This is a genomic window from Marinobacter arenosus, from assembly GCF_019264345.1.
Taxonomy (GTDB): Bacteria; Pseudomonadota; Gammaproteobacteria; order Pseudomonadales; family Oleiphilaceae; genus Marinobacter; species Marinobacter arenosus.
This window is the reverse complement of record NZ_JAHVAO010000001.1, coordinates 1,887,168-1,999,093: the sequence shown is the minus strand read 5'-3', so window position 1 is coordinate 1,999,093 and position 111,926 is coordinate 1,887,168. Positions and strand designations below refer to the sequence as shown.

112 protein-coding genes and 1 other RNA gene (2 of these 113 cut by a window edge) are annotated in these 111,926 nt (G+C 61.4%); 41 read left to right on the top strand and 72 right to left on the bottom strand.

Features of this window, described 5'->3' with window-relative positions:
* The 6 genes from modC to KXD86_RS09290 all read right to left on the bottom strand — a co-directional run.
* A protein-coding gene (gene modC, locus KXD86_RS09315; protein WP_218635749.1) for a molybdenum ABC transporter ATP-binding protein crosses the window boundary here: on the bottom strand, positions 1-88 show its start. The gene continues 995 nt to the left of window position 1, outside the view; only the first 88 of its 1,083 coding nucleotides appear in the window; it begins with the start codon at positions 86-88; the stop codon falls past the left edge of the window.
* Positions 85-762, bottom strand: coding sequence for a molybdate ABC transporter permease subunit (gene modB / locus KXD86_RS09310; RefSeq protein WP_218635748.1), 678 nt, complete (start codon positions 760-762; stop codon positions 85-87). The genes modC and modB overlap by 4 nt, the downstream gene beginning before the upstream one ends.
* A gap of 20 nt (positions 763-782) precedes the next feature.
* Positions 783-1,550, bottom strand: coding sequence for a molybdate ABC transporter substrate-binding protein (modA, locus tag KXD86_RS09305; protein WP_228739362.1), 768 nt, complete (start codon positions 1,548-1,550; stop codon positions 783-785).
* Between the two features lie 28 nt (positions 1,551-1,578).
* Positions 1,579-2,532: an alpha/beta hydrolase gene (locus tag KXD86_RS09300; protein WP_218635746.1), complete on the bottom strand. Its 954-nt coding sequence runs from the start codon at positions 2,530-2,532 to the stop codon at positions 1,579-1,581.
* Positions 2,514-3,473: a sterol desaturase family protein gene (locus KXD86_RS09295; protein WP_218635745.1), complete on the bottom strand. Its 960-nt coding sequence runs from the start codon at positions 3,471-3,473 to the stop codon at positions 2,514-2,516. The genes KXD86_RS09300 and KXD86_RS09295 overlap by 19 nt, the downstream gene beginning before the upstream one ends.
* A 111-nt stretch (positions 3,474-3,584) precedes the next feature.
* On the bottom strand, positions 3,585-4,334 hold the full coding sequence (locus KXD86_RS09290) for a glutathione S-transferase family protein (protein ID WP_218635744.1): 750 nt from the start codon (positions 4,332-4,334) through the stop codon (positions 3,585-3,587).
* Between the two features lie 150 nt (positions 4,335-4,484).
* On the opposite strand from KXD86_RS09290, the gene KXD86_RS09285 reads away from it, so the two are divergent.
* Positions 4,485-5,459, top strand: a complete 975-nt coding sequence (locus KXD86_RS09285; RefSeq protein ID WP_218635743.1) for an META domain-containing protein — start codon at positions 4,485-4,487, stop codon at positions 5,457-5,459.
* Here the strand turns inward: KXD86_RS09285 and KXD86_RS09280 are convergent.
* From KXD86_RS09280 to KXD86_RS09265, 4 genes are all read right to left on the bottom strand, one after another.
* Positions 5,435-6,202 (bottom strand): substrate-binding periplasmic protein, encoded by a 768-nt coding sequence (locus KXD86_RS09280; protein WP_312846269.1) that lies wholly within the window; start codon positions 6,200-6,202, stop codon positions 5,435-5,437. The two genes, KXD86_RS09285 and KXD86_RS09280, sit on opposite strands and share 25 nt — an antisense overlap.
* Before the next feature lie 150 nt (positions 6,203-6,352).
* On the bottom strand, positions 6,353-7,411 hold the full coding sequence (locus KXD86_RS09275) for a quaternary amine ABC transporter ATP-binding protein (protein WP_218635741.1): 1,059 nt from the start codon (positions 7,409-7,411) through the stop codon (positions 6,353-6,355).
* Between the two features lie 10 nt (positions 7,412-7,421).
* Positions 7,422-8,456, bottom strand: coding sequence for an ABC transporter permease (locus KXD86_RS09270; protein WP_218635740.1), 1,035 nt, complete (start codon positions 8,454-8,456; stop codon positions 7,422-7,424).
* Between the two features lie 106 nt (positions 8,457-8,562).
* On the bottom strand, positions 8,563-9,534 hold the full coding sequence (locus KXD86_RS09265; RefSeq protein ID WP_218635739.1) for an ABC transporter substrate-binding protein: 972 nt from the start codon (positions 9,532-9,534) through the stop codon (positions 8,563-8,565).
* 303 nt (positions 9,535-9,837) lie between these two features.
* Here KXD86_RS09265 and KXD86_RS09260 point away from each other — a divergent pair, with 303 nt between their 5' ends.
* From KXD86_RS09260 to KXD86_RS09240, 5 genes are all read left to right on the top strand, one after another.
* Positions 9,838-10,938, top strand: a complete 1,101-nt coding sequence (locus KXD86_RS09260) for a M14 family zinc carboxypeptidase (RefSeq protein WP_218635738.1) — start codon at positions 9,838-9,840, stop codon at positions 10,936-10,938.
* A gap of 1 nt (position 10,939) precedes the next feature.
* Positions 10,940-11,674 carry an alpha/beta fold hydrolase gene (locus tag KXD86_RS09255; RefSeq protein ID WP_218635737.1) on the top strand — a complete coding sequence of 245 codons (735 nt, stop codon included), beginning with the start codon at positions 10,940-10,942 and terminating at the stop codon, positions 11,672-11,674.
* Between the two features lie 97 nt (positions 11,675-11,771).
* Positions 11,772-12,389: a glutathione S-transferase family protein gene (locus tag KXD86_RS09250; protein WP_218635736.1), complete on the top strand. Its 618-nt coding sequence runs from the start codon at positions 11,772-11,774 to the stop codon at positions 12,387-12,389.
* Positions 12,390-12,426: 37 nt separating this feature from the next.
* Positions 12,427-13,092, top strand: coding sequence for a glutathione S-transferase family protein (locus KXD86_RS09245; protein ID WP_218635735.1), 666 nt, complete (start codon positions 12,427-12,429; stop codon positions 13,090-13,092).
* Between the two features lie 44 nt (positions 13,093-13,136).
* Positions 13,137-13,751: a DUF4202 domain-containing protein gene (locus KXD86_RS09240; RefSeq protein WP_218635734.1), complete on the top strand. Its 615-nt coding sequence runs from the start codon at positions 13,137-13,139 to the stop codon at positions 13,749-13,751.
* A 37-nt stretch (positions 13,752-13,788) separates the two neighbouring features.
* Here the strand turns inward: KXD86_RS09240 and trpC are convergent, their stop codons facing one another.
* The 6 genes from trpC to rpe form a co-directional block, all read right to left on the bottom strand.
* Entirely contained in the window at positions 13,789-14,610 is an 822-nt protein-coding gene (gene trpC / locus KXD86_RS09235; RefSeq protein ID WP_218635733.1) for an indole-3-glycerol phosphate synthase TrpC, read from the bottom strand.
* A 12-nt stretch (positions 14,611-14,622) separates the two neighbouring features.
* On the bottom strand, positions 14,623-15,651 hold the full coding sequence (gene trpD, locus KXD86_RS09230; RefSeq protein ID WP_218635732.1) for an anthranilate phosphoribosyltransferase: 1,029 nt from the start codon (positions 15,649-15,651) through the stop codon (positions 14,623-14,625).
* Between the two features lie 32 nt (positions 15,652-15,683).
* Positions 15,684-16,262: an aminodeoxychorismate/anthranilate synthase component II gene (locus tag KXD86_RS09225; RefSeq protein ID WP_218635731.1), complete on the bottom strand. Its 579-nt coding sequence runs from the start codon at positions 16,260-16,262 to the stop codon at positions 15,684-15,686.
* Positions 16,263-16,277: 15 nt separating this feature from the next.
* Positions 16,278-17,765, bottom strand: a complete 1,488-nt coding sequence (gene trpE / locus KXD86_RS09220) for an anthranilate synthase component I (protein ID WP_218635730.1) — start codon at positions 17,763-17,765, stop codon at positions 16,278-16,280.
* 236 nt (positions 17,766-18,001) lie between these two features.
* Positions 18,002-18,691, bottom strand: coding sequence for a phosphoglycolate phosphatase (locus tag KXD86_RS09215; protein WP_218635729.1), 690 nt, complete (start codon positions 18,689-18,691; stop codon positions 18,002-18,004).
* Positions 18,688-19,374 (bottom strand): ribulose-phosphate 3-epimerase, encoded by a 687-nt coding sequence (rpe, locus tag KXD86_RS09210; RefSeq protein ID WP_218635728.1) that lies wholly within the window; start codon positions 19,372-19,374, stop codon positions 18,688-18,690. Before rpe ends, KXD86_RS09215 begins: the two co-directional genes overlap by 4 nt.
* Before the next feature lie 132 nt (positions 19,375-19,506).
* Between rpe and KXD86_RS09205 the strand changes: the two genes are divergently transcribed.
* Positions 19,507-20,439, top strand: coding sequence for a DUF3530 family protein (locus tag KXD86_RS09205; RefSeq protein ID WP_218635727.1), 933 nt, complete (start codon positions 19,507-19,509; stop codon positions 20,437-20,439).
* A 9-nt stretch (positions 20,440-20,448) separates the two neighbouring features.
* Here the strand turns inward: KXD86_RS09205 and KXD86_RS09200 are convergent, their stop codons facing one another.
* The 3 genes from KXD86_RS09200 to KXD86_RS09190 are packed head-to-tail and all read right to left on the bottom strand — an operon-like array spanning position 20,449 to position 22,938.
* Positions 20,449-21,210 (bottom strand): co-chaperone DjlA, encoded by a 762-nt coding sequence (locus tag KXD86_RS09200; RefSeq protein ID WP_228739361.1) that lies wholly within the window; start codon positions 21,208-21,210, stop codon positions 20,449-20,451.
* 4 nt (positions 21,211-21,214) lie between these two features.
* A complete protein-coding gene (murU, locus tag KXD86_RS09195; protein ID WP_218635726.1) occupies positions 21,215-21,895 on the bottom strand; it encodes an N-acetylmuramate alpha-1-phosphate uridylyltransferase MurU in 681 nt (226 codons plus the stop codon).
* Positions 21,892-22,938: an aminoglycoside phosphotransferase family protein gene (locus KXD86_RS09190; RefSeq protein WP_218635725.1), complete on the bottom strand. Its 1,047-nt coding sequence runs from the start codon at positions 22,936-22,938 to the stop codon at positions 21,892-21,894. Before KXD86_RS09190 ends, murU begins: the two co-directional genes overlap by 4 nt.
* A gap of 209 nt (positions 22,939-23,147) precedes the next feature.
* Here KXD86_RS09190 and KXD86_RS09185 point away from each other — a divergent pair, with 209 nt between their 5' ends.
* The 9 genes from KXD86_RS09185 (at position 23,148) to slmA (ending at position 31,702) form a co-directional block, all read left to right on the top strand.
* Positions 23,148-25,493 carry an LPS-assembly protein LptD gene (locus KXD86_RS09185; RefSeq protein ID WP_218636787.1) on the top strand — a complete coding sequence of 782 codons (2,346 nt, stop codon included), beginning with the start codon at positions 23,148-23,150 and terminating at the stop codon, positions 25,491-25,493.
* 61 nt (positions 25,494-25,554) lie between these two features.
* Positions 25,555-26,898: a peptidylprolyl isomerase gene (locus tag KXD86_RS09180; RefSeq protein ID WP_218635724.1), complete on the top strand. Its 1,344-nt coding sequence runs from the start codon at positions 25,555-25,557 to the stop codon at positions 26,896-26,898.
* Complete coding sequence (pdxA, locus tag KXD86_RS09175) at positions 26,895-27,905, top strand: 4-hydroxythreonine-4-phosphate dehydrogenase PdxA (RefSeq protein WP_218635723.1); 1,011 nt, start codon at positions 26,895-26,897, stop codon at positions 27,903-27,905. Before KXD86_RS09180 ends, pdxA begins: the two co-directional genes overlap by 4 nt.
* The gene (gene rsmA / locus KXD86_RS09170; protein WP_218635722.1) at positions 27,902-28,735 is read left to right on the top strand and encodes a 16S rRNA (adenine(1518)-N(6)/adenine(1519)-N(6))-dimethyltransferase RsmA; all 834 of its coding nucleotides are present in this window, start codon (positions 27,902-27,904) and stop codon (positions 28,733-28,735) included. Before pdxA ends, rsmA begins: the two co-directional genes overlap by 4 nt.
* Positions 28,728-29,528 carry a symmetrical bis(5'-nucleosyl)-tetraphosphatase gene (locus KXD86_RS09165; RefSeq protein WP_218635721.1) on the top strand — a complete coding sequence of 267 codons (801 nt, stop codon included), beginning with the start codon at positions 28,728-28,730 and terminating at the stop codon, positions 29,526-29,528. The genes rsmA and KXD86_RS09165 overlap by 8 nt, the downstream gene beginning before the upstream one ends.
* Positions 29,529-29,571: 43 nt before the next feature.
* Complete coding sequence (locus KXD86_RS09160; RefSeq protein ID WP_376770973.1) at positions 29,572-29,955, top strand: DUF423 domain-containing protein; 384 nt, start codon at positions 29,572-29,574, stop codon at positions 29,953-29,955.
* A gap of 8 nt (positions 29,956-29,963) precedes the next feature.
* A complete protein-coding gene (gene thiS, locus KXD86_RS09155; protein WP_218635720.1) occupies positions 29,964-30,164 on the top strand; it encodes a sulfur carrier protein ThiS in 201 nt (66 codons plus the stop codon).
* Between the two features lie 39 nt (positions 30,165-30,203).
* Positions 30,204-31,013, top strand: a complete 810-nt coding sequence (locus tag KXD86_RS09150; protein WP_218635719.1) for a thiazole synthase — start codon at positions 30,204-30,206, stop codon at positions 31,011-31,013.
* An 89-nt stretch (positions 31,014-31,102) separates the two neighbouring features.
* Positions 31,103-31,702 carry a nucleoid occlusion factor SlmA gene (gene slmA / locus KXD86_RS09145; protein ID WP_218635718.1) on the top strand — a complete coding sequence of 200 codons (600 nt, stop codon included), beginning with the start codon at positions 31,103-31,105 and terminating at the stop codon, positions 31,700-31,702.
* Positions 31,703-31,713: 11 nt separating this feature from the next.
* Here slmA and KXD86_RS09140 read toward each other — a convergent pair whose 3' ends face one another.
* The 4 genes from KXD86_RS09140 to KXD86_RS09125 all read right to left on the bottom strand — a co-directional run bounded on the left by KXD86_RS09140 (position 31,714) and on the right by KXD86_RS09125 (position 36,146).
* Complete coding sequence (locus KXD86_RS09140) at positions 31,714-32,538, bottom strand: inositol monophosphatase family protein (protein ID WP_218635717.1); 825 nt, start codon at positions 32,536-32,538, stop codon at positions 31,714-31,716.
* A gap of 53 nt (positions 32,539-32,591) precedes the next feature.
* Positions 32,592-33,887, bottom strand: coding sequence for a pyridoxal phosphate-dependent aminotransferase (locus KXD86_RS09135; RefSeq protein ID WP_218635716.1), 1,296 nt, complete (start codon positions 33,885-33,887; stop codon positions 32,592-32,594).
* A 103-nt stretch (positions 33,888-33,990) separates the two neighbouring features.
* The gene (locus tag KXD86_RS09130) at positions 33,991-34,734 is read right to left on the bottom strand and encodes a substrate-binding periplasmic protein (RefSeq protein ID WP_218635715.1); all 744 of its coding nucleotides are present in this window, start codon (positions 34,732-34,734) and stop codon (positions 33,991-33,993) included.
* Positions 34,735-34,808: 74 nt separating this feature from the next.
* Complete coding sequence (locus KXD86_RS09125; RefSeq protein ID WP_228739360.1) at positions 34,809-36,146, bottom strand: substrate-binding domain-containing protein; 1,338 nt, start codon at positions 36,144-36,146, stop codon at positions 34,809-34,811.
* Positions 36,147-36,351: 205 nt separating this feature from the next.
* On the opposite strand from KXD86_RS09125, the gene KXD86_RS09120 reads away from it, so the two are divergent.
* Positions 36,352-37,014 (top strand): response regulator transcription factor, encoded by a 663-nt coding sequence (locus KXD86_RS09120; RefSeq protein WP_218635714.1) that lies wholly within the window; start codon positions 36,352-36,354, stop codon positions 37,012-37,014.
* Here KXD86_RS09120 and KXD86_RS09115 read toward each other — a convergent pair.
* The 6 genes from KXD86_RS09115 to KXD86_RS09090 all read right to left on the bottom strand — a co-directional run bounded on the left by KXD86_RS09115 (position 36,983) and on the right by KXD86_RS09090 (position 45,237).
* Positions 36,983-38,395 carry a sensor histidine kinase gene (locus KXD86_RS09115; protein ID WP_218635713.1) on the bottom strand — a complete coding sequence of 471 codons (1,413 nt, stop codon included), beginning with the start codon at positions 38,393-38,395 and terminating at the stop codon, positions 36,983-36,985. The two genes, KXD86_RS09120 and KXD86_RS09115, sit on opposite strands and share 32 nt — an antisense overlap.
* Positions 38,396-38,470: 75 nt before the next feature.
* Positions 38,471-39,589, bottom strand: a complete 1,119-nt coding sequence (locus KXD86_RS09110) for a lipase secretion chaperone (protein WP_218635712.1) — start codon at positions 39,587-39,589, stop codon at positions 38,471-38,473.
* A 7-nt stretch (positions 39,590-39,596) separates the two neighbouring features.
* Positions 39,597-40,523, bottom strand: a complete 927-nt coding sequence (locus KXD86_RS09105) for an esterase/lipase family protein (protein ID WP_218635711.1) — start codon at positions 40,521-40,523, stop codon at positions 39,597-39,599.
* A 144-nt stretch (positions 40,524-40,667) separates the two neighbouring features.
* Positions 40,668-40,982, bottom strand: a complete 315-nt coding sequence (locus tag KXD86_RS09100) for a DUF3301 domain-containing protein (RefSeq protein WP_218635710.1) — start codon at positions 40,980-40,982, stop codon at positions 40,668-40,670.
* 113 nt (positions 40,983-41,095) lie between these two features.
* Positions 41,096-44,134 (bottom strand): efflux RND transporter permease subunit, encoded by a 3,039-nt coding sequence (locus tag KXD86_RS09095; RefSeq protein WP_218635709.1) that lies wholly within the window; start codon positions 44,132-44,134, stop codon positions 41,096-41,098.
* The gene (locus tag KXD86_RS09090; protein ID WP_218635708.1) at positions 44,134-45,237 is read right to left on the bottom strand and encodes an efflux RND transporter periplasmic adaptor subunit; all 1,104 of its coding nucleotides are present in this window, start codon (positions 45,235-45,237) and stop codon (positions 44,134-44,136) included. The genes KXD86_RS09095 and KXD86_RS09090 overlap by 1 nt, the downstream gene beginning before the upstream one ends.
* Positions 45,238-45,454: 217 nt before the next feature.
* On the opposite strand from KXD86_RS09090, the gene KXD86_RS09085 reads away from it, so the two are divergent.
* A complete protein-coding gene (locus KXD86_RS09085) occupies positions 45,455-45,949 on the top strand; it encodes a DnaJ domain-containing protein (RefSeq protein WP_218635707.1) in 495 nt (164 codons plus the stop codon).
* A gap of 3 nt (positions 45,950-45,952) precedes the next feature.
* On the opposite strand, the gene KXD86_RS09080 is transcribed toward KXD86_RS09085, so the two are convergent.
* Positions 45,953-46,765: a secretin N-terminal domain-containing protein gene (locus KXD86_RS09080; RefSeq protein WP_228739359.1), complete on the bottom strand. Its 813-nt coding sequence runs from the start codon at positions 46,763-46,765 to the stop codon at positions 45,953-45,955.
* Between the two features lie 360 nt (positions 46,766-47,125).
* On the opposite strand from KXD86_RS09080, the gene KXD86_RS09075 reads away from it, so the two are divergent.
* Positions 47,126-48,199 (top strand): 3-deoxy-7-phosphoheptulonate synthase, encoded by a 1,074-nt coding sequence (locus tag KXD86_RS09075; protein ID WP_446685653.1) that lies wholly within the window; start codon positions 47,126-47,128, stop codon positions 48,197-48,199.
* On the opposite strand, the gene KXD86_RS09070 is transcribed toward KXD86_RS09075, so the two are convergent.
* Positions 48,144-48,815, bottom strand: coding sequence for a LysE family translocator (locus tag KXD86_RS09070; protein ID WP_218635705.1), 672 nt, complete (start codon positions 48,813-48,815; stop codon positions 48,144-48,146). The genes KXD86_RS09075 and KXD86_RS09070 overlap by 56 nt on opposite strands.
* 180 nt (positions 48,816-48,995) lie before the next feature.
* Here KXD86_RS09070 and KXD86_RS09065 point away from each other — a divergent pair, with 180 nt between their 5' ends.
* Together KXD86_RS09065 and KXD86_RS09060 are read left to right on the top strand one after the other, a co-directional pair.
* Entirely contained in the window at positions 48,996-50,450 is a 1,455-nt protein-coding gene (locus KXD86_RS09065; RefSeq protein WP_218635704.1) for a dihydrolipoyl dehydrogenase, read from the top strand.
* 282 nt (positions 50,451-50,732) lie between these two features.
* The gene (locus tag KXD86_RS09060; RefSeq protein WP_218635703.1) at positions 50,733-51,206 is read left to right on the top strand and encodes a Dps family protein; all 474 of its coding nucleotides are present in this window, start codon (positions 50,733-50,735) and stop codon (positions 51,204-51,206) included.
* Between the two features lie 70 nt (positions 51,207-51,276).
* Here KXD86_RS09060 and KXD86_RS09055 read toward each other — a convergent pair whose 3' ends face one another.
* From KXD86_RS09055 to KXD86_RS09025, 7 genes are all read right to left on the bottom strand, one after another.
* Positions 51,277-52,437 (bottom strand): NAD(P)/FAD-dependent oxidoreductase, encoded by a 1,161-nt coding sequence (locus KXD86_RS09055; RefSeq protein ID WP_218635702.1) that lies wholly within the window; start codon positions 52,435-52,437, stop codon positions 51,277-51,279.
* Positions 52,437-53,750: an SAM-dependent methyltransferase gene (locus tag KXD86_RS09050; protein ID WP_218635701.1), complete on the bottom strand. Its 1,314-nt coding sequence runs from the start codon at positions 53,748-53,750 to the stop codon at positions 52,437-52,439. Before KXD86_RS09050 ends, KXD86_RS09055 begins: the two co-directional genes overlap by 1 nt.
* Positions 53,751-53,982: 232 nt before the next feature.
* Entirely contained in the window at positions 53,983-55,278 is a 1,296-nt protein-coding gene (locus KXD86_RS09045) for a TRAP transporter large permease (RefSeq protein ID WP_218635700.1), read from the bottom strand.
* Positions 55,275-55,820 carry a TRAP transporter small permease subunit gene (locus KXD86_RS09040; RefSeq protein WP_218635699.1) on the bottom strand — a complete coding sequence of 182 codons (546 nt, stop codon included), beginning with the start codon at positions 55,818-55,820 and terminating at the stop codon, positions 55,275-55,277. Before KXD86_RS09040 ends, KXD86_RS09045 begins: the two co-directional genes overlap by 4 nt.
* Before the next feature lie 100 nt (positions 55,821-55,920).
* Positions 55,921-56,997, bottom strand: a complete 1,077-nt coding sequence (locus KXD86_RS09035) for a TRAP transporter substrate-binding protein (protein WP_218635698.1) — start codon at positions 56,995-56,997, stop codon at positions 55,921-55,923.
* 144 nt (positions 56,998-57,141) lie between these two features.
* Positions 57,142-57,600, bottom strand: a complete 459-nt coding sequence (locus KXD86_RS09030; RefSeq protein WP_218635697.1) for an ATPase — start codon at positions 57,598-57,600, stop codon at positions 57,142-57,144.
* A 55-nt stretch (positions 57,601-57,655) separates the two neighbouring features.
* Positions 57,656-58,756 (bottom strand): acyltransferase family protein, encoded by a 1,101-nt coding sequence (locus KXD86_RS09025; protein ID WP_218635696.1) that lies wholly within the window; start codon positions 58,754-58,756, stop codon positions 57,656-57,658.
* Positions 58,757-58,907: 151 nt separating this feature from the next.
* On the opposite strand from KXD86_RS09025, the gene KXD86_RS09020 reads away from it, so the two are divergent.
* Positions 58,908-59,975: a beta-N-acetylglucosaminidase domain-containing protein gene (locus KXD86_RS09020; protein WP_218635695.1), complete on the top strand. Its 1,068-nt coding sequence runs from the start codon at positions 58,908-58,910 to the stop codon at positions 59,973-59,975.
* Between the two features lie 9 nt (positions 59,976-59,984).
* On the opposite strand, the gene KXD86_RS09015 is transcribed toward KXD86_RS09020, so the two are convergent.
* Positions 59,985-60,695, bottom strand: coding sequence for an SIMPL domain-containing protein (locus tag KXD86_RS09015; RefSeq protein WP_218635694.1), 711 nt, complete (start codon positions 60,693-60,695; stop codon positions 59,985-59,987).
* A gap of 103 nt (positions 60,696-60,798) precedes the next feature.
* Here KXD86_RS09015 and KXD86_RS09010 point away from each other — a divergent pair, with 103 nt between their 5' ends.
* On the top strand, positions 60,799-61,326 hold the full coding sequence (locus KXD86_RS09010; RefSeq protein WP_312846267.1) for a macro domain-containing protein: 528 nt from the start codon (positions 60,799-60,801) through the stop codon (positions 61,324-61,326).
* On the opposite strand, the gene KXD86_RS09005 is transcribed toward KXD86_RS09010, so the two are convergent.
* A complete protein-coding gene (locus tag KXD86_RS09005; RefSeq protein WP_218635692.1) occupies positions 61,295-62,224 on the bottom strand; it encodes a ChaN family lipoprotein in 930 nt (309 codons plus the stop codon). The two genes, KXD86_RS09010 and KXD86_RS09005, sit on opposite strands and share 32 nt — an antisense overlap.
* A gap of 184 nt (positions 62,225-62,408) precedes the next feature.
* Between KXD86_RS09005 and dauA the strand changes: the two genes are divergently transcribed.
* From dauA to KXD86_RS08990, 3 genes are all read left to right on the top strand, one after another.
* Positions 62,409-64,133: a C4-dicarboxylic acid transporter DauA gene (gene dauA / locus KXD86_RS09000; protein WP_218635691.1), complete on the top strand. Its 1,725-nt coding sequence runs from the start codon at positions 62,409-62,411 to the stop codon at positions 64,131-64,133.
* Between the two features lie 76 nt (positions 64,134-64,209).
* The gene (locus tag KXD86_RS08995; RefSeq protein WP_218636783.1) at positions 64,210-66,159 is read left to right on the top strand and encodes a CASTOR/POLLUX-related putative ion channel; all 1,950 of its coding nucleotides are present in this window, start codon (positions 64,210-64,212) and stop codon (positions 66,157-66,159) included.
* A 237-nt stretch (positions 66,160-66,396) separates the two neighbouring features.
* The gene (locus KXD86_RS08990) at positions 66,397-67,989 is read left to right on the top strand and encodes an isocitrate lyase (protein ID WP_218635690.1); all 1,593 of its coding nucleotides are present in this window, start codon (positions 66,397-66,399) and stop codon (positions 67,987-67,989) included.
* Between the two features lie 88 nt (positions 67,990-68,077).
* Here the strand turns inward: KXD86_RS08990 and KXD86_RS08985 are convergent, their stop codons facing one another.
* Positions 68,078-69,163: a M48 family metallopeptidase gene (locus KXD86_RS08985; RefSeq protein WP_228739357.1), complete on the bottom strand. Its 1,086-nt coding sequence runs from the start codon at positions 69,161-69,163 to the stop codon at positions 68,078-68,080.
* A complete protein-coding gene (locus tag KXD86_RS08980; RefSeq protein WP_218635688.1) occupies positions 69,141-70,454 on the bottom strand; it encodes a YjgN family protein in 1,314 nt (437 codons plus the stop codon). The genes KXD86_RS08985 and KXD86_RS08980 overlap by 23 nt, the downstream gene beginning before the upstream one ends.
* A gap of 478 nt (positions 70,455-70,932) precedes the next feature.
* Between KXD86_RS08980 and KXD86_RS08975 the strand changes: the two genes are divergently transcribed.
* Genes KXD86_RS08975 through KXD86_RS08960 form a run of 4 tightly spaced genes read left to right on the top strand, consistent with a single transcriptional unit; the run spans position 70,933 to position 73,099 of the window.
* A complete protein-coding gene (locus KXD86_RS08975) occupies positions 70,933-71,496 on the top strand; it encodes a hypothetical protein (protein ID WP_218635687.1) in 564 nt (187 codons plus the stop codon).
* A 59-nt stretch (positions 71,497-71,555) separates the two neighbouring features.
* A complete protein-coding gene (locus KXD86_RS08970) occupies positions 71,556-71,906 on the top strand; it encodes a hypothetical protein (RefSeq protein WP_218635686.1) in 351 nt (116 codons plus the stop codon).
* A gap of 13 nt (positions 71,907-71,919) precedes the next feature.
* Entirely contained in the window at positions 71,920-72,612 is a 693-nt protein-coding gene (locus KXD86_RS08965; RefSeq protein WP_218635685.1) for a C39 family peptidase, read from the top strand.
* 4 nt (positions 72,613-72,616) lie between these two features.
* Entirely contained in the window at positions 72,617-73,099 is a 483-nt protein-coding gene (locus tag KXD86_RS08960) for a hypothetical protein (RefSeq protein ID WP_218635684.1), read from the top strand.
* A gap of 38 nt (positions 73,100-73,137) precedes the next feature.
* Here the strand turns inward: KXD86_RS08960 and KXD86_RS08955 are convergent, their stop codons facing one another.
* Both KXD86_RS08955 and KXD86_RS08950 read right to left on the bottom strand, forming a co-directional pair.
* On the bottom strand, positions 73,138-74,202 hold the full coding sequence (locus tag KXD86_RS08955; protein ID WP_228739356.1) for a transporter: 1,065 nt from the start codon (positions 74,200-74,202) through the stop codon (positions 73,138-73,140).
* Positions 74,199-75,596, bottom strand: a complete 1,398-nt coding sequence (locus tag KXD86_RS08950) for a sigma-54-dependent transcriptional regulator (protein ID WP_218635683.1) — start codon at positions 75,594-75,596, stop codon at positions 74,199-74,201. Before KXD86_RS08950 ends, KXD86_RS08955 begins: the two co-directional genes overlap by 4 nt.
* Before the next feature lie 311 nt (positions 75,597-75,907).
* On the opposite strand from KXD86_RS08950, the gene senA reads away from it, so the two are divergent.
* Positions 75,908-77,275 carry a selenoneine synthase SenA gene (gene senA / locus KXD86_RS08945; RefSeq protein WP_228739355.1) on the top strand — a complete coding sequence of 456 codons (1,368 nt, stop codon included), beginning with the start codon at positions 75,908-75,910 and terminating at the stop codon, positions 77,273-77,275.
* Positions 77,276-77,289: 14 nt separating this feature from the next.
* On the opposite strand, the gene KXD86_RS08940 is transcribed toward senA, so the two are convergent.
* From KXD86_RS08940 to KXD86_RS08885, 12 genes are all read right to left on the bottom strand, one after another.
* Entirely contained in the window at positions 77,290-78,843 is a 1,554-nt protein-coding gene (locus KXD86_RS08940; RefSeq protein WP_218635682.1) for a cation:proton antiporter domain-containing protein, read from the bottom strand.
* Between the two features lie 113 nt (positions 78,844-78,956).
* Positions 78,957-79,892, bottom strand: a complete 936-nt coding sequence (locus tag KXD86_RS08935) for an alpha/beta fold hydrolase (protein ID WP_218635681.1) — start codon at positions 79,890-79,892, stop codon at positions 78,957-78,959.
* Positions 79,893-79,998: 106 nt separating this feature from the next.
* The gene (purD, locus tag KXD86_RS08930; RefSeq protein WP_218635680.1) at positions 79,999-81,285 is read right to left on the bottom strand and encodes a phosphoribosylamine--glycine ligase; all 1,287 of its coding nucleotides are present in this window, start codon (positions 81,283-81,285) and stop codon (positions 79,999-80,001) included.
* A 27-nt stretch (positions 81,286-81,312) separates the two neighbouring features.
* Positions 81,313-82,893, bottom strand: a complete 1,581-nt coding sequence (gene purH, locus KXD86_RS08925; protein WP_218635679.1) for a bifunctional phosphoribosylaminoimidazolecarboxamide formyltransferase/IMP cyclohydrolase — start codon at positions 82,891-82,893, stop codon at positions 81,313-81,315.
* Positions 82,894-82,977: 84 nt separating this feature from the next.
* The gene (gene fis / locus KXD86_RS08920; protein ID WP_218635678.1) at positions 82,978-83,295 is read right to left on the bottom strand and encodes a DNA-binding transcriptional regulator Fis; all 318 of its coding nucleotides are present in this window, start codon (positions 83,293-83,295) and stop codon (positions 82,978-82,980) included.
* Positions 83,292-84,290, bottom strand: a complete 999-nt coding sequence (dusB, locus tag KXD86_RS08915; protein ID WP_218635677.1) for a tRNA dihydrouridine synthase DusB — start codon at positions 84,288-84,290, stop codon at positions 83,292-83,294. The genes fis and dusB overlap by 4 nt, the downstream gene beginning before the upstream one ends.
* A 225-nt stretch (positions 84,291-84,515) precedes the next feature.
* Positions 84,516-85,808 (bottom strand): DUF3426 domain-containing protein, encoded by a 1,293-nt coding sequence (locus KXD86_RS08910; RefSeq protein ID WP_218635676.1) that lies wholly within the window; start codon positions 85,806-85,808, stop codon positions 84,516-84,518.
* 61 nt (positions 85,809-85,869) lie between these two features.
* Entirely contained in the window at positions 85,870-86,766 is an 897-nt protein-coding gene (gene prmA / locus KXD86_RS08905; protein WP_218635675.1) for a 50S ribosomal protein L11 methyltransferase, read from the bottom strand.
* 29 nt (positions 86,767-86,795) lie between these two features.
* Positions 86,796-88,142 (bottom strand): acetyl-CoA carboxylase biotin carboxylase subunit, encoded by a 1,347-nt coding sequence (accC, locus tag KXD86_RS08900; RefSeq protein ID WP_218635674.1) that lies wholly within the window; start codon positions 88,140-88,142, stop codon positions 86,796-86,798.
* Between the two features lie 18 nt (positions 88,143-88,160).
* Complete coding sequence (gene accB / locus KXD86_RS08895) at positions 88,161-88,622, bottom strand: acetyl-CoA carboxylase biotin carboxyl carrier protein (RefSeq protein WP_218635673.1); 462 nt, start codon at positions 88,620-88,622, stop codon at positions 88,161-88,163.
* A 27-nt stretch (positions 88,623-88,649) separates the two neighbouring features.
* A complete protein-coding gene (gene aroQ / locus KXD86_RS08890; protein WP_218635672.1) occupies positions 88,650-89,090 on the bottom strand; it encodes a type II 3-dehydroquinate dehydratase in 441 nt (146 codons plus the stop codon).
* A gap of 298 nt (positions 89,091-89,388) precedes the next feature.
* Entirely contained in the window at positions 89,389-91,002 is a 1,614-nt protein-coding gene (locus KXD86_RS08885; RefSeq protein ID WP_218635671.1) for a diguanylate cyclase, read from the bottom strand.
* Positions 91,003-91,198: 196 nt separating this feature from the next.
* Between KXD86_RS08885 and KXD86_RS08880 the strand changes: the two genes are divergently transcribed.
* Positions 91,199-93,184, top strand: a complete 1,986-nt coding sequence (locus tag KXD86_RS08880; protein WP_218635670.1) for a bifunctional diguanylate cyclase/phosphodiesterase — start codon at positions 91,199-91,201, stop codon at positions 93,182-93,184.
* 21 nt (positions 93,185-93,205) lie between these two features.
* Positions 93,206-94,258 carry a DUF2333 family protein gene (locus KXD86_RS08875; protein WP_218635669.1) on the top strand — a complete coding sequence of 351 codons (1,053 nt, stop codon included), beginning with the start codon at positions 93,206-93,208 and terminating at the stop codon, positions 94,256-94,258.
* Positions 94,259-94,328: 70 nt separating this feature from the next.
* On the opposite strand, the gene ppa is transcribed toward KXD86_RS08875, so the two are convergent.
* The 3 genes from ppa to rpiA all read right to left on the bottom strand — a co-directional run bounded on the left by ppa (position 94,329) and on the right by rpiA (position 96,939).
* Positions 94,329-94,856, bottom strand: a complete 528-nt coding sequence (ppa, locus tag KXD86_RS08870) for an inorganic diphosphatase (protein ID WP_218635668.1) — start codon at positions 94,854-94,856, stop codon at positions 94,329-94,331.
* A gap of 117 nt (positions 94,857-94,973) precedes the next feature.
* Positions 94,974-96,113 carry an acyl-CoA dehydrogenase family protein gene (locus KXD86_RS08865; RefSeq protein ID WP_218635667.1) on the bottom strand — a complete coding sequence of 380 codons (1,140 nt, stop codon included), beginning with the start codon at positions 96,111-96,113 and terminating at the stop codon, positions 94,974-94,976.
* A 145-nt stretch (positions 96,114-96,258) separates the two neighbouring features.
* Positions 96,259-96,939, bottom strand: coding sequence for a ribose-5-phosphate isomerase RpiA (gene rpiA / locus KXD86_RS08860; protein ID WP_218636780.1), 681 nt, complete (start codon positions 96,937-96,939; stop codon positions 96,259-96,261).
* 149 nt (positions 96,940-97,088) lie between these two features.
* Between rpiA and ilvA the strand changes: the two genes are divergently transcribed.
* Both ilvA and KXD86_RS08850 read left to right on the top strand, forming a co-directional pair.
* Positions 97,089-98,624 (top strand): threonine ammonia-lyase, biosynthetic, encoded by a 1,536-nt coding sequence (gene ilvA, locus KXD86_RS08855; protein ID WP_218635666.1) that lies wholly within the window; start codon positions 97,089-97,091, stop codon positions 98,622-98,624.
* Between the two features lie 163 nt (positions 98,625-98,787).
* Positions 98,788-98,952: a hypothetical protein gene (locus KXD86_RS08850; protein ID WP_218635665.1), complete on the top strand. Its 165-nt coding sequence runs from the start codon at positions 98,788-98,790 to the stop codon at positions 98,950-98,952.
* Here KXD86_RS08850 and KXD86_RS08845 read toward each other — a convergent pair.
* From KXD86_RS08845 to KXD86_RS08820, 6 genes are all read right to left on the bottom strand, one after another.
* Entirely contained in the window at positions 98,922-99,569 is a 648-nt protein-coding gene (locus tag KXD86_RS08845) for a 5-formyltetrahydrofolate cyclo-ligase (RefSeq protein WP_218635664.1), read from the bottom strand. The two genes, KXD86_RS08850 and KXD86_RS08845, sit on opposite strands and share 31 nt — an antisense overlap.
* Before the next feature lie 4 nt (positions 99,570-99,573).
* A non-coding RNA gene (gene ssrS / locus KXD86_RS08840) (6S RNA) lies at positions 99,574-99,755 on the bottom strand.
* Between the two features lie 74 nt (positions 99,756-99,829).
* Positions 99,830-100,126 carry a cell division protein ZapA gene (locus KXD86_RS08835; protein ID WP_218635663.1) on the bottom strand — a complete coding sequence of 99 codons (297 nt, stop codon included), beginning with the start codon at positions 100,124-100,126 and terminating at the stop codon, positions 99,830-99,832.
* Positions 100,126-100,332, bottom strand: coding sequence for a TIGR02449 family protein (locus tag KXD86_RS08830; protein ID WP_218635662.1), 207 nt, complete (start codon positions 100,330-100,332; stop codon positions 100,126-100,128). The genes KXD86_RS08835 and KXD86_RS08830 overlap by 1 nt, the downstream gene beginning before the upstream one ends.
* Positions 100,333-100,434: 102 nt before the next feature.
* Positions 100,435-101,709, bottom strand: coding sequence for an ABC transporter permease (locus KXD86_RS08825; RefSeq protein WP_218635661.1), 1,275 nt, complete (start codon positions 101,707-101,709; stop codon positions 100,435-100,437).
* Positions 101,706-102,422, bottom strand: coding sequence for an ABC transporter ATP-binding protein (locus tag KXD86_RS08820; protein ID WP_218635660.1), 717 nt, complete (start codon positions 102,420-102,422; stop codon positions 101,706-101,708). Before KXD86_RS08820 ends, KXD86_RS08825 begins: the two co-directional genes overlap by 4 nt.
* Positions 102,423-102,493: 71 nt before the next feature.
* Between KXD86_RS08820 and KXD86_RS08815 the strand changes: the two genes are divergently transcribed.
* Entirely contained in the window at positions 102,494-103,015 is a 522-nt protein-coding gene (locus KXD86_RS08815) for a DUF3299 domain-containing protein (RefSeq protein ID WP_376770954.1), read from the top strand.
* A gap of 2 nt (positions 103,016-103,017) precedes the next feature.
* Here the strand turns inward: KXD86_RS08815 and KXD86_RS08810 are convergent, their stop codons facing one another.
* Positions 103,018-103,554, bottom strand: coding sequence for a ZrgA family zinc uptake protein (locus tag KXD86_RS08810; protein WP_218635659.1), 537 nt, complete (start codon positions 103,552-103,554; stop codon positions 103,018-103,020).
* A 138-nt stretch (positions 103,555-103,692) separates the two neighbouring features.
* On the opposite strand from KXD86_RS08810, the gene KXD86_RS08805 reads away from it, so the two are divergent.
* From KXD86_RS08805 to KXD86_RS08785, 5 genes are read left to right on the top strand one after another with little or no spacing between them, the layout of a single operon-like run.
* Positions 103,693-104,292, top strand: a complete 600-nt coding sequence (locus KXD86_RS08805; RefSeq protein WP_218635658.1) for a UPF0149 family protein — start codon at positions 103,693-103,695, stop codon at positions 104,290-104,292.
* Between the two features lie 26 nt (positions 104,293-104,318).
* Positions 104,319-105,638, top strand: a complete 1,320-nt coding sequence (gene pepP / locus KXD86_RS08800) for a Xaa-Pro aminopeptidase (RefSeq protein WP_218635657.1) — start codon at positions 104,319-104,321, stop codon at positions 105,636-105,638.
* 4 nt (positions 105,639-105,642) lie between these two features.
* Positions 105,643-106,923, top strand: coding sequence for a 2-octaprenyl-6-methoxyphenyl hydroxylase (gene ubiH, locus KXD86_RS08795; protein ID WP_218635656.1), 1,281 nt, complete (start codon positions 105,643-105,645; stop codon positions 106,921-106,923).
* On the top strand, positions 106,916-108,139 hold the full coding sequence (locus KXD86_RS08790; protein ID WP_218635655.1) for an FAD-dependent monooxygenase: 1,224 nt from the start codon (positions 106,916-106,918) through the stop codon (positions 108,137-108,139). Before ubiH ends, KXD86_RS08790 begins: the two co-directional genes overlap by 8 nt.
* A gap of 38 nt (positions 108,140-108,177) precedes the next feature.
* Entirely contained in the window at positions 108,178-109,092 is a 915-nt protein-coding gene (locus KXD86_RS08785) for a DUF808 domain-containing protein (protein ID WP_218635654.1), read from the top strand.
* Between the two features lies 1 nt (position 109,093).
* On the opposite strand, the gene KXD86_RS08780 is transcribed toward KXD86_RS08785, so the two are convergent.
* The 6 genes from KXD86_RS08780 to hisI all read right to left on the bottom strand — a co-directional run.
* The gene (locus KXD86_RS08780) at positions 109,094-109,813 is read right to left on the bottom strand and encodes a 16S rRNA (uracil(1498)-N(3))-methyltransferase (RefSeq protein ID WP_218635653.1); all 720 of its coding nucleotides are present in this window, start codon (positions 109,811-109,813) and stop codon (positions 109,094-109,096) included.
* Complete coding sequence (gene tatC / locus KXD86_RS08775; protein WP_218635652.1) at positions 109,810-110,595, bottom strand: twin-arginine translocase subunit TatC; 786 nt, start codon at positions 110,593-110,595, stop codon at positions 109,810-109,812. Before tatC ends, KXD86_RS08780 begins: the two co-directional genes overlap by 4 nt.
* Positions 110,592-111,071 carry a Sec-independent protein translocase protein TatB gene (tatB, locus tag KXD86_RS08770; RefSeq protein WP_218635651.1) on the bottom strand — a complete coding sequence of 160 codons (480 nt, stop codon included), beginning with the start codon at positions 111,069-111,071 and terminating at the stop codon, positions 110,592-110,594. The genes tatC and tatB overlap by 4 nt, the downstream gene beginning before the upstream one ends.
* An 11-nt stretch (positions 111,072-111,082) precedes the next feature.
* Positions 111,083-111,325 (bottom strand): Sec-independent protein translocase subunit TatA, encoded by a 243-nt coding sequence (gene tatA, locus KXD86_RS08765; RefSeq protein ID WP_218635650.1) that lies wholly within the window; start codon positions 111,323-111,325, stop codon positions 111,083-111,085.
* A 92-nt stretch (positions 111,326-111,417) separates the two neighbouring features.
* Positions 111,418-111,747 (bottom strand): phosphoribosyl-ATP diphosphatase, encoded by a 330-nt coding sequence (locus KXD86_RS08760; protein WP_218635649.1) that lies wholly within the window; start codon positions 111,745-111,747, stop codon positions 111,418-111,420.
* A 12-nt stretch (positions 111,748-111,759) separates the two neighbouring features.
* Positions 111,760-111,926, bottom strand: the final stretch of a protein-coding gene (gene hisI / locus KXD86_RS08755) for a phosphoribosyl-AMP cyclohydrolase (protein WP_218635648.1). Its footprint extends 250 nt past the window's final position; the window shows 167 of its 417 coding nt (coding positions 251-417); its start codon lies beyond the right edge, outside the window; the stop codon is at positions 111,760-111,762.

Below are 111,926 nucleotides of genomic sequence, written 5' to 3'. Positions count from 1 at the left end.
CCGTGCCGGGCAGCTCCAGGTCAACGTCCAGTTCAAATTCATCCAGCCGGCACCGCACACGAACCTGGATTCCGGCGTCAGAAGTCATTTCACCATCCCCGGCTGCAGTCGCCCGTTGAGGGAATACAGGGCCACCAGAACCACGAAGGAGAAGGCCACCATGCCTGCGGCCAGCCAGTGGGCCTGGGTGTATTCCAGCGCCTCAACGTGATCGTAGATGGCGACCGAGAGCACCTTGGTCTCGCCCGGAATGTTGCCGCCAATCATCAGCACCACGCCGAACTCGCCAATGGTGTGGGCAAACGTGAGCACCGCGGCGGTCAGAAACCCGGGCCTCGCCAGGGGGAGCGCCACCGAGAAAAAACGGTCCATGGGAGAGGCCCGGAGTGTTCCGGCGACATCCAGTAACTGCTGGTTGACCGACTGAAAGGCGTTCTGGAGCGGCTGCACGGTAAAGGGCAGCGAGTAGATCATGGACGCGATGACCAGGCCTTCAAAGGTGAAGGGCAACAGGTCCAGTCCCAGTTCCGTCGTCAGCTTGCCGACGATGCCTTCCGGGCCCATCAGGATCAACAGGTAGAACCCGAGCACCGTGGGTGGCAGCACCAGGGGCAGGGCGACAATGGCCGCAATCGGCTGTCTCGACCAGTGACGGCTTCGGGCCAGCCACCAGGCGACGGGCGTGCCGGCCACCAGGAGAAGCGCGGTGGTCAGGCTGGCCAGTTTCAGTGTGAGCCATACAGGCTCCCAGTATGCGTCCATCTTGGTGACCGGGTTACTGCTCAGTTAGGGGTGTCATAACCATAGCGTTCTATGATGTTCCGGGCGGTGTCGCTGTGCAGGAAGTCGAGCCACTGGTGTGCAGCGGCGTTCTGCTCGCCCCGGGTAAGAAGGATAGCCTGTTGATTGATGGGGGAATAGTGGTCTGGTGGGATCAGCCACAGAGATCCATTCTTCTGGTGCCAGGCGCGGACCTGGGAGAGCGCGACGAAGCCCGCCTGGGCGTTGGCAGTGGCGACAAACTGAAAGGTCTGGGCAATGGAGTCACCGCGAACCAGACGTTGCTGCAACGACTCCCAGAGTCCGAGCCGGGACAGCACCTCCCGCGCGGCCAGCCCGTAGGGTGCGGTTTTGGGGTTGGCGATGGCCAGCCGGGCGAACGTACCTGAGGCGAGCCAGGCCTCCGGTGCGTCAAGCACTCCGGGTGTCGGGCTCCACAGTACCAGCCGGCCCCGGGCATAGGTAAACCGGGTTTCCTTGACTCCGAGACCTTCGTTCTCAAGCCGTTCCGGGCGCTGACGATCGGCGGCCAGGAAGACGTCGAACGGCGCTCCGTGAAGGATCTGGGCATACAGTTTACCCGTGGAGCCGAAACTGGCCGATGCCTCCAGTCCAGTGGCCTCGGTGAACGCCGCCATCAGTTCATTGCCGGTATCGGTGAAGTTGGCGGCGATGGCCAGGCGCACGTCCGCGGCCGAGGCTGTGCCGACGAGGCACAGCCACAGGGCGAGGCCTGCAATCACGGTCAATCGTTGGTTCTGGCCAGGCAATCGCCAACTCCCCGGTTGTGCAGATGAATCAGAGGGCTTCCGGCTGAGCGTCGCCGGTTGATGTCGTATCATGCCGTTCAGGCGGTGGGCGACACAAGGTCAGTATGTAGTCGCGGACCTCTTCCCTGTTAACTTCGTTCAGCATCTCGTGACGTCCGCGATCAAACAGTCGCAGGGTCACCCGATCGATACCGCCATTGCGGATGGCCTGAAAATGGCGGGTGATGCCCTTGCCCATTTCGCCAACCGGGTCGTCAGTCCCGGCGAAGAGATGCACCGGGAGGTCTTTGCGCCAGCTTGAGGGGGATATCGTCAGCATGCCCCGGATAAAGTCGAACCACAGTCCTGCGGTGCAGTCGAAGCCGCACAGGGGGTCGGCGACGTAGGCATCGACATGGTCGGCGTCCCGACTGAGCCAGTCACTGGCCGTGCGGTTGGGCTGGAACTGCCGGTTGAACTTGCCGAAGGTCATCCTGGCGATGGTGGGGCTGCGGTGGTGAGTGCCATAGAGTTTGCGGATGCCTGCGATCAGCAGCCCTGAGATCAGCAGGTGTGGCCGGTGGATACGGTTGGTGGCGCTCAGGATCAGGGCGTCCACGGCACCGCCGTGCTGTTGTGCGCAGCTCTGGGCGATAAACGACCCCATGCTGTGGCCCAGGAGCGTGAGCGGGAGCCCGGGAAAGAGTTCGCGGGAATGCTGCAACACCCGGTACAGGTCGTCGGTGACCTTGCCCCAGCCGTCCTCGTCGCTGTAGTGACCGCGCCGGGATTCCGGACACCTCGGACCGTGGCCCCGGTGATCGTAGGTGATCACCCCGATTTGGCGGGACGCCAGCCAACGGGCAAGTTCGCGGTAACGGCCGGCATGTTCGGCCATGCCGTGGGCGATGACCAGGACCGCGGTTGGATGCTCCGGCCGGAAAACGGTGCCGGTTATTCGATGATCATCCCGACTGCTCAGTGTTAACGGGTGTTCTTGCATGGGGGGGGGCCTGAGTCTGACGAGGCCGGACGTTCCCATTCCGGCGGGTTCCAAAGGTGTTTGAGTCGAGACAATAAGCTGCCCGGGCGGGCCATGTCGCGGAACAGGTCCACGTATTCGTGGGTCCAGAGCACAATCAGGTTGTTGGACGGTACCGGACGGGTGATGCCGTAGTCCGGCGGGTCCTTGGCGTCCTCGTCCACAAAGGAGCCGAACAGACGATCCCAGATGATCAGGGTGCCACCGTAGTTGCGGTCGATGTAGCCCGGGTTGCGACCGTGGTGGACACGGTGATGGCTGGGGGTATTGAAGATCCCTTCGACCCATCCGGGTAGGCGGCCGACCAGGGTGGTATGGATGAAAAACTGGTAGACCAGGGACAGGGCGTAGGCGATGCCAATCCACACCGGATTGAACCCCAGCAGGGCCATGGGCAGGTAAAACACCCACATGCCGTTGAAAATGTTGGTGGCATTCTGGCGCATGGCGGTGGAAAAATTCATGCGCTCCGAGGAGTGGTGGACGACGTGGGCAGCCCAGAACCAGCGCATGCGGTGGCTGGCCCGGTGCATCCAGTAGAAGCAGAAATCGACGCCCAGAAAGGTGAGGAAACCGGTCAGCCAGTTCAGCTCCAGATCGAAGATCCGGTAGTGGTAACACAGGGCATAGACCGGAAACGCGATCATGCCGGCGAACAGCAGCTCGGTGGTCTGGTAGCCCGCGCCCAGCGCAAAGTTCCGCACCGCTTCCCGGGCGTCCATCAACGCCGGGTTATGTCGAATTTTCAGGTACTCCCAAACCGCGACCGCGATGAACACCGGGGTTGCCACCACAAAGATCAGCTGCCGTTCGTCCAGGGCCAGCCAGGGCGACACGGCATCCCAGAGCGACCGGAGCCCGCTGTCGTCGAGGACCGCGAGCAACATATCCGTCAAAGCCATAGCAAATCTGCCAGCGTTGTTATTGTTCAGGGCCCATTCTGGCACGGATGCCGGTCAGGGCCGTTGTCACTTTCCGACACAAGCGCTGGCGATTTACGACACCGGTGACGGTCAGCCGGGCTTACGATGGCTGTCATACATCTTGGACAGGACCTCAATCTGGGGCTGCCATTGTTCCAGCCAGGCCTTGATGTCCCGAGGGATCTTGCCGGACTTGGGCCAGGGCACCGGGTATTCTGCCGGCTGGAACATGGGCGCAAAGATTGCGGCCGCGGTCAGGTCGGCGCGGGAGAACGTGTCGCCGGCAAGGTAGGGGCGTGCGGCGTAGGCCTCTGCCAGGTCGTTCAGCAGTGATTCCATCACCAGGCGCGACTGCTCTGAAGTTTTTTCGTTTATCTTCATCCACTTGCGCATGATCTCGTCGACCCGGCTGAAGGTCAGGCTGAGCAGGAAGCGGTTGTAGAAGGGCGTGCCGGCGGCGAGCATGGGAACGACCACTTTCGGCCGTTGCAGGAAATGGTGGTAGGAATAGCAGCGAACCGCGGGGCCGGCTTCCTCGTCCAGCCGCTTTTCCCAGGCCAGGGCCTGTTCGCGGACCTCTGGATCGGCCGGCGTCAGGGGCCGGTCGGGGAACGTGTGGTCCAGGTAGTCGATGATCTGGGCGGAGTCCTGGACGATGTGGCCGTCGTGATCCAGCACCGGCACCGAGGTATCCTTGCCGCCCGTCAGCTGCCGGATGGTTTTTATGTGCTGGCCGGGCAGCAGGGTGACGGTCTCGTAATTGAGGCCTTTGTAATCCAGCGCCCAGCGAATTTTTTCGCAGTAGTGCGAAATGGCGAACTGGTAGAGCTTGAGAGCCATGGTCTATCTCCTTGTCTGAGTCCCTAGCATAATCAGGAAGCGACCGGATAAGAAGCCTGACGGCGATGGTCATTGCCTCTGATCGATGGCCTAATGGAAGCCTGGGTTTTACACTGTCGCCCGAGGTCCAAACAACCAAGGAAACCGACCATGTTCCCCTCCCGAATTCTGGCCCTGCCCCTTGCGGTAGCTGGCCTCAGCTTATCTGCCTGCGCGACGACGTCCGAGTCTGACAGCCCGATGGTCGGCTCTTACGCCTGTGGCCAGCTCGATATTCAGGTGGCGACCAACCCCGACAGCCGGCTGCTGAGTGTGGACTATCTGGATAAACGTCTGCTGCTGAAGCCGGCGGCGTCTGCCTCCGGAGCCTTGTATGTCGCGCCCGGGGACGACCGCACCCGGTTCTGGAGCAAGGGCGAACGGGCCATGCTCACCATTGGTGGCCAGCAATACCCCGAATGCCTGCGGCCGGGCGCGCTGGAGATGCCCTTCGTCGCCCGGGGTAACGAGCCCTTCTGGCGGGCCGAGGTGCATGCCGGCATGCTGGAAGTGACGCGTCCCTATGAACAGGATGCCACGTTGAGTGTGATGGTTGAGCAGAAGACTGCGGACCGCCACGGCCGGGAGTTTGTCGGTGAAGACGACGGTATACGGGCCACCCTGACGGTGGCCACGCAGTTGTGCGAGGACACGATGTCGGGCGTCCAGTTTCCCAATCAGGCCCGGTTGAGGATCAACGGCGACGTCTTCGAGGGCTGTGGCGGCGACCCGCTGCGCCTGTTCCAGGGGGCGGAATGGGTGGTCGATGACCTGGCTGAGCGAGGCATCATTGACCGTTCACGCATGTCCATCCGGTTTCAGCAGGACAACCGGGTGTCCGGTTTGGCGTCCTGCAATCGCTTTACCGGCCGGTACGAGTTCAACGGCGAGGGCGGCCTCAGATTCAGCCAGCTGGCGACCACACGCATGGCCTGTGCGCCGGCCTTGATGAGTCAGGAAGACCGTTTTCTTGACGTGATGGGCCGGGTGTCCAGGGCGCGGATCGGGCAGCACGGCGAGCTGTGGTTATCGACGCCCGAGGGCGAAACGATCAAGGCCTTTCAGTCCGGCCATGACAATCCATAGCGGGAGAGGATCTCCTGCAGGCGCCCGGTGTTCCTGAGGTTGCGGACTCCCTCGGTTAACATCGCGGCCAGATCCGGGGAATCGGGGTTGGCCGGGGAAAACGCAATGTAGGCTGGCATTTTCTCCAGCTGACCGACCTGACGCAGGGTGGGGGGGCTGTCCATGTGTGCGAGGGTCCATTGCATCACCCGGAGGTCTTCCGGCAGCACATCGGTTCGTTCCTGCTCCAGCAGTTCAATGGCCCGGTTGAGGGGCGACGGGCCGGAAATGATCCACACCCGTTCGGGGTCGTCCTTGTGCCTCTCGATGTAGGCGTCGAGATCGGGGGAGTAGGAATACCCATTGATGGCGATCAGTTTGAGCTGTTTCAGGGAATCGATATCCCGGTAGGTCCAGTCACTGTGGGCATGGGCGAACAGCACCGTTCTGGCTTCGCCAATGGCCTCATCCGGGAACACGAAATTCGGCGCGTCACCGATGTACGCCCCGACGACCGCATCAACGTACCCGGCCTCCGCCTGGGCCAGTGCCCGGGCCCAGCTCATGTTGACGTACCTGATCTCAAGTCGCGCCGGAGCGAAGGCCTCCCGGGCAATCTCGATCATGTAGCCTTCCTGCTCGGACCCCGCCTCGCAGTTGTGCGGGCACCAGGGGTCGGCGGCAATGGTAATTGTGCGCCACTGTTCCCGTTCGGCGCTTTCGGGAAAAACGGCGGGTTCGGAAAATTCGGTCTCCGGAACCACGGGGGGAGGATCCTCTGGCGGCGAACAAGCCGCCAGAAAAACAACGGAACTCAGTAGTAAAGCTCTCAGCATGGTGGTATGGCCGGTATGCCGTCAGTGCGACTTACCTTGATCATACCCCGTGCCTCAAACTTTGTAACCAATCGGCCCCTAGTTGGCCCGGTTGTCCCTCTCCCCGGACGCCTCGGTGGGCACCAGTGCCCGGGTCAGGTCTTTCATGGTCAGGGCGCCCACCTGCTCGCCGTCGCGAACAACCCGGAAGACCAGCGAGGTGTCGCCTTCGGATTTCGACAGCACCGTTTCCAGGTTGTCCTTTTCACTCAGATCGCCGGCGTACTCGATATCGTCCCGGTCCGGCTGGGTCATGATCGAGCGAACCCGCAGGACCCGGGCGCGATTGATGTCACTGATGAAGTCGACAATGTAGGGGTCGTTGGGGTTGAGCAGGATGTCCTGGGGATCCCCCTGCTGGATCACACTGCCGTCTTTCAGGATCACCAGGTGATCGGCCAGCTTCAGGGCCTCGTCGAGGTCGTGGGTAATGAACACGATGGTTTTGTGAAGTTCCTCCTGCAATTCCAGCAGCAGGTCCTGCATGTCCGACCGGATCAGCGGATCGAGTGCCGAAAAGGCTTCGTCCATCAGCATGACCGGGGAGTTGGACACCAGTGCGCGGGCAATGCCCACCCGCTGCTGCATGCCCCCGGAAAGCTCGTGAGGGTACTGGCTTTCATTGCCTTCCAGTCCCACCCGGGCCAGCCATTTGCGAGCCTCGCCCTCGAAGTCGGAGGTGCTGTAGCCACGCACGTCCATGGCCATGCCCGCGTTCTCCAGCACGGTTTTGTGCGGCAGCAGGGCGAATTTCTGGAACACCATCGACATCCGCTCCCGACGCAGCTTGCGCAGGTCGGCTTCGTCGTAACTGAGCACGTTTTCACCGTCGAACAGGATCTGGCCTGCCGTGGGCTCAATCAACCGGTTCAGGTGTCGGATCAGCGTGGATTTGCCAGAACCGGACAGCCCCATGATGACAGTGATCTCGCCATCGCGCATATCGACATTGATGTCGCTCAGGCCGAGTACATGATTCTGCTTGTCCAGCAGTTCGGCCTTGCCCATGCCCTTGCGGACGTATTCCAGGCCGACGTCCGGTGTCGGCCCAAAGATCTTGTACAGGTTCTTGATGGAAATCTTGATATCTCTTGCCACGTCTCTGTCCTCACTGCTTTTGGGCGGCATTGATGCGCGCCAGAGAAGCCTTGGTTACCCGATCGAGGATAACGGCCAGAACGACGATGCCGAGACCGGACACCAGGCCAACGCCCAGTTCCAGGTTTCGGATACCCCGAAGAACCAGCACACCGAGCCCGGGGGCCGACACCAGGGAGGCGATCACGACCATGGCCAGACTCATCATGATGGTCTGGTTGACCCCTGCCATGATGTTGGGCAGGGCCAGGGGGATCTGGACTTTGAACAGCTTCTGTCTGGGCGTCATGCCGTAGGCATCGGCGGCCTCGATCACTTCCTTGTCCACCAGCCGTATCCCGAGATTGGTCAGTCGGATGACCGGCACAATGGCGTACAGGATGATGGCGATGCCATAGAGCTTGGATTCGGTGACGCTGAACAGGAAGATCAGCGGGATCAGGTACACAAACGGTGGCAGTGTCTGCAGCATGTCGAGGACCGGGATGGTCATTCGCTGCATCATGTCACTTCGCGACATCGCGATGCCTATGGGCACCCCGAACAGGACGCAGATCAAGGCGCAGACAAAAATGATGGCCAGGGTCTGCATGGCGTATTCGTAATAGTCGATGAACGCCAGGGTGAAAAAGCTGATTGCGACGAATGCCACGAGCTTCCAGGACTTGCTGACCAGGAAAACCACGGCCAGGAGCACCGGGATAACGATCCACCAGGGGGCGCTCAGCATGGCGTATAGGGTGCCATCAAGTGCCCAGCTCAGTGGCTGCGTGATTGGGTCGAGGATGATGCTGAGGCTGTCCTTGATGGCGAGGAAGCCTTCCTCCAGCCCCTTGGTCAGGTCCCGTGACTGCGGGAACGCTGAACAGGATTTGTGCAGGGCGTCCATGGATGGGAATGGTAGATCCCAGACGGAAGTCGCCGTGGCCTCTTCGCCTTTTGTTTTCGACAGCAGCTGAGCCATGGACATGGGGGCATCGCTCTTGCCCTCGGAGCACCAGTCATCCAGACCGAGTGATGAAAAAACAAAATCGTAAGTAGCCATGATTTGTCAGGTTCCTGCGCGTATCTCCGCCAGGTTAACGGACATCGGGTGAGTGAAGGAGGGAAACGGACGGGGCCGGTGGCGGCCCCGCCTCAACTGGAACCGCTTAGTTGCTCAGGATGGCCGCGAGCTTTTCACGCGCGGAATCGTTGAGCCAGTCTTTCCAGGTCTCGGTGTTGTTGCTCAGGAAGTAAACGGCCGCCTCTTCTGCGGAGGCATTGTTATCACTCTTCCAGGCCAGCACCCTGCTCATGGTGTCGGTTTCGAAGGTCATCTTGCTGAGCATGTCGGCCACTTCAGGCTCTCGCTCCCGGAAGTCCGTGGTCACCGACGTCAATACCGGCGCAGCCGGGAAGTCGGATACCTTCGGATCGGGTGTGTCCGGGTTCTGGTTGGCCGAGTGGGCCGCTTCATCGTATTCGCCCAGGTCGACGCGGGTCATGTCGAACTTGCCGAGTGGCACTGTCGGACCCCAGTAGTAACCGAACCAGGGCTCTTCGCTGCCGACCGCGGAGGCCATGGAGGAGGCCAGGGTTTCACCGGAACCGTGGTTGAAGACCTCAATGCCGGACGCCTCCAGGTCCAGGGCGCGGATCAGGTTGTCGTTCACGATCCGACAGCCCCAGCCATCCGGACAGTTGTTGAAACGGGCTTCAACCAGCTCCGGGTTGGCCATGATGCCTTCAATGGTTTTCAGTTCGGGATGGGCCTCGACCAGGTAGGTCGGGATCCACCAGCCCTCAACGCCACCGGGGGTCAGAACCTTGCCCAGTCGCTCAACCTTGCCTTCGGATTCGAGGCGCTCATAGATCTCACCGGTGGAGTTCAGCCACAGCTCGGTCACGATGTCGGGTTCGCCGTTCTCGGCGACAGAGGTCACAGCCGGTACGGTATCAGACGGGATTACGCTGACGTCACAGCCGTAGCCTTGTTCCATTATGAACTTGGAGACATTGGTCACCACAGAGGCCGACGCCCAGTTCATCTCGGTGATGGAGACTTCGCCGCATTCATTGGCCTGGGCGAGGCCCGGCGCGGCGGCAGCGCACAACAGAACAGCGGAAGTAATCTTACGCATAGTCACTTCTCCTTTTCAGGTTGGTGATTCATTGGGTTCTTCAGGAAGGGCAGTTCAGAAACTACGAGGTCGCGACCATGACAGATCGGATTGGCTGTGTTCTTTGTGTTATCTCGGGTATCAATCAAACCGTTGGATCTCGAACAACTAGACCTTTCAGGATAAGGATCCTGAGAATAGTTACAAGTCTGTTAGGTTAAATGTGTCGTTTCAGTTGGTGTATTGGCGCGATAACGGCGGGGGAGCTGTCAACCAACTGTAGCAATTAAGCCTTAGACTCCAGCCGTTTAGGGGGAGCGCGCCATGACCGAACTGCGGACACTGACACCTCATGCTGCCATTCCGGCAGAACAGGCCACACGGGACGGACGCCAACGGCGGCTGTTGCGCGCCTTCCTGCCGGAAATGGTCCAACTGGAGCGCCTGCTGGCGGAGGCACCTGCCAGCGTGACCACCGACGTGGTCGAGCGCGTTGCCATGGCGGAGCTGTCTCTGCCGATTTACCGGGTGGACCTGGGCAGCAAACAGCCCGATGCGCCGGGCCTCCTGCTGGTGGGCGGCGTTCACGGGCTGGAGCGGATCGGCTCTCAGGTGGTGATGGCGTGGCTGGGCTCGGTGTTTGCGCGATTGCGCTGGGACGAGCGGTTTCAGCAGTTGCTGCAATCCGTCCGGGTTACGGTTCTGCCGATCCTCAATCCCGGCGGGATGTTCCTGAACCAGCGCAGCAATCCCAACGGGGTCGACCTGATGCGCAATGCGCCGATTGTGGCCCAGGAACGGAGTGCCTTCATGCTCGGTGGTCAGCGGCTGTCGACTCGCCTGCCCTGGTACATCGGTGATCCGGAGCAGGGCATGGAGCCGGAGAACCGGGCGCTGGAAGCCGTCATCAGCGAACTGATCCCGGGCCGCCCGTTCAGCGTGGCCCTGGACTGCCATTCCGGTTTCGGCTGGAAGGACCAGATCTGGTTTCCGTACGCGTATCGCCGCCGCCCCATGCGCCGTATTGCCTCGGTGATGGCGTTGAAGCTGATCTGGGAACAGGCCTACCCCAATCACGATTACCGGTTCGAGCCCCAATCCCGCCATTACCTGACTCACGGCGATCTCTGGGATTATTTCTACAAACAGGTCAACCGTGCCAGCGACGGCGTGTTTCTGCCCCTGACCCTGGAAATGGGATCCTGGCGTTGGATCCGCAAAAGACCGCGGCAGTTACTGAGGCTGGACGGTTTTTTCAACCCCCTCGTTCCCCACCGGCATAAACGGGTGTTGCGCAGTCACCTGACGTGGATGGATTTCCTGCTGAGCGCCGCGGCCAGCCATGAAAACTGGTTGCCGGCCCGGGAAGAGGAGTCCATGCTTAGGGAAGCAGCCATCATGCACTGGTATCGGGATTCTCAATGACATGGATTGGATTCTGTTGCGGGGACTGACCCGCGAGCAGGGCCATTGGGGCGATTTTCCCCGGCGCCTGCAGGCGGCGTTTCCGGATCAACGTTTTCATCCGGTGGACCTACCCGGCACGGGTGTGCATTTCCGTGAATCCAGCCCGGACACCATCACCGGTATCCGGGAAGCGGTGCGACGTCAGGTCCAACACATTCCCAAACCGTTCAGCATCCTGGCCCTGTCCATGGGGGGCATGGTGGCGCTGGACTGGGCGCAACACGCTCCCGAGGGCGAAATCCAGAACCTGGTGCTGATCAATACCAGCTCGGGCTTTAGCCCGTTCTGGCATCGACTGCGCCCCGGGACCTGGCTGCGAGTGGCACGCCTGCTGACGCGGCGGGAGCTGTTCTACCGTGAACGCGACATCCTCCGCTTGACCTCGAATCGTGACATACCCCTGGAGCTGGTCAAACAGTGGTACCGGATTCAGCGTCAGCGTCCGGTCAGCGCCCGCAACGCGATCCGACAGCTGACTGCCGCTGCCAGTTACCGCCCGGGCCAGAAACGCCCCCTGTCGGATGCACTGTTGCTGGCCAGCCGCGGTGATCGAATCGTTCATTGGAAGTGCAGTTCGGTGCTGGAACAACGCTGGCAATGGACGCTTCGGGTGCATCACAACGCTGGGCATGACCTGGTGATTGACGAGCCTGACTGGATCCTGCGCCAGTTGGAAGCCTGGTTGGTCCGCTAGCGTTGGTTGCTTGACGCAACTCTTTTTTCGGGGCAGGCTCTCGGTTTGTTATTCAGATACATACACCTGTCACCAGTCCGGAACGGAGCCAACAACAATGAAAATCTTCGAGACCAAAACTGCCCCCAACCCTCGCCGGGTTCGCATGTTCATGGCCGAAAAAGGGTTGCTGGATCAGGCTGAATTTGTCCAGATCGATCTCGAGAAGGGCGAGAACCTGACGCCGGAATATGCGGCCCGCAACCCAATGAAGAAAGTGCCGGTCATGGAGTTGGACGATGGAACCTGCATCGCCGAGACCATGGCAATCTGCCGCTATTTCGAGGAAAGCTATCCGGACACGCCGAGCCTGTTGGGCGACACCCCGCTGGAGAAAGCCCAGCTGGAGCAATGGCTGCGCTGGATTGAACTGTTTTTCTTCATGCCCACGGGCATGTGTTTCCAGCACACCAGCGGCTATTTCAAGGATCGCATGAACCCGATCAAGGAATGGGGTGAGGAGTGCGGCCAGCAGGTCGAGAAGTTCATGGACTTCCTCAACGAGCACCTGGAGGGCAAGGAGTTTATCTGCTGCGACCGCTTCACCGCCGCGGACATCAACGCCTTTACCACGGTTGCCTTTGCCCGGGTCGTGAACATCCGGATCAAGCCGGAGCAGGCCCATCTACAGGCTTGGTTCGAGCGTATCAAGGCACGTCCTTCGGCCCAGGTTTGACAGCAAAGATCCACCCCGTCGCTGGCAGGAGAATGCCATGATTGATCTGTATACCTCGCCGACGCCGAACGGGCACAAGGTGTCGGTTCTGCTGGAAGAAATGGGAGTCGAGTACACCCTCATCCCGGTCGACCTGTCCAAGGGCGAACAGAAAACCCCCGAGTTTCTGGCAATGAACCCCAACGGCCGGATTCCGGTGATCGTGGACCGGGACAACGACGATTTTGTTGTGTTCGAGTCCGGCGCCATCATGGTCTACCTGGCCGAAAAGTACCGTCAGTTCTATCCGGCGGATCCCAAGGTGCGCTCCCGCGCCCTGCAGTGGCTCATGTTCCAGATGGGCGGGGTGGGGCCGATGATGGGGCAGGCCAACGTGTTCTACCGGTATTTTCCGGAGAAGATCCAGCCGGCGATCGATCGCTACCAGCACGAATGCCGCCGGCTGTTCGAGGTTCTGGATCATCGCCTGGCGGAGTCACGCTATCTGGCCGGTGACGAGATCACCATTGCCGATTTCGCTAACTGGGCCTGGGTGCGGACCTACAATTGGTCGGGGGTGTCCGTGGAGGGCCTGGATCACCTGAAGCGCTGGGTCGATGAGCTGTACGAGCGCCCCGGCTGCGCGGCCGGCATTCGGAAACCGGAGCGGCCGGACAATACCGACGATCTGGTCAAAAGTGCCCAGACCATGGTGACCCGGTAAGGCCGGTGGTACCCTGAGCCCTCTTTGACTGACAGGAGTTCGGCATGACCGCCTCAGCAGCATTGACCTGTGCACTGGAGACCATTGATCGCGCCAATCGTGCCGATCCCAATCGGGAAACCGTCGATGGCGAATCGTTGCCCCGCGAATATGCCTACAGCCTTCATATGACCCGTTGGCTGTTTGCCCTTGAGGCGGCCCCCTCCGAACGCATGCAGATCGCCTGCCGGGCGCAGCACATTGAGCGCTGGACCATTCCGCGCAGTGACTACCCGGAGGGCCGGAAAGCCTATTACCAGTGGCGCCAGGCCTGCGGGCGAATGCATGGCCAGCGTGCCGCCGAGATCATGGCCGGATGCGGGTACGACGCCGCCGACTGCGAGAAGGTGGAAACCATCCTGACCAAGCGCGAGTTGCGCAACGATGCCGATACCCAGCTGCTGGAAGACGTCGCCTGCATGGTTTTTCTGGAGCGGTACTTCGCGGAATTTTACGAGCAGAAGGCGGACTACGATCGCGAGAAATGGCTGAGAATTGTGCGCCGCACCTGGGGCAAGATGTCACCCCGGGGGCATGAGGCCGCGCTGAAACTGGCCGAGGGCATGCCGGCGCATTTGCTGACGCTATTGCAGGAAGCCCTGGAAGAATCGGCGACTTGATCAGTGCACAAGCCGCCGGTCGTCCTGGGCGGCCTGATTATCCTTCCTGAAAGAACAGTTCCTGGAGTTTGTGGCCTGGCTCGTCGGCCCGCATGAACGACTCGCCCACCAGGAAACCGTAGATGCCCCGGGACGTCATGGCCTCCACGTCGGTCCGGGTCATGATGCCACTCTCGGTGATGGTCAGCCGGTCAGCCCCGATGCGCTCGTGCAGATCGAAAGTGGTGTCCAGCGATACCTCGAACGTGTGCAGGTTGCGGTTGTTGATGCCGACCAGCGGTGTGGTCAGCGTCAGGGCGTCATCCAGTTCGGCGCCGTCGTGCACTTCCACCAGAACGTCCAGACCGATTTCGAGGGCGATGCCTTCCAGCTCCTGCATCTGGTCTTTGGTCAGGCAGGCGGCAATCAGCAGGATGCAGTCTGCGCCGATGGCCCGGCTTTCATACACCTGGTAGGGCGACACCATGAAGTCCTTGCGGATCACGGGCAGGCCGCAGGCGTTGCGCGCGGCCACCAGATAGTCCTCGTGGCCCTGGAAGAAGTCCCTGTCGGTAAGCACGGACAGGCACGCGGCACCGCCCTGTTCATAGCTCTCGGCAATGGCCGCGGGTTCAAACGGGTCCCGCAGAATGCCCTTGCTGGGGGAGGCCTTCTTGATCTCGGCAATCACTGCTGGCGTCTGCTGCTCAATCCGGCGGCGCAGGGCGTTGGCGAACCCCCGGGTCGAAGGCTGATCGCCGGCCATGGCTCTCAGGTCATCAATGCTGACCTTCGGTTGGCGCTCGTCGATTTCTTCCCATTTCCGATCCACGATTTTCCGGAGGATGGTGGGGGTTTTGTCCAGATGTCTGTCAGTCATTGTCGGGGTCGCTCAGAAACACTGGGAAAAGTCGGCCAGTTCGGACATCTTGCCCGCCGCCAGGCCAGAGCCGATGGCATCCATGGCCAGCTCAACGCCGGCTTTCGGCGTGTCCGCCAGCCCGGCCACGTAGATGGCCGCTCCGGCATTCAGGGCGATCAGGTCGCGGGCCTTTTCCGCCATCTCGTCGTGGCCACGGCCGAACGCGGCGCGGATCAGCTTCAGGGAATCCTCCGAGGATTCCACGGCCAGGCCGACGAGGGACTGGCTCTTCACGCCCAGATCCTCGGGGGTGATGTCGTATTCGGTGATCTCGCCGTTCTTCAGCTCCGCAACGTGGGTGGGGCTGGCCAGGCTGATTTCATCCAGCCCGTCTTTCGAGCAGACCACCATGATGTGCTCGGAGCCCAGGCGTTGGAGCACCTCCGCCATCGGCCGGCAAAGATCCCGGGTAAACACCCCCAGCAACTGGCGCTTGACGCCGGCCGGGTTGGTCATCGGCCCGAGGATGTTGAAGATGGTGCGGCAACCGAGCTCCTTGCGGGGACCGATGGCGTGCTTCATGGCGCCATGATGGGCCGGGGCAAACATGAAGCCCACGCCGATCTGCTCGATGCAGCGGGCGACCTGGTCCGGTGTCATGTTGAGGTTGATGCCGGCCTTCTCGATCAGGTCGGCGCTGCCGCTCTTGGAGGACACGCCCCGGTTGCCATGCTTGGCGACATAGCCGCCGGCGGCGGCGACCACGAAGGCGGAGGCGGAGGACACGTTGAACAGGTTGGCGCCGTCGCCACCGGTACCTACGATGTCCACCAGCGGCTCGGCCTTGACCGTCACCCCGGTGGCCAGTTCACGCATGACCTCGGTGGCCCCGGTGATCTCGTCGATGGTCTCGCTCTTGAGTCGCAGACCCATGAGAAAAGCCCCGATCTGCGCGTCGGTGGCCTCGCCATTCATGACGATGCGCATGACCTGTTTCATCTCGTCCCGGGACAGATCCAGGTTGGAGGCAATCCGGTTCAGAGCTTCTTTCATGTCCATGTTATGCGGCCTCTCGATTGTTATTGGCTGGTTCAGCTTCGCAGGAAGTTGCGCAGCAGTTCGTGACCCTGTTCGGTCATAATAGACTCGGGATGGAACTGCACCCCCTCGATGGGCAGGGTCTTGTGGCGCACGCCCATGATTTCTTCCATCGAGCCATCGTCGTTGCGGGTCCAGGCGGTGACTTCCAGGCAGTCCGGCAGGGTGGTCTGGTCGATGACCAGGCTGTGGTAACGGGTGGCCTGAAGCGGGTTGTTCAGGCCCCGGAAGACACCCGTGTCCCGGTGATAGACCGGGGAGACCTTGCCGTGCATCACGCGTCCGGCGCGGATCACGTCGCCGCCATAGACCTGGCCAATGGCCTGGTGGCCCAGGCAGATGCCGAGGATCGGCAGTTTGCCGGCAAAGTGCCGAATGGCCGCCATGGAGATGCCCGCCTCGTTTGGGGTGCACGGGCCCGGTGAAATCACCAGCCGTTCCGGGTTCAGGGCCTCGATTTCTTCCACGGTAATCTCGTCGTTGCGGTACACCTGAACGTCGGCACCCAGTTCCGCCAGATACTGCACCACGTTGTAGGTGAAGGAATCGTAGTTATCGATCATCAGCAACATAATCTTTCCTCCGCCTCAGTGGTCAAAATCGTTGTAGGTCATGGCGACCGCACGGAAAATCGCACGGCCCTTGTTCATGGTTTCCTTCCACTCAAGGCGGGGCACCGAATCGGCCACCACGCCGGCGCCGGCCTGTATGTGCAGCGTCTTGTCTTTGATCACCGCGGTCCGGATCGCGATGGCGGTGTCCATGTTGCCGTTGAACGAGAGGTAGCCGACGGCGCCGCCGTAGACGCCGCGTTTGACCGGCTCCAACTCATCAATGATTTCCATGGCCCGGATCTTGGGTGCGCCACTGAGGGTGCCGGCGGGCAGTGTGGCCCGCAGCACGTCCAGGCAACTGGTGTCGGGGTTCAGGCGGCCGGTCACGTTGGACACGATGTGCATGACGTGGGAGTAGCGTTCCACGATCATCTTGTCGGTCAGCCGGACGGTGCCGGTCTCTGACACCCGGCCGGCATCGTTGCGGCCCAGGTCAATCAGCATCAGATGCTCGGCAATTTCTTTCGGGTCGGCCAGCAGTTCGGTTTCCAGGGCCTTGTCCTCGGCGTCGGTGGCGCCGCGCTTGCGGGTGCCGGCAATGGGCCGAACCGTCACTTCCTCGTCCTCCACCCGGGCCAGGATTTCCGGGGACGAGCCCACAATGTGGAAATCCTCCAGGTCCAGGAAGTACATGTAGGGTGACGGGTTAAGCACCCGCAGCGACCGGTAGAGGTTCAGCGGCGGTGCCTCAAAGGGGATGGACATGCGCTGGGAAATGACGGTCTGCATGACGTCGCCGTCCAGCACGTACTCCTTGATCTTGCCGACCGCGGCCTCGAACTTGTCCTGGGTGAAGCCGGAAACAAAATCGCTTTCGTCCACAGCCTTGCCACGGAGGTGCTCGGGGGTACGAGGCGCGTCGGCCGTCTTCCGGTGCAGTTGATTTTCCAGCTCATCAATCCGGGCCTGGGCGTTGTCGTATGCGCCCTCGTCCGCTGGATCCACGTGCACGATCAGGTGCAGCTTGCCCCGGAGGTTGTCGAAGACGACGATCTCGTCCGAGACCATCAGCAGAATGTCCGGTGTGCCAATCTTGTCGGGCGGGCAGCTCTCACGCAGGCGCTTCTCGATGTAGCGCACGGTGTCGTAGCCGAAGTAACCGACCAGGCCGCCGTTGAATCGTGGCAACTCTTCCAGGTCCGGCGCGTTGAACCGGGCCTGATACTGCTCCACGAATGCCAGCGGGTCGTCGACCTCGGCCGTTTCCACCAGTTTGCCGCCGCGGCTCACCTCGACCCGGTGATCGAAGACTTTCATTACTTCATGGCTGGGCAGGCCGATGATGGAGTAGCGTCCCCATTTCTCGCCGCCCTGGACGGACTCGAAGAGGTAGGAATAGGGACCGCTGGCCAGTTTCAGGTAAGTACTGAGGGGCGTATCCAGATCCGCGAGTACCTCGCGGTAGACGGGAATACGGTTAAAGCCGGCTTGGGCGAGCTCGGAGAATTGCTCGGGTGTCATGGTTCGTTCCTGAAGTCTGATCTGCTTTCGGGTGGCACGGATTCACGACCGGGCCAGCCAGATGGGGGCGGCCGGACGGTTACACGCCAGTCAGCCGCCGGGCCTTTTCAGCCGGTGCGCCATCGCCACCATCGTGTTGCGCGGGTGCTGAGGACGCCCCGCGTTGCAGTCAGATTCAGTCCCTGCACGGCAGGAATCTCCCGAATTGGAATGGTCAACGTTAAGTCCTTGTGAGATTACAAAAGCTCGTCCAGTGAATCAACAACCGCGTCGGCGCCGAGGGCATCAACCGGTCGGCCAAAATTGTACCCGTAACGGACGGCCACGCAGGGCATGCCGGCTGCCAGGGCCGCGTCAATATCGGCGGCGGAGTCACCCACCATTACCGTCGTGCCACGGGTGCCGCCCAGGGCTTCCATGGCGTGCAGCAGTGGGGCCGGATCCGGCTTTTTCACGTCCAGGGTATCGCCGCCGACGCTGATGTCGAACCAGTGCTCCAGTCCCATCTGCTTTAACAGCGGTGCGACAAACTGCTCCGGTTTGTTGGTCACCACACCGAGCTTGCAGCCGTGTTGCTTCAGGTGTCGAAGGCAGGCTTCTACCCCTGAGTACACCACCGAATGCCGCCCATTGATCTGGCCGTAGGCGTGATAGAAGATCGCCAGGGCATCCTTGAACAGGACATCGTCCTTGGGACGAGCCGGTTCCCAGTCGCTCTGGCCTGCCAGTGCCCGACGCACCAGGATGCTGGCGCCGTTGCCCACCCAGTCACGGACGCGGTCGATGCCTGCGGGTGATCGGCCGAGGTGTTCCAGCATCTGGTCCACGGCCGCGGCAAGGTCCGGAGCGCTGTCGACCAGGGTGCCGTCGAGGTCAAACAGGGCGACGCCCGGCCAGCGGGGGCTGAACAGTCCCGTCAGACTCATAGGCCGATAACCTTGCGCGCCTGTTCAAGTTCATCGCGCATGGCGTCGATGGTGGCTTTGTAGTCGTCGGTATTGAAAATGGCAGAGCCGGCCACGAAGGTGTCGGCGCCGGCCTCGGCGATTTCCCGGATATTCTCGGTCTTCACACCGCCGTCGATCTCGAGGCGGATGTTGAAGTTGCTGGCGTCGATACGACGGCGCGCTTCCCGCAGCTTGTCCAGGGTGCCCGGGATGAACTTCTGGCCACCGAAGCCCGGGTTGACCGACATCATCAGCACCATGTCGAGCTTGTCCATGACGTGGTCCATGTAGTGCAGCGGGGTGGCCGGGTTGAAGACCAGTCCGGCCTTGCAGCCGCCGTCCCGGATCAGTTGCAGGGAACGGTCGATGTGATTGCTGGCTTCGGGATGAAAGGTGATGTAGCTGGCGCCGGCATCGATGAACATGCGGATCAGGTCGTCCACCGGAGAGACCATCAGGTGGACGTCGATCGGTGCCGTCACGCCGTGCTTGCGCAGGGCTTCACAGACCATCGGGCCAATGGTCAGGTTCGGCACGTAGTGATTGTCCATCACGTCGAAATGAACAACGTCCGCACCGGCGGCCAGTACGTTATCGACTTCCTCCCCCAGGCGGGCAAAGTCGGCCGACAGAATGGATGGGGCAATCAGGTATGGGTTCATGATGGCTCTCTCAATTACTTTGCGCGCAAAAACGTTGATAATGGCGTGGCCAGCGGCCCCTGCCGCACATAAAAAACGAATGCTAGTCTAACAGTTCGGAACGCTTTTTTCGCAGCCGAAGAGTCAGGATCTGTGCGTAGAATCGGTAGTGGTGCCCTGAAACAGTTACTTTCGTTGCTCTCGGCCCTGTTTTGGCTGGGCTGCCCCGTTGTCGTGGCCGCGGACGAGTCGGCCGCCGACACCGGTCAGGAGGACTCGGGCTCCGCCCCGGACCGGTCCGGATTCACCACCGGCCTGGGCGAGATGGCATTGAGCGAGGCTTTCCCGGAGGCAGCGGTTTGGCTGGAACTCGAAGACGGCGACCGGGCGCTGGGATTGTTCTTTCCGGAACGGGCGTCGCCGGCGCCCGGTGCACTGGTCCTGCTCGCCGACGTGGGCGGCAATGCGGCGTCCGGCATCCTGGGCATTCTGAGCGCCCAGCTTACGGAGCGGGGTTGGGCGGTGCTGGCCGTTGGGCTGCCGGCGCCCCCCCTGGCGCTGCAACAAGCCCTGGAAGCGAGACCCGGCAGCGCAGGCCCGGCCGCAGACGATGACCGCAATGGCGATGACTCGGCGGTAATGATTGACGTGATGGCGTCTCCGGATGGTCAGTCTCCGGAGCAGCGCTACCGGGGGCGGGTCCGGCAGAGTCTGGAAGCCGCCATCGACGTGTTGGCGGCGCGGGGGTATGACCGGCCGGTTCTGCTCGGAGTTGGCCATGCCAGCGGTCATCTGGTGAGGGTTCAGCAGGACTTGTCGAACCCGGGAATCATGATCTGGGTGGCGCCCGAGTTCTATCCGCGGGATGCGGCTACGCTCCCGAAGGATCTGTCCGCCGCCGGCTCAGGGGTTTTGGAGCTTTACGCGTCTCGCGTCAGCGCCAACGAAGAGGTCCGGCGGCGTTGGGCCGCCTTGGACCGGGCCGGGGCCTACCAGCGCCAGCCGGTCAGCCTGCAACAGCCGCCGTCCCCGACGGATGCACCGGGCTTGGCGGGTCGAATCGACGCCTGGCTCAGATCCCGGTGATACTGCTGCTCACCGGTGCAGGCGGTGGCGCCGCTTCACCAGTTCCCAGGCCTGCTGGTAGCGCAGCAGGCGTTCCTTGGCCAGCGCCTCTTCCTCAACACTGACCCGCTGCTGGGCGAGCTTGTCCGGGTGACAGCCCGAGACCTTTTTCTTGTACGCCCGCTTGATCATGTCCACGGAATCCCGGCGGGTTACGCCGAGCAGCTCGCAGGCCTGCTCGTAACTCACAGGCTGGGCCAGGTTTTCCGCGTGGCGGGTCCAAACCTTGGCGGCGTAACTGTCGAAAATGTCATCGCTGATGGTGACCGGTAGCCCGATCTGGTCGATGGCGTCCTCACAGCGATACCGGCGATGCTTGGTGGGACGGCCCTGCAACTGTGTGGCGTGGCACAGGCAGATCGCCACCGTCAGGGCCGGTGCTGGCCAGAGCCGGTGGGTGATGCGCAGCGACAGGCCCTTCAGCGAGGGTAGCTGTTCCACGGATTTGCCCTGCTGGAACCAACTGATCGCCCGGCGGCGTTGTCGCTGGGAGAGCCTGAGCGCCTTGATCAACGTTTCGGCGTAGTGGATGTCGGCTTCACTGACCCGGCCCTCCGCTTTGGCAATGTAGCCAAGGAAGAAAAACAGCGGCGCCCGGCACCAGTTCGGAAGCTGGGCGCGGTCGAGCAGTGTCGCGGTCTGGTGTCCGCAGGCAGACAGTTCATGAAGCAGGCTGGAGAACTCTGCCTCAACCCGGCTGGGTAGCTTCGGCTGCCGCATGCTTTCTGTCATGGTCTCAGAGCTCCCTGCCCAGCAGTGCCTGGTCCAGTTCCCGCAGCCGGTCCGGCGTGCCAACATCGACCCATTCCCCGGTGTGCTCGATGGCCCGTACACGGCCAGTTTGCATCGCCTGGCGCAAGACCGGGCCAAGTTTGCCGGACTGGTCATCCAGGCCCTGGAACAGGCGGCGGTGTAGCAGGCTGATGCCGGTAAACGTGAGCTTGTTGGCCCCTTCCTCCGTCACGCGGCCGTCGGCCTCCAAATGGAAGTCTCCGGTCGGGTGGTGGGGCGGGTTGCGGGTCAGCACCAGCAGGGCATCTGCCTGCGCCGGTGGCGTCAGGCCGGACAGGTCGAAATCGCTCCAGATATCCCCGTTGATGACCAGGAACCAGTCGGAGCCATCCTCAGTCAGCAGCGGAAGCGCGCGCACGATCCCGCCCGCGGTTTCCAGAGGCTCGCCTTCGCGGGAATAGGTCAGGGAAAGGCCAAAGCGGTCGCCGGAGCCGAGAGTGGATTCGATCTGCTCGCCGAGCCAGGCGTGGTTGATGACCACGGAGCGGAATCCGGCCCGCTGCAGATGGTCCAGATGATGCTCGATCAGCGATTTGCCACCGGCTTTCAGGAGTGGTTTGGGCGTGGTCAGGGTCAGCGGCCGCATGCGTTCGCCCTTGCCGGCGGCCAGGATCATCGCCTTCACGAGGATTGTTGCTCCAGCCCCGGGGGTGGGCCGATACGGCGTTCAATGTCCGGCATGACCACGTCACTCAGCCACTCGTGGAAGCATCGCAGGGCCGGCTGGCGGGCGCTGGCGGCAATAAGATAGCTGACGGTCCGGGGAATATCCTGGAGATAGCCGTGCTTGCCATCCCGGATGGCGAGCCGAGCGAAAATCCCGGCGGCCTTCAGGTGCCGCTGCATGCCCATCAGCTCGAACCACTGTCGGAAGGTCTCCCGGTCCGCCCGGTGCAGTCCCGCGGCGGCACTGCTCTGGCGATAGAACTCCAGCCATTGGCAGAGCGCCTGCTCCGGCCAGCTGATGTAGCAGTCTTTCAGCAGTGAGACGGCGTCGTAGGTCACGGGTCCCCGGACGGCGTCCTGAAAGTCGATGACGCCCGGACGGTTGGTGCCCGGACGCACCAGCAGATTTCGGGAGTGGTAGTCCCGATGCACGGTGACTTCCGGTTGTGCCAGGGCGCTCTCCCGGAGGAAGGCGAAGGTGGTATCCAGCAGGGCGCGCTCGCTGTTGCCCAGTGCCATGCCGAGTTGCTGCTCCAGCAGCCAGTCCGGAAACAGTGCCATCTCCCGGTTGAGCAGCGCCGCGTCGTAGGGCGGAAGCGGGTAGCTTTCCGGGGCGGCCAGTTGTTGGATATCCACCAGCTCGGTCAGTGCGCCCCGATAGAGCTCATCCGCGGTCGCGTCGGTCAACTGCCCAAGCATCAGGTTGTCGCCGAAATCCTCAAGCATCAGAAAGCCCTGCTCAAGATCCGCCTGAAGGATTTCGGGCACGTTGACGCCATGGCGGTGCCAGTGGCGGGCAATCGCCAGGAAGGGGACGCAGTCCTCGTGCTCGGGCGGTGCATCCATCACGATCAGGGGCGTCGGCGGGCCGGCGTCGCTGGCCTGCCAGACCCGAAAATACCGGCGAAAGCTGGCGTCACCGGAGACCGGCTCGGCCACGGCCTGTTCCAGGCCTGTGAACTGTCTGACCCAGTTGGTCAGGGACTGCAGACGGAGATCCATGGTACGGACGGCTATCCTGAAAAATGGGTGATTGCTGACAGCGAAAGTTAGCAGAGGAGTATAAAGAGGGTAAAACGGTTTTGCAGCGGAGTTTCCGTTAACAACCCTCAAGGGCACGTGTAAACTAGGCGCCTGTTATTCAAGCCTATCCATCCATTCACCAGCAACAGGAACCCGTCACTGTGCCAATTTCCGATAGCCATCTGCAGATGCCTGCGTTCCGGATAGGCGGGTGTTTGGTGGCCGTAGTCGTCGGATTGGCGTCTGCCCAGGCGAGGGCGGAGTCGGCTCCGTCGGCCGCGGAGATCGATTGGCGGCCAAGGGCACAGTTGCCCGAATCGGCGCGCGCGCAGCTGCCGGTGTTCTGTGAGGGCGGCTACCTGCCGTCCGGTTCTGGCGAGGGTATTGGCGGAGTGGTCGGCGTCGGTGACGGTCAGCAGGCGCCGCTGGAGGCCAGCGGTTTGAACGCCCGCTACGAGATTGACCGTGTCCTGTACCTGGAGGGCAACGTTCGGGTCAAGCAGGGCGCGTTCGAAGTCAGCGGTGCCCAGGCGCGTTACAACCAGGCTGAGAGCCGGGTGTCGGTGGAGGGCCCCCTGGTCAGTCGCGGGCAAGGTTTCCTGCTGACGGGCGAGAATGCCCAGTACAATGTCGACTCCGGACGCTTTGACATCAACACCGCGACCTTTCTGATTCACGGCGCGGAAATGCGGGGCCGTGCCGGCAGCCTGACCCGGTTACCGGATAACCAGGTCGATATCCGCGACGGCATGCTAACCACCTGTGGCCCGGAACAGAACGACTGGGCGATTGTTGCATCGGACATTCACCTGGATCAGGCCGAGGGCTTTGGCACCGCCAAGCACCTCCGCCTCGAGGTCCTCGACGTGCCTGTCTTCTACTGGCCCTGGGCGAGTTTTCCCATCGACGACCGGCGCAAAACCGGTTTTCTCTACCCCGAGTTCGGCTCTTCCAGCGCTGGCAGCGGTGGCTTCGTTTCGGTTCCTTATTACCTGAACCTGGCGCCCCATTACGACGCGACACTGACACCCCAGTACATCCATGGCCGGGGCCTGTTCAACGAGGTGGAAGGCCGCTACCTCAGCCCGCTGGGCCAGACCGTCCTTCAGGTCGGGTACATTGGCAATGACTCCGCGTTCAAGGAGGAAAACCCGGGCGAAAGCGGCGAGCGCTGGGCTCTGGATGCCTCCACGCTGGCCCGTTTCGGCGGCGGTTGGACTGGCTACGGCGATTACTCGGTGGTGAGCGACGAGGATTACCTGAGCGATTTGAACCGCAGCCTGGAAATCAACCAGGCCACCCACCTGCAGCGTCGGGGCGGTGTTCGCTACCGGGATCGCAACCAGTACTTCGAGACCTACCTCAACGATTACCAGACGATCAGCGACCGCATTGCCGACGTCAATAAGCCTTATGCCCAGCTTCCGGAAGTCCTGTACGGCACCACGCGTGAGCTCGGTTGGCTGGAAACCGGGCTGGAAAGCCAGTACACCGTGTTCTACCGGGATAACGAAAACCTGAGCGGGTTGGACCGGGCCAACGGCCAGCGGCTGCGTGCCATACCGGAGCTGGCGGTGCCGCTGCGGGCCCTGTGGGGGTTCAGTCGGCCGTCCGTCAGTGTCGATTACACCCGTTATGAGCTGGATGACTACATCCTCGGTGACGGCAGCATTGATCGAACGGTGCCCGTGGTCGAATGGGACAATGGGCTGTATTTCGATCGCCAGTCCAGTCTCTTCGATGTGCCCTACAACCAGACCCTCGAGCCGAGGCTTTATTACGCCTGGGCTGACGCTGACGCGGATCAGAACGATATCCCGGATTTCGACACCGACATCCAGACCTTCCGTTTTGACCAGCTGTTTGAACCGGACCGTTTCACCGGTGGCGATCGGGTTGGCGATGCCAACCAGTTGACCGTGGCTCTGACCAGCCGTTTTAATGACCTGCTGACGGGGGCGGAGCGGGCCCGGTTCAGCCTTGGCCAGGTCCAGTATTTTGAAGACCGGGAAGTGACCCTGTTTGGTGCCGGCGCCGGCACCCGGAGCCGTTCGCCACTGGCCGGTGAGGTGGTTCTGAATCCGCTTGATACCCTGGAAATCCGCTCATCCGGACTGTGGGATCCCGAATCGGGTGAAACCGAGGAGGGCCGTAGCCAGTTGGTGTTCCACTCCGAGGATTATCGCTACCTCGCCAGTCTGGGTCACACCTACAGCAAGGATGAAATAGAACAGTCGGATGTGGCGACCGTTTTCCCGGTCAGCGATCGTGTTAGCCTGATCGGTCGCTGGGTGTATGACTCCAGGCTTGATCGAACCGTCGGATCACTGGCGGGTCTGGAGTACAACAATTGTTGCTGGAGCGTTCAGGTGGTGCATCAGAATTACCTGACCGACGACCGCGAACTTGAGAGTCGTGTGTTGTTCCAGGTTCAGCTCAAGGGGCTGGGCGGCAGTGGTGGTTCATCCACGCCGATCGCTGATGCCATTTACGGATTTGATGAGCGGGAGCGTCGCCGGTTTGGAACTCCCTGAAGCCGATGATGACTAACCCCGGATATCGTGCCCGCGGCTCATTTACTATCAAGAGGTGTTTATGAAGGCGACCCTTCGCCATGCTCTGAAGACGTTGCTGTTGATGGCAGCCGTTACCTTGTCACTGACCGTTCAGGCGGAGCGCAAACTGCTTGACCAGGTGGTAGCGATCGTCGACGACGACGTCATCCTGCAGACCGAACTCGACGCCCGCATCAATACCATCACCGGCCGCCTGAGTGCCCAGGGGACTGGCTTGCCGCCCCGGGCCGTACTGGAGGACCGGGTCCTGGAGCAACTGATTACCGAATCCATCCAGCTCCAGATGGCCGAGAAAATGGGCATGCGGATCAGCGACAACGAGCTGAACGAGACCATGGACAACATCGTTGAACGCAACGGCATGACCATGGCCGAGTTTGAACAGCAGTTGGCGGCCGAGGGCGTCAGCTTCCGTCAGGCGCGGGAGCAGATCCGGAATGAAATGCTGACCAGCCGGGTGCAGCAGCGGCAGGTCGGCAACCGGGTCCGGGTGACCGATCGTGAGGTTGAAAATTACCTGGAGGCTGTCGAAGCCCGGGGCGGTGACACCGCCGAATACCGCCTGGCCTACATTTTCATCGAAGTGGACGATCCCACCAGCGAGGCGTCGGTGGCTGCGGCCCGCGAGCGGGCGGAAAGCCTGAGGCAGGAAATCCTTGATGGGCGCGATTTCCGGGAAGTCGCGGTGGCGGAATCCGACGCCAGCAACGCTCTCGAGGGTGGCGACATGGGCTGGCGCACGGAGAGCCAGCTGCCGTCGCTGGTGGCACCGGTGGTTCCGGAACTTGCGGTTGAGGAACCGTCCCCGGTCCTCGAGAACAACAGCGGCTTTCACCTTGTGATGGTGATGGACAAGCGCGGGGGCGGCCAGAAGCAGGTCATCCAGCAGCACCGGGTCCGCCACATCCTGATCCGCCCGTCTGAAGCCTTGCCGGATGCCCAGGCCGAGGCCAGGATCCGCGACCTCTACCAGCAGCTTCAGAATGGCGCGAACTTTGCCGAGCTCGCCCGGGAGTTCTCGGACGATCCGGTGTCCGGTTCCGATGGCGGGAACCTTGGATGGGTGAGCCGGGGCCAGATGGTTCCGGCGTTCGAGCAGGCCATGCTGGAAGCCAATCTTGGCGAATTGCGCGGGCCATTCCGGTCGCAATTCGGCTGGCACATCCTGCAGGTGGAGGAGCGTCGGCAGAAGGACATCAGCGGGGACGTCAAGAATGCCGAGGCCCGTCAGGCGATCTACCGTCGTAAATTCGAAACCGAGCTGCAGAACTGGCTGCGGGAAATTCGCGATGAGGCCTTTATCGAGTTCAAGGGTGAGTATGCCCGTGAAGACGCCGCCGAGGGAGAGAGCGGCGAGTCATGAGTGCCCCGGCGATCCTTGCGCTGACGGCCGGTGAACCGGCTGGTGTAGGCCCGGAACTTTGCCTGCAGCTGGCAGAGAAACGCCGGGAGGCCGGCATCGTGGTGATTGCCAGCAAAGCCTTGTTGGCTGCCCGAGCGGATTTGCTCAAGCTCAAGGTAACCCTGCACGACTGGCAGCCGGGCCAGACTCCGGTCATGGAGACCGGTCACCTGTCGGTGTTCGACGTGGCGGGCTGCGCCAGCACCGAGGCCGGGGTCCTTGACCCCGCCAACAGTGCCTATGTCCTCGACACCCTGCGGATCGCTGCCGAAGGCTGCCTGCGGGGTGACGTCGACGGCATGGTGACCGCGCCGGTGCACAAAGGCGTGATCAACGAAGCGGGTATCGCTTTCAGCGGCCATACCGAATTTCTGCAGGAGCTCTGCGGCGTTGAGCGGGTGGTCATGATGCTGGCCACGGACGACCTGCGAGTGGCGCTGGTCACCACCCACTTACCGCTCAAGGACGTTGCTTCGTCCATCACGCCGGAGCGGCTGGGTCAGGTTACCCGAATTCTCAACGCCGATCTGAAGGCGTTCTTCGGGATTGAGCACCCCCGCATTCTCGTGGCGGGCCTGAATCCCCATGCCGGGGAGGGTGGTCATCTCGGCCGGGAGGAAATCGAGGTTATCGAGCCGACCCTGGAACAGCTCAGGGGTGAGGGCATCCAACTGACCGGTCCCCTGCCGGCCGATACCCTGTTTACCCCGCACTGGCTGGACAACGCCGACGCGGTGCTGGCCATGTACCACGACCAGGGCCTGCCGGTCCTGAAATACCAGGGCTTTGGGCGCGCGGTCAACATTACCCTGGGGTTGCCCATCGTCCGTACCTCCGTTGACCACGGCACCGCCCTGGACCTTGCCGGCAGCGGCCGGGCCGATGCCGGCAGCCTGCAAACGGCGATCCGGGTTGGCGCGCACATGGCCCGCTGTCGGAAAGCCGCTAACCAAGAGACACGCTCGTGAGTAACAAACCCGGCCACCAGGCCAGAAAGCGATTCGGCCAGAATTTCCTGCACGATCCCGGTGTGATTGAGCGGATTGTTCGCGCCATTAACCCGAAGCCCGACGACGCCATCGTTGAAATCGGGCCCGGCCTCGGGGCAATCACCGAGGAGATCCTGGCGGTAAACCCCAGGCTGCAGGTGGTGGAGCTGGACCGTGACCTGATTCCGGTGTTGCGGACCAAGTTCTTCAATTACCCGGAGTTCCGTATCCACGAAGCGGATGCATTGAAGTTCGATTTCAGCCAACTGGTCGAGGGTGGCAACCGCCTGCGGATCATCGGCAACCTGCCGTACAACATCTCAACGCCTCTGATTTTCCATTTGCTGGGGCAGGCGGGTGTCGTCAAGGACATGCATTTCATGCTGCAGAAAGAGGTGGTCCAGCGTCTCGCGGCGGTGCCGGGTGACAACAACTATGGCCGGCTCGGGATCATGGCCCAGTATTTCTGCAAGGTGCAGCCGCTGTTTGAGGTGGGACCGGGGGCGTTCCGACCCGCACCGAAAGTGGATTCCGCCATCGTGCGACTGGTGCCCCACGAAACCCTGCCACATCCGGCCAAGGACCTGGGAATCCTGCAGGCGGTGGTCCGGAGCGCGTTCAATGCCCGCCGGAAGACGCTTCGCAAGGCGCTCGGTGGCATGATCTCGGTAGAGCAGTTGCAGAGCCTGGGGATCAACGACGGTTTGCGCCCGGAAAACCTCAGTCTCGCCGACTACGTACTGATCGCCGATCGGTTGGCTGATGAGAAAGCCGATGGGCGCGATTCTGATGAGGTAAGTAATGACTGACTACGCCATTGGCGATATTCAGGGCTGTTACGACCGGTTGCGGGACGTCCTGGCGCAGGTGTCGTTTTCTCCGTCCCGGGATCGTTTGTGGGTTGCCGGAGACCTGATCAACCGCGGGCCGTCCTCGCTGGAAACCCTGCGTTACATTGAGAGCCTGGGCAGCTCCGCGGTCGTGGTCCTGGGCAATCACGACCTGCACCTGCTGGCGGTCGCTCTGGGGGGGCACCCACCACGCCGGAAGGATACCCTGGCGGACATCCTGGACGCGCCCGATCATGACCGCCTCGTGGCCTGGCTTCGGCAGCAGAACCTGTGCGTTCGGGACACGGCCCGGAATCTGGTCATGGTCCATGCCGGCGTGCCTCACATCTGGACGGCGGACCAGGCGCTGACCTACGCCCAGGAAGTCGAGGCCGTGATTCGGGGCGAGGATGCCGCCGAGTATTTTACCCACATGTATGGCAATGAGCCGGACCGCTGGGACGAGGACCTTACCGGCATGGCTCGCTGGCGTGTCATCACCAACTACTTCACCCGCATGCGGTTTGTTGCGGCGGACGGCACGCTGGAGTTGGCCACCAAAGAGGCGGCCAGCAGTGCCCCGAACGGTTTCCGGCCCTGGTTCGAGTACCCCCGTGAGGACGATGTCCGGGTGGTGTTCGGGCATTGGGCGGCGCTCGAAGGCCAGACTGGCAGCGATCGGTTTATTGGCCTGGATACCGGCTGTGTCTGGGGCGGAGTACTGACCATGATGAATCTGGATACCGGGGAAAAGATCCACTGTGACTGCTGAACGCGTAGATCCGGGGTATCACGGTGTGTTGCGGCTCCCGCTGATCATCGGCGCCGTTTGCGCCCTGATCGCGGTCATGGCCGGAGCCTTCGGTGCCCATGGCCTGCGTGGTATCGTCAGTGAGCGGGGCCTGGATGTGTTTCAGACGGCCGTCACCTATCAGATGTACCACGCCATTGCCCTGGTGGCGTTGTCGGCCCTGTCGCTGGCCGGGCTGAATCGCCGGCTGCTGTCCGTGGCCGCCGGATTTTTCCTGGCCGGCATACTGCTGTTCAGTGGCAGTCTCTATATGCTGGTGCTGACGGATAGTCGCTGGATTGGCCCGGTCACACCCCTGGGGGGTGTGTGTTTCATGGTGGCCTGGACGTTACTGGCAGTGGCCGGATGGCGCCACGCCCGTCCGAGCTGCGGTGAGGAACAGAGGTAAGAGAACCTATGCAAGTTGAAGTAAATGGCGATGCGATGGAGTTGCCGGTCGGCGCTACCGTCCTGACCCTGGTTGAGACCATGGCCCTGGCGGGTAAGCGCCTGGCCGTCGAGGTGAACGAGGACATCGTCCCTCGGAGTCAGCACGGGGAATTCGTTCTCAGTGAGGGCGACCGGGTGGAAGTTGTCCACGCGATTGGCGGTGGCTGATCGCCTATTTCATGACATGTTAACAATCGCAGGAAGGTTATGAGCGAGACTCCCGAGATTCTGCTTCCCGAAGACAAACCCCTGGAAATTGCGGGCCGCGTTTATCAGTCGCGCCTGTTGGTCGGCACTGGCAAGTACCGAGACCTGATGGAGACCGGCCACGCCATTGAAACCAGTGGCGCCGAAATCGTGACCGTGGCGGTGCGCCGGACCAATCTGGGCCAGAACCCCGACGAGCCCAATCTTCTGGATGTGATTTCGCCGGAAAGTTACACCATCCTGCCCAACACCGCTGGCTGCTACACCGCCAAGGATGCGGTGCGAACCTGCAGGTTGGCGCGGGAGCTTCTGGACGGGCACGACCTGGTGAAGCTGGAAGTGCTGGGAGAGGAGAAAACCCTGTACCCGAACATGACCGAAACCCTGGACGCGGCGGAGACGCTGATCAAGGACGGGTTCAAGGTGATGGTCTATTGCTCGGACGATCCGCTGCTGGCGAAACGCCTGGAGGACATGGGCTGTGTTGCCATCATGCCGCTGGGAGCGCCCATCGGCTCGGGCCTGGGTATCCAGAACCGCTACAACATCCGGCTGATTGTCGAAAACGCGACCGTCCCCGTGCTGGTGGATGCCGGCGTGGGCACGGCTTCCGATGCCACGATTGCCATGGAACTGGGGTGCGACGGTGTGCTGATGAACACCGCCATTGCCCAGGCCAAAGACCCGATCAAGATGGCGAACGCCATGCGTCTGGCCATTGAAGCCGGTCGCGAAGCTTACCTGGCTGGCCGCATGCCCAAGAAGCTTTACGCCAGTGCATCCTCGCCCATTGATGGCACCTTTTTCTGATCTGGGGCACAATCCCCACTACGAATAAACGAGGGCCGGCACCCGATGACCGGCCCCGATAACGACAAACAGAGCGCTGCAGTCCTGTCATGACCGATCAGAAACCGAGTCGCCGTGAGGCGATCCTTCACGCCCTCGTGGAGCTCCTGGAAACCGATCCGGGAGCCCGCATTACGACCGCCGGCCTCGCCAAATCCGTAGGCGTCACCGAGGCCGCCCTCTACCGCCACTTTCCCAGCAAGCGGAAAATGTTCGAGGCCCTCATCGAATTTGCCGAGGAGGCCGTCTTTTCCCGCTGCCAGGTCATCCTGCAGGAGCAGGACGATGTGCGAGTTCGCCTGCAACAACTGGTGCATCTGGTGCTGGTGTTTGCGGAGCGCAATTCCGGCCTGTGCTGTGTGCTGACAGGGGACGCCCTGATGGGCGAGAACGAGGCCCTGCGCAAGCGGGCGTCACAGTTCTTCGAACGCCTGGAAACCCAGGTACGCCAGGCGCTCAAGGAAGGGGAAATCCGCCAGGGCCTTCGCCCTCGCACCAGCGCCGCCCGGGGTGCCGACTTCGTGCTGGTGTTCGTCGAAGGCCGGGTTCAGCGTTTCGTGCGCTCGTCCTTCGCCCGCCTACCCTCCGCCGACTTTGAAGAGAGTTGGTCCCTGGTGGCCGAGAGCGTTTGGCCCCAGGCGTCCCAGTAACACCGGGCGACCTATTGGTACCCTGAGGCCGTTCTCAGAATCGTGCGGACCGGAGCCCAGAGCTCTGGGGCGGTGATGAGAATGTCACGGCCATAGAGATCCGCGGGGTAGCCCGCGGGCACGTCCCCGAAGTGACCGGCGGTGGCCCCGGCCTCGAGCGCAATCAGTCGAGCGGCGGCAAAGTCCCAGGGACTGACGTTTTCGTAGTAGATGTCGAGGCGGCCACAGGCGACCCAACAGATGTCCAGGGCGGCGGAACCGATACGTCTCAGGTCCCGGCAGTTGCGGATCATGGCCTCCAGGCGGTCGACAAGGGGCTTCAGGTGATCCTTGGCGTAGGGAAAGCCGGTGGCGAACAGGGCCTCCCGAGGGTTCGTGGCGCCGCTGTGCCTGATGGTCTTGCCATTCAGGGTCGCGCCTTCACCCTCCATACCCCGGAAAGTTTCGCCCGAGAAGGGCGCGTGAACGATGCCGGCCCGAACCCTGCCCTGGTCGGCGTAGGCAATGGAGACGGCGACCTGCGGGTGTCCGTAGGCGTAATTGACAGTGCCGTCGATGGGGTCGATCACCCAGAGTGGGGTGTCCAGTTGCTCGGCCTGGCTCAGGTCTGGCATGGTTTCTTCGGACAGGATCCGGTGGCCGGGGAAGCGATCACGGATGGCGCCGGTAATGAACTCGTCGGCCATCACATCGGCATGGGTGACCAGTTCCGACTGCTGTTTGTAATCTGTGCGCAGGGTGTTTTCTTCCCGTTCCCGCCGGATCAGCTCACCCGCCTCCCGGGCCAGCTGTTCGGCAAAGTCGGTTATCGTCTGGAGTGAAGCGGTATCGGACACGGCGCCCCCATGGCTATCTCTGAGAGTGGAGGCGCCAGTCTATCACGTCGCGATCAGAGGCTGTTCAGCCACGCTTCCATCTTGTCCATGGCCTTGACCAGACGAGGGCAGGCTTGCTGGACAAAGTCGTCACCGAGGTCGTGCTCGGCGTAGTCGCCGCCCGCCAGTTTCAATGCCTCGGCACCGTCGAAGTCGACGAACGCGAGCCGCGCACCGAGATGGTCCGGTACGAAGCCGAAGTCGCTGGCGGGCAGGATCGCGACCCCGGTGTTCTCAAGCAGGGACGTACAGAACGCCTGACTGGTCTTGATATCCCGTTTCGAAAGCCGGTCGCGGAAGGCCGAGAAATCCGGAAACAGGTAGAACGCCCCTTCGGGCTTCTGGACCACGGCCCCCATGTCGGTCAGGCGCCGGTGCACGTACTCACCAATGACCTTGAGCACCCGGCGGGACTGCACCAGGTATTCATCGATATCGTCGCCGCCATTGAACGCCGCCATCGCGGCATACTGGATCGGGGCGCTGGTGGAGGTGAACGTTTCACTGGCGATGATCGCCATGGCATCGAGTAGCGGCCGCAGCTCCGGTGGGAAGATGAAGGTGCCGAGACGCCAGCCGCCGGCGCCGGCCCACTTGCTCAGGCCGGTGCTGATGATGGTTCCCTCCGGATAGTAGCGGGCAATGGATTTGTGTTTGCCCTCGAAATGGACCTCGCCGTAAATCTCATCCGACAACAGGATCAGTTTGTACTTGCGGGCGACATTGGCAATCGCCAGCAACTGATCGTCGGCGTAGGTGCAGCCTGTCGGGTTGGACGGGTAGTTCATAATCAGGATGCGCGGCCGGGAGGGGTCGTCGCGGCAGATGATGTCCAGTTCCTCGGCGGTAAGCTGCCAGTTGTTTTCGGCATGGGTCGGCAGCCAGTGCACAGACCGGCCGATAATCCTCGCCTGGGGGGCATAGGATACCCAGCTCGGGCGCGGAATCAGCAGGTCGCCGTAATAGGCCAACTGGAGTATGAACAGCAGTTCCTTGGAACCGGGGCCAATGAGCACGTCTTCCCAGGTGCAGCGCATGCGTTCGCTGCGATTGATATAGCCCGCGATACTCTCCCGCAAGCCCTTCAGGCCCTTGACCGGAAGGTAATCCTTCTCATGGGCATGTTCCCTGAGCGCGTCGACCACCCGGTCGGGCACCGGGAACGGAGACTGCCCGAGTCCCAGCTTGATGATGTCTTTGCCGTCGGCCTTGAGCTGGTTGCTCAGTTCGTTGATGCGAAGGGTGGAAGAGGGTTGAATGCCTCGAACGTTCAGGTTAATCGCGTAGCGGTGATCGGATTGTATGTCCATTGGCCCAGTCTGTGGTTTGGAAATGACCCCACCAGTATAGGAAACCCAAACATACCTGTGATGGTGGGAAAGATAGGTGATTGCCGAATTGAAGCGGCAGACTTTAGTCGGACGGGCCCAAGTCGAGCTGATCCAGCGTCCGGTTGAAGGCCGAGCGCAATTGTTCGGCGTCCGGCCTTTGCCGGGAAAACGCCGCCCGGAAATAACGCGTCTCGCCAACGGTGCCGGGAATGGCGGCGACGCGGTTGAGCTCCGGGAACTGCCCCCGGTATTTCCGCAGCAGATAGTTGCAGGCGGTTTCCTCGCAGATGAACAGGTCCACCCGGTCCAGGGCGACCATGCGAAGTCCGGCCAGATCCGGCTGTTCCTGGCGTATGGTCATGACCTCGGCCAGGTCCCGATCGAGCCAGGCCATGAAGTCCGGCGCGTAACTGTACGAGGCGGACACGCCGAGGCGCAGGCCGGCCAGGTCATTGAAGGAGGACCAGGACACGTTCGCGCTTTTGCGCGCGTAAAATACGTCCCGGGCGGTACTGATCGGGTTGGTGAACAGATAGTAGCGTTCCCGCTGTGGCGAGGCGGTCAGGGAAAACAGCAGATCGGCATCGCCGTTGCGGACCATCAACTCGGCCCGGGCCCAGGGCAGAACCCGAAACCTGGGTACAAACCCCATGTGTTCGAGCACGGTACGGACCGTCGCAACATCCTGGCCGTGAAGGGTTCCGTTCTCGACAAACTCGAACGGAGGGTACTGGGTGGTCACCACCTCCAACACCGGGGCAGTCTCCGACAACACCGGCATGGCCGCCCACAGTATCAATGTGCTGACTAAACCCCGGATCAGCATAGGCCTGGCCCCCACTCGCGTTTCTGCGTCCCCCAGCATTTCAGTCTAGCCGAACTAACGGGGATTTTCGGTGCTCAGCGGGAACGTACCCAGACCTCCACGCGACCGTTGCGTTGCTGGCCGCTGTCACCCCCGGCCATGCCAACAGGCATGTAGTGACCGTAGCCGGTGTAGGCAATGTCACCCACCCCAAGGTCAGCCAGCGCCTTGCGGACAGAGAGCGCACGCAGCTCGGAGATCATCTGGGCCCGCAACTCGTTGCTCTGCTGGTCCGCGAAGCCGATCAGCATCAGGTCATCGGCGCTGCGCTTGTTCCGGCTCATAAACTCGGAAACCCGCTTCAGGTCCCTCTGGGCCTTGTTGTCGAGCCGGGTCCGGCCTTCCGAAAACCGGAAGTTGACGGTCAGCCGCTGATAATGCTCGGTCAGGCGCCGGAAGGTTTGCGGGGTGCTGTCATCCAGTTCCGGTTTGACCGCGATCGGGTTCTGGGAAATGAAGCCGGAGCGGGACACGATTGCCTGGCCCTCCTCGCCGAGCACGAAGTCAATGAAACTCTCGGCCAGGGGCGTGGTTGCATCGCCCGGTGTGTACATGAACAATCGCCGGGCAAGCGGGTAATCCTCACTGGCCACGGTCAGCTGATTGGGTTTCAGCGCCGGAGCATTGCCGTCGGAGATCGCCAGGACCTTACTGTCACGGACCGACGCCAGTCCGGCAAAACCAATGCCCGACGGATCCTGGCTGACATCGTCCGAGAGTTGGTCGTTGGACTCGTAGCGTTTGGCGGTGGGGGACAGGGTATAGGCCTTGCCCAGCACCAGGGTCTTGAACGTGTCCCAGGTACCGGAGCGATTATCCCGGGCGTACAGATGGATGGTCCGGTCGTCGCCACCCAGTTCGGACCAGTTCCGGATCTGGCCGGAGAATATCCTGCCCAGGGTTTCAATACTCAGCTGATCAACCGGGTTGGAGGGATGCACCAGCACCGCCAGGCCGTCAATGGCAATCACGTGTTCGCTGCCAAGGTCGGTCAGATCCGCCCGTCCGGCCATCTGCGTCACTTCCTGGGATTTGGCGGGCCTTGATGACGCCCAGATGCTGGCCTGTCCGCTCTCGAGTGCCTTGAACCCGGTGCTTGACCCGTGGGCGGCAACCAGTGCCCGGACCCGGGTACCGGATTGCTGGCCCGTCAGCACCTTCTCGTTTTCCTTGCCGTTACTCCGTGTGCTGACCGGGCCACTGCCCCGGTGATCAAGGAACCCTTCCACCAGCATGGGGGCCAGGGTTGCGCCGATGGTATTGGACCCGTGGATCTCCATGCTTTGCCCGTGGACCTGGGGCAACCACAGGCTGATGGCGAGGATCCACACCCGATGCCCGCGCAGTGTCCTCGAAAAATGGCTGTGTTTCATCCTAAAACCTCGTGACAACAGTTAGTTAGCGTTGCCAGAAGAATGCGACAGAAATGTGACAATTAGGTTTCAGTTGCCGGTGGCGCGCCGGGGTCCGCGGCGATCTTTTCGCCAAAACTGTTAAGCACGACGCGGTGTCACCGAGTTTTGTGGCTTATAGTTGGCGTTCCGCAGTAACAAAAAAACACAAATTGCGGGGTCACCAATGAACCATCTTTCCGCCCGATCCGGCGGCGGAGACCGCCCCCTGCCCGATGCGGGAGCGCCGCTGCGCCGGGTTTTGATTGTCGATGATCACCCCCTGTTCTCCCAGGGGCTGGCAGGCCTGATGACGCAGGCTTCGCTGGCGACCTCGGTTGATCTGGCCGATTCGGTGGACCAGGCGGCGGCGCTGTTGGCGGCACCGAAGGACATCGATCTCGTTTTACTGGACGTGTCACTGCAAGGTGAAACCGGGCTGATGCTGTTGCCCCGAATGGGGGTGCGGGAGCCGCCGGTGCCGGTGGTGGTGATCTCCAGCTCGGAAGACGAAACCACCGTTCGCGCTGCGCGTGCGGCCGGGGCCCGGGGGTTCCTGCCGAAATCGGCCGGGCGAACCGCGCTGGCGAGTATGGTCAGGACCATCCGCCGGGGTGGAGAATACTTTCCGGGGCGCTCGTCCGCCGAGGCCCAGGTTCCGGCCCTGACCCCCCGGCAGATGGACGTGCTGTCGCTTCTTGCTCAGGGCTTTCCCAACAAACGTATTTGCCAGAGCCTCAATCTCACTGAACACACCGTCAAGACCCACCTGAAGGCGATTTTCACCCATCTGGGTGTGCACAATCGTACCGAGTGTGTCAGTCAGGCACGCCAGATGGGCTGGTTGTAAACGGTGTTTCGACGGGGTGTCGGTCGTTGACCATCACGGGTGGGGCATTCGTCGCGAGTCTGACATCAATCCAGAAGGTACTGCCGGCACCGGGCTCTGACGCCACCCCGCACGAACCACCGATCATCCCGGTCAATTCCTTGACGATGGCAAGCCCGAGCCCCAGTCCGGCCGGGTTGCCCCGACCCTTGTCACCACGAACAAAGGGCTGGAAGACCGCGTGTTGGAGCTGTTCGTCAAGACCCGCGCCGTTGTCGCTGATGCGAATCCGGACCATGGCGCCATGGCCCGAGGTGGCAATGCGCACGTCGCTGCCCCCGCTGTGATCGATGGCGTTGAACACCAGGTTCTGCAGCGCCCTCAGCAGGAGATCCGGATCCGCGATCACCTGAATCCCCGGTTCGCCGGCCTCCCGGTGCACCCGGATGTCGTGCAGGTGTGCGTGGTCAACGGTAAGGTCCACGAGCTGGTCCAGCAGGGCACTGATATCCACGCGGTCGTTCTGCGCTTGAATCATCCCCTCGTTGATCCGCGATATGTCCAGCACGGTACCCAGCAGCCGCTGGAAGTGACCGACGCTACCCTGCAGGCGTCGAACCAGGCCGAGTTGCTCCGGCGCCATCCGGGCGGCCGACAGGTTTTCCAGGGTCAGGCCAATGATGTTCAGGGGCTGGCGGAGATCGTGGCTGGCCACGGTGATGAGGTGGCTCTTGCGCTCGCTCTCTTCCGCCGCAGTCTGGTGCAGAAGGTTGACCAGTTGCTGGTCGAGGTAATGGGCACGGTGGCGGTATTCGCTGAGCCAGGCGCCCACCATGCCGATGGTGTTGGCGGTGAGGACGAAAAACAGGTTGATCATGACGGCGCCTGGGGTCCGTCCGATCGACAGCTCCGCGACCAGGTAGGCGACAATGATAACCGCGGAGGCGATGGAGGCCGGGTAAAACGGCAACCCCATGGCGAAGTACCCGAACATCAGCATGAGCAGCATGCCCTCGTAGGGCAGGGGGAAATCCCGAAGCCGCGCCGTGGCGATGATGGCGACCACGCTCAGGCCGCCAACGAGGTAGGCCAGGGTGTACAGGCGTTCAAAACCGAGATCACCCGGGCGTTGGCAGTACGACAGCCACCACACCAGGGCAATGACCGGGCAGGTGACCCACAGCCGGATGCCCGCGGTAATCCGGGCCAGATCCGGCGGCAGCATGGCCAGATCCAGCAGGACAAAGATGCCAAAGATCAGCAGTCCGGCGGCGGAAACCAGCCGGGCGCGTTCCCGCACTGCCGCAGCGCGAATCAGACGGTAGTCGGTTTCAAGTTCGGGGCAGAATCTCAGGCGTCGGAAACCGGCCGACTGCTGCCATCGGATTGTCTGGGTATCCATCGGGGCCCACCTGCCGTTACGGAGCACGCTTCAGTGTAATGCTCCGTAGCCGGAGAAGACGGGAGTGTGCGCACATTATGGCGGATTGCTGCCGAGCATCTTCAGGCGAGCCCAGGTGTGCTGCTTGTTGTCCGGAAAGTACTGATCGAGCAGCCGGGCCTGCTGGGCGGCCTCATCGGTATCGGCCAGTCCGGACGCTTTCAGTTGGCTGAGTGCCTCGCTGTACTGCTGGTAACGGGCATCGAAATCCTCGCGCTCCTTCAGGTAGGCCGTCACGTTGGCGGCCGCGTCCGGGGACATGCCCTGATCCATCAGCTGCTGGCCGGCGCTCTCTGGGGTTTCCGCCGTTTTCATGATCTCGATACGCTGACGGTTCTCCTCGTTGCTCTCCAGAAGCCGGCGTTCGGTCTGTAGCAGGGGCGCAGGAAGCTGGTTACGGTGCCAGTCTATCAGCGCCGTTTTTGCACCATCGGACAGGTCGGTCCGACGGGTGATCTCCAGCGTGGCCAGGGTGTATTCGCCGTAGGCCTCTTCCATGCCGAAGAACGCCCGGTGGGCCTCGGGGCTGAACACAGTCTGTCGGAGTTGTTTGAGATCCGTGAAGGCCTTCTCGAGCATTTGCTGCTGGTATGCCGGATCGCCCTGGCGAGCCGGGTCAAGTGGCGTGGCCTGCAGCGCCAGCGCCTGCTGTTTGTAGTCGAGATACTGATCCAATAGCGCCATGGCCTGCTCGGCGGCTGCACGCGGGAGGTTTTCGAAGGCCAGTGCCCGGATGCGGTCCAGTGCCACGTCTGGCGATACTTCACCGACGGTGCCGAGGAAATAATCGAAGAAATCCCGGGTCGCCAGATCGATGATCAGCGTGCCGTTGGCATCGGCCTTCAGGGCACCGTCGATGTCGGTTCCCTCGAGCGAGGCGGCAAAAGGATCAGGGCCCAGCGTTGTCGGTGTGCTGGCGGCGACAGCCAGGGCGTTTGAAGCATCCGGTCCGGCGTCGGTGTGTGTCGCCGTGCCGGTCCCGGATTCCGGGCTGCTGGCCGGGGATACTGTCTGTTGTTCAGAGGCGTCGGTGTCGGTGAAGGCCGCCGGGCTACTTTCCCCGGACGGATACCACCACATCGCACCGCCGGCCGTGACGGCCGACAGTGCGATGACAGCGAGCCATCGACGGTACTGCAACTGACGATGTCTCATACTGACCTCACAGACCGCGGTTTTTCAGGCGGTTGGCCTGCGAGCGATACAGCGAGACCGGGTTGGTCCACAGCGAGCGGGCACCAAACAGGTGGTTGATGGCATCCACGTGGTTCATGACGTAGTGGGTCCCGATTACGTTGCCCATCTTGGTGGAGCAGACGCCCACCAATCCGTCGTTGGGCTCGCTGCCGAACGCCAGGGAGGTGATGCCCAGGAACGGATCGGAAACGTCGAGCACGTTGGTCCAGACGGCGCGGCCGGTCCAGGAAAAGAACTTGATACGGTTGCCGTTGATCCAGACGTTCTCATCGGTGCCCGAGCAGGACGAGCGGTTGACGCCTTTCCAGCCGAGGGCGTCGTTCAGGGCCGTTGTGCCCCGCGTGGTCAGGGTTTCCAGTGCGGCCACGCCGTCCTGCGGGTTGCTGGAGCCGGACAGAGCGTTCACCAGATCGCCCAGAGCGTTGGCAATGGTCTGCGCGCCGCCTTCAACGTAGCTGCCCGGCGGGATGATTCCACGCACGACGTCGGCCACTTTTGAACCCTTGTTGACGCCATCGATCGAGGTGATGGAGGCAATCTTGTGGGGAATGAGCGACGCCGTCACCCGGGACGTGGGTGCGCCCTGGCTGTGGGCCATCAGGTTGACCTTGGAGTGGCCCAGGCCGTTGACGTAGTTGGCCAGTTGCTGGCCCCGCTGTTCACTGCTGTTGACGAAGGAAACGCTGGCGGAATAGACCTTTGCGCCGCTGCGTTCCAGGTTCCAGGGGATGGTGTGAAAGTAGTTGACCAGACCACCGATGGTATTGAAACCGGTGACACCGTGGACCAGTACGATCGGGTAGCGGGTCTGGGTGTAGCTGGCGTGGGTAAGGAATGAGGCTGACAGCATGACAAGCCCCAGCGCGATGGCTGCGGTAGTTCTTAAACGCATGATTGACTCCTGTTGTTTTTGTAGGGGCCGCTTCAATGGCGGCCTTAGGTCGTTAATGCGTTGCCGATTATTCGCCCGAAAGCTCGGGCGAGGAATCGCCCATTTGGGGGAGGTGATGGGGAGAGGGTGAGGGTAGAGGAACGATCAGGAAAAGCGGTGGGGTTCCAGTTCCATGTGCAGGATGCGCTGGCCGAGCATGATCACGCGGCCGGTGTAGCGCTCCTCGCCCGTGGCGGTGAAGTCAAACAGGAACCGGCGCCAGACCCTAATCCGGCCCTGGGGGTCCCGTTTGAACCAGAGCCCGCGAAGGTACACGGCGTCGTCCAGCAGCATGACGTTCATGGTCTTGCAGTAGCGGCGGGCTGCCTGAAGCACGAAGTCCTTGATGGCCTTGGCGCGCCACCAGTACCACACGGCGAAGGTGGCCAAAAACAGCCAGAAGAGGGTTCCCAGGGTCACGGTTTGGTGATCTTTTCCGGTTAATGGCGAAATGGAGTGACAGACTACCCTAATCGGCGGGCAGGGGAAATTGTGCCCGGCTCACCGCTGGGTGGCCGGGCGGCGGGCGCCGGTCAGTGACCGGCCTTGTTGTGATCGCGGGCCAGCAGGATATAGAACGCCGGCAGCACGAAGATGGTGAAAAGGGTGCCGATGCCCAGACCGGCACTGATGGTCAGGCCGATGGCGAAGCGGCTTTCGGCACCCGGCCCGATGGCAATCAGCAGGGGCACCATGGCGAAGATCAGCGCCAGCGAGGTCATGATGATCGGGCGCAGGCGGATGGCCGCTGCTTCGATCACGGCCTTGACCTTGTCCAGGCCCCGTTCGACCTGAAGTTGATTCGCGAACTCTACGATCAGGATCCCGTTTTTGGAGACCACGCCGATCAGGGTGATCAGCCCCACCTGGGTGTAGATGTTCATGCTGGCGAAGCCAAGCACGATGAACGCCATTGCACCGGCCACCGACATGGGCACCGACACCAGGATGATGAAGGGATCACGCCAGCTTTCGAACTGGGCAGCCAGCACCAGGTAGATCACCAGCAGGGACAGGAAGAAGGTGAGCACCAGGGCACTGCCCTGGGTCGCCAACTGCCGGCTCTGACCGGTGTAATCGTAGCTGAACCCCTGCGGGAGCACCTCCCCGGCGGCCTGTTCCATGAAATCCATCGCGGTGCCGGCCGCTACGCCGGGCATCACTACGCCCTGGAGGGTCAGTGAGTTCTGCTGGTTGAACTGGGTTCGATTGGACGGTTCCACATCGTTGCTGAAACTCACCACTCCGCCCAGGGGGACCAGCTCGCCGGTATCGGCGCGGATGTAGTAATCGTTCAGGGCCTGAGCGTCCAGACGGAACTGCTGGTCCACCTGCGGAATGACCTGGTAGGAGCGGCCCTCCATGCTGAAGCGGTTGATGTAACCGCCGCCCAGCATGCTGGAGAGCGCCTGACCGACGTCCTGCATGGACAGGCCGAGGTCAGCCACCCGATCCCGATCCACGTTGATCCGGGTAATCGGTCGGTCAAAGTTGATCGACTTCTGCAGGAACATGAAGTTGCCGCTGCCCATGGCCTTGCCCAACAGTTCGTCTGCGACCTGGTCCAGTTGCTCGTAGCTGCTGCCGGTGGTGATCACGAACTGGAACGGCAGGCCGCCACCGGAACCTGGCAGCGAGGGCCTGGGGAACACAGCGGTCTGGAGTCCGGTCACGTTCTTGAGTTCGGCGTCCAGCTTTGGCTGTACGTCAAACTGGGAGATCTCCCGCTGGCTCCAGGGGGCCAGTTTGAAACCGCCGAAGACCGCATTCGGCCCGGTAAAACCGATGATCATGAAATCTTCCTCGTACCCGGGCAGCTTAGACATCCGTTCCTGGATTTCGTCGCCGTGCTCCTGCAGGTAATCGAGGGTGGCGGTCTGGGGGCCGAGGCCCTGATAGAACAGGATGCCCTGGTCCTCAGTCGGTGCCAGCTCGTTCTGGCTCATCATGGCCATAAAGTAAATGGAACCGAGTACGACCACCGCGAAGAAGACGACCACGGACTTGGTCTCCATCAGCGAGCTGAGCGCTCGCTTGTAGCCATTGGACAGACCGTCGAAGCTCCGTTCGACCAGGCTTTCGAACCGCCCCGGATTCCCGTGGGGCTTCAGCACCAGGCCCGACAGCATGGGGGAGAGGGTCAGCGCGACGACACCGGAAATGACCACGGCGCCAGCCAGGGTGAAGGCGAACTCGGTAAACAGCGAGCCAACCAGGCCGCCCATGAAGCCAATGGGCGCGTACACGGCCACCAGCGTGGTGGTCATGGCGATAATCGGTACCGCCATTTCCCGGGCGCCCTTGATGGCAGCATCGAACCGGGACTCGCCCTGTTCGATGTGACGGTGCACGTTCTCGACCACGATGATGGCATCGTCCACCACCAGGCCGATCGCCAGCACCATCGACAGCAGGGTCAGCAGGTTCAGGGAGAATCCGAACATCAGCATGATGAAAGCGCCACCGACCAGCGACAGTGGCACCGCCACGGAGGGGACGATGGAGGCGCGAATCGACCCGAGGCACAGGAAGACCACGACCAATACGATCACCAGCGCCTCCAGCAGGGTCTTGATGACCTCGTTGATGGAGTCTTCAATGAAGTCCGAGGCGTCATAGGCCAGCCGGACGTTCAGGCCCGAGGGCAACTGGCTCTCGATGTCCGGAAGGGCATCTTTCACCAGGCCGGCCACGGTCAGCGGGTTGGCGCCCGGTGCCAGTTCAATGGCCACGTAGGTCGCCGGATCGCCCTTGTAGAGCGCGAGCTGATCGTACGACTCGGAGCCCAGTTCCACCCGGGCGATGTCCTGCAGGCGAATCTGGGTGCTGCCGGACTGTTTTACCACCAGGTTGCGGAACTGGTCGGGATCGGCGACATCGGTGTCGCTGGTCATGCTGATCTCGGTGTACTGGCCCTTGGTGTTGCCGACCGCCGCCTGGTAATTGTTGGCACGCAGCTTGGCGACCACTTCCGGCGGCGTCATATCAACCGCTGCCAGTCGCTCCGGATCCAGCCATACCCGGAGCGCGAATCGCCGGCCAATCAGTTCCGCTTTACCGACGCCCGGCAGCGCCTGCAACTTGGGTTGCACCACCCGGGTCAGGTAATCGGAGATCTGGGGCACCTCCAGTTCGCTGCTGTAGAAAGCGATGTACATCAGCGCCGTGGAGTCCCCGGTCGTGGAGGTGATGACAGGGTCCTGAGCTTCTGCCGGCAGCACGTTGCGCTGGCTGGCAACCTTGGCCTGGATCTCGGCCAGTGCCGCATTGGCGTCGTAGTTGAGCACCATCTTGGCTTCGATGGTGGACGTGCCCTGGGAGCTGGTGGAGGTCAGGTAATCGATACCACTGGCCTCGGCAATGGCCTGTTGCAGCGGTGTGGTGATGAAGCCCTTGATCAGGTCGGAACTGGCGCCGGGATACGCCGTGGTCACGGTGACCGTGGTGCTTTCCAGCTCGGGGTACTGACGGATCTCCATCTCCATGGCGGCCCGGGCACCGAGCAGCAGGATCAGGAGGCTGACCACCGTCGCCAATACGGGGCGGTGAATAAAAATATCGGTAAATCGCATTATTCAGACGCCTCCTGCGATTCGCCGGACTCGTCCTGAATCTGCACCGGCTGACCGGCCCGAAGCCTCAGCAAGCCCTTGGACACCACGGTCTCGCCTTCGCCCAGACCGGCCAGGATGGCAACCCGGCTGTCGCGGGTTTCGCCGGTGGTGACGGTGCGGCGGGTGACAACCTGGGTTCCCTCGTCGTTCTTGCCGACGACGAAGACGAAGTCGCCATAGGTGTTATAGGAAACCGCAGTGCGAGGCACGGTCACCACTTCGTTGTCCCTGGGCTGGCGGGTCATCACCGTCGCGAACATGCCGGGGCGAAGCAGGTTCTCGTTGTTGTCGAGTGTAGCGCGGATCCGTACGGTGCGGGTTTCCGGATTGACGGACGTATTGATGGCGCTGACCGTGCCCTCGAAGGTCTGGTCGGGTACCGCGGCCACAGTTGCAAGCACCGGATAGCCCGTGGCTACGTCAGGAAGATGCTTTTCCGACAGGGTGTAGTCCACGTAGATCGGATCCAGCATGTTAATCTCGACAATGGGGGTGCCGGTGGCAATGTACTCGCCCTGATCCACCATGCGGATACCGAGCCGGCCGTCAAACGGGGCCCGGATGATCTTCTTGCTCAGCTGGGCTTCGGCTTCGTTCACCCGGGCGCGGGCGGCATCGAAATTGGCCTTGGCTTCGTCGTACTGGGACTGGGATACGGCGCGCTTGGGCAGGAGGTCGGAAACCCGCTTGAACTCCTGTTCGGCGAGCTGGGCCTCGGCCCGACGGGTGCGAAGTGCCGCCTCATCAATCGCGGAATCGATGCGGATCAGCACGTCACCTTTCTTGACGGTGTCGCCGGATTCGAAATTGATGGTCTCAATGACGCCGGGTACTTCGTTGGCGACTTCGATGCCGTTGACGGCTTCGATACTGCCCACGGCCTTGATGGCGGGTGTCCAGAGTTCCTTCTCCGCCTGAACGGCGGAAATCTGGGCGGGTGGTTGCGGCTGCCCCATCATTTCCTGCATCTGACCAAACTGGTAGAACTTGTATCCAAAAATGCCGCCAAGGACGACGCCGAGGAAAATGATAACGATCACGAAGCGAGAGGCAGTGCGCATAATTCGGTTCCTGGGAATCGGGCGTTATAGGTAATCCATAAAACATAGCATCCTATAAAAAACCGATGGGGCTTGTCACCGGTTTGTCAGTACTTCCGCGTAGTCTATTCAGATAGTTGCGTCGATCTGGCCCCGTCGGGCGGATCGCGGACGATGCTGGTATTGTCACTCAGGTAAGTGACAGAATTACGAACCGACATTCTTGAAGGATCAGCCCATGCAGTGGATTCTCGGCCTCGCTCTGGCGGCTGCCGTTTTTGTGATTCTTAAAAAGTGGGGCGCCCTGACGCCCGAGAAGCAGAAATCGGCCATCTGGAAGATTGCCCTGTTGGCGGGTGGGGCGCTGCTGGTGTTCATGGTGCTGACCGGTCGCGTGCATGTGCTGACGGCAGCGGTAGCCGCGCTGATTCCTCTGCTCCGCAAACTGCCGGCTGCGTTGAAGTATGTCCCGCTTTTTCGCCAACATCTTGGGCCGGGCGCTGCCGACGGTGGCCGTGAAGGCCAACACCGGGCCACCACCGCCGATGGCAGTATGTCGGAGCGGGAAGCCTGCGAGGTACTGGGCGTGGCGGCTGAATGCACGGAGGAGGAGATCGTCGCCGCCCACCGGCGACTGATCCAGAAACTGCATCCGGACCGGGGCGGCAACGATTACCTGGCCGCCAAGATCAACGAAGCCAAGAGCATCCTGCTTCGTCGCTACCGGTCCTGAGGCTCAGGGCAGGATGTCGACCTTGACCTCAAAGCTCCTGTTCTCGCTCCGGCTACTGCTGACACCGTAGGTAATTCCGGAACGCTGGCTGTTGGCGTCGGTGGAGGTGCTGCCGAGCGACACCCATTGCCCCGGCTCCACCCGTCGTACCGTGACCAACGCCTCGGTTTCGTACCCGGGCAGGGACGCTGGGTCCTCCTCGAAGGATACGATATTCAGCTCGATGGCATGGTCGGAAATGACCTGGGGGCTCACCAGGAATCCGCTCCGGGTTTCGACCTGTTGCAGAATGGCGGCGGGGTTACGCCCGCCCTGGATGGCAAACGGCAGGGTGCGGACCTGACCCGACGTCACGTGGGCCGACTGGCCATCCTGCACGATGAGGCTTCGCTGGCGGGCATTGCTGGTGCTGGTGACCTTGCGCTCAACGTTCACGTTGAGCCGGTCCTCCGAGCCGGAGAAACCTGCGCCGGAGCGCTTGCCGCCGATGTCTTCCGTGGATCGGACACTGATGCGCAGCTGCACGGCCGCCACGTCCAGGGTACCAATGAGCATGCCGATTTCATCGATCAGTTGTTCATCCCCACGGACCACCACCTGCTGCCCCCTTGCGGTCACAGTCAGTGACGTGTCCTGGTAGAGCGACCGGATCTGGTTGGCGACATCGCTGGCGGGCCGGTTGCGAAGCTCGAAGACCCGGGCCTGGGATTGCGCCAGGGCGCTCGTGGATAACAGGCACAAGGAAACAAGCAGCGTTATCGCTGCGGTCAGGGGACCGGCGCGTCGTCGGAGGTAGGAGGGCATTACTGTTGTCATTTCTGCTCCTGACCCCGCCACCGACTTGAAAAAGTCGGGCCAATGGGGTTGCCAAGTTGAAAACGGGGGGTATATATTGAAAAGCATGAAGACGACACATGCGACCTGTCAATTGAATGTTCTGCAAGCTTTCGGTGAGAAATCGAAGGCGGCAGGCGTTGCTGTGTTTTCTTGGTGGTTTGGTTATGGCTTTTATTTTAGCCAGAGCCCGGGCCGCCCGTAAGATCTTCATCGACCGAACAACGAGGAAGGCAGCCCGGCAGAAACCCAGGCTGCCACCGGACTCAAAAAGCCCCGACTGGTAGCCCAGCCGGGGCTTTTTTGATTCTGATACAGGGAAATAGGAACGCTGATATGAACATGCCGCCTAGTACTGACGCACTTGAGGGGAACGAAGCCCTGACCGGTGCTGAGCCGCTGAGCCAGGCCTCACTGCAGCCACGCCAGGAAGTCGCTTTGCCGACCCCCTCCGCACTCCGTCAGCAGCTGCCGGTTGATGCCGCACTGACCCGACGGATTGCCGGTCAAAGGGAGGCGATTCGTCGAGTCTTGAGGGGAGAGGATGACCGAACCCTGATCGTAATGGGGCCGTGTTCCATTCACGATGAAGTCGCAGCACTGGAATACGGGGAAAAACTGAAAACCCTGGCGGATGCGGTGAGTGATCGTTTCCTCGTTGTCATGCGGGCGTACCTGGAGAAGCCGCGTACCACCGTGGGCTGGAAGGGGCTGCTCTATGACCCTGAGCGCACCGGTTCCGGGGACCTGAATGCCGGCCTGGTGCGTTCCCGGCGGTTGCTGCTCAACCTCTCCCAAATGGGCCTGCCGCTGGCGACCGAGGCGCTCAGCCCGTTTGCGATGGACTATCTGGGCGATCTGGTGAGCTGGACGGCTATTGGCGCCCGCACCACCGAATCGCAGGTTCATCGGGAGCTGGTCAGTGGCCTGCCCATGCCGGTCGGATTCAAGAACGGAACGGATGGGAGTGTTGGGGTGGCCACCAACGCGATGAAATCCGCCGCCCACCCACATCATCACATGGGGGTCTCCATCGACGGCGCGCCGGTGATGATAACCACCGCGGGTAATCCGGATACCCACCTGGTGTTGCGCGGAGGCCGTGGCGTGACCAATTACGATGCCGACAGTATTGCAGCGGCCGTGCAGTCGCTGGAGGGTGCCGGGCTGTCAACGGCGATCATGGTCGATTGCAGCCACGACAACGCCCGGAAACAGGCCGAACGCCAGTTGGACATTGCCCGGCAGGTGATGGCCCAGCGCCAGGCCGGCAATTCCCATGTCCGGGGCCTGATGCTGGAAAGCTTCCTTGAGCCGGGCCGGCAGGACGACGGCGATGACCTGGTTTACGGCTGCTCCATCACCGATCCGTGCCTGGGCTGGGACCAGACGGAGGCTCTGATCCGCTCACTGTAGAAAGCAGCAGTTGACCGGCCAGAAGCAGCAGGACACCGCCCATCATGCGGTCAAGCCAGTGCCCGAACCGGCTGAACCCCCGGCGGACCTGGGGCAGGGTAAAGAACACGGCGACCAGGGCGAACCACAGGGCAGTCGCCACGGCCATGTAGATACCGTAACCGGCCTGCAGCCCGATGGGCGTGCCGGGGTCGATCACCACGGAGAACAGCGAGACGAAGAACAGCGTGGCCTTAGGATTCAGCGCGTTGGTCAGGAAGCCGAGTCGCAGCGCGGCGAAGCCGGACTGTGCCTGTCCGGGGCCAGACTCGACATAGACGCCGGTGGCGCGAGAACGGAGGCACTGCACGGCAATCCAGGTCAGATAGAGGGCGCCGACCACCTTGAGGACGTTGAACAGCCACACCGATTGCTGAATGACCAGGCCGATGCCCAGCAGTGAATAGGCAACGTGCAGCAGAATGCCCAGGCCGATGCCAACGGCGGTAAGAAGGGCCTTGTTCCGGCTCTGGCTGAGCGCCTGCCTGAGCATTACCGCAAAATCCGGCCCCGGGCTGGCAACCGCCAGCAAATGCACCAGGGCCACGGTGAGAAATTCCGGCCAATAGCTTTGCACGTCTCGATCCCCTGATCGTCTGGTTTGCAAACGCACAGCTTAAGCCAATTCACCGATGATTTCTCCTCCGCCCGACGGCAATCCTTCCTGTTGCCCTCAGCCGTTACTTCTATACTGGTCAATGGTGATAAGCCTACCTCGATCCGTCACGCTGACGGGCGGTTGCATGGAGATGCCAGTATGGATAAGCGAGTCGTCGACGTAGCCATCATTGGAGTCGGTACTGCCGGTATGGTGGCGTACCAGCGCGTCCGAAAAGCCACCGACCGGATCTTGCTGATTGAAGCGAACCGGTACGGAACCACCTGTGCCAGGGTCGGGTGCATGCCGAGCAAGTTGCTGATTGCCGCCGCTGATCGTGCCCACCAGATGGAGACGGCGCCCCTGTTTGGCGTGTCGGCGGGTGGTGTCGGTATCGATGGCAAGGCCGTCATGAAGCGGGTTCGTCAGGAACGGGACCGCTTTGTTGCGTCGGTGGTGGAGTCAGTCGACCGGTTTCCCGATGCGCATCGCCTGTTCGGGCATGCCCGATTCGCCGGCCCCAAACGACTGATGGTGGAAGTGGGCAATGGCGAAGAGCAGGAAGTTCGGGCTGAACGCATCATCATTGCCACCGGCTCCCGCCCGAATATCCCCGCCTTCCTGAAGGAGGCCAAGGACCGGCTGGTGGTGAACGATGATCTGTTCGAGTGGCAGACACTGCCGGAATCGGTGGCCGTCTTCGGCCCCGGCGTCATCGGCCTTGAATTGGGCCAGGCCCTGAGCCGTCTGGGGGTTCGGGTCAGGATGTTCGGGGTGGGCGGTGCCATCGGATCCATCCGGGATGAATCGATCCGGCAGTGTGCGCTGGCAACCTTCAATCGGGAGTTTCCGCTGGATCCGGATGCCGATGTACGGACGATCGAGCGCACCGGCGAGGGGGTCCGGGTAGCCTTCCGCGATCCGGAGCGGGGTGTGGTGTCCGAGACGTTTGATTACCTGCTCGCGGCAACCGGCCGGCGTCCCAACGTGGATGGCCTCGACATCCAGAACGCCGACATTGAACTGGATGACCGTGGCATGCCCGTTTTCGATCCCCATACCCTCCGGTGCGGTGACAGTCATATCTTCATTGCCGGTGATGCCAACAACGCCCTGCCTCTGTTGCACGAAGCGGCGGATGAAGGCCGTATCGCCGGGGATAATGCCGCCACCTACCCGGACGTTCGGGCGGGTCTTCGCCGGACGCCGCTTGCGGTGGTGTTCACCGACCCCCAGATTGCCTCGGTGGGCCTGACCATTGATGAAGTGAATGAGCGATGCCGGGGGTGCTTCTCGGTGGGAGAGGTCTCATTCGAGGATCAGGGCAGGAGCCGTATTATCGGTCAGAACCGGGGGCTGTTGCGGGTTTACGGCGAGCATGGCAGCGGATTGTTGATGGGCGCCGAAATGTTCGGACCGGCCGCCGAGCACCTCGCTCATCTGCTGGCGTGGTCGGTGCAACGCCGGCTGACGGTCAGTGAGGTTCTGGACATGCCGTTTTACCACCCGGTCATCGAAGAAGGCTTGCGCACAGCCTTGAAACAGCTCAATCGCAACCTCAGTCTTGGCCCTGAGCCGGCTGAAGGTTGCACCGATTGTGGGCCGGGCGTCTAGAGGCCCACAACTCTGCGTTGGCGTGACTATTCAGGAACAGTTACAGGGTGCTCATGGCCCACTCCGTGTCGGGTTGGTGCTTCCGTGAGTAAACGCCAGTTGCGAATCATTGTTAAATAAATTGGGGGGAAGATCGTTGATGGTGATCATCGATTGCCATCAATATTTAGAAATCCATATTGTTAAACTATCGAGTGGATTGGCGAACTTCACTTTCCCCAGATCGGTGGCCGTCTTAGAGTGGCGCCATAGACATTCCAATCACCGTCAAGGAGATACGAGATGGGTAAGAACTTTATTGGACTGGACACGGAAAAAACCGAAAAGCTGGCAGCGTCGCTGAACGATCTGCTGGCCAACTACCAGATCTTTTACATGAACGTGCGTGGTTACCATTGGAACATCAAGGGCGACAACTTTTTCGAACTGCACGTGAAGTTTGAAGAGCTCTATGATGATCTTCTGCTCAAGATTGACGAGATTGCCGAGCGGGTGTTGACACTGGGCCACCGCCCGGCCCACGCCTACAGCACCTACATCGAGAAGTCGGAAGTGCCGGAACGCAAAGACGTTTCCGACGGCCGCGAGGCGATGGAAAACATCGTCGAGAGCTTCGCCAAGCTGATCGGTAAACAGCGCGAGCTGCTGAGCCTTGCGGGCGATGCCGAGGACGAGGGCACAGTGGCCCTGATGAGCGACTACATCTCGCAACAGGAAAAAACGGTCTGGATGTACCGCAGTTACCTGGGCCATTGAGGCCGCAGAGACTGAGAAAGGGCGCCGTGACGGCGCCCTTTTTTGATGTCCAGCCCGCTGCGGTGAGTGGCTAGAGCGCCGATGTTACAGAGCCGGTCGCCGCGTGGTCGAAGCGCAGGTCAAGCGGCGGCACCTGTTGATGAAGGAACCACTTTTCGGTGACCACCTTGCGCGTGAACCATTGGGAGCGCATCAGGGTGCTGGCCAGTGGCATCTTGACCCAATCCGGTACCTGCCACCCCTGGTCCAGGTCCGTGGCGCGATTACCAAAACGTTCGGCAATGGCATCGCCGTACACCTGCAGGGACGATGCCGAATAGTCGGCCGCATGGCGTATGACGTCCGCCGCCATCAGTGCGGACTCGACCGCCGGCCGGATGCCCTCGCCACTCTGGGTGTAGGCCAGCCCTGCGGAGTCGCCAATCAGCAGTACGCCGTCATCCACCAGAGGTCGTTCGGCGTGAGCATACAGCAGGTAGGCGTGGCCCTTGAACCGGCCGGGCAGATCCTCTGGAATGCGTCCGGCGTCTTTCATGTCCTGAACGAAAGCCTCAAGGTGCTCGGTCAGCTTGTGATTGTCCTCCCGTCCGAGCCCGATGTTCAGGAAATTGCCCTTGCGGAACACCCAGGCATAGCCCTTGAGGTCTCGACAGAACCAGAGTTCCGGCGTGTCGCCCCGAGCCTTGCAGACGTCCGCCTGTTCCGGAGTCATCTCGAACTCCACTTCCTTGGCCGCGACCACGGTTTCGTGGCTTCCGGGCCCTTCGCCGAGCAACCGTGCCACTGGGCAGAAGTGGCCTCCGGCGCCCACAACCAGTGGTGCCTCCCAGGTATCGTTGATCCGCCAGTTGCCGGCCCTGCGGACAATACTCTTCACCGGCGTCGCCAGGATTTTCGGCACCTCGACCCGGTCCAGGAGGTAGGCGTCGAACTCGCAACGGCGGATGCCATAGCTGACCACTTCGTGGTGATCGTTCTCCACCGGCGGTTGCCCCATCATGCCAATGCGAAAGCGTCGGATCGGCTGAAGTGTCCGGCCCCGGCTGTACTCGTCCTTGTCCACGTGCAGGGTGTCCAACACCGCCGGTGTCACCCAGCCGGCGCAGGTCTTGTCCCGGGGGAAATTCTGCTTGTCGATGATCAAAATGCGCTTGCCGCTGTCCTGCAGGCTATGGGCGAGCGTGGAGCCGGCCGGACCGGCGCCGACGATGATCAGGTCGTAGTACTCCATCAGACGTCCTCCGGCGCGGCGGGTTGGGCGTAGAGGTCCTGTCGACTCTGGGGCAGGTCGTTGTTCTCACCGTGGGTGAACACGACCTGGAACAGTTGCAGGGAACCGGCACGGAAGGCGGCGATGGAACCCGCGAGGTACATCCGCCAGGCACGGGTAAAGTGCTCGTCGTACTGGTCTGACACGGCGTCCTGATTCTGGTCGAATCGTTCCATCCAGTGGGTCAGGGTCTGCGCGTAATGCAGTCGGAGGTTCTCGACATCCAGAACCGAAAAATCACCGTGCTCGCAGATGGTCATGAACTCGCCGATGCTTGGCGGGTAGGCGCCGGGGAAGATCCGCTTCTCGATCCAGGCATTCATCAGCATGGGGCGGTTGCGCCCGATGCTGTGGAGCAGGGCAATACCGTTGGGCTTGAGACTGCGTTTGATCAGCTCGGACAGGGCCGGATAGTTGTCCTTGCCCACGTGCTCAAGCATGCCGATCGAAACAAAGGCATCGTATTGACCCTCGATGTTGCGGTAGTCGTCCTCCACGTAATCGATCAGGTGATCCAGCTGCTGCCGGCGGGCTTCCTCCCGGGCGTAGGCGAGCTGTTCCCGCGATATGTTGTAGGAGTGGACTTTGACGCCATAATGGCGAGCCATGTAGCGGGCCAGGCCGCCCCAGCCACAACCTGCCTCCACCACCGTCATGCCGGGCTTCAGCCGCAGCTTGCGGCACACATGCTCCAGTTTGGCGAGCTGGGCCTGCTCCAGGGTCAGGTCGGGTCGCTCGTAATAGGCGCAGGTGTACTGCATTTCGGCCTGGTCCAGCCACAGCCGGTAGAACTCGTTCCCCAGGTCGTAATGGTGATGGATGTTCTCCTTCGCTTCCGAGATCCCGGTTGACCTCGGATTGTGGTTACGCCACAGCGCATCGAGCCATTTCGGCCAGGTCTGTCGCGCCGCATGAACCGATCGGTACAGGGTCTCCATCAGGTCCGGCAACTCGCCCTCGACTTCCAGCCGTCCGGCACTGTACAGGTCGCCGAACGCCAGATTGGGGTTGGCCACCAGTGAATAGAGCGCCTTGGGATCCGACAGGTGCAGCACATATTTCGCTTCCTGGCCCTGTGGCTCGATCACATCCCCGTTCCACAGCCGGAATCGAATCGGAGGCGAGCCGGCCATTCGCATCAGTTTCGCGATGAGCCAGCGCTCGTAATTGTGGGGTTGCCGGTCAGTCTGCGCTGCTTCCAATGGCAAAGTCAGCACGTGCGGCTTGTGTTCGCGGCCCGTCTGCTCGGTTTTCTGGGCAGTACTCTGAGTCATGGATCCTGTTCTCCCTTCTTGCCTTGCCTCAACGTCACTGTCTGGATGACGACTTTTCGTGGGGGCATCTCCCAACTACCGATCTGAGAATCGCCGGTTCTGTTTCTCAGTATAGGAAACGTTCAGGTTTTGTCAGGTTGGGCGGAGATTTGGGGAAATTGTCGAGAGTAGGCGGATTTTTGAGAAAGCGGGACAGAAAAAAAACCGGGCTCGAAAGCCCGGTTTCTATCGATCAGTAGCTGGCGCTCATCCCGAACCACTCGGGGAAGATGACGATCATCGCCAGAACCAGGATCTGGATCAGTATGAAGGGAATGATGCCGCGATAGATATCCACGGTCTGCACCTCCGGCGGCGCCACACCTTTCAGGTAGAACAGGGAGAACCCGAAGGGTGGGGTCAGGAAGCTGGTCTGCAGGTTCATGGCGATCAGGATGGCGAACCAGAGCATGTTGATGCCCATGGCCTCGGCCACCGGTGCCAGGATCGGTACGATGATGAAGGAAATCTCCACGAAATCGATGAAGAAGCCCAGGATCAGGATGACCAGCATCGACAGGATGATGAAGCCCCATTCGTCGCCGGGCAGGGCATGCAGCCAGTCTTCCAGCAGGTAATCGCCGCCGGTGTAGCTGAACACCATGGAGAACGCGGTCGCGCCGATCAGGATGGCGAAGACCATCGCGGTGACCTTGACGGTGTCCTTGGCGCTGTCCCAGATCATCTGGAACGAGAACTGCCGGTAGATCAGGGCAAGAATGACGGCACCGACACCACCGAGTGCGGAGGATTCGGTCGGGGTGGCGATGCCGCTGAAGATGGAGCCGAGTACCACAATGATCAGTGCCAGCGGTGGAATGATGGCCAGCAGGGCCGAGATGATTTCCTGCTTGCGCGAGCGGGTCGGATCTTCCGGCATGGCCGGTGCGGTTTCCGGCTTGAGTCGGGTCAGGACCAGAATGTAGATGATGTACAGGCTGATCAGCACCACGCCTGGCCATACCGCAGCCTTGAACAGATCGCCCACCGGCAGCCCGATAACGTCGCCGAGGATGATCAGGATGATGGAGGGGGGAACAATCTGCCCAAGGGTGCCGGACGCACAGATGGTGCCCGTACTCAGGCGCTTGTCGTACTTGTGCGCCAGCATGACCGGCAGGGAGATCAGACCCATGGCCACCACACTGGCGCCCACCACACCGGTGGACGCGGCGAGCAGGGCACCCACGAGGATCGTGGAGATGGCCAGGCCGCCGGGCAGACCGCCGAAGAGGCGGCCCATGGAGGTGAGCAGCTGCTCAGCCAGCCGGGTGCGTTGCAGGACAACCCCCATGAAGATGAACAGCGGCACGGCCATCAACACGGTATTCTGCATGACGCTCATGATGCGGAACGGCATGAACGCAAACAGGTCCATGCCCTCGGCGTAGATGCCGAAAAACAGCGCAACGCCACCGAAGGTGAAGGCGACCGGGAAACCCAGCATCAGCATCAGCATCGCGACGCCGAACATAATCATGCCGATCATGCCAAACCTCCCGCGCTGTGCTCGCCTGTGTAGCTCTTCTCGCCCGACAGCACTCGGATGGCGTGGGTGACCATGCCGATGCCGCTGGTGGCAATGAAGAATGCGGTGATCGGTATGACCGACTTGATGAGGTAGCGGTGGGGCAGGCCGCCCGGATCGCCACTGCCTTCACCCATGTTGTAGGAATCCAGCGCAAAGCTGTAACCGTAGGTGCCGATCAGGTAGGCAAAGGGAATGACAAAGATAACGGCGCCGACAATGTTGACCCAGGCCTTCGCCTTGTTGTTCCAGTTGGTGTAGAAAACGTCGACGCGAACATGGCCGTCCGAGCGCAGTGCGTAGGGGATACCAAACAGGAACACGATGGAATACAGATGCCACTCCATCTCCTGCAGGCCAATCGACACTTCGTTGAACGCGTAGCGGGAAACCACGTTGTAAAACACGTTGGCTGCCATCAGTATCATCGCGATACAGGCGACCCACCCACAAAGATTGGACAAGCGAGCGAGGCCCTCGTCCAGTTTGATAATCCACCGCATTGATAATCCTCCGCCAACCGGGTTGACGTTTTTTCAGCTGCTATAAACGACAAAACCGGGACCCTCAGAGAGCGATCCCGGCTCCGTACTGGCCGTTATCTTACTCGACTTCGGCCATTGTGTTGAGGTAAGCGCGCTCGGAAATATCCGTGTAGGCGCGGCTCATCTCCAGGTAGTTTTCCTGAGACTCGACAATCTTGCTGGCGAGTTCATCACCTGCAGCGGCTTCATTCAGAAGCTTCTGGTTGGCCTCATACATGGCGTGGAAAACTTCCTTCGGGAACGTCTTGATCTGCACGTCCGGATGCTCTTCCTTGATGCTGGCCCAGGCCTTGGCGTTTTCGTGCTGGGATTCGATCAGCATGTCATAGGCCGCAGTACGCATGGAGATGCGCAGGATTTCCTGCAGGTCGGCGGGCAGTTTCTCCCAGACCTTCTTGTTGACCAGGAACTGCAGCTCGGTCGCCGGCTCGTGCCAGCCGGTGTAGTAGTAGTCAGCAATCTGCTGGAAACCCAGACGCAGATCCAGAGCCGGGCCTACCCACTCAGCCGCGTCGATGGTGTTACGCTCAAGCGCGGTGTACAGCTCGCCCGGGGCGATGTTGGTCGGGCTGACGCCAACCTCGGCGAACACCTCGCCGGCAAAGCCCGGAATCCGCATCTTCAGGCCCTGCAGGTCATCCACAGATTTGATTTCCTTGCGGAACCAGCCGCCCATCTGGATGCCGGTGTTGCCGCCCGGGAAGGACATCAGGTTGTGCGGCTCATACACTTCCTGCATCAGGTCCATGCCGTCGCCGTAGTAGAACCAGGCGTATTGCTCCAGCGCCGTCATGCCGAACGGCATGCTGGTGAAGAACAGGGTGTTGGGAACCTTGCCTTTCCAGTAGTAGGAGGCAGAGTGGCCCATGTCGTACTGGCCGGCCTTGACCATGTCGAACACACCGAACGGTGCCTTATGCTTGTTGGCGGAATCGATGCGGATGCGCAGACGGCCATCGGACATCTTCTCAGCCATGGCGGCCATGTTCTTGGTGGCATCGCCAAAGATCGGGAAATTGGGGCCCCAGGTTTCTGCGAGACGGAGAGTGAACGTTTCCTGTGCGAGCGCCTGTGTGGCGGCAAAGGTAGTTGCCACAGCCAGCACAGCCGCGGAAAGAACAGAACGGATCTTCATTGCTCTTCTATCCTCTTATCGTTTTTGTATGTAGAGCGCCTTCCTTTGGGAAGGGTCAACTCGTAACGGTAGTTCAAGTTAACAATTATCGTTAGGAAACGGAATGAAAAACCCGGTCGCCTACGACGTAGGTCGTAGGCCTGTCTACACGTCGTCCATGCGCCCAATCTGGCGCGCCAGACGCATGGCCTCATGCTCCTCCAGCGACCTGAGATCCTCCAGCAAGGTCTTGGCCTCGGGTATCTCTGCCTTGCCAATCAGTGCGTCGTAGAGGTCCATGACCTGATCGTGGAAATCAAAAATCTCCCGCTCGATACCTTCGAAATCCAGGTCCGCGTAGTGGGTATCGCAGGTTCGATGGGACTTGATCGGTTTGTGATTGGCGTAGTCATACAGGCGGGTTTTCATGGCCTTGGAGTCGGCCTGTTTTTCAAATTCGGCAACCGCCTGTTCCAGCTTGGCTTCGTGACTGCTGACGTAATCGAGCAACGCGCTTGCCCGCTCATCGGCATTCAGGGCTGCCGACTGATGAAGGCTTTGGGCCAGATAGGCGTGGAGCTGGCGGGTCCAGTCGATGAGGTCCTCGAACGTCTTGATTTCCATGGCAAACTCCTTGGTGCGGGTTTGTCGTTTCCCGGGGATTTGTCTTTCAGTCTAGTCAAGAATCGGCCCGGTCGCGTTGGGTTGAAACCGTCACCACGCCATCAAGCCGGGACGCCGGGGCAGGGACGGAACGCGTTTCGGCTTTGTTTCGCCACGCCCTGAACCTCGCGAGCGTCGGCCTCTCCACCGTATAGTGAATGAGGCTGGCCAGGGTCAGAGCGGTCGTCAGTGCCAATACCACGCCCAGCCAGCCCGGGAGCCCGGCCTCATAACTCCAGCCAATCACCCCGTAGCCGATGTTCTGGTGCACCAGGTAGAGGCTGTAGGACAGGCTGCCCAGCCAAAGCATCGGACGATTGGACAGCCAGTTCAGGCGCCCGGCGACGGCCAGGGCAAATACCCCGAAGCACGCGAGCACGAAGAGGCTGTAAGGCAGCTTGTAGGCAATCAATCCGTGACCAATGCTCAGGGCCAGCATGGCATTGTCGAACCTCGATCCCCCGCCGTCGCGGTGCCGGCGGTAAATCAGCATGCCGGCAACGAACAGCGGTGCATACTTTACAAACAGCAGGTCCTTGACGAAAAACTCCAGCGCCGGCGGAATCTGTTTCCACCAAAGCACGCCGGCGTAGCTGATGATCACCCAAACGGCCAGGGCCAGGCGCAGTTGCGACCACCGGCGCAAGCCGAAAAACAGGAGCGCCATCCAACTGTAGAAGGTGACCTCCACCACCAGGCTCCAATAGGCCCCATCGACGTGGGCCTTGCCCAGGTACTCATGAAGCAGGGTGGTGTTCAGGATCGCGACTTCCAGGGGCACCGCCCGGCTCTCCGGACCGAGCCAGTGCACGGACAGGAACGTCAGCGCGATGGCGGCCCAGAGCGCAGGCAGCAGACGCACGGCGCGGGCCAGACCAAACCAACCGGCGCTGCTGGTCCGTTCCAGGGTCATGAAGATGACGAAGCCGCTCAGGATAAAGAACAGGTGGACGCCGTACCGGCCAAAGAGCAGAGTGGTAGTGACGGCCTCCGGCAGGTCAAATCCGTGCCCAAAGAGATTGTCGTAGTAGGGCAGGTAATGAAACAGAACCACTGCCAGGGCGGCCAGGCCGCGTAGGGCATCAAGGCTGGCTAATCTGCTCGGTGATGAGGCCATGAGTCGCTTCCTGTTTAATGAAGCTATAATAGCCTGCTTTGCGGGACGACAATACGGTTTGAGACTACCGTTGGCTTGCGGCGCCTATACGATGTGTTAATTGATGACGCGCCCGGAGTCCGGCTCAGGAACAACGCAAGGAGTTGCTGTAATGACCACCCCATTGGGCATTATTGAAGGGTTTTATGGGCCCCTTTGGAACTGGCAGGAGCGCCGTCAACTGGTGCGGTCACTGGCCCCCCATGGCTACCGGTTCTATCTGTATGCGCCCAAGGCGGACGCCTTCCTGCGACGCCGTTGGCAGGAGCCGCATCCGCCTGCGCTTGCGGCGGAACTGGCAGAGTTCGGTCGTTTCTGCCGGGCCGAGGGTGTCCGCTTCGGCATTGGCTTGAGCCCGTTCGAAGTCTTCAACCACTTTAACGATCAGGCCCGCGATGCCCTGGCCGCCAAGCTGAACTGGCTGGACCGGATTGGCATCGATGAGCTGGCGATCCTGTTCGACGACATGCGCTCGGGTACGCCGGAACTGGCCCAGACCCAGGCCGATATCGTGCATTGGGTCCGGGATAGAACCTCGGCAAGCCGGATCAGTGTCTGCCCCAGCTATTACTCGGACGATCCGGTTCTGGATCGGGTCTTCGGTCAGCGTCCGGTCGATTACCTGGCGACCCTGGGGCGCAAGCTCGATCATTCCGTGAATGTTTTCTGGACCGGTGAGGAAGTCTGCTCGAGGGAGATCTCGCCGGGCCACCTGAAACGGGTCGGCGACCTGCTGGGGCGTAAGCCCGTGTTGTGGGACAACTATCCGGTCAATGATGGTGACCGGATGTCCCGGCATCTGCACCTGCGGGGCTTTACCGGCAGGCCGGCGGCGAACGCCGCCCACCTGACCGGACACGGGATCAATCCGGCGTTACAGCCGACACTGACGGCCATTCCGGCCATAACCCTGGCGGAATCCTATCGGCTGGGGCCCGAGTACCAGTATGGTCAGGCGTTCCGACACGCGGCGCGGGAGATCCTGGGGCGTGAGCTGGCGGAGCAGATACACGCCGATCTGCTGGTGTTGCAGGATGCCGGGCTGGGCCGCATCGGGGATGAGAAACGGCAAGGTCTGTTGCGAACCTACGATGCCTTCGACCACCCGGCGGCCAATGAAATCCTGCGCTGGCTGATGGGGGACTATCAGGTCACCGACGAAATGGTGGCCACTCAGTAGGCCGGATTCTCACTTGAGATAGTACTCGACGGTGGACACCACCCGGACCGTCTTGACCGGTTGCTGCCCTTCCAGGATGCCCGGGGCCTGGTCCCGGGCCAGAATCTGGAACACGCCCTGATTGGCCCGGCGTAAACCGGCCAGTTCTGCATCGGCATCCTGGGCGAACTGCGCGGCCGCCTCTCTGGCCGAGGCCGTGGCCTCGGCGATCATGTCCGGTTTGATGGCGTTGAGCCCATTGAACAGGTAGGTGGGGCCGGCCGGCCCGTAGTCTGACGACAGGATCACCCCGGAATCCACCAGTTCGCTCACGCCCTGGGCGGCGCGCTGGATCTTGGCGATGTCGTTGCTGCGCACCATCAGGGTTTGATTGATGATGAACTTCTGCTCGTTATTCGTGCCCTGGTAGGGGGTGGCCCGGGTGTCAGTGACGTCCAGCCGCTGGAGTTCGACAGCACCTTGATCGATGGCCTGGAGCTTCAGGAACGCCATAATGGCTTCCCGGCTCTGGCGGGCAAGATCCTGGGCCTCGGTCAGGGTGGTGCCGGTCGCGACAAAGCGAATCGGCCAGAGCGCCAGGTCTGCGTTCACCTCCCGCTCGGCGACGCCTTTGACGGTGACGTAACGGTCGCCGGTTCGCAGTTGGGTCAGTCCGTCGGCTATCAGTGACGCGGAAACGATGGCGCCGATGGCAAGAATCAGGGCGACGATAACCTTCATGTCGGTTTCCTTGTGTTGCGGGACCCGGGAGGCGGGGAGTGCTGCTATCCTTGAATCAGGGTTCAGACTAGCGCCTTGTGGCGGAGTCGAAAAGGGGGAGGTCGTGGTTAAGGTTGAAATTGTTCGGGGCAACATCGCCTCGCAGCCGGACATCGATGCCGTGGTCAATGCCGCCAACACCCGGCTGATGCCGGGCAGTGGCGTGGCCGGTGCCATTCACAGTGCCGCCGGCCCGGGGCTTGCCGAAGAATGCCAGGCGCTGGCGCCCATCGCGCCGGGTCAGGCGGTGATCACTTCCGGGCACCGGTTGCCAAATCGGTACGTCATTCATTGCCTGGGGCCAGTGTACGGAGTGGACGAGCCATCTGATCAGTTGCTGGGCGACTGCTACCGCAACGCGTTGATGCTGGCGGACCAGCACCAGCTGAGTTCGTTGGCGTTTCCCGCCATCTCAACGGGCGTGTTTGGCTACCCGGTGGACCAAGCCGCCGACGTGGCGTTCGCGGCGATTGCCGCGATGGTGCCGACACTCCGTTCCGTCCAGCGCATCCGGTTAGTGCTGTTCAGTGCACCGGATTACGCGGTGTTCGAGGCGGCACTCAATCGCAGCGGGTTGGCGTCGACTGACTGAACCGGGCGGTCATGGCTGCCCGTTCCCGGTCGGGGTCGCGAAACTCCGTTGGCAACGGTTGTATGAAGTACAGAAAGTCCCCGAGCCGACGGTGTTTTGCGGTCATCGGAGGCGCCTGGCCGTCGGGCCAGAACACCGGCGTGATCACGGCAACGGATAGGTCCGGCGCGCGCTGTTCCAGCATCGCGACGGTACCCAGGCGTTCCTCGCTGTGGAAGGTGCCCGTGATGTGAAGAATCTGATGGTCGGGATAGGCCTGGACCGCGTCCAGAATTCGCGTAGCCATGGTGTTATCCCGCAGAAGTTGGGCCTGATAGGTCCTCTGCATGCGCTCGTTCACGGTCGGATCGGCGTCCCCGTGGCTGCCGGAGATGGCGGCGACAAACTTCTCCTGGTAGGCGGGCGTGTCGGCAAAGGGAACCCGGGGTAACTGGTTTCGACGCTCAGCGCTGAGGGTATCGAGGTAGTCCGGTCCCTGGCGTCCGACGCAGCGCACGATTCCGGCCGGGGCATTGGCCGCGAGCACGGGAATGTCGTGTGTTCGCGCAAATTCCACCAGAGGTCGATAAGACGCCCGGTAGTTGTCCCAGGCGTCGGCGTCTTCGATGAGTTCGGTTTCACCCATCTGCCCCGCCAGGTAACGGTTCAGCGCCTCCTGGTGATCCAGTTCGAATTGTTCCATGGTCAGCACCTGCTCCGGACGTTGCCGGTAGAGGGCGGTCTGCAGTCGTGACTGCAGCAGGTGGGAGCCGTGGTGGCCGTGATACTCGCCCACTACAACCACATCGACACCGGACAGATGCCGCGCCAGGGCTGTCACATCCAGCTGGTTGCCGGTGGCGGCCTCGACAATGCGTGCGTCATACTGGGTGTCGGGCGGTTCCAGTGAAGGGGTCATACTTGAGCAACCACCAAGACCGATCAGGGCCATCAATAACAGGGAACGCGTTCGTAGGTTCATGCCAGCAGTATACGAAAAGTCCGCGTGTTTGGTTGTGGTTTGCGGCCGCTCCCCCGGGCGATCCCGTGGCGACGGTCGCAAGATGAGGTAGAATCCGTCGTTTATCCTAGGCGAACCTATCATGTCTCACCGAGCCCATTTGTTCTCCCTCCGCTTAGCCCATGCTTTTCGAGAGGCTTGCCTGGACGAGCGGTACGGCGGGCAGAGACTGCTGCGGGATATCTTGGCGGGCCTGACGGTGGGCATCATCGCCATTCCTCTGGCCATGGCCCTGGCGATCGCCAGCGGCGTTGCCCCCCAATACGGGCTTTACACCGCGATTGTCGCCGGGTTTGTGATTGCCCTGACTGGGGGTAGCCGGTTCAGCATCTCCGGACCGACCGCCGCCTTCGTGGTGATTCTGTATCCGATTGCCCAGCAGTATGGCCTCGGCGGCCTGCTGCTGGCGACGCTGATGTCGGGCGTGCTGCTGGTCATCATGGCGCTGATGCGCCTGGGCCGGTTCATCGAATACATTCCGGAGTCGGTGACCCTCGGATTTACCGGTGGCATTGCCGTGGTCATAGCCACCCTGCAGGTACCGGACTTGTTTGGCCTGTCGCTGGCCGGCCTGCCGGAACCCTATTGGGAAAAGCTGTCGGTACTGGTACAGGGACTGCCAACCCTGGATGCCATGAGTACGCTGGTTGCCGGGGCAACGCTTGCCGTGATGCTGCTCTGGCCCCGGCTGAAAACGCCGGTACCGGCGCACCTGCCGGCCGTGGTCATCGGCAGCTTGCTGGCGCTGCTGCTCAACGCCGGTGGCGCCGCCATCGACACAATCGGATCACGGTTCGGCTATCTGTTGCCGGACGGTTCCATGGGCGCGGGCATCCCCCCGTTTTTGCCGGAGCTGGCCTGGCCCTGGCATCGGCCCGATGCAGTGGGTGAGCCGCTTGGGCTCTCCTGGTCCATGGTCCGGGAGTTGCTGCCGTCGGCGTTTGCCATCGCGATGCTGGGGGCCATCGAATCCTTGCTGTGTGCGGTCGTGCTCGATGGCATGACCGGCCGCCGCCACAGCGCCAACAGCGAACTCCTGGGTCAGGGTATTGGCAACCTGGTCACCCCGTTTTTTGGTGGCATTACCGCTACGGCGGCGATTGCACGTTCGGCCGCCAACTATCGTGCTGGGGCCGAGTCGCCGGTGTCCGCCATGGTGCACTCCCTGGTGATCCTGCTGGCGCTGATTTCCCTCGCGGGTATTTTGGCCTACCTGCCGATGCCGGCCATGGCCGCCTTGTTGGTGATCGTGGCCTGGAACATGAGCGAGGCACCGAAGGCGATCCACCTCCTGAAAACCGCGCCCCGCAGCGACATCCTGGTGTTTCTGACCTGTTTCCTGCTGACCGTGATCCTGGACATGGTCATTGCCATCACAACCGGCGTCCTGCTGGCCGCGGTGCTGTTCATGCGTGAGATGGCCCTGATGACCCGGGTCACCGACATCACCGACAGCCGGCGGGTTGCTGGCGCGTGCCTGCCCGATGGCTGGCGGGTGTTCAAGATCAACGGGCCGCTGTTCTTTGCGGCGGCAGACCGGGTTTTCGGGGAATTGGCATCGCTGTCACGGGAGGCCCGTGGCTTCATCCTGTACATGGACGGGGTCACGGTCCTCGATGCCGGCGGGCTGTCTGCGCTGAACAAGCTGATCAACGTCTGCCAACGGGATGGCACAGCCGTGGTGATTGCCGACCTCCAGTACCAACCCCTGAAGGCCCTCGCCCGGGCCGGTGTAAAGCCCATCGACGGTGTCAGCCAGTTCTGCCCGTCACTGGACGAGGCCCTGACCTCAGTGCGGAACCGATAGTTGCTATAATTATTCGGGAAATCAGTTGATTATCGGCTATGCTGGCGGTAACGCAACCGATTAATACAGGATGTCCATGCTACCGTTCCGGATTGTTGACCGAATCAAGTTCGTCGTTGAACGTCAGTTGGTGAAGGGCGCCGGATTCCAACTTCTCGTGGTGGCCGCGTTCATCGCGCTGATCTCGCTGATTGGCGGGTTGCTGGTGGTTCCGCTGGGCGCGACCTTCGACAACGTCGGTTCAGCGATCTGGTGGGCCTTTCTCCGGCTGACCGATCCGGGTTACCTCGGAGACGACGTCGGAACCTGGCAACGGTTTGTCTCCACCCTGCTCACCGTCAGCGGCTATGTCGTGTTCATGGGTACCCTGGTGGCGATCCTGACCCGCTGGTTGATCGCCAAGATGGCTGACCTCGAACGTGGACTGACGCCGGTCACCCTGAAGCACCACATCGTTGTGCTGGGCTGGACCAGTCAGACCCTGCCGTTGCTGTCGGAGTTGCTGGGATCGTCTGGCCGGATGCGCCGGTTTCTCGAGAAGCATGACACCCAGAAGCTGAACCTGGTCGTGCTGTCCGAAGACGCTTCCGCGGCGCAGGTGCATGAATTACGCAGCGAGCCGGGCATTGGCCGCCGGGCCCGACAGATTATCCTGCGCTCCGGGTCGGCGATCCAGCCCGACGCCCTGCATCGGGTCGCCTGCCTGGATGCGGCTGCGGTCATTGTGCCCAGTGCCAACACCGATGCCAGTGGTCTGGTGACGTCGGATGTCGAAACCGTCAAGGCCTTGCTGTCCATCGCGGCGCAGGCCCGCCATTACCGCTCCCCGCTGCCGTTCGTTGTCGCCGAGATTCAGGACGTCCGCAAGCATCCGGTGGTTGAACGAGCCTACCCCGGCGCGGTGGAAGTCGTCGCCGGTGACGCCACCATCAGTCGGTTGATGGTCCAGAACATCCTGCATCCGGGGTTATCCGAGGTCTACAACGAGCTGCTCACGGCCGGGTCCGGCAATGAGATCTACGTCAGAGGTGGGGAATCGGTCGCTGGCCTGTCGCTCGGGGAACTGGCGTCGGCCCGGCCCAATGTGATCGTGCTGGGACTTCTGCGCCGCCACGAAGACAGCTGGGAGGTCCAGCTGGTCGCGCCATCGGACACCCGGATCAATACGGAGGATCGGGTCGTCATGATGGCCCGGGATTACGCCGAAACGGATCCAAATCCCAAACTGCCGGCCTTGCCCGTCATCGATTTCAAGGAAGCGCGCCCGAAAAGCCGCACCCATGACCATCGTGGCCGGCGAATCCTGATTCTTGGCTGGAATCGCAGGGTACCGAGCCTGGTCGCAGAGTTTGCCAGTTATGCGGATCTGGATGTTCAGGTCGACATGGTCTCGGTGGTCCCGTCCCGCGAGCGGGAGCAGGCCATATTCCGCTACGTGGGCGAGTTTCCCCAGGCTCGCTGCCACCATATTGAGGCCGACTACATGGTGGAAGGTGAGCTCAGACGCCTGATGCCGTCGGCCTATCATGCGGTTATTCTGCTGAGCAGTGACCGGCTCGCCTCGGGTGAGGAAGCAGACGCCCGGGCCATGGTCGGCTACCTGCAGTTGGAGGATATCCTGGCTGAAAGTCCGGAGCGGCCGCAGGTGATCATGGAGTTGAGTGATCCGGATAACCGGAATCTGCTGTACGGCCATCGCAGTGAAATGCTCATCAGTCCGATGATCCTCAGCCATATTCTGGCGCAGGTGGCCTTGCGGCGGGAACTGCGGATGGTGCTGGATGAGTTGTTTACGGAGGGCGGAGCCGAGATCCAGTTCCGGGACCCCGATGATTACCCGTTACCGGCGAGCGTTGACTTCCAGTTGCTGGAACGAATTCTGGCGAACGAAGGCAAAGTGGCGTTGGGTGTGTTCCGCGCTCGACCGGATGACAGTGGCCGCCACCTGGTACTGAACCCCGCGCGCAAGCTGTTTCTCGACATCCAGCCCGGAGACCGGCTGGTGGTTCTCTGCCGTACTCGGTAACCGCCCTGATGATGGTCCTTCACGTCCGCTCATGCCGGCTGGGTCCGGACTCTCGGCAGCATTCACCAGAAAAATGCTGAAAATAGATTATATAAATTTCAATTATAAATTTTTAAGCACTAAAGTAACCCTCAACGTCAGCGCTATGCTCAAAAAGTGAGCAGGTCGTTGGCTTCGGACGTTGCTGTACGCTACTCCGCACCGACTTAGAAAACCAACGTAGAAAGGATTGAGACCATGCCCTACGCACAAGACGTTGACCAGATTGCTTCGCTGTTGAAGCAGCACCCGACCTGGAACGCCATCAACCCGAAGCACGCTGCTCGCATGCGCGCCCAGAACAAGTTCAAGACTGGCCTGGACATCGCCAAGTACACCGCCAAGATCATGCGCGAAGACATGGCGAACTACGACAAGGATACCTCCCAGTACACCCAGTCCCTGGGTTGCTGGCACGGCTTCATCGGCCAGCAGAAAATGCTGTCCATCAAGAAGCACTTCGGTTCCACCAAGCGTCGTTACCTGTACCTGTCTGGCTGGATGGTTGCCGCCCTGCGCTCCGAGTTCGGTCCGCTGCCTGACCAGTCCATGCACGAAAAGACCGCCGTTTCCGGTCTGATCGAAGAGCTGTACACCTTCCTGCGTCAGGCCGATGCCTGGGAACTGAACCACCTGTTCCGTGCCCTGGAAGAAGCCGAGAACGCCGGCGACAACGCCAAGGCGGAAGAGCTGATCAAGCAGATCGACAACCACGAAACCCACGTTGTGCCCATCATCGCGGACATCGACGCTGGTTTCGGTAACGCCGAAGCGACTTACCTGCTGGCCAAGCAGATGATCGAAGCCGGTGCTTGCTGCATCCAGATCGAAAACCAGGTGTCTGACGAGAAGCAGTGTGGTCACCAGGACGGCAAGGTAACTGTTCCGCACGCGGACTTCCTGTCCAAGATCAACGCCGTTCGTCTGGCGTTCCTTGAGCTGGGCGTGGACGATGGTGTCATCGTTGCCCGTACCGACTCCCTGGGCGCTGGCCTGACCCAGAAGATCGCCGTGACCAACGAGCCGGGCGATCTGGGCGACCAGTACAACAGCTTCATCGACGGTGAAGTGATCGAGAAGGCAGAAGACATCAACAACGGCGACGTCGTGATCAAGCAGAACGGCCAGCTGGTTCGTCCGAAGCGTCTGGCTTCTGGCCTGTTCCAGTTCAAGCCGGGCACTGGCGAAGACCGCGTTGTGCTGGACTGCATCACCAGCCTGCAGAACGGCGCTGACCTGCTGTGGATCGAAACCGAGAAGCCGCACGTTGGCCAGATCGCGGCCATGGTTAACCGCATCAAGGAAGTGGTTCCCGACGCCAAGCTGGTTTACAACAACAGCCCGTCCTTCAACTGGACCCTGAACTTCCGTCAGCAGGTGTTCGATGCCTGGAAGGAAGAGGGCAAGGACGTCTCTGCCTACGATCGTGCCAAGCTGATGAGCGAAGAGTACGACAACACCGAGCTGGGTCAGCTGGCTGACGAGTGGTGCCGTAACTTCCAGCGTGACGGTTCACGCGAAGCGGGTATCTTCCACCACCTGATCACGCTGCCGACATACCACACCGCGGCCCTGTCTACCGACAACCTGGCCAAGGGTTACTTCGGTGACGAAGGCATGCTGGCCTACGTTGCGGGTGTACAGCGCAAGGAAATCCGTCAGGGTATCGCCACCGTTAAGCACCAGGACATGGCTGGCTCCAACATCGGCGACGACCACAAGGAATTCTTCGCTGGTGAAGCGGCTCTGAAGGCCGGTGGTAAAGACAACACCATGAACCAGTTCGGTTAATCGAACGGTCTGGTTGTCGCTCCCGGGCTTGCCCGGGAGTCACGAAAAAGCCCCGCCATTGGCGGGGCTTTTTTTTGCCGGGACCGTGTTACCGGAACGCTGCCTCGCGAAAGCGCTGAATGCGCTCCTCGGTGACCGGGTGGCTCGACAACAGGTCGCCAAGCCTGCTCCAGTGACTCTTCTCTTCCTCACCTTCGTCGTCCGCGTCACCCTGACTGACATCCTCCAGTTCCGCCAGTCGGGCCATGATGTTGGCAAAGTGCCCCGGATCCAGGTCATGCCGCTGCAGGGTTTCCAGTGCGTACTGGTCGGCCTGCCGTTCCATCTTGCGTGAGTAGGAAAGGCTCATCAGTACCGCCGGCACCATCACCGTGGTGTCGGAAAAGGCCGACAGGTCGCCGGTCATCATCACGATCAGCCAGAAGGTCAGCGACGACTGGACCATGCCCTGCATGCCATGACGGTGTTCCACATGGCCGATTTCGTGGGCAAGGATGGCCACCAGTTCGTCGTCATTTTCTGCCAGCTCGACCAGCTCATCGGTGAAGATCAAGGTGCCGTCGGGCAAGGCCAGGGCATTGGCTCCGATCGCCGGCGCCGAGCGGAACAGGACCGTCAGTTCCTGCCCGCCAACCGGTGTCAGGAAGGGCTCGAAGTGGCGTTGGAGCGACTGCTGGCGATCGTTGGAGAGTTCGGAAGGGTCGAGCCAGGTGCTGTCCAGGGAAGCCAGCGTCGACTCCCCGGCCTGCTCGGCGATGCTGTCAGGCAGGGCATAGGCGATGGCCTTGGCGGTCCAGGGAACGCCGTAGACAAAGGCAAACGCGGTGACCGCGACGGTGACCACCACCGCCGTCAGGATCAGCCCCAGGTGGTTCTCCAGCCGATGCAGCAGGCGCGCGATGCGTCCCGTTGACGCCCTCCGGCCAAGCTGGTCCACGCCATCGTTATCGCTGGTTTCGAAGACGCCGTCATCCGGCAGGTGAAGGTATCGCGGGGTGTTGCCCACCCGTGGCGAGATGGTGAGATCCTGCAGCGACAGGTGCCGTTGGTGGAATGCGGTGGCCAGGATCAGCTCACCACCGACAGAACGCAGCAGGGCGTCCTGTCGGTGGGAATTGTCGCCGGAATAGAACTGCCCTTCAATGGCCAGATCAGATAGCGGCGAATTCGACATCAAAGGCATCTCCCAGTTCCTGACCCAGGGCGCTGGCGCGGTTCTGCTCAGCGGCGACGAAATGGTCCAGATCACCGGAAATCAGCATGGTTGTACAGGCGGCGCGGTAGCGCGCCATGCGAACTTTGGCCCAGGGCGTGAAGAGGCCAAGGGTGAGGACGACCAGCAGACTGTTGCTCAGATAGATCCAGACCATCTGTGCCGGCCCCAGTTTCGACTCGAAGCGGTGCTCGGCCAGCTCGGTTGAGTTCAGGAACAGGTTGGCCACACCGGCCATGAAGAAGCCGAAGAGCGTCAGGTAACCGATACCGCCAATGATGGCGGCCAGCACCGGCATGTTTGCCTGGGCGCTCAGGTAAGCGCCGGCACCGAAGCCGAGTGCCAGCAACAGGGCCTTGCCGAACAGCAGGTAATACGCCTTGGTCGTCACGGCCAGGTCAAAGCCGGTGGTGCCGTAACGGCTGCCGTTGGCGACAAACTGGTGGGTTTTCTTGAGTACCAGAGGCGTCAGCAGCATCAGGCACAGCAGGTTCAGCAGGGGCCATACGAAGGCGACCATGAAGGCCTGGCCGTAGGTGCCCTGGAAGTCAAACCGGATGTTGCGGTAGGCGCTGTTGATGGCGTTGAAACGCAGTGAACGGATCATGATCCAGGGCACCAGGAACAAAAAAGCGACGGCGAAGGCGATGGCCGCCTCGACGAACAGTTCCGACAGGGCCACGTAGGCAACCAGGACGGCGAGTGCAATCAGCCGGCCCTTGAGGATGGTGATCGGGCTGGCAAGATACTGGAAGCTGGCGCCGTCCAGAAGTGTGTTGCCATAGAAATACTGGTTGTTGCGAACCGTGGCCCAGGCCGAATAGATGCCCAGGGTCACGATGGTCAGAAGGATATTGACGATCCAGATGCCGAAGTACTCGCCGCCCCGCCCGGTGAATTCCAGGGGAGCGCGCTTGCGGTTGCCAGAGGCTTCATCCGTGTCATTGGCCGGCGCGGTTCCGGCCGGTTCCTGTTGTGCCGGGGCCGCCTTTGCCGGGGCGGCAGGCGCTCTGTTCTGGGATGAAATCCGAACGTCGGCACCGGCAGCGGTCAGGCGCTTGTGGTAGATCGCCGCCTCTTCGTGGTTCAGATTGGACTTGATCGCCGGTGCGTCGGTGGTTGGGGCGAACAGGCGTTCAATGCGTTCATCGGTGGCGTTGAAAAGATCTTTCAGATTGGCTTTCACCTGCGGTTCGTCAAATCCGTCCAGAATCTGTCCCGCAAACACGATCTGATAAAGCTCTGTCGACATAAACCTTCCTTACTGTATGGCTTAACGATACGGAGCCAGGCCCCGTCTGTGCGTCCCTGCCGTGGCAGAACGGTAACATGCCTGACATTACCAGAATTTCATGACCGGTTTGTGAGCCAGCCGACATTTAGGCGACAGATGTGTGACGGAATCTGGACACCGGCATTCTGGATTTTTAACACCGGGATAGATTCCTATCTTCATGAATCGAGCACTGAATTCTTCCAAGTGTCCTTGAAGACGATAGACAAGCTGTTTCACCAATGAAACAGGTGTCCGGGATTTATCCGCTCTGTGCGTTCGGGTGGAAACCAAAAAAAAGGCTATCAGATCAATCTTTTGCCGAGGGTGCAGGAAAAGCTGGCACGGGAATCGCTTTGGCCCCCCGGCGGGTCTGGACCCTGCTGTCTCCGATAGTCATCGGTTTGGGAAAGGATCCCCTGGAAACCAACAACATCAAATCAAAGGAATTGACGACATGACTATGAACAAAACCGTGCTTGCGACTGCCATTGCACTTGGCCTGGGCCTGTCCGGAGCGGCTATCGCCGACCCAACCCTGGGTGGAAATGGAGATCCAAACACCAACGCCAACAACGGTTCGACCGCCACGAATCAAGACAACAGCAACACCGCCACGGATTCGTTCAAGATTTCCGACAGTGGCAATGACAACTCCGACAACTCCGATAATTCCGACAACAGTGTCGATGTGAAGGATTCGTTCAAGATTGCGAACAGCGGCAACGACATGTCGGACAACTCGGACCACTCCGACAACAGCACTGATTCCGATCTCGAGCTGTCCCTGAGCGTGTTCATGAACGAGGGCGAGCTCGAGGGCTCGGTATCCGACGTGTCCGCCACCTACGGCGATGCGGCTGGTGCCGGTAACTCCACCATGGCCAGTGCCTCCAACGAGATTGGCGGTGGCTCCGCCAACTTCACGGGCGTGGGCGCCTTTGCCCAGAACGCCGGCGTTGGCAGTGTGACCCAGGCCAACGTGAGCGTTCAGTCCAACCTGTCAGCAGGTGGCAACTGAGGGAAGATGGCTGTGGCCCCGGTTCGGGGTCCGGCCTGTTTCCTGCCAGGAGGCATGTCATGAATGACTCAGTCAGATGGATGCTGAAGGCAGTCTGGGTGCTGATGGTCCTGGGGTCGGCCACCACGGCCGGCGCCGAGGAGTGGTTGGGACTGGATCCAATGAGTGCCGACCAACTTGACGGCGCCAGCGGGCGGCAGGGTATCCCCCTGCAATGGCAACTCAATGACGCCGAGCAAAATGCCACGGTTACGGGAAATGTCTTGTCCGGGTCCTCAGTGACCGGCGACAACACGATCTCTGACCAGGCGTTTGGCAACATGAGCGGCATCGCCACGGTCATCCAGAACACCGGAAACCAGGTGGTGATTCAGGACAGCACCCAGGTAAATATTCTCATAAACCGATGACAGGAGGTGGGCCATGGCAATGTTGAGGCTAGTGTCTGTAGCCGCAGGTGCTGCCCTGCTGTGGCCCACTGCGTTTGCCGGATCGGTGATGATTCCGGGCTTGGGCGGTGGGCTTGAGATGGAGGTCGAAAGCTTCCAGGAACAGCGATTCAGTTCGGTGATGCGACAGCAGTATGACTTCAGTTGCGGTTCGGCGGCACTGGCTTCACTGCTGTCTTTCCATTATGGGCATGAAGTGACCGAGGCAGACGTGTTTACCGGCATGTTTGCTCTTGCCGACCCGGATAAAGTGCGCCGTGAGGGCTTCTCCATGCTGGATATGAAACGGTACCTGGAGTCCGAAGGCTATCAGGCCGACGGTTTCCGGCTGCCGCTCAGTGGCATCCGGGAGAAGGTACGCCTGCCGGTGATCGCACTTGTGACGCTGGAGGGGTACCGGCACTTCGTGATTATCAAGGGCATCAGTGAGCGGGAGGTGTTTGTTGGCGACCCGGCACGGGGCCTGAAAGTGTATCCACGAGAACAGTTTGAAAACTACTGGGATGGCTCTGCCTTCATGATTCGCAGCCACATTGCGCAGGGGCGAAAAACCTTTGAGAGGGATGGCAACTGGGCGCACTACGTGCGCGCGCCCGTGTCCAGGGGCCCGGACGGCCCCTCTCTGAGCCATACTCTGCCTTATTGGCCAAATCCAAGGGAGTGGTAGAACAATGATCAAACAACACGGCTTTGCCGTCGTCGCGCTGGTGTTTGCGGGGACCTTGCTGGCAGCGCCCACGACCGGCGGTGCCATCTTCCCGGCTCAGGCGCTGAGCAACGATGAGCTGGCGTCCCTGCGGGGTGGTTTTCTGCTGGACGATCTCGAAATCCGGATCGGGCTGGAGCAGGTGGTGTCCGTTGACGGAGAAACCCTGGCCATCAACCGCCTGAACATTCCCAACCTGAATCAGGTGGCCAATGGACGCGCCGTGCCCCATACGGTGGAAACCATCGTGGGTAAAGCCGGCGGCCAGGCACTGATATCGTCGGCATCGAAGGACGGCGGCTGGATTACGGTCATTCAGAACAACCTGAACGGCACCGAGATCCAGAACAGCCGGCAACTGAACATCGAACTGAATAACCTCGGCGCCGGTCTGAGCCGGCTGCCGGATGCCATGCGTGAACCCGTGTTACAGATGCTTGGCCGCTAGGCGACCTGGACGCCAGGGTGGGCCCCGGCCGGCGGCGTTCAGAGGGTGATCGGCAGCTTCAGGGTCAACTCGCTGTTGGGGGCGTTTTCAGTGACCCCCACGTTCACGGTCAGGCTCAGGGTGGTGTTGGTTGACAGTCTCTGGGCCAGGCCGAAGGACAGCGAACCCACCTGGATGCGGTCAAAGTTTGCCCCGAACAGGTCGCTGTTGGTCTCGAAGCTGGTTTTGCGGATGACGGAGTGGTCGTAACCCAGGCTGAACGAGGTCCGCTCGTTGAAGGCGAAGCCCATGCCGAATCCGAAGCGCACCACGTCCCCGGGGTCGACTTCACCGCCGTTTTCCGGTCCCTGGTCCTCCTTCATGGTCCAGACGTAACTGAGGCTGCCGTACAGAACGGCCGGGTCAGACGGGTAGATGAACGAGAACCCCGGCTCAAAGGACCAGAATCCGGATCCGGTGGGCCGCTCCTCCAGTTCCACCCCGATGGGGTTACCCTCGCTGTCTTCCACCACCCGCTGGTCAACATCGTAGGGCCCTTCCCCCGTGGGCGTCTTGACCCGGAACACGCCGATCACGTAGGGCCAGCCTTCCAGGCCGTCGTTCAGCTGATAACGCGCCGACAGCTCGACGTCCCCGAGGCCTTCGCCCGAGGACTCCCGAAGCGTATCGACGGGGGTTCCCTCAAAGGCCTGACGTTCCCTGAGATCCTCGTTGACGCTCAGCCAGGGCACTCGGACATCGGCTTCAAACCGGCTGGTGAAGCCGTATTTGAAGGTCAGGGCGCCAACGAAGATGTCCCGTTGAATCTCGGAGATATTGATCAGGCCCACAAGCAGGGCCGGAATCACGGTGTAGCCCTCAATGGCGACCCGGGTGGCGTTGCTGTGGGCGTGGGAAAACGCCGGTTCGATGGTCAGTCGCCCCGGCCGGGTGACGATTCCGCGGTCGGAGGTGATGGAGGCAATGTCGGTGACCTGCTCTTTCTTCGCTTCAGCTTCTTCGGGGGATGCCGGGACGTCCCCGGCAGAGTCCGTTTGCGCAATCCCCGTCGCGGGCATCAGGCAGGCGCTGGCGAACAGCGGAAAGAGTAGCGGTTTTCTCATGGTGGATCTCCCTTGTGGTGTGAGCCCTGTCGGTGATGACCCGACTGGGGACCGGCGTTGTATTTGTCCATAAGCCGGTAAAACGAAACGCGTGATATCTTCAGGATCCGCGCAGCGGCGGAGACATTGTGGTGTGCCAGGGCCAGGCTGCAGGACAGCGCCTGGCGGTCAGCCCGGGCCCGGAATTCTTCCAGGCTCAGGTTGGAGGTGGCCGGCACATCCCCTTCGGGGCCGGTTGGTTCCAGCCCCAAGTCGGCCGGTTCGATCACCTCCCGGTCGCACAGGAGTAGGCCCTGTCGCAACCGGTTCTGCAGTTCCCGGAAGTTGCCAGGCCAGGAATGGTTGACCAGGCGCTGAATGGCCGCTTCGCTGAGCCGCTTCTGTTTGCCGCCACGGTTGGAGGCTTCAAGGAGGGCTTCGGCCAGCGCCGGGATGTCTTCGCGGCGGTCTTTGAGGGCCGGTAATTTGACCTCCAGTCCGCCCAGCCGGTAGTAGACGTCACTGCGAAACTGCCCGGTTTCGACCAGTTCGGTCAGGGGCTGGCTCGAGGTGGTAATGATGCGACTGTCGATCGGGATGGGTTCACTGCCGCCAATGCGCTCAATCTGCCCTTCCTGCAGGAAGCGCAGGATCGCGGATTGTTGTTCGAGGTTGAGCTCGTCAATGGATGACAGGATCAGGGAGCCGCCGTTCGCCAGTTCCAGGCGGCCCGGATGGGCACTGAGGGCGTGGGTAAACGCTCCTTTCTCGTAACCGAATAGCTCGCTCTGGGTCAGCGAATCGGGCAGGGCGGCACAGTTAACCGTTACCAGGGGCCCGGAAGCCCGCGTCGAGTGTTCGTGAATGAAACGGGCGGCGGCGTCCTTGCCAGTGCCACTCTCGCCGGTGATCAGAACCGGCTCCGGGGTTACCGCGAAGCGCCGGAGCAACCCGCGAACCTGGCGAATGGCCTGGGAGGTGCCCTCCAGTACCAGGGCCTGATAGTCATCGCGGGGAAGGCCGACGGCGGGTTCGCGAATGGTGGCCATGCCCCAGAGGTGGCCCAGCACCGTATCCAGCCGTTCGTGATTGACCGGCAGGGTGTGGAAATCGGAGCAATACCGGGTGATCAGCTGGGCCGTCCGGGTTCCGGTAATAGGCCGATGGGGCACAATCCCGACCCAGTAGCTGAGGCTCAGGGCTTCCAGCCATTGATCCAGCCAGGGCAGGTCGTCGGGTGGAATACGGGTGAGATCCAGGACGCCCACCTTGGCGTCGTCCGGGGGTGACAATTGAATAGGCACCGGATTCTCCGGATTGAAATCGATCAGATTCCATCGAGAGCCCAGCGCCTTGCGCACGGTGGTGTTGGTGTGTGCCGCTGACAACCAGACGAGCGGTCGCTTTTCCATCATGGCAAACCTCCATGAGAGTGATGCCTGGGAAAACGGGACTGCCAGTTGTATAGGGACAACCAGAATGCCGGCAAGTTGCGTTGTCCGGTCACGGCCCTGTGACCCGTCACACGAGCCAGAAAGATGATCTGGCGGTTCAAACCGGTATACAGGATATATGCCAGATTTCTTATCCGTCGCTCATTCAGATGGTTGCGAGATCCGGAATCGAGCTGTCGCGTAAAACTGTAAAAGTACTCGACAGCTGGTGGATCACCCGGCCGGCAATCCATCTGTTATGCTGAGGCAAAATCCGGAAGACGAAGTGGCTTATGGGCGAAATGAAATCGATGGATGCCGCTCGGGCAGCGAGGGAGGACCTGCTCCAGGAACTTGAGCGCACCCGGCAACGAACCCGGGCGCTGATCACCTCATTGCCGGAGGAGAAATTGCCGGTACCGTACCATCCGGGCGTCAACCCGCCGTTATGGGAGATGGGGCACGCGGCGTTTTTCTATGAGGTGTTTGTGTTCAATCTGCTGGATGGCACGCCGAGTGTTGACCCGAGCATGGATGATCTCTGGGATTCGTTCCATGTTGAGCACCGGGACCGATGGAACCAGGCCCTGTTTCCCGGGCGGCAGGACACCCTGGCGTACTTCGATACGGTCTACGATCGCGTGGCCGAACGCATCCGGACCCAGCCGCTGGACGACCGGACCCTGTATCTGAATCGGTACGCTATTTTTCATCAGAACATGCACATCGAATCCCTGATCTGGTGCCGTCAGACCGTCGGCTACGAGGAGCCCCCGGGCCGGACCCGCGGTCGGCCGGCTCCGGGCCGGTCGGTCACCGGCGACGCGGTGATACCGGCCGGTCGCTGGGTGATCGGCATGCCCGGGGATTCCGCGGCCTACGCCACCACGGATTTCGCCTTCGATAACGAGAAGCCGAGATTCGAGATCGAGCTGGCGTCGTTCGCGATCTCCCGGCAGCCCGTGTCGAATGCGGAATTCCAGGTGTTCGTCGACGACGGTGGCTACCAGAAGCCGGAACTCTGGTCGTTCGGGGGGCGAAAGTGGCTCGAGACCGAGGTGGACGTTGCCCTGGTGCACGGTAGCCGGGAGGTCATGCCGCGAGTGCCGAAGCACCCCCTTTACTGGCGCTGGCATGAGTATCAGTGGCAGGAGCGCCTGTTTGACCGCTGGCAGCCCCTGAATCCGGATGCACCGATCACCCATGTCAGTTTCTGGGAAGCGGAAGCCTTCTGTAACTGGGCCGGACGCCGGTTGCCAACCGAGTTCGAATGGGAAGTGGCCGCTCTGGGTAACCGCCCCGGAGCGTCCTTCCGGCGTTTTCCCTGGGGGAACCAGCAGCCCGATGAAACCCTGGCCGACCTCGATGGCCGGTGTCTGGGGCAGAATCCGGTGTACGATTACCCGGAATCGGACAGTCCCTTTGGCTGTCGCCAGATGATTGGGGGGGCTTGGGAGTGGACCAGCAGTCAATTCTTTCCCTATGACGGCTTCCGGATCGACATGTACCCGTTTATGTCGACCCTGCAGTTCGGCGATCACAAGGTTACCCGAGGGGGCAGTTGCGCCACCTCGTCCTGTCTGATTCGCGGCACCTATCGCCAAGCCTATCTGCCGCAGCGGAACGATGTGTTTACCGGATTCCGGACCTGTGCACGGTAGGCCCCCCGGGCGCCTCAGTCGGAGCGTTCGTTGGCCCGGCTGATGATGTGGCTCGCGAGAGCAACACCGGTCTCGTTCATGGTCAGGTAGGCCTCATTGGCGCCGGCCTCACGGATCTGGTGGGCCTCATCGTCGTACAGGGTGTGGGCAACGATATACCCCCGGAAGCCCAGTTTTCTCAGCATGCGTGCGGCAATGAGTTTGCCCTCGATGTCGCCCAGGGCAAGAATGACCGAGTGCACCTCGGGCATGTGCAGGCCGTTCCAGAATGAGGCATCCTCGGCGTCGGCGAACACGACGTTGCGGCCTTCCTTCTGGTGCTTGCTGGCCTTGGCCGGATCAGAATCCAGCCCCATCAATTCCGGTTCCTGTCTTGATACCCAGTCATAGGCCGCAGTGCCCGTTCGCCCCATGCCCATGATCAGGACCCGGGTATTGCCCAGGGACAGGGGCTGTTCGTCCGGGTGGTGTTTCTGGGTTTCGAAGCGACTCAGGCCGGATCCGAAACGCTCGTAGATGACGTGGGCGAAGCGGTTCAGTGGCGCGGAAATGACGAACGAGATCGCGACCGAGATCGCCAGTGGCACCAGCCATTCTGGCAGAGCAACACTGGCGACAATCAGGCCGAACTCGCTGTAGTTGGTCAGTGCCAGCGCGCTCAGGAAGCTGCTTCTCGCTCGCAGACGGAAGGCCAGCAACAGAAAGAAGAACAGGATGCCCTTCAGGGGCAACACCAGTGCCGCGACCAGCGCAAAGGCGAGGGCCTGGCTGTCCGGCAGCCCGCCAATGCCGATCTGCAGGAAAAATCCCACCAGGAACATCTCTTTCACGCTCCACAGGGACTTGGACAGCTCCTGGGAGCGGGGGTGATTCGACAACATGGCCCCGAACACCAGGGCGCCAAGCTCGGCGCTCAGGCCCACGGATTCAAAGCCATACCCGCCCAGCACCAGTGCCACCAGGAGACCGAGCAGCACCAGCAGTTCATCGTGTCCGCTGGCGTCAAGCAGCCGATACAGCAGGGGGCGTAGCAGCGGAAGCCCGAAAACGATCAGCGCCCACTCCGAAGGTGTCTGGCCGGCGGCGAGGCTCATCACGACGAGCGCAATCAGATCCTGCATGATCAGGATGCCGATGGCGACACGGCCATGGAAGGCGCGCAGCTCCCGCTTGGTTTCCAGGACCTTGGCGGCCAGAACCGTTGAGGAAAAGGACAGGGCGATGGCCAGCATGAAGGCGGTTTGCCAGGGCAGGTCCATCAGCAGATACAGGCCCGGGGTGAAGACCGTGCAGGTGATGCCAAAATGCAGCAGGCTGCCGCCGATTACCTCGCGGCTGACAATGGATCTGAGTTTCAGTTTGAGGCCGACCGTGAACAGCAGCAGCAGGACGCCAAGGTGGGCGATGTGGTTGAGCGCGTCGGTGGCTTCGATGGCCAGGCCGGACACGGTGGACAGGCCGCTGAGCAGGAAGCCCGCGGCCAGATAGCCCACCAGTGGCGGCAAACCGACACCTTTGACCAGCAGGCCAAGTGCAAAGGCGAACGAAATCCAGAGAGCTTCAGGCATGCGACATTTCTTTCATCCAACACTGGGCAATGCCTGCAAGGCTATCCTGTTTTACCGGCCCGGTGTAGTCGATGAACGTGGAATCTGCTGAATTTATTCGAAATCCTGGCGGTTCAATGCGCCGACTCAAGGAACGAGCGAAAGAGTTCGGCGGAGCGTTCCGGTGCCTCAATCATGGGAGCGTGGCCAATATCGTCCAGCAGGTGCAGGCGGGCATCCGGAATGGCCGCCACGAACAGCTCGCCGTTGCGGTAATTGATGACCCGGTCTTCCTTGCCCCAGACCACCAGTACCGGATCCCGGATCAGTGCGAGGCGGGACCGGAAGGCGGTTTCATAGCCGCTGTCCCGGATCGCGGCGAAGATCACTTCATTAACCTCGCGGTTGGCAATCGCCTTTTCTTCCATCACGCCCAGAACCGGCCAGGGCACGAACGGCTTCTCCGCCAGTGCGAAATCCATTAGCCGCTCCAGATCCCCCGGTTCTGACGGGATCAGAGGGTTGTCGCCCTCCAGTACCAGACCGACAAGTTCGCTGTCATAGTCGAAGATACCGGCGGGATTGAACAGCACCGCCGTCTTGATGCGATCGGGATAGCGTGCCGAATAAAGCGCGGTAATCGCGCCGCCCATGGAGTTGCCCATCATGTGGGATTCCTTGATGGACAGCGCCTGCAGGATGGCCGAGAGGTGGGTGGTCTGTTCTTCCAGGGTGTATCCGAGGTCCAGTGGCTTGCTGCTGTCACCGTGGCCCGGCAGATCGATGGCGTAAACGTTGAAGTCGGCGGTCAGCTCGTTGGCAAGGCGGGTCCAGTTATCCTTGTTGGCCCCGAACCCGTGCACCATCACAATGGTGTCGCCGTCGGTCATTTCCGAGTTGCGCAGGTAGGCGATCTCAAGCCCCTCCACCTGAATGGTATCCGCTTCCAGCCCCGAGCTTGATCGCTCCAGGTGGATGGCGGTTTCATACATGCTCTGCCGCGAACAGGCGCTGACAACCAGGGTCATCAGGGCAATGAGAAGCAGGTTCAGAGGGCGATGGTGAGGCATGGGGGTGGCTCCGGCTGGGGCGAAAATGGGGACGTCCTGTTCCGGTTCCTACCATATCCCAAAAAAAAGCCCGGTCAACGACCGGGCTTCGATAGCGTGGGCTGGGTCAGGATTGTTCACGGGAAATGGCCCGATGTGCAATGTCCGTGCGATAGAACACGCCATCCCACTGGATGGTTTTTGCCAGTGCGTAGGCTCGTTGCTGGGCTTCGGTCACGGTGTTGCCAAGTGCAGTGGCACAGAGCACCCGGCCGCCGTTGGTCACCACCTGATCCCCGTTCAACCGGGTCCCGGCGTGGAAAACTTTCTCGCCTTCGGTCTCAGTTTCCGGCAACCCGGAAATGACATCGCCCTTGTTATAGCTGCCCGGATAGCCGCCGGCGGCCAGTACGATGCCGACCGACGCACGATCGTCCCAGTCGGACCGGCACTGGTCCAGCTTGCCGTCAATCGCCGCGCCGCACAGTTCCACCAGGTCCGATTGCATGCGCAGCATGATCGGCTGGGTTTCCGGATCGCCAAACCGGCAATTGAATTCGATCACCTTCGGCGCGCCGCTACCGTCGATCATCAGGCCGGCATACAGGAAGCCCTTGTAGGGGTGGCCTTCGGCCGCCATGCCGCGCACCGTGGGATAGATGACTTCGTCCATGATGCGCTGGTAGACGTCCGGGGTAACCACCGGGGCCGGGGAGTATGCGCCCATGCCGCCGGTGTTGGGGCCGGTGTCGCCGTCGCCGACCCGTTTGTGATCCTGGGAGGTGGCCATGGGCAGCACATGCTCGCCGTCGACCATGACAATGAAGCTGGCTTCCTCGCCGTCCAGGAACTCCTCGACCACCACCCGGCTGCCGGCATCGCCAAACGCGTTGCCGGCCAGCATGTCGCGGATCGCGTCTTCGGCTTCGGCCAGGGTCATGGCCACGATCACGCCTTTGCCAGCCGCCAGGCCATCGGCCTTGACCACGATGGGTGCGCCCTGCTCCCGGACGTAGGCCAGGGCTTCATCGACGTCGGTGAAGTTGGCGTAGGCGGCGGTCGGAATCTTCTGTCGCGCCAGGAAGTCCTTGGTGAAAGCCTTGGAGCCCTCCAGCTGAGCGGCGCCGGCACTGGGGCCGAAGACCCTCAGGCCACGCTCCTCGAAGCGGTCGACGATACCGGCAACCAAGGGAGCTTCGGGGCCAACGATGGTCAGGCCGACGTTGTTGGTGGCGGCGAAATTGGCCAGTCCGTCCAGGTCCATCACGTCAATGTTGACGTTTTCCAGGCCCGGCTCACGGGCGGTGCCAGCGTTCCCGGGCGCGACGAACACCCGGTCTGCCTGTGGAGATTGGGCCGCTTTCCAGGCCAGGGCATGCTCGCGGCCGCCGTTGCCGATCACAAGAATGTTCATAGTGAGAATCCTTTAGCTGGTCCGCAATCAGTGGCGGAAGTGGCGCATGCCGGTGAACACCATGGCGATGCCATGCTCGTTGGCCGCATCGATCACTTCCTGGTCGCGCATGGAGCCGCCGGGCTGGATCACCGCGGTGATGCCCGCCTTGGCGGCGGCATCGATGCCGTCCCGGAACGGGAAGAAGGCGTCCGAGGCCATCACCGAGCCTTTTACTTCCAGGTTTTCGTCGGCCGCCTTGATGCCGGCAATTTTGGCGCTGTAGACCCGGCTCATCTGGCCGGCGCCGACGCCAATAGTGCGACCGGCCCTGGCGTACACAATGGCATTGGATTTGACGTACTTGGCCACTTCCCAGGCGAACAGCAGGTCGTTGAGTTCCTCTTCCGAGGGCTGGCGCTCGGTGACCACCTTGACGTCGGACATGGCCACCATGCCCAGATCCCGGTCCTGCACCAGCAGACCGCCGGTAACCCGCTTGTAGTCCATGGTCTGGGCGCGTTCACTGTCAAACTCACCGCAGGCCAGCAGGCGCACGTTCTTCTTGGCAGCGACCAGCTCGACCGCCTCGGGGGCGATGGTCGGGGCAATAATGACCTCCACGAACTGGCGATCAATGATCGCCTTGGCGGTCTTCGCGTCGAGCTCCCGGTTAAAGGCGATGATGCCGCCGAAGGCCGAGGTCGGATCCGTGGCGAAGGCCAGTTCGTAGGCCTGGTGGATGTCGGCGCCAATGGCGACACCGCAGGGATTGGCGTGCTTCACGATGACACAGGCCGGGTCCGCAAACGGTTTCACGCATTCGAGGGCCGCATCGGTATCGGCCACGTTGTTGTAGGAGAGTTCCTTGCCCTGAAGCTGTTTGGCGGTCGCGACACAGGCTTCCCTGGGATTGCGCTCGGCGTAGAACGCGGCCCGCTGGTGCGGGTTCTCGCCGTACCGCATGTCCTGGACCTTCACGAACTGGGCGTTAAAGGTACGGGGGAAGTCGGCATTGTCGTTGTCCGGGGTGCGACCTCCCAGGTAGTTGGCGATGGCACCGTCGTAACCGGCGGTATGCTCGAACGCCTTCACGGCCAGATCAAAGCGGGTGCGGTAGCTGAGCTCGCCGTCATTGTCGTTGAGTTCCTTCAGGACCCGGGCGTAGTCCGCTGCATTGACCACGATGGCGACGTCGTTGTGGTTCTTCGCCGCTGCGCGCACCATGGTGGGCCCGCCAATGTCGATATTCTCGATGGCGGTGGGCAGATCGCAGTCAGGGTTGGCGACGGTCTCCTCGAACGGGTAGAGGTTGACCACCACCATGTCGATTGGATTGATGCCGTGCTCGCCCATGATGGCATCGTCGGTACCGCGCCGGCCCAGAATGCCGCCATGGATCTTCGGGTGCAGGGTCTTGACCCGGCCGTCCATCATTTCCGGGAAGCCGGTGTAATCGGAGACTTCGGTGACCGGAATGTTGTTTTCCTTCAGGAGACGGAAGGTGCCTCCGGTAGATAGCAGTTCGATGCCTCGGTCGGTGAGGGCCCGGCCAAAGTCGACGATGCCGGTCTTGTCACTCACGCTGATCAGCGCGCGACGGATGGGGGAGTTAGCCTGGTTTGCCATGAGTCACTTTCTTCACTGGAGATGAACGAATAAGGGCCTCGCGAATGGTTTCCGGGAGGCCCTTATCATGTCAGGGTGTCTGGATTATAGCAGACCGTACTGCTTCAGCTTCTTGCGCAGGGTGCCACGATTGAGGCCGAGCATGGTCGAGGCCTTGGTCTGGTTGTTGCGGGTGTATTTCATCACCTGCTCCAGCAGCGGTGCTTCCACCTCGGACAGTACCAGTTGGTACACCTCGGTCACGGGCGCGCCATCGAGCTGCGCGAAGTAGTTTTTCAGGGCAACCTCGACGCTGTCGCGCAGGGTAACGCTGTTGCCATTGCCATTCACCGTCTGAAGCTGATGAATATCCTCGCTGGCCGGGGTGCTTAGATTGTCGTTTGCCAAAGTCTCAGCGGTCATGCTGCGAATACCTCTCCATTTCGTAAGCCTGCAAAGTACTGTTGAATACTGTCTGTCTGCTCCAACGCATCGTCGATCGCGTTGAAGCGGTTACGGAACTGTTTGTTCTGGTCGTGGGACTGCAGGTACCAGCCCACGTGTTTTCTGGCGATACGCACACCCATTTTCTCGCCATAGAAGCTGTGCAGGGCGGCCAGATGTTCGATCAGGATCTGTTCCACCTCGTCCAGAGGCGGTTCCGGCAGATGGCTTCCGGTCTCCAGGTAGTGGAGAATTTCCCGGAAAATCCAGGGGCGCCCCTGGGCTCCCCGGCCGATCAGCAGGCCATCGGCGCCCGTATGCTTCAGCACCTGCTGTGCCTTCTCCGGGGAGCTGATGTCGCCATTGGCGAACACCGGAATCCGGACCCGGGATTTGACGTCGGCAATGGTGTCGTACTCGGCGTTGCCGTTGTACTTGTCCGCACGGGTGCGCCCGTGGATGGCCAGGGCCTGGATGCCGGCATCCTCCGCCATCCGGGCGATCACAGCCGCGTTCCGGTTGTCGGCATCCCAGCCGGTACGCATTTTCAACGTGACCGGGATATCGACGGCGGCCACCACCGCGTTCAGAATCTCGCGGACCAGGCCTTCATCCTTCATCAGGGCGGATCCCGCAGCCTTGTTGCACACCTTCTTTGCCGGGCATCCCATGTTTATGTCGATGATCTGGGCACCGAAGTCGGCATTCTGGCGTGCGGCATCGGCCAGCATCTCGGGATCACCGCCGGCAATCTGCACTGAACGAGGTTCCGGCTCCCCCTCATGGTTCAGGCGAGTCTGGGATTTGCGCGTATGCCAGAGCTTGCTGTCCGCTATGACCATTTCCGATACCGCAAGGCCCGCTCCCATTCGGCGGCACAACAGCCGGAAAGGGCGGTCCGTTACGCCGGCCATGGGCGCAACAATGAGCGGATTGGGCAAGGTGTACGGCCCGATTTTTGCCGTCGGCAGCATGATCTGAGTCCGTGTCACAGCGGGTGATGCAAGAGTCGGTACCAATCGATTGTTCAATAAGTAATCGATCCAGTATCCGAAGGGCGCTAATGATACCGTCGGGGGAGTCGTGATTGAAGGGGCTTGATCACGAAAAAACTGATTATTTTTCGTGCTTTCTGGTTGACTTTTGTTCTGTTTGGTGGCGGTCGGCGTTCACTGTCGAGTAAATACTCGCTTACCATTTCAGGGCGTGTAGGGGCGGAAATTGAGATTGTAGTTCACCGCATCCTTGCCGGGGTCACGGATATCGATCGCGATCCGGACCGGCGTATCCTTGGGCATCATGTCGAGATTCTGTCCGTCTCCGGCCAGGTATTCGTCCGGCGTGAAGATGCTCTGGGCGACCACATCCCCGTTCAGGTTGGAAAAAGTCAGGGCGATGGCCGGGAAAGGTTGCTCGAACGCGGCCCGGTTGATGATCACGGCATCCACCACCAGCTGAGTCCGGTTTTCCGGGTCTGTCCGCACCACCAGCTTACGGCTCTGGATCGCATCGACATTAATCAGTGGCTCCAGTTCGCAGCCAGCGAACTCGCAACCTCTCTCGTAGAAGGGGCGCAGTTCCGGAATGGCAGACAGGCGGTCGAACTGGAACCAGGTAACCTGGGCCACCAGCACACCGATCAGGGCGAGAACCACCAGGGTCCAGACAAAGGTGCGGAGCTTGCCGGTGCCGCCGCCCCGCACCGATACCGGCTCCCGCCGAAGGTCGTCGAACGGGATGGTGGCCGCCATGGGTTCGCCGAGCCGTTCGTTCCGGCTGTCGCTCCCGAAATCGGGTTCGCTGGCGGCAAAGGTGTCGGAGAAATCGTCGCCCGGTTTGCTCGCCGTCATGGCCCGAACCGGTTCGGTCTCAACGTCCGGCGTCATCTCGAGTTCCAGTCCTGGTTCCGGTGACGGTTCTGGCGACCGGGGTGAGGGCTGGGACGCGGGTCGGGGGGTTGGTTCCGGGCGAGGCTCCGGTCGTCGAGGCATCTCCGCCTTGCGGGGTGCCTCTGCCTTGCCGGGAGCGGATGACGGTTGATCGGTGTCTTCGAGAATGGCCTCGGCCCAGCTCTCATCCACATCATGGTGGGGAGAGTCGTCATCCGTGTCGTGGAAATCCGAATGACGCTGGCCATCGACCGAGCGGAAACTGTCGCTCAGCTCATCATCGGAGAACGTCATCTTGCTGCCCGCGTACGGGCCCTCAGCGGCGTCTTCCTCGGGGTTGTCGGCGAAGACAAAGTCTTCTTCGGATGCGAAAGACCCGCTCGACGCGGAGCTGCCTGCCCCCGGTTCCGGGGCCGCAGACGCCGGTTTGGGCGGCGTCTGGGGCTGGCTGGTGCGTGGCAGCACCTGGTGATCAATGGCGTTGAACACCGCCATGCAGTTGCCGCAGCGAACCTTGCCCTTGGCGATACCAAGCTGTTCGTCCGTGACCCGGAACCGGGTCTCGCATTTGGGGCATTGGGTCTGCAGGCTGCTCTGGGTCATGCGTCGTTCCTGAAAGCGACTAGGCTACGAGTGCGGAGTTTAGTCGTTAAGGCCTTGTTCGTCATCCACCGTGGCGTCGTCCTGTGAGGCGGATCCACTCTTCGCGCTGTTCCGGTTCGTCCATCACGAACCAGGGCTCGTAAGCGGCCATGACCTCCCGTGCCTGGTGCGACAGGATGCCCGACAGTACCAGGTCCCCGCCAGGTTTGGTCCGGGCGGCGAGATGCGGTGCGAGGCCGATCAGGGGTTGTGCCAGGATGTTGGCCAGCATGACGTCGGCCTTGGTATCCGGTTCGTTGGCCGGCAGGTAGAGATCGAGGCGGCTGTCGTCGACGCCGTTGCGCCGGGCATTTTCACGGCTGGCTTCCAGTGCCTGGGGGTCGGTATCAACCCCAATCACGTGATCGGCGCCAAGCAGGAGGGCGGCCAGGCCGAGAATGCCCGACCCGCAGCCATAGTCGATCACCTGGCGGTTGCGGACATCCTGGCCGTCCAGCCATTCCAGGCACAGTGCGGTGGTCGGGTGGGTGCCGGTGCCGAAAGCCAGGCCCGGATCCAGCATCAGATTGGCGGCGTCCGGGTCCGGCGCGGCGTGCCAGCTGGGAACGATCCAGAGACGCTCGCCGAATTTCAGGGGGTGGAAATCGTCCATCCAGGCCCGTTCCCAGTCCTTGTCCTCGACCAGGGTGACCTCGATGTCGGCCAGGGCCTGCTGGGTTGCCTGATGCCAGGCATCGCGCAGATCCGCGCACAGCTGGTCGATGTCCCGGTCAGACTGAAACAGCCCGGTGACGGTGGTCTGGCTCCACAAGGGGGTTGTGCCCGGATCCGGTTCGTACAGTGGCTGATCGGCGGCGTCTTCCATGGAAACGGCGTCGGCGCCCATTTCCATGAGCAGATCCTCCAGCTGATCCGCATTGTCCGGATCAGCCGGGATCTGAAGTTGTATCCAGGGCATAGGCGTTCCTGCAGTGGTGATGCAGGACGTCAGTCCCGCATCAGTTTTTCAAGGTAATGAATGGTGAAGTCTACCTGTTTGAAGCCACCATCGCGTACCAGTTTTGCATGCAGGGGCTGATTGGTCTTGATGCCCTCGACCACCAGCTCGTCCAGCGCGTTCTTCATGCGCCGGCGGGCGATCTCCCGATCGTCGCCCCAGGTGATCAGCTTGGCCACCAGGGAATCGTAGAAGGGCGGCACGGTGTAACCACTGTACAGGTGGGAATCGACGCGAACGCCATTTCCGCCCGGGGCGTGGAAATGCTTAACCTTGCCGGGGCTGGGCGCGAACGTCTTGGGATCCTCGGCGTTGATCCGACACTCGATGGCATGGCCGGAGATGCGAATGTCCTCCTGGCTGTACTGGAGCGGCAGGCCGCTGGCGATGCGCAGCTGCTCGCGTACGATGTCCACGCCGGTGACCATTTCAGACACCGGATGCTCCACCTGAACACGGGTGTTCATTTCGATGAAGTAGAACTCGCCGTCCTGGTACAGGAACTCGAAGGTGCCGGCGCCCACGTAGCCGATTTCCTTGCAGGCATCGACGCAGGCCTTGAGCGTGCGGGCCCGTGCTTCGGGGTTCACGTTCGGAGCCGGAGCCTCCTCGATGACTTTCTGGTTCCGCCGTTGCATGGAGCAGTCGCGGTCGCCCAGATGGATGCAGTTGCCATGCATGTCGGCGAGTACCTGAACCTCCACGTGACGCGGTCGCTCCAGGAATTTTTCCAGGTACACGGTCGGGTCGCCGAACGCATTCCGGGCTTCACTCTGGGTAATCTGGACGCCCTTCAGCAGGGCGGCTTCGGAATGCACCACCTGCATGCCGCGACCACCGCCACCGGAGGCGGCCTTGATCATTACCGGGTAACCGATCTCGCGGGCAATGCGCAGGGTGCGCTCATCGTCATCGGTCAGCGGGCCATCGGAGCCAGGCACGGTGGGAACACCGGCGCGGATCATGGCGTTGATGGCCGAAACCTTGTTGCCCATCAGGCGAATGGTTTCAGCCCTGGGGCCGATGAAATGAAAGCCGCTTTTCTCCACCTGCTCGGCGAAATCGGCGTTCTCGGCGAGGAAACCATAGCCGGGGTGAATGCCCACGGAGTCGGTCACTTCGGCGGCGCTGATGATGGTCGGAATGTTGAGGTAGCTGTCCAGGGGGCTGTTCGGGCCGATGCAGACGGATTCGTCTGCCAATCGGACGTGCATCAGGTCACGGTCGACCTGGGAATGCACTGCGACGGTCTTGATGCCCAGCTCCTTGCAGGCGCGCAAGATCCGGAGGGCAATTTCACCCCGGTTTGCGATCAGAACTTTTTCTAACATGGCCATGAGTAGCAATCACCGAGTTCAGGAAATGACGATCAGAGGCTGATCAAACTCCACCGGCTGGCCGTTTTCGACCAGAATTTCAGTGACGGTGCCGTCCTTGTCGGCCTCGATCTGGTTCATCATCTTCATCGCTTCCACGATGCAGACAACGTCACCGGCTTTCACTGACTGACCGACTTCCACAAATGCCTTGGCAGTGGGAGACGGCGAGCGGTAGAAGGTGCCGACCATCGGGGATTTCACGGAATGTCCGCTTGGCGCGGCCGGTGCAGACTCTTCCTTTGATGGAGCAGAGTGGGCTTCCTGGGCCGGCGCAGACTGCGGCGCCGGGGCCGGGTAGTGACTCACGTACTGGGTGCCGGCGACCTGTTCGCGGCGCCGGGAAATGCGCACCGAGTCATCACCTTCATGAATCTCCAGCTCCTCGACATCGGATTCCTCGAGCAGCTCGATAAGTTTCTTGATCTTGCGAATATCCATAGTTAATCCAGTCCCGTTATGTCTGGTCTATCGGTGAATGCGTTGCAGGGCCGCCCGGAGAGCGAGGTCGTACCCCTGGCTACCCAGCCCACAGATAACGCCCTCGGCGATATCGGAAAAATACGAATGATGGCGGAAGGGCTCCCGCGCATGGACATTGGAAAGATGCACCTCGATGAAGGGGATCCCGGACGCCAGTACGGCATCCCTAAGCGCAATGCTGGTGTGCGTGAAGGCCGCCGGATTGATGATGAGGTAATCCACGCCCTCCGCCCTGGCTTCGTGAACCCGCTCGATCAGCTCGTACTCGGCGTTGGATTGCAGGTGCAGCAAGTGGTGCCCTTTTTCCGCCGCGGTCTGCCGGAGCCGGTCGTCGATGTCGGCCAGAGTCTCGTACCCGTAGACCTCAGGCTCGCGCGTTCCGAGCATGTTCAGGTTCGGGCCATGGAGCACGAGAATTGTCGACATGGTTCAGTCTGCCTTTTTGTCTTTTTAACAGGATCGCCGAAAATAACAGCACGTTCACATAATGGTGCGTGCTTGTTTCAATCAGATCAACACTTTTTGACAATCATTCGTGTTGTCCATTGGTCGTAAAAAGACGGCTACTGCATCGAAAAGGACGCTTTCCGCTGATGACAATCATTGTCGTCAACAGTGGGGGCAAACGCTATAAGACGTTGGTTTCATACCGTTCAGGGCGAACCGGGCGGCCTGCCCCGCTGGGGCAGCCGATTTTTGGACGGGCAGTGCCGTTTGGATGGGGCTACTCGGAGGCGCTGGTGACGCAGTTCCGGCCGGCATTCTTGGAATCGTACAGCGCGCGATCAGCTCGCTCGCAGAGCGCCTGCGACGATTCGCCCTGCCAGGCGGCAACGCCGCAGCTGAAAGTGACGTTGAACTCCCGGTCGCCCGCCGGTTGGTGGAGTTCGCAGAACCGCTCGCGAATCTCGTTCAGGACATTGCGGGCATCGCTGGGGCGTGTGTTGGGGAGAATGATGGCGAATTCCTCGCCACCATAGCGCCCGATGTGGTCGGTCTTGCGCAGCCGCTGCTTCAGGAACATCGACAGACTCCTCAACACCCGGTCGCCAATCGGGTGACCAAAAGTGTCGTTCACCTTCTTGAAGTAATCGATGTCGATCATCGCAAAACTCAGCGGCTGGTCTTTCTGTCTCGCCCGGACAATCTCCTGATCCAGCAGGTGCAGTGTGTGGGTGTGATTGTAAAGCCCGGTCAGGCTGTCACGGATCATCAGCGCCAGCAGCGAGCGGGCCCGACGCCCCCGGTTGTGGATGGTGGCCACGAGGTGCTTGGGGTCGATGGGCTTGGTCAGGAAGTCGTCACCACCGAGGCTCATGGCGTGCAGCTGTTTGGTCACATCCTCTTCGGCGGAGAGGTAAATGATGGGCACACTGTGGAAGCGGTCCTGCTGGCGGATTACCCGGGCGATCTCCATGCCGGTGCAGCCGGGCATGTACATGTCGAGGATGATGATCTCGGGGGAGAACTCCTCGAGCGCGTGAATGATCTGCATGGGATCGGTGATGATGTGGGCGGTCATGCCGGCCTTCTTGAGCACCGTTTCCATGTACTTGGCCTGGGCCCGGGAATCGTCCAGGACCAGCACCTTGTAGGGTTCAACCGTGTTGCCGTGGGTGTAGGTCTCGATCTTTTCAATCAGCTGGCCCGGATCGACTGCCGGATAGAAAAATTCCTCGCCACCGCACCGTGAGGCCCGCAGGCGGGTCTCGATGGTGCCATCCTCGTCGCTCATGAAAATGATCGGGATGGGCGTGTCGTGGCGTTCCTGCAGCTGCTCGATGGTGGTAAGGCCGGCATTGTCCGCGCCGCCGAAATTGACATCCATGAGGATGGTTTCGGGTTTGTGCAGGGCGCAGGCCTCAATCAGTTCCTCGGCCGAGTTGAAGGCGGACGCCCGGAAGCCGAAAAATTCCAGCTGGCGGATCAGCCGGCTGGCCATTTCCGGGTTCGCCAGGGCAATGTAGACCGGGGTGCGCCGGAACTGGTGCGGCGCCTCGGAGCTGTCGAGATCGGTGCGCCGGAGGGTGCTGCGGGACAACGCTTCGATCGCATCCTGAATCTTTCGCTCGAGGCCGTCGTCCAGGGGCGCCTCCGCTGGCCATTCCGCCAGCAAGTCGAGGATCTTCTTGCCGGCGTCGGCATGGCCGGCCATTTCAAACCGCTGCGCGTAACGCACCAGCTTGTCGGTGGCGGCGGTGAACTCACCATGGTGCGCGCTGGAAAGACCCCTGTCCTCATGGATTTTCTGCCAGGTGTCCAGAACAACCCGGGCCTGGGTTGTCACACGTCGCGCGAAATGCTGCCTGAGTTTTTCTTTCTGGCTTTCGTCGTTCATGGTGTTCTGGCCTGTCTCTTTCGCATTATTGGTCGCCCGTCCCGGTCTGGACGATTTTTCCACCTTAGTCCTGAACCAGAGTCTATAGTGTTTAGTGTTGTCGGCGTAGGTTGCTCCATGTAAATGTTTGTCAACTCTGCGGTGCAAGTCACAATCCACCGACCGGCTGGCGCACAGTCAATCGGAGAAACCTTCCATGGCCCGGAAGCACACCTGCATTGATCGACCCCAGTCTGGCGCAGCCACACTGCGGACGATTCTGCTGCTGTTTACCGGATCGCTGCTGGTCCTTGTCCTTGCTGTCGGGTTTGTCACCAGCTACGGCTATTTCCGCGATTACGTGTCGGAGCAACTGGCCGGCCATGCCAGGGACGGCGCCACCGCAGTGGGACTGTCCCTCTCCAACGCCATTGATGCCCGGGATCCGGTGGCCTCGGCGTCGTTGATCGATGCCGTGTTCGACAGCGGACGCTATCTGTCGGTGCGTTACCTCGATCATCAGGGGCGTGAGGTGGCCGGTCGGGAGATGACGTTGTCTGACAGCACGGTGCCGGCCTGGTTTCGCGCGTTTGCGGATCTTGAACTGACGGTGGCGGAAGCCGAGGTCGTTCGGGGCTGGAGCCGGTTGGGCAAGGTGCAGGTGGTGAGTAATCCGGGCCGGGCGTACACGGACCTGTGGCGGATCACCATCGGCCTGATTGCCAGTACGGCCATCATCGGCGGGGTGGGTCTGTTCGCGCTGTTCCTGCTGCTCAAACGCACCCTTCGGCCCCTGCGAGCCCTGGAACGACAGGCTCAGGCCCTTGGGAACCGGAATTTCCGGCAGCGGGTCACCGTCAAATCCACCCGGGAAGTCAATCAGGTCACCGCTGCCATGAATCAGATGGCGGACGACCTGGGCCAGCTGTTCGAAGGACAGGCGAAGCTGATTCAGCACCTGCGACGTGTGAATAACGAGGATCCGGTAACCGGGCTGGCGAGTCGCAGCGCCTTCGATCAGCGCCTGAAGGTGGAGGTGGAGTCGGAGGAAAAGGCCGCACCCGGGGTTCTGATACTGGTCCAGTTGTGGGGTTTTGCCACTTATAACCAGACCTACGGTCGTAGCGAGGCTGACCGGCTGCTGCTGCGGGCTGCGGTGGTGATCAACGGGTTCGTATCCGCGCACGTGGGTTCCTTTGCCGGACGCCGCAACGGTGCCGAGTTTTCCATCTTCGTGCCGGGTGCGATGCCTGCGGATGCCGGCATCTGGTGTCACGACCTGGTGATCGAGCTGGACAGCGTCTACGCCGATCTTGCGGCGCCACTGGAAACGGCCGTGCATGCCGGCGTAGCACCAACCGGCGAGGGCCGTGGTATTCGCGAGTTGCTGGCGGCGGCCGACGAGGCTTTGCGGTTGGCGCAGGCCGATGAGGAGACCGGGTGTCATCGTGCCGAGCCGGAGAAGGAGGGGCATCACAACCTGGAAACCTGGCGGGTGATCATCAGTCAGGCGATCCGGGAGCAGAACCTGACGCTCTGGTTGCAGCCGATGGTCAGTGAGCAACAGTCACAGCCGGTCTATCATCAGGTGTTTTCCCGCATCGACGGTCCCGAGGGGCCGCTCAAGGCCGGTGCGTTTATCCCCATGGCCGAGCGGTTTGGCCTGATCTCGGACATCGATCGATTGTTGATTCAGCGGGTCTTGATGCGACTGGCTGAACGGCCGGATGAGCCCCTGGCCGTGTCGCTGAGCAGTGCGTCTGTGGCCAGTGAGGCCTTCCGCAAGGAAATACTGGCCATGCTGGAGGAGGCTGGCGCGCGAGCTGCCAACCTCTGGATCGGTATTTCCGAGCACACCATTCACCATCATCGGACTGCGGTGGGACTCCTGGTGCGGGCGCTGTTTCGCCTCGGAGTGCCCGTGTTGGTGGATCGTTTCGGTGTTGGTGGGGTGCCTTTCAGCTACCTCAGGAATCTGAGCGTCCAGGCATTGCGTATTGATAACTCATTCATTCACGATATAGACACTCACGACGACAACCGTTTCTATCTGGAATCCGTGGTGTCCATTGCACACAGTCGGGGCGTCAAGGTATTCGCCACCGGCGTGGAAACGTCGGCGGAGTATTCAGTTGTGTCCAAACTGGGTATCGACGGGGCCATGGGGTACCATCTTGGTCGACCATTTGCTGCTGACCATTAACCGACAGGGGAATAACAGTCTATGCCAGGCAAACTCAGACAGTACTTCAGGGACAAGAAAGACGACGTTCAGGATTATGCCGGCGGCAGCGGAATGATTGGCAAGTTCATTCTGGTCGTGTTGGTGGTGTACCTGCTGGTGACCATCGTCCTTGGCATGTACTGGAGTAGCGAGCCGGAAGCCTTCTCGGTTCGGGAGCACACGCGCTCCGTGGCCAATAGCATGCAACGGGAACCGATTACCGGCTTTGCTACCACGGTGACCACCATTCGCATTGCCGAGACCCTGCTGGACAAGCCGGGTGGCTACATTTCCAACGATATCTTCCCGCCGGGCCTCTGGCTGGACAACATGCCGAACTGGGAGTACGGCGTACTGGTGCAGTTGCGGGACCTGTCCCGTGCTTTGCGCAAGGATATCAGCCGGTCCCAGAGTCAATCCGCCGAGGATCGGGACCTGACCATCGCCGAGCCCCAGTTTCATTTTGACAGCAACAGCTGGGCAATCCCCTCGACAGAGGCCGAGTATCGTCGCGGCATTCAGGCGCTGAAGCGATACCTCAATCGCCTGTCGGATCCGGAGCAGGCCGACGCCCAGTTCTTTGCCCGTGCCGATAACCTGAGCAACTGGCTGGCGGATCTGGAAACCCGCCTGGGCAGTCTGTCACGGACCCTCGGGGAGAGTGTTGGCAAGGCGTCGGTGTCTGATGCGGTCGCCAACGTCAACCAGGACGATCCGCTGGACGAGGAAACCGGCTCAATTGATGTCAAAACGCCGTGGACCAAGATCGACGACGTTTTCTACGAGGCCCGCGGCAGCGCCTGGGCCCTGCTGCACATCTTTCGCGCCATCGAAGTGGACTTCCGCAAGGTGCTGCAGGACAAGAATGCCATGGCCAGCGTAAAGCAGGTCATTATCGAGCTTGAAGGCGCCCAGGGTTCGATGTGGAGCCCGGTGGTGCTCAACGGCAGCGGTTTCGGGGTGTTGGCCAACCACTCACTGACCATGGCGGCCTATCTGTCGCGGGCGAACGCGGCCATCAGTGACATGCGGGACTTGCTGTCCCGGGGCTGACCGGGGCGCGCAGGCAAGTACAAAAAAACCGGGCGTTTGCCCGGTTTTTTGTGCGTCGAAGACGGGGTGATCAGCCCTTGTAAGCCTTGATCGAGTCTTCGATGGCCTTCTTGGCGGCAGCGGCGTTATCCCAGCCCTGAACCTTGACCCACTTGCCCGGCTCGAGCGTCTTGTAGTTCTCGAAGAAGTGCCGGATCTGGTCGCGCAGCAGCTCGGGCAGGTCGTCCACTTCCTTGACACCGTGGTAGGTGGTGGTGAGCTTGTCATGAGGTACCGCCACCAGCTTGGCGTCACCGCCTGCTTCGTCTTCCATGTTCAGGACGCCCACCGGACGGCAGCGGATCACGGAGCCGGCCTGGACCGGGTACGGAGTGACAACCAGCACGTCCAGTGGATCGCCGTCGTCGGCCAGGGTGTGGGGGATAAACCCGTAGTTGGCCGGGTAGAACATGGGCGTGGCCATGAAGCGGTCGACCAGCAGAGCACCCATGTCCTTGTCCAGTTCGTACTTGACCGGTGAGCTGTTGGCCGGGATTTCGATGGCAACGTAGATGTCTTCAGGCGGATTCTTGCCTGACGGAATGTTTGCGAATTGCATAGTCGACTCTTCCTAGGTGCGTTTAGATAGTGTGTTTAACTGCGGCTAAAAAGTGGCCGCAATTATACGGAAGTCTCCTGCAGTTCGAAACTAAACGTTGGTCTTGCCTCTGCCAGGCTAGAACTTCAGCTGTTTGCTGATCAGCTCCTTCATGATTTCCGTGGTGCCTCCTCCGATGGACAGGATCTTGGCGTCCCGATACAGGCGTTCGACCACCGATTCCCGCATGTAGCCCATGCCCCCGAAGATCTGTACCGCCTCCCGGGTGACTTTCTCGCAGACCTCGACCGAGAAGTTTTTTGCCATGGCGACCTGCTTGATTGGATTCTTGCCCGCCTGCATCAGATCCGCACAGCGGTAGGTGTACTCTCGGGCGACATCGATCTGGGTCGCCATGTCCACCAGCTTGTGGCGGGTCACCTGGAACCCGGTGAGGTTGCGGCCGAAAGCCTCGCGCTGGTTGGCATAGTCGAGGGCGGCTTCGTAAGCCAGCTGCGCCGTCATGTAAGCCATGATCGACAGGCTCAGTCGCTCGGCCAGGAAGTTGCTCATGATGGCCATGAAGCCGGCGTTTTCCGCGCCGATCAAACGGTCGGCCGGAACCCGGCAGTCCTCAAAAAACAGCTCCGCGGTGTCGCTGGCCCACCAGCCCATCTTGCGCAGCTTCCTGCCGGTTGAAAAGCCGGGCATGTCACGGTCGATCAGCAACAGGCTGATGCCGCTGTGGCCCTCGCCGCCGGTACGCACCGCCACGGTGTAGTGGTCCGCGCGCAGCCCGCTGGTGATGAAGGTTTTGCTGCCATTGACAATGTAGTGGTCGCCGTCCCGGACGGCGCGGGTTTTCAGATGGGCAACATCGGAACCGCCGCCGGGCTCGGTGACGGCCAGGGCGGCAATTTTCTCGCCCCGCAGAACCGGCGGCACGATCTGTTCCCGGATTTCCGGCCTGGCCCACTTGGCGACAGGGGGCAGCCCGATGTCGAGCGACCCCAGGCTGGCCACCAGACCGCCAGAGGTGGAACGCATCAACTCCTCTGAAACGGCCACGCGCAGGAACAGGTCGCCCTCGCCGGTGCCGCCGAGCGATTCCGGGAACCCGATGCCCAGCAGGCCCGCGTCGCCCGCCAGCCGGTAAAGCGCCCGCGGGAATTCGCCGGCCTCTTCCCAGTCGTCAATGTGCGGCAGGACGTGGGTATTGATGAACTTTCGGGCGCTCAGGCGCGCTTGCTCGTGGATGTCGTTGAAGTAATCGGACACGGTAGGGCTCCCTGTGATCTGGAATCATGGGAAGCAGTGTTGCGCACTTTTGAGCACCAAGCAAGCGCTTGGTTTTGTTCCATTGGGACAATAAAAAAGCCGGCCCGGAGGCCAGCTTCTGTGCGGGCTCGGGCCCTGGGGCCAATCAGGCGCCCGGGCGGGGGATGCTGTTGACTCCGGTGCTGGTGCCCAGTAACAGAAGATCCGCAGGCCGACGGGCGAAGAGGCCATTGGTCACCACGCCAACGATGTTGTTCAGCTTTCCTTCGATGTCGATGGGGCGGGAGATGTCCAGGTTATGGACGTCAATAATGATGTTGCCGTTGTCGGTGACAACGCCCTCCCGGTAGACCGGGTCGCCGCCGAGTTTCACGATTTCGCGGCCCACGTGGCTGCGCGCCATGGGGATGACTTCCACTGGCAGCGGAAAGCGGCCCAGTACGCCCACCATCTTCGATTCGTCGGCAATGCAGATGAAGGTCTCTGCAACCGCGGCCACGATCTTCTCGCGGGTCAGTGCTGCGCCGCCGCCCTTGATCAGCTCCAGTCGCTCATTGGTTTCGTCGGCTCCGTCCACGTAGAACTCCAGCGAGCCCGCGCTGTTCAGATCATACACCGGGATGCCGTGGCTTTTCAGGCGCTCCGCTGTGGCCTCTGAGCTGGCAACGGCGCCGTCAAATTCGGTTTTCAGCTCGGCCAGCATGTCGATGAAGAAATTGGCGGTGCTTCCCGTCCCGACGCCGACGATGCTGTCGCTGTCGAGGCGCGGCGCGATGTAGTCAACGGCGGCTTTTGCCACGGCTTTTTTGAGTTCGTCCTGGGTCATGGAGGAGGTCATGGAGGGGCTCCGGGTCCAAATCTGAATGAGTTTCACGCCATTATAGCTCTTCCGGGCGGTCTGCTTATAGACGGCTGCCGTGCAAACTTCCTACACTGTGGGTTTTTCCCAGCCAACCACCAACAACCGGAATCGCTATGCCGCAACGCTACATCAAGAAGATTCTCGATGCGCGCGTCTATGACGTGGCCATCGAAACACCCCTGACTGAAGCCCGCAGTCTGTCCAAGCGTTTTGGCAATAACATTCTGCTCAAGCGCGAAGACCTTCAGCCGGTGTTCTCTTTCAAGATTCGCGGCGCGTACAACCGGATTGCGCAACTGTCCGAGGAGCAGAAGGCCAAGGGCGTGATTTGCGCGTCCGCCGGCAACCATGCCCAGGGCGTGGCGCTGGCGGCCAAGAAGCTGGGTATCAAGGCGGTGATCGTGATGCCGCAGACCACGCCGGAGATCAAAGTACGCTCGGTGCGGGACCACGGTGCCAAGGTGGTGCTCAGGGGCGACGCTTTTGATGAAGCTGCAGCCCACGCCCAGGAACTGATCCAGAAGCATGGCTACACCTACATACCGCCCTTTGACGATCCCGACGTGATTGCGGGCCAGGGTACCGTGGCCATGGAAATCATGTGGCAGTTCAGTCAGCCCATTCACGCCATCTTTATCTGTGTGGGGGGCGGTGGCCTGATTGCCGGCATGGCGGCTTACATCAAGTATCTGCGCCCCGAGATCAAGGTCATCGGTGTCGAGCCGGAGGATTCCAATTGCCTGCAGGCCGCCATGAAGGCGGGCAAGCGCGTGGTTCTGGACGAAGTGGGCATCTTTGCCGATGGTGTGGCGGTCAAGCAGATCGGCAAATACCCGTGGGAAATCTGCAAGGATCACGTTGACGAGGTGATCACCGTCTCCACCGATGAAATCTGCGCCGCGATCAAGGACGTGTTCGAGGACACCCGGTCAATCGCAGAGCCTGCCGGTGCCCTGGGGGTTGCTGGTATCAAGAAGTACATCCAGCGTGAACAGATCGAGGGTGAAAACCTGGTGGCGACCCTGAGTGGTGCCAACATGAACTTCGACCGGCTGCGTTATGTGTCCGAGCGTACCGAGATCGGTGAGCAGCGTGAGGCAATTCTGGCGGTAACCATTCCGGAGAAGCCCGGGGCGTTCAAGACGTTCATCAATGCCCTGCACAAACGCAGCATCACCGAGTTCAACTACCGTTACGCGGATCGGGATGAGGCGACGATTTTCGTCGGTATCCAGATCCAGGCCGGTGGCCACGGCCGTGAAGACCTGGTTCAGGACCTGCGGGAATCCGGCTATGGTGTCATCGATCTGACCGACAGTGACCTCGCGAAGCAGCACATCCGCCATATGGTCGGTGGCCATGCCCCGAGCATCACCAACGAGAAGGTCTTTCAGTTCGAGTTCCCGGAACGCCCGGGCGCGCTGTTGAAGTTCCTGATGTCACTTGGGACCCGCTGGAACATTTCCATGTTCCATTACCGCAACCACGGTGCGGCATACAGCCGGGTGCTTTTGGGCGCCCAGGTGAACGATGACGAAGTCCGTGACTTTGAGAAGATGCTGGACAAGGTGGGTTTCCGGTACGAGAACATGACCGACAATGAGGCCTACCAGTTGTTCCTGGGTGCCGGCAATAGCCGGCCTGACTGACTCGAGGGGGAGATCGCGCATCCCCGGAAGGTTACAGAACTGTAACCTGTCAAAAATTGTAAAACCTGGGGTGCGTGTTAGTCTTTCGGTTAATTCTTGGAAACAGAAATAGCTACCTGATTTTCAAACATTTTAAGAACTGTCTTTGAAGGAAGCGACAATCATGGGCGGCAAGCCTGACATTATCAAAGCGGTCGTGCTGATATTTGCTGTAGGCCTTGTCATCACTGGTTTCACGTCGATTCACGCCTCCGAAGATCAACCCCGCATTGAAGCTGGCGTCACCATCGGGTCGCTTCAGGTTGCCGAAGGGCGCCTGAACCGGTAACACCGCCGGTCGGTCACCACCCCATGCAGCGGCACGTCCCAGGGTTCAATGGGTAGCTGCCGCACCCTCTGAAAATCATGGGCAAGTCCAATCAGTTTGGGCGCGAGCCTTGGCCGTATCCGGCTGAAGGCGAAGGTCCGGTCGTAAAATCCGCCTCCCATGCCCAGTCGTCCCCCGTTTTCATCAAAACCGACCAGCGGAAACAGCACCGCGTCCAGGGCCCAGGCCGGGCGCTTCAGGGCGTCACTGAACGCAGGCTCCGGTATGCCAAAGCGGTTGGGGCGCAGCTCAACGTCATCAGAATAGGGGCTGAACACCAGTTTGCCCGGGTGAATCGGGTGCAGAACCGGCAGGTAGAAGAGGATGCCTTTGCGTCGGCCCAGGTCCATGTAGAGCCGCGGATCAATCTCGCCATCGTTCGGCAGATAGACGGCAACGTGTCGGGCGCGGTGCAGGTCCGGGTTGTTCAGCAGGTTCAGGGCGAGGTGTTCCGAGGCCTGTTGCTGTTCCTCGTACGACAGGGAGCGTCGATGCCGGCGCAGGCGCTTGCGGAGTTCGCTGCGTGGAACCGTGTCGGAATGGGAATCGAACGGTTGCGGATCGATAGGCTGGCTCAAAATAAAGCTTCCCGGGCTGCCGTTATCGGATGTGGCCCTTGAACCCAAAGTTCAAGGTCGGTGGCCGCTGTGACATATTAGGCTTTCCCCTGTCGGGGACGTGCTCACAATGCCCTGAAGTAGCCACCTGGGTAGTGCGCATCGGCTCGAGGACGTCTCCGACTATCGCGAACAGCCCAGGAAGTTGATCCCATTATACGGGCACTGCCGGGGCCGATTGCAACACCGATTCTGTAACCCTTGCCAAGCGGTAAGGTTTCCTACCGGCCCGTGGAATCGCCCAGGGCACTGTCCAGCTTGCTTCCCATCGCCTGGAGCAGAGAGCTGGTGGCGTCCGACATGGTGTCCCGCTCCAGCAGTTCGTGAGTGATGTTCAGTGCGGCCATGACTGCGATGCGCTCGGTGCCGAAGACCTTGCCGCTAGAGCGGATTTCGCGCATTTTGCCATCCAGGTGTCGGGCTGCGCGCAGCAGGGCCTCACGTTCCTCCTCCGGGCAAGCGACCAGGTATTCCTTGTCGAGGATCTTCACCTCTACGGTGGTGGGTTGCTGAGACATCAGTGGTGCTCCAACGCCCGCAGGCGGCCAATCATGGCTTCGATCTTGTTTTTGGCAAGATCATTCTTGTGCATCAACTGGGCCCGCTCGCGGTTCCAGTCATCCTGCAGGTCCCGCAACGTGGCGTTATCCCGCTCCAGTTTCTGACAGTGCTCGATCAGCTTATCCAGCTTGTCCGCTAATGCCTGTACTTCGGACTGTTCCATCACGTGCCCAACATCGGTTGTTGTGGTTGCAATCAACTATAAGTCTGGACGCTAAGTTGGTCAATTTACAGGGTTGTCATTACCATGGCGGCGTGATGTCCGTCACTCCTCGCCGCTGTCGCCCAGGCCCAGGGCGCGGCTTTTGCGCCAGGCGCTGATGGCGGGGATGAGCGCCACCAGCAGGGCGGCGAGAGGAACGGCGCCGAGCAGGCTCCATTCCGCGACGTTGAGCGGACGCAGCCGGATTTGCAGGCCGTAGGTTTCCTGCAGCCATGGGCCGAGCGCGGATACCGCCAGGGCACTGAGTGCCACCGCCAGGACGCAGGCCACAACAGCCAGGGCCACACATTCGATCAGGTACAGGGCGGCAATCAAGCCGGGAGAGGCTCCCGTGGCTCGCAGAATGGAAACTTCGTGGGTGCGCTGGGCCTGCAGAGTCAGCAGCACCGCGATCAGGCCAATCAGGCTGGTAACCACCACGAAGCCGGTGATGCCCAGCAGGGCACGCTCGAACTGGCTCATGAGCCGCCAGAGCTCGCTCAGGGCAACGCCGGGCAGGATCGCCGAGAGAGGTTCGCCGGTGTACTGGTTCAATTCCCGCTGGACCCGGAACGTCAGAAGCTTGCGTTTCAGCCCGGCGAACGCGGCGGTGATGGCGTCTGGCGTGAATTCCCGGCCCTCGGCTTCCTCGGGCGTCAGTGTCCGGCCGGGAATGGCGACCCCGGAATCCCAGCCGACGTGCATCGCTTCCATGCCGGGGAGACTGATATAAACGGCGCGATCGACCGGCGTACCGGTGTTGGCGAGGACGCCGGTGACCCGGAAAGGGGTGTCGTCGTGATTCGAGAAGCTCGTGCGGCCACCGCCGTGTGACAGCACGATGCGGTCGCCGATACGATGCCCCTGATCGCGGGCGACGCCGGCGCCCAGTACCACATCGAACACCTTGTCGAACCATTGGCCCTCCGCCAGCTGCAGGTTCTGTCCCTGCCCGTAGCGGAAGTGCGTCAGGAACGCGTCGTCGGTGCCGACCACCCGAAAGCCCCGATAGCTGTCGCCCAGCGAAATCGGTATCAACCAGTCGATGCGGCTATCCTTGCGCAGGTCCTGGAAGGTCGACCAGCGGATGTTGTTGGTGGCATCGCCAATATGAAACACCGTGTAGAGCAGAAGGTTCAGCTGTCCGCTTCGTGCGCCGATGATCAGGTCGGTATCGCTGATGGTGCTCGTGAACGATTGCTTGACCTCGGTGCGGAGGTACTGGATGCCCAGCAACAGGGTAACGCTGAGGGTCAGGGTCAGGCAGACCAGCCCCAGCACCCGCCGGCGATACCACAGGCTGGCGGCGGCAAGGGAGAACGCCAGAGGCGCCTTCATAGCCCAGCCTCCGTCAGGCGAACCTGATGGGTGAAATGCTGCGCCAGGCTACGGTCATGGCTGACGAACAGAACGGAGGTGTTTCGTTCCTCAGCCAGGGTCAGGAGAAGATCCAGGAAGCGGTCGCGGTTATCGCTGTCCAGGGCCGACGTGGGTTCGTCGGCCAGGATGACCTCCGGACCGCCGATCAGGGCCCGGGCGGCGGCAATCCGCTGCTGCTGGCCGATGCTCAGGCGGGTGACCCCGCGCCGCCAGCAGTCCCTGGGAATGGCGAGCGCCGTCAGCAATCGATGGGCTTCCTGAACCGGGTCCGGGTCGGTGGCGTCGCGCCTTTGCGCCGACAGCCGGCAGGGCAGGGTAACGTTGCCCTCCGCAGTCAGGTAGGGCACCAGGTTGAACTGCTGGAAAATCACGCCAATGTGGTCCGCCCTGAATCGGTCACGGTCGCCGGCACCGAGTTGATGTATCGGCCTGCCAAGGATCCGGACGCCGCCGGTCGAGGGCCGCAGCATTCCGGACAGCAGGCTCAGGAAGGTGCTCTTGCCAGTGCCGCTGGGGCCATGGAGAAACAGGTGCTCACCGGCCGCCAGGGTCAGGTCCGGAAAGGTAATCGGGGGCTGTTCGTTGTCCCAGCGGTGGCTCAGACCATCGGTTTCAATGGCGGGGCAGGCCCGCGGGGCCGGATGCTGGTTTGATTCTGTCGTACGGGTCATGTTGATTGCATTCTGTCCGGTGTATGATTGCCGAAAATCAGATCCCTCGATCCAATGGAGACCATGTGCTGATGTCCCGTTCTGTTTTTCGCTCGCCGCGGCGATGGCTTCTGCCGGCATTGTTGACGCTGATGCTGGGGCATGCCGTGTCGGTGCATGCCGAGCCCCGGGAAATCGATTGGCTGGAGCTGATGCCTGCCGAAGACCTTGCGTTGCTGGAAAATATGCCAGAAGTTGTGCACGAGGGCGATGGGGCACCGTTGCTGCCGGACGAAATCATGACCGGACGTGTGGTGCCCGAGATGGGCAATGTCGACGGCCGTATCCCCGGTTTCGTTGTGCCCTTGAAAACCACCCAGGACATGCGGATCCTGGAATTCTTCCTGGTGCCCTACTACGGCGCCTGTATCCATGTGCCGCCGCCCCCGCCCAACCAGATCATCCACGTGAAATACCGAGAGGGTTTCAAGCTCGAAGCGCTCTATGACCCGGTCTGGATCGAGGGAACGCTTGTGATTGAGCGCACCGAGAACGATATCGGTACGTCCTCTTACTCCATGGTTGCGGAGGCGGTGTCGCCCTACCAGGAATAAGGTCAGGATCCCGGGCTGAATTGGTTGTTACCGTGTCCGAGTTCGGTGGCGCCCTGGCCGTCAGGGCCGGTCCAGGCGACGTCCAGATGCTCCAGCCCGGGGAAGCGCTCGGTCAACGGGGTGGTCAGCGCGTTCGCATCCTGGAGGCCGGGACAGATGAGTACCTGGCTGATCTCGAAATCGGCGTGCTGGCCGTGATCGCCGGATTCGTGTCCGCCGGTGTTTCCTGCAAATTCTGAACGAATGTCGCCGCTCTCGAGGGAGCAACTGGCTGTCGGGGTGTTGATCAGTGGCGTCTCGCTGAGCCAGCGGACCACGGTTTCAACCGTTTTTTTCTGCTCCGGCGTGCGTGCCCGGTGCTCGAACCCGAGCAGGTTCTGTGCGGGTGACACGAAGAGCAGTTCAACCTGCTGACCTGACATCGCCAGTTGCAGTTCCGCGTGCCCGTGCTGGTGAGAACCGGGGTTGTCGGCGGCGAACGTGGTGCCGGTGGTGATCAGTGGGGCAATCAGTAACGACAGAAAACGGCCTGAAATCATCGTGAAATTCCGAGCTGAAAAGTGAAATGTTATAACATTTTGGTGGTTTGCTTCGCGAAAAGCAACCGGGTCGTGTCTTGATTGCCCCCGAATGCTAGGATAGAGACTCCATTTAACAACACAGGAATGTCCTGGTTCATGTCCGAAACCGACACCTCCGGTGCAGCCCGAGCCGCCGAATTCGAGCGCTGGGCCAATGTTTTTACCGCCCACAAGGCGTTTAGTCACCCCTCCGAACTTCACGGTGTCCTGTGTGGTCGACTGGCCGCGGGTTCCCGTATTCAGGAACCGGAGTGGCTGGATATGGTGTGTGAGCACATGGGCCTGCCTGAAAGCGCGGCCGAAGAGTCCGAGGACCTCGCACCGTTCATGAACAAGGCGTACGAACAGACGCTGGCGCTCTTGAAATCGGCCGACATGAGTTTCCATCCTTTGTTGCCGGATGACGATTACGCCATCGAGCAGCGACTGGAGGCCCTGGTGGCCTGGGTTCGTGGCTTTCTCGAAGGCATGGCGCTGTCGGCCGGTGAATCCTTGGGGCAGGCGCCCGATGAGATTCGCGAACTGATTGAAGACATGGTGGCAATCAGCCAGCTCTCGGATGATGAAGAAGCCGATGACGAGAGCGAGCAGCAGCTACTGGAAATCACCGAGTACGTCCGGCTCGGGGCCCTCGCTGTCTTTACCGAGTTTAATGCCCCGGAAAAACCGGCTTCCCAATCCCCGACCCTGCACTGATCGGGGTCCACACTGCGGGAGAGTTTATGTCGTCCATGATACCCGTTAAGGAATTTGCCGAGCGCCGTCGCAGACTGATGGAGCGCATGGCACCAGACAGCATTGCCATCATTCCGGCAGCGCCGGAACGTGTGCGCAATCGTGACGTGTTGCACCCGTTTCGTCAGGACAGCGATTTTCAGTACCTGAGCGGCTTTGGTGAGCCCGAAGCGGTACTGGCCCTGATCCCGGGGCGCGAGCACGGCGAATCGGTGCTGTTCTGCAAGGAGCGCAACCCCGAGAAAGAACTCTGGGACGGGTTCCTGGTTGGGCCGGAAGGGGCCATTGAGCGTTTCGGTCTCGACGACGCCTTCCCGATTTCCGACATTGACGACATCCTGCCGGGCATGATCGAGGGCCGAAGCCGGGTGTATTACCCGCTGGGCAAGGATCAGCAGGTTGACAGCAAGGTCATGGGGTGGGTCAAGACCATCCGCAGCAAGGTCCGCACCGGTGCCCATCCCCCGGGCGAGTTTGTCTCGCTGGAGCATTTCCTTCACGACCTGCGTCTGTTCAAAAGTGCCAACGAGATCAAGGCCATGGCCAGGGCTGCGGACATCAGCGCCGAGGCCCATTGCCGGGCCATGAAACGCGCCCGCAAGGGTGGCAGCGAATACAATCTGGAGGCTGAGCTGATCCACACGTTCATGGATCACGGTGCCCGCTCCACGGCCTACCCGTCCATCGTCGGTGGCGGTGCCAATGGCTGTATCCTGCACTACATCGAGAACAGTGCGCCGCTGAAGGAGGGCGACCTGGTCCTGATCGATGCGGGCTGCGAGTATGAATGCTACGCCTCGGATATCACCCGGACCTTCCCGGTCAGTGGCACCTTCAGCTCCGAACAGCGGGCGCTCTATGAGGTCGTGCTGGCAGCCCAGTACGAGGCCATTGATGCCGTGCGGCCGGGTAACCACTGGAATCATCCCCACGAAGCAGCCCTTCGGGTGCTGACCCAGGGCCTGATCGATCTCGGCCTGCTGTCTGGAACCCTGGAAGACGCGATCGCCAATGAGTCCTACAAGCCCTTCTTCATGCATCGGACCGGGCACTGGCTCGGCCTGGACGTCCACGATGTCGGTGATTACAAGGTGGGCGATGCCTGGCGTCTTCTGGAGCCGGGCATGGCGCTGACTGTGGAACCCGGGTTGTACATCGCGCCGGACAACACCACTGTCGATGAAAAGTGGCGCGGCATCGGTATCCGCATTGAGGACGACGTGGTCGTGACCAAAGAGGGGTGCCGGGTGTTGACCGACGGCGTGCCCAAGACCATCCCTGATATCGAAGCGTTGATGGCGGACTGACCCGGTGAGTCACCTGGATACCGACCTTGTTATTGCCGGTGGGGGCCTGGCCGGAGCCACGCTGGCTTTGGCCCTGGCTCGCGTGGTGCCCAGCCTGCGAGTCACGGTTGTCGAGGCTTTCCCCCTGTCGGCCGACGCCCTTCCGGACACCTATCAGCCCAGTTACGACGCCCGCTCGACCGCCCTGGCCTGGGGCTCAAGGCTGATTTTCGAGGAACTGGGGCTGTGGTCCCGTCTGTCGGAACACGCCACACCGATCCGCCACATTCACGTATCCGACCGGGGCCGTTTCGGCGCTACCCGCCTGAACGCCACGGACCACGGGCAGGAGGCGCTGGGCTACGTGGCCGACAACCGCTGGATGGGCTTGTGCCTGATGCGGGAATTGTTGAAAACCGGGGTACGGTGGGAGGCGCCGGCCGAGGTCGTCGACATGATGCCCGAGACCGGGGGCGTCCGGGTTGCCGTCAAGCGCGGCACGGAGACCCGTAGCCTGACCGCCCAATGCCTGGTGGTGGCCGACGGTGGCCGGTCCGGGTTGCGGGAAGCACTCGGATTTCAGACCCGGAATCAGCAGTATGGCCAGAACGCACTGATCGCCAATGTCTCAACGGCGGACAGTCACCGGTTTACCGCCTACGAACGGTTCACCGATGCCGGTCCCATGGCGCTGCTTCCCCACGGTGCGCCTCATCGGGCCGGTCAACAGTCGGCGCTGGTCTGGACGCTGACTGACGAGGCCCTTGAGGAGGTGCTCGCGTTATCCGATTCGCAAAAGTGCCAGCGACTGCAGGAGCGGTTCGGCTGGCGCCTGGGCCGCTTCACACAGATTGGCGAATGCAGTCATTACCCGCTGAAGCTGACCACAGTGGATGAGCCCGTCCGGCCCGGTGTGGCGCTGGTTGGCAATGCCGCCCATGCCCTGCACCCGGTGGCCGGCCAGGGATTCAACCTCGCGCTGCGGGGGCTGATGACCCTGGTGGAACAGTTCCGCCAGGCGGTCGAGCAGGGGGTGTCGCTGGGTGATTTGCAGGTCCTCGGTCGTTACCAGCGACTGCATCGCCAGGACTGGCAGCAGACGGTTCAGTTCTCGGATTCATTGATTCGTATTTTTGGCCAGTCCCCGGCGCCTGTGGCGGCGGCCCGAGATGCGGGGCTGGTGGGGCTTGATCTGTTGCCCGGCGCGAAACGCTGGTTTGCCCGGAAAGCCATGGGCATGGGTGGGCGCCGTGCCGTTATCAACAAACCGGGCAGTCCACGCAGGGAGCCAGCCGGGCATGAGTGAGATCCGAACCTTCGACATTCTGGTGGTGGGCGGCGGCATGATTGGTTCCGCCCTGGCCCTGGGCCTGTCCCGACAGGGTTGGCAGGTCGGTCTGGTCGAGGGCAGTGATCGGGGGGCATTGGTAACGCCGCTGCCCCCGGCCACCGGTGTTGACGCGTTCGAACCACGGGTCAGCGCCATTTCCGTGGCGAGCCAGCAGTTGCTGGATGATCTGGGTATCTGGTCGTCCATTGTCGCGGGCCGCCATTGCCCTTACCAGAACATGACCGTCTGGGATGGGGATGGCACCGGTCGCATTCACTTCGACGCCGCCGAATTGCAGGCCGACGCGTTGGGTACCATCGTGGAGAATCGAGCCATTGTCCGGGCCCTGTTTGGCGCGCTGGAGACCAGCGACGTGGAGGTGATTGACGGGGTCAAGGTCACGGGATGGTGGCAGGACGGCGACCGGCGGGGCATTGAGCTGGCGGATGGTCACCGGCTGGGTGCCGAGCTGGTGGTGGCCGCCGACGGCGCGAACTCGCGCCTGCGTCAGTGGGTGGGTCTGCCCACCCGGGAGTGGGATTACGACCAGCAGGCGATCGTCTGCACCGTACAGACTGCGCAGAGCCACCGGTTCACGGCCTGGCAGCGGTTTTCACCGACCGGTCCCCTGGCGTTTCTGCCGCTGCTGACGGAATCGGGTGACGAGCATTTCTGTTCCATCGTCTGGTCCCAGGATACCGAGGAAGCCAGGCGCTTGATGGCGCTTGATGGTGACCACTTTGTCAGCGAACTGGAGGCCGCCATCGAGCGGGAACTGGGGGCCGTGGTATCGGTTTCCCGCCGTTTTTCGTTCCCCCTGCGCCAGCGCCATGCCAAGGCGTATGTCGCCCCCGGTTTTGCCCTGGTCGGTGATGCCGCACACACGATTCATCCTCTGGCGGGGCAGGGGGCCAATCTCGGCTATGGGGATGTCCGGGCGCTGCAGGACGAGCTGTCCCGAGCCCGAAGCCGGGGCCTCAACCCCGCTGAACCCCTCGTCCTGGCCCGTTACCAGCGTCGTCGCAAGGCTGAGAATCTGGCTATGATGGCGGCCATGGAAGGGTTCAAGCAGCTGTTCGCGCGGGATGAATTACCGCTGCGGTGGCTGAGAAATACCGGCATGCGATGGCTCGACGGTCTTGGCCCGGTCAAGCACCGGCTTGCCGCCGAAGCCATGGGCCTGACCCGTTGAAGGCCGAGTTCCAATTCACTTGTTAAGGATATCCGACCATGGCTGGAAGTAGCCTGCTCGCCCTCATTGATGACATCGCCACCATCCTTGACGATGTCTCTCTGATGACCAAAACCGCCACCAAGAAAACGGCCGGTGTTCTCGGGGACGACCTCGCCCTCAACGCCCAGCAGGTCACCGGTGTAAAACCGGCCCGGGAGCTTCCGGTGGTCTGGGCAGTGGCCAAGGGGTCCATGCTCAACAAGGCGATTCTGGTTCCGGCGGCCCTGGCGATCAGTTTCTTTGTGCCCTGGCTGGTAACCCCGTTGCTGATGCTGGGCGGTGCCTTTCTGTGTTTCGAGGGGTTTGAAAAACTGGCGCACAAGTTCCTGCACCGGGAGGAGGATAAGGCCCACAAGAGTGAGCTACGCGAGGCCCTGAAGAACCCGGACGTCGACATGAAGGCGCTGGAGAAGGAAAAGATCAAGGGGGCCATTCGTACCGACTTTATCCTGTCGGCCGAGATCATCGCCATTACCCTGGGAACCGTCACCAGCCAGGGCATTGGCATGCAGTTTCTGGTGCTGACCGTGGTGGCGATCATGATCACCGTCGGTGTCTATGGTCTGGTTGCCGGCATCGTAAAGCTGGACGACGGTGGTTTGTACCTGAGTCAGCGGGACAGTCCGGTGTCACAGAAAATCGGGCACGGGATACTCTGGCTGGCGCCCTACATGATGAAGACCCTGTCGATCCTTGGCACCATCGCGATGTTCCTGGTCGGTGGTGGCATTCTGACCCACGGCCTGCCTCCGATCTACGAGGCCATTCACCACTTCGCCGAGGGCTTCGGTGGCGTGGCCGAAGCGCTGATTCCCACCCTGGCTGACGGGCTCTTCGGCGTGCTGGCCGGAGCAGCGCTGGTGGCGATCATCACACCCTTGCAGAAACTCTGGGCGGCGCGCTCGGCCTGATTCAGAGGCAGGCGTCAAAGAGGCGGCTGACCAGCACCGGGACAGCCGTCTCCACCCGAAGGATGCGGGCTCCCAGGTGCACGGCGTCGCAGCCGGCCTCTTCCAGTTTGCCGACCTCGTAGGGGGTGAACCCGCCTTCCGGGCCGATGCACAGGGCGGTTGGCTGATTCAGGTGGGTGGGGCAGGGTGTGTCGGTACCGGGATGGGCGACCAACGCGCGCTTGCCCGCCAGTAGGCCCGGCAGCTCATCTTCCACGAACGGTTTGAACAGCTTGCGGATGTGAACCCGGGGCATAGCGGTGTCCCGGGCCTGCTCCAACCCCAGCGTCAGGTTTTCCCGCAGGTTGTCGTCGGACAGCCAGGGGGTCTGCCAGAAGCTCTTCTCCACCTTGTAACTGTTGATCAGCCAGATGTCCTTGACGCCGAGTGCCGCGCAGGTTTGCAGGACCCGTCGGAACATCTTGGGGCGGGGCATGGCGAGTATCAGGGTCAGGGGCAGTGCCGCGGGTGGGGGCTGGTCGAACGACACCCGCAACTCGGCTTCGGTGTCGGTCAGGCGCAGCACCTCACCGGTACCCATGTCGCCGTCGACGCGTCCGACAGGAATGCTATCGCCGGCGTTGACGCGCATCACCGAATGCAGATGGGCCAGTCGCCGCCCCGTCAGCCGCACCCGGTCGACATCGGTGAAATCTTCTTCGAACAGCAATGCCAGGTTCATTGGCCGGCCGACTCATCCGATTCCGGGGCGGACCCTTCCCGTCGGGCCAGTCGTCCAAACAGGATTCCGAACTCGAACAGAATCCACATGGGCACGGCCAACAGCGTCTGGGAAATGATGTCTGGCGGGGTGAGTAGCATGCCGATGATAAAGCAGGCGACCACCACGTAAGGGCGTTTGGCAGCCAGGTCCTGGGGGGTGGTGGCGCCGGTGAGGATCAGCAGCACGGTGGCGATCGGGATCTCGAAGGCCACCCCAAAGGCAAAGAACATCTTGAGCACGAAGTTCAGGTAGCTGTTGATGTCTGGCAGTTCAACAATGCCCTCCGGACCGATGGCGGTGAAGAAACCGAACACCAGGGGAAAGACCACGTAGTAGGCGAACGCGGCGCCGGCATAGAACAGCAGGACCGAGGTGAACAACAGGGGGAACGCCAGCCGTTTTTCATGGGCGTACAGGCCTGGTGCAATGAAACTCCATAACTGGTAGAGGATGACCGGGATGGCCACGAACACCGAGAGCACAAGGGCGAGCTTCAGGGGGGCGAAGAACGGTGAGGTGACGTCCGTGGCAATCATGGTCTGTCCGACCGGCAGCAGTGACCGGATCGGCTCGGACAACCAGAGGTAAAGTTCGTTGGCGAACGGGTAAATCGCGGCAAAGCAGATGATCACCGCCAGAACCATCTTGAGCAGGCGGTTGCGCAGCTCCAGCAAATGCTCGATCAGGGGCATTTCCTGTTGGTCAGGGGACATCTGGTTGCCTTCTGGCTTTGAAGTCATGAACGATTTTCCGGCGGGCCTTGCTCGGAGCCGGGCTGTTTGTCGCCGTCGGCCTCAATGCTGTTCGTTGATTCCGGGGCCGAATCCGCGGACGCCGGAGGTGACGCAGTGCTGCCGTCTGACGAGTCGCCGGTGGTTTGGCCGGCGACGCGGCGGGTTGCGGGAGCCGGGCGTGAGCTGCGACCTTCGTGGTCAGGCAGGATCATGTGCTCATAGCGCTTGGCTTCGTCCAACGCCCCGCGCACGGTCTTCTGGACATCGTCCAGGCCGACGTCACCGGCCTTGCGGAGCTCTTCGCGGAGCTCTTCGGCCTTGAGCTGGCGGTCCAGCTCCGACGTGAACTGGCCGACCATGCGCCGGGCACCACCAATCCAACGCCCGGCAGCGCGGGCAGCAGTGGGCAGGCGCTCGGGACCGAGCACCAGCAGTGCGATCACGCCACAGATCAGCAGCTCAAGGAAGCCAATATCGAACATTCAGCCAGGTCTCAGCTGTGGGACTTATCCCGTGGCTTTTCTTCGGTCTCGGCCTGTTGGCTCTGCGCGTCGGTTTTCTCCTGCAGGGAATCCCGGTCAGGTTCCGCGGGCTTGTTGTCCTCGTCGTTCATGGACTTCTTGAAGCCGCGGATGGCACCGCCCAGATCACTGCCGATGTTGCGCAGTTTCTTGGTTCCGAACAACAGAATCACAATGCCAAGCACGATTAGGAGTTGCCAGATACTTATACCCATCACGGGATCCTCGTTTTTATGTTGCTGCTTTGCTGTAGTGTACGTTAACCAGTGGCTTGGGCGGTAACCCTCCTAAAGGGGTAGATCCCACGCTATTTGTTCCGCGACGCTTTCTCGTCCAGACCCGACAGGTCAAACCGGCGCGCAAGCTCATTGATCACGTCGTCCGGGCTCAGGCCCAGTCGGGACAGCATGACCATGCTGTGAAACCACAGGTCGGCCGTCTCGTAGATCACGTCCCGGGTGTCGCCGGAGTGTTCCGCGTCCTTGGCGGCCAGCAGGGTTTCGGTGCACTCCTCGCCGACCTTCTCGAGAATCTTGTTCAGCCCTTTGGCATGCAGGCTGGCGACGTAGGAGGTGTCTGGGTCAGCCTGTTTACGCTCCTCCAGTACCTGTGCCAGCTGTGTCAGTACATCACTCACCTTGGGTACTCCTCAGTTGCTGCCATAGATGGCATCGGGGTCCTTGATGACCGGCTCCACGCTGGTCCACTGCTCGTCTTGTAAGGTCCGGTAAAAACAGCTGCGGCGGCCGGTATGGCAGGCAATGCCACCTTTCTGCTCAACCTTCAGCAGGATCACATCCTCGTCGCAATCCAGGC

Coding starts and splice junctions, on each gene's coding strand:
- modB (WP_218635748.1), bottom strand. CDS start 762: ATGGACGCATACTGGGAGCCTGTATGGCTCACACTGAAACTGGCCAGC.
- KXD86_RS09300 (WP_218635746.1), bottom strand. CDS start 2,532: ATGCAAGAACACCCGTTAACACTGAGCAGTCGGGATGATCATCGAATA.
- KXD86_RS09295 (WP_218635745.1), bottom strand. CDS start 3,473: ATGGCTTTGACGGATATGTTGCTCGCGGTCCTCGACGACAGCGGGCTC.
- KXD86_RS09290 (WP_218635744.1), bottom strand. CDS start 4,334: ATGGCTCTCAAGCTCTACCAGTTCGCCATTTCGCACTACTGCGAAAAA.
- KXD86_RS09285 (WP_218635743.1), top strand. CDS start 4,485: ATGTTCCCCTCCCGAATTCTGGCCCTGCCCCTTGCGGTAGCTGGCCTC.
- KXD86_RS09270 (WP_218635740.1), bottom strand. CDS start 8,456: ATGGCTACTTACGATTTTGTTTTTTCATCACTCGGTCTGGATGACTGG.
- KXD86_RS09265 (WP_218635739.1), bottom strand. CDS start 9,534: ATGCGTAAGATTACTTCCGCTGTTCTGTTGTGCGCTGCCGCCGCGCCG.
- KXD86_RS09260 (WP_218635738.1), top strand. CDS start 9,838: ATGACCGAACTGCGGACACTGACACCTCATGCTGCCATTCCGGCAGAA.
- KXD86_RS09255 (WP_218635737.1), top strand. CDS start 10,940: ATGGATTGGATTCTGTTGCGGGGACTGACCCGCGAGCAGGGCCATTGG.
- KXD86_RS09250 (WP_218635736.1), top strand. CDS start 11,772: ATGAAAATCTTCGAGACCAAAACTGCCCCCAACCCTCGCCGGGTTCGC.
- KXD86_RS09245 (WP_218635735.1), top strand. CDS start 12,427: ATGATTGATCTGTATACCTCGCCGACGCCGAACGGGCACAAGGTGTCG.
- KXD86_RS09240 (WP_218635734.1), top strand. CDS start 13,137: ATGACCGCCTCAGCAGCATTGACCTGTGCACTGGAGACCATTGATCGC.
- trpC (WP_218635733.1), bottom strand. CDS start 14,610: ATGACTGACAGACATCTGGACAAAACCCCCACCATCCTCCGGAAAATC.
- trpD (WP_218635732.1), bottom strand. CDS start 15,651: ATGGACATGAAAGAAGCTCTGAACCGGATTGCCTCCAACCTGGATCTG.
- KXD86_RS09225 (WP_218635731.1), bottom strand. CDS start 16,262: ATGTTGCTGATGATCGATAACTACGATTCCTTCACCTACAACGTGGTG.
- trpE (WP_218635730.1), bottom strand. CDS start 17,765: ATGACACCCGAGCAATTCTCCGAGCTCGCCCAAGCCGGCTTTAACCGT.
- KXD86_RS09215 (WP_218635729.1), bottom strand. CDS start 18,691: ATGAGTCTGACGGGACTGTTCAGCCCCCGCTGGCCGGGCGTCGCCCTG.
- rpe (WP_218635728.1), bottom strand. CDS start 19,374: ATGAACCCATACCTGATTGCCCCATCCATTCTGTCGGCCGACTTTGCC.
- KXD86_RS09200 (WP_228739361.1), bottom strand. CDS start 21,210: ATGACAGAAAGCATGCGGCAGCCGAAGCTACCCAGCCGGGTTGAGGCA.
- KXD86_RS09190 (WP_218635725.1), bottom strand. CDS start 22,938: ATGGATCTCCGTCTGCAGTCCCTGACCAACTGGGTCAGACAGTTCACA.
- KXD86_RS09185 (WP_218636787.1), top strand. CDS start 23,148: ATGCCTGCGTTCCGGATAGGCGGGTGTTTGGTGGCCGTAGTCGTCGGA.
- KXD86_RS09180 (WP_218635724.1), top strand. CDS start 25,555: ATGAAGGCGACCCTTCGCCATGCTCTGAAGACGTTGCTGTTGATGGCA.
- pdxA (WP_218635723.1), top strand. CDS start 26,895: ATGAGTGCCCCGGCGATCCTTGCGCTGACGGCCGGTGAACCGGCTGGT.
- KXD86_RS09165 (WP_218635721.1), top strand. CDS start 28,728: ATGACTGACTACGCCATTGGCGATATTCAGGGCTGTTACGACCGGTTG.
- thiS (WP_218635720.1), top strand. CDS start 29,964: ATGCAAGTTGAAGTAAATGGCGATGCGATGGAGTTGCCGGTCGGCGCT.
- KXD86_RS09150 (WP_218635719.1), top strand. CDS start 30,204: ATGAGCGAGACTCCCGAGATTCTGCTTCCCGAAGACAAACCCCTGGAA.
- slmA (WP_218635718.1), top strand. CDS start 31,103: ATGACCGATCAGAAACCGAGTCGCCGTGAGGCGATCCTTCACGCCCTC.
- KXD86_RS09135 (WP_218635716.1), bottom strand. CDS start 33,887: ATGGACATACAATCCGATCACCGCTACGCGATTAACCTGAACGTTCGA.
- KXD86_RS09130 (WP_218635715.1), bottom strand. CDS start 34,734: ATGCTGATCCGGGGTTTAGTCAGCACATTGATACTGTGGGCGGCCATG.
- KXD86_RS09125 (WP_228739360.1), bottom strand. CDS start 36,146: ATGAAACACAGCCATTTTTCGAGGACACTGCGCGGGCATCGGGTGTGG.
- KXD86_RS09120 (WP_218635714.1), top strand. CDS start 36,352: ATGAACCATCTTTCCGCCCGATCCGGCGGCGGAGACCGCCCCCTGCCC.
- KXD86_RS09115 (WP_218635713.1), bottom strand. CDS start 38,395: ATGGATACCCAGACAATCCGATGGCAGCAGTCGGCCGGTTTCCGACGC.
- KXD86_RS09110 (WP_218635712.1), bottom strand. CDS start 39,589: ATGAGACATCGTCAGTTGCAGTACCGTCGATGGCTCGCTGTCATCGCA.
- KXD86_RS09105 (WP_218635711.1), bottom strand. CDS start 40,523: ATGCGTTTAAGAACTACCGCAGCCATCGCGCTGGGGCTTGTCATGCTG.
- KXD86_RS09095 (WP_218635709.1), bottom strand. CDS start 44,134: ATGCGATTTACCGATATTTTTATTCACCGCCCCGTATTGGCGACGGTG.
- KXD86_RS09090 (WP_218635708.1), bottom strand. CDS start 45,237: ATGCGCACTGCCTCTCGCTTCGTGATCGTTATCATTTTCCTCGGCGTC.
- KXD86_RS09085 (WP_218635707.1), top strand. CDS start 45,455: ATGCAGTGGATTCTCGGCCTCGCTCTGGCGGCTGCCGTTTTTGTGATT.
- KXD86_RS09080 (WP_228739359.1), bottom strand. CDS start 46,765: ATGACAACAGTAATGCCCTCCTACCTCCGACGACGCGCCGGTCCCCTG.
- KXD86_RS09075 (WP_446685653.1), top strand. CDS start 47,126: ATGCCGCCTAGTACTGACGCACTTGAGGGGAACGAAGCCCTGACCGGT.
- KXD86_RS09065 (WP_218635704.1), top strand. CDS start 48,996: ATGGATAAGCGAGTCGTCGACGTAGCCATCATTGGAGTCGGTACTGCC.
- KXD86_RS09060 (WP_218635703.1), top strand. CDS start 50,733: ATGGGTAAGAACTTTATTGGACTGGACACGGAAAAAACCGAAAAGCTG.
- KXD86_RS09055 (WP_218635702.1), bottom strand. CDS start 52,437: ATGGAGTACTACGACCTGATCATCGTCGGCGCCGGTCCGGCCGGCTCC.
- KXD86_RS09050 (WP_218635701.1), bottom strand. CDS start 53,750: ATGACTCAGAGTACTGCCCAGAAAACCGAGCAGACGGGCCGCGAACAC.
- KXD86_RS09045 (WP_218635700.1), bottom strand. CDS start 55,278: ATGATCGGCATGATTATGTTCGGCGTCGCGATGCTGATGCTGATGCTG.
- KXD86_RS09040 (WP_218635699.1), bottom strand. CDS start 55,820: ATGCGGTGGATTATCAAACTGGACGAGGGCCTCGCTCGCTTGTCCAAT.
- KXD86_RS09035 (WP_218635698.1), bottom strand. CDS start 56,997: ATGAAGATCCGTTCTGTTCTTTCCGCGGCTGTGCTGGCTGTGGCAACT.
- KXD86_RS09030 (WP_218635697.1), bottom strand. CDS start 57,600: ATGGAAATCAAGACGTTCGAGGACCTCATCGACTGGACCCGCCAGCTC.
- KXD86_RS09025 (WP_218635696.1), bottom strand. CDS start 58,756: ATGGCCTCATCACCGAGCAGATTAGCCAGCCTTGATGCCCTACGCGGC.
- KXD86_RS09020 (WP_218635695.1), top strand. CDS start 58,908: ATGACCACCCCATTGGGCATTATTGAAGGGTTTTATGGGCCCCTTTGG.
- KXD86_RS09015 (WP_218635694.1), bottom strand. CDS start 60,695: ATGAAGGTTATCGTCGCCCTGATTCTTGCCATCGGCGCCATCGTTTCC.
- KXD86_RS09005 (WP_218635692.1), bottom strand. CDS start 62,224: ATGACCCCTTCACTGGAACCGCCCGACACCCAGTATGACGCACGCATT.
- dauA (WP_218635691.1), top strand. CDS start 62,409: ATGTCTCACCGAGCCCATTTGTTCTCCCTCCGCTTAGCCCATGCTTTT.
- KXD86_RS08995 (WP_218636783.1), top strand. CDS start 64,210: ATGCTACCGTTCCGGATTGTTGACCGAATCAAGTTCGTCGTTGAACGT.
- KXD86_RS08990 (WP_218635690.1), top strand. CDS start 66,397: ATGCCCTACGCACAAGACGTTGACCAGATTGCTTCGCTGTTGAAGCAG.
- KXD86_RS08985 (WP_228739357.1), bottom strand. CDS start 69,163: ATGTCGAATTCGCCGCTATCTGATCTGGCCATTGAAGGGCAGTTCTAT.
- KXD86_RS08980 (WP_218635688.1), bottom strand. CDS start 70,454: ATGTCGACAGAGCTTTATCAGATCGTGTTTGCGGGACAGATTCTGGAC.
- KXD86_RS08975 (WP_218635687.1), top strand. CDS start 70,933: ATGACTATGAACAAAACCGTGCTTGCGACTGCCATTGCACTTGGCCTG.
- KXD86_RS08970 (WP_218635686.1), top strand. CDS start 71,556: ATGAATGACTCAGTCAGATGGATGCTGAAGGCAGTCTGGGTGCTGATG.
- KXD86_RS08965 (WP_218635685.1), top strand. CDS start 71,920: ATGGCAATGTTGAGGCTAGTGTCTGTAGCCGCAGGTGCTGCCCTGCTG.
- KXD86_RS08960 (WP_218635684.1), top strand. CDS start 72,617: ATGATCAAACAACACGGCTTTGCCGTCGTCGCGCTGGTGTTTGCGGGG.
- KXD86_RS08955 (WP_228739356.1), bottom strand. CDS start 74,202: ATGAGAAAACCGCTACTCTTTCCGCTGTTCGCCAGCGCCTGCCTGATG.
- KXD86_RS08950 (WP_218635683.1), bottom strand. CDS start 75,596: ATGATGGAAAAGCGACCGCTCGTCTGGTTGTCAGCGGCACACACCAAC.
- senA (WP_228739355.1), top strand. CDS start 75,908: ATGGGCGAAATGAAATCGATGGATGCCGCTCGGGCAGCGAGGGAGGAC.
- KXD86_RS08940 (WP_218635682.1), bottom strand. CDS start 78,843: ATGCCTGAAGCTCTCTGGATTTCGTTCGCCTTTGCACTTGGCCTGCTG.
- KXD86_RS08935 (WP_218635681.1), bottom strand. CDS start 79,892: ATGCCTCACCATCGCCCTCTGAACCTGCTTCTCATTGCCCTGATGACC.
- purD (WP_218635680.1), bottom strand. CDS start 81,285: ATGAACATTCTTGTGATCGGCAACGGCGGCCGCGAGCATGCCCTGGCC.
- purH (WP_218635679.1), bottom strand. CDS start 82,893: ATGGCAAACCAGGCTAACTCCCCCATCCGTCGCGCGCTGATCAGCGTG.
- fis (WP_218635678.1), bottom strand. CDS start 83,295: ATGACCGCTGAGACTTTGGCAAACGACAATCTAAGCACCCCGGCCAGC.
- dusB (WP_218635677.1), bottom strand. CDS start 84,290: ATGCTGCCGACGGCAAAAATCGGGCCGTACACCTTGCCCAATCCGCTC.
- KXD86_RS08910 (WP_218635676.1), bottom strand. CDS start 85,808: ATGACCCAGAGCAGCCTGCAGACCCAATGCCCCAAATGCGAGACCCGG.
- prmA (WP_218635675.1), bottom strand. CDS start 86,766: ATGCCCTGGATACAACTTCAGATCCCGGCTGATCCGGACAATGCGGAT.
- accC (WP_218635674.1), bottom strand. CDS start 88,142: ATGGCCATGTTAGAAAAAGTTCTGATCGCAAACCGGGGTGAAATTGCC.
- accB (WP_218635673.1), bottom strand. CDS start 88,622: ATGGATATTCGCAAGATCAAGAAACTTATCGAGCTGCTCGAGGAATCC.
- aroQ (WP_218635672.1), bottom strand. CDS start 89,090: ATGTCGACAATTCTCGTGCTCCATGGCCCGAACCTGAACATGCTCGGA.
- KXD86_RS08885 (WP_218635671.1), bottom strand. CDS start 91,002: ATGAACGACGAAAGCCAGAAAGAAAAACTCAGGCAGCATTTCGCGCGA.
- KXD86_RS08880 (WP_218635670.1), top strand. CDS start 91,199: ATGGCCCGGAAGCACACCTGCATTGATCGACCCCAGTCTGGCGCAGCC.
- KXD86_RS08875 (WP_218635669.1), top strand. CDS start 93,206: ATGCCAGGCAAACTCAGACAGTACTTCAGGGACAAGAAAGACGACGTT.
- ppa (WP_218635668.1), bottom strand. CDS start 94,856: ATGCAATTCGCAAACATTCCGTCAGGCAAGAATCCGCCTGAAGACATC.
- rpiA (WP_218636780.1), bottom strand. CDS start 96,939: ATGACCCAGGACGAACTCAAAAAAGCCGTGGCAAAAGCCGCCGTTGAC.
- ilvA (WP_218635666.1), top strand. CDS start 97,089: ATGCCGCAACGCTACATCAAGAAGATTCTCGATGCGCGCGTCTATGAC.
- KXD86_RS08850 (WP_218635665.1), top strand. CDS start 98,788: ATGGGCGGCAAGCCTGACATTATCAAAGCGGTCGTGCTGATATTTGCT.
- KXD86_RS08835 (WP_218635663.1), bottom strand. CDS start 100,126: ATGTCTCAGCAACCCACCACCGTAGAGGTGAAGATCCTCGACAAGGAA.
- KXD86_RS08830 (WP_218635662.1), bottom strand. CDS start 100,332: ATGGAACAGTCCGAAGTACAGGCATTAGCGGACAAGCTGGATAAGCTG.
- KXD86_RS08825 (WP_218635661.1), bottom strand. CDS start 101,709: ATGAAGGCGCCTCTGGCGTTCTCCCTTGCCGCCGCCAGCCTGTGGTAT.
- KXD86_RS08820 (WP_218635660.1), bottom strand. CDS start 102,422: ATGACCCGTACGACAGAATCAAACCAGCATCCGGCCCCGCGGGCCTGC.
- KXD86_RS08815 (WP_376770954.1), top strand. CDS start 102,494: ATGTCCCGTTCTGTTTTTCGCTCGCCGCGGCGATGGCTTCTGCCGGCA.
- KXD86_RS08810 (WP_218635659.1), bottom strand. CDS start 103,554: ATGATTTCAGGCCGTTTTCTGTCGTTACTGATTGCCCCACTGATCACC.
- KXD86_RS08805 (WP_218635658.1), top strand. CDS start 103,693: ATGTCCGAAACCGACACCTCCGGTGCAGCCCGAGCCGCCGAATTCGAG.
- pepP (WP_218635657.1), top strand. CDS start 104,319: ATGTCGTCCATGATACCCGTTAAGGAATTTGCCGAGCGCCGTCGCAGA.
- KXD86_RS08790 (WP_218635655.1), top strand. CDS start 106,916: ATGAGTGAGATCCGAACCTTCGACATTCTGGTGGTGGGCGGCGGCATG.
- KXD86_RS08785 (WP_218635654.1), top strand. CDS start 108,178: ATGGCTGGAAGTAGCCTGCTCGCCCTCATTGATGACATCGCCACCATC.
- KXD86_RS08780 (WP_218635653.1), bottom strand. CDS start 109,813: ATGAACCTGGCATTGCTGTTCGAAGAAGATTTCACCGATGTCGACCGG.
- tatC (WP_218635652.1), bottom strand. CDS start 110,595: ATGACTTCAAAGCCAGAAGGCAACCAGATGTCCCCTGACCAACAGGAA.
- tatB (WP_218635651.1), bottom strand. CDS start 111,071: ATGTTCGATATTGGCTTCCTTGAGCTGCTGATCTGTGGCGTGATCGCA.
- tatA (WP_218635650.1), bottom strand. CDS start 111,325: ATGGGTATAAGTATCTGGCAACTCCTAATCGTGCTTGGCATTGTGATT.